We start from the raw sequence: 113,412 nt of genomic DNA, 5'->3' as shown, positions 1-113,412 counted from the left end.
CCAGCAGCGCGCCTCTCCGCCCGACCAGGCGACGCGCACCTCGGCGTCGCGGCGGCTATCGAGCTGCTCAAGTAGCGTTGCCAGCCGCGCAGCTGGGGGAGGCGGCAGCCCCAGTGTCTGGCAGCAGTGGCGCAGCAACAGCCGCTGGCGCGGCGCCGATAGCGCCACTAGCGGCGCCAGAGGGAGCCGTTCAGCGCAGCCTCCCAGTGTGGCCAGATCGAGTGCCGCCAGCTCGCCGAGCAGCGCTTCGGCCTCGCCGGCCAGATGCGCGGAGCGCGCCAGCGATGCCGCCGCTTGCGGCCAACGCGCCTCGAGTGCCGGCATCAGCGCATGGCGCAGGCGATTGCGGTCCAGCGCGATATCATCATTGCTGGGATCCTCGACCCAGCTGACCGCCAGCTGCCTGGCGGCCGCCTCGAGCTCGGCCCGGGCCACACCCAGCAGCGGGCGCTGCAGCTCGCGACCCTGCCAGAGGCGCCGCGGCGGCATGCCGGCCAGACCGCGCACGCCGCTACCACGCAGCGCCGCGAGCAGAAAGGTCTCGGCCTGGTCGTCGCGATGCTGGGCCAGCCACAGCGTCTCGCCCTCGCCTACCCGGCGAGCAAAGGCGGCGTAGCGCGCCTCGCGGGCGGCCCCCTCCAGCCCCTGACCGCCATCGGGCGCAACGCTGGCCCGCTCGACGCTCAGCGGCACGCCCAGCTGCGCGCAGAGCTGGCGGCAGTGGCGCTCGAAATCGTCGGCGGCGGATTGCAGACCATGGTGAACATGCAGGGCGTGCAGCGGGCGGGGATGGCGACGACAGGCATCGGCGGCCAGGGTCAGCAGCAGCGAGGAGTCGAGCCCACCGGATAGCGCCACCCAGACAGCGCGCCCCGGCGGGGTCTCCGCCAGGGCGTCATCGATCAGGGTTTGTAGCAACATCGCGCTACGCTGGAGCCCCATAGCTCATCAGGCGCTGATAGCGACGTTCCAGCAGGGCGTCAACATCCATGCTCTGCAGGCGCTCCAGGCTGCCCTGCAGGGCCTCCTTGACGCGGCTGGCGGTAGTCCGCGGGTGCCGATGCGCGCCGCCCAGGGGCTCGGGGATCAGGGTGTCGACGAAGCCGAGCTCCTCGAGGCGCTCGGCGGTAATGCCCATGGCATGGGCGGCCTCGGAGGCCTTCTCGGCGCTCTTCCAGAGGATCGAGGCGCACCCCTCGGGGGAGATCACCGAGTAGGTGGAGTACTGCAGCATGGCCAGCTCGTCGCACACGCCGATGGCCAGCGCCCCGCCGGAGCCGCCCTCACCGACCACCGTGGCGATGATCGGCGTCTTGAGCCGTGACATCACCGCCAGGTTGTAGGCGATCGCCTCGGACTGGCCGCGCTCTTCCGCATCGATACCCGGATAAGCCCCGGGGGTGTCGATAAAGGTCAGCACCGGCATCTTGAAGCGCTCGGCCATCTCCATCAGGCGGCACGCCTTGCGGTAGCCTTCGGGGCGCGGCATGCCGAAGTTGCGGCGCACCTTCTCCTTGACGTCGCGGCCCTTCTGGTGACCGATCACCATCACCGGCTTGTCGTCGAGCCGCGCCACGCCGCCGACGATAGCGGCATCGTCGGCGAAGTGCCGATCGCCGTGGAGCTCGTCGAAGTCGCTGAAGACGTGCTCGAGATAATCGAGGGTGTAGGGACGCTGGGGGTGGCGCGACAGCTGCGAGACCTGCCAGGCGCTGAGGTCCTTGAAGATCGACTCGGTGAGCTTCTTGCTCTTCTCCTCGAGCTTGGCGACCTCTTCGCTGATGTTGATCTTGCTGTCGTTGCCGACCAGCCGCAGCTCTTCGATCTTGGCCTGCAGTTCGGCGATGGGCTGTTCAAAGTCGAGATAGTTGGGATTCATAGTGGCTAAGCCGCCTTGTCATTGCTGTCTCCGGGGAGGATGAAGGGTGTTAACCCCCGGACGCCATAAAATCGAGTGTCGGCATTATCGCACCCTCAACGCCCGGCGCAAGGCAAGTGCATCACGAGTGCCAGCGCCAGACCGGGGCGCTGGGGACAGGTTGCTCGGCGCTGATCCGGGGGCAGGCCTGCGGGGAGGCGCTGTAAACCCATCCCTGGGCGCTACCTTGCGCCCTGCTGCGCTCCCGCATCCTGCTTCGCTTGCAGGACCGGTGCTGGCCATCCATGGCCAGCCCGTTCGGAGCGATGCTCCTCACCCATGGCGCAAACCTCCCCTTCGACCTGCCCCCGGCGCGCCTCGCTGATATGTCGCAGCCCCGACGCCAGCATCCTAGCGATACTTCAGCCGCACGCCGTCCTGGCCTTCGACCTCGCGCAGGGCGATCAGCAGCTCGTCGCTGGGCGAGACCTTCCACTCCTCGGCCAGCTCCAGCCAGCCGCTGGCGTCCTGATTGCGATACTTGAGGCGCACCGGCAGGCCGCCAGCATCGCGGTGGGGCGTCAAGCTCGCGCGCAGGCTGGCCACCAGCCGGCCGTTGGCGCGGGCACCGTCCACCGAGACTTCCACCGCCTGGCCGAACTTGCTGCGTGCATCGACCATCGGGGTGATCTCCTTGCCGCGCAGGCGCAAGCCTCCCGAGTAGTCGTCGCTGGACACCTCACCCTCGACGATCAGTACCTGGTCGCCGTCGAGTCGACCGCGCAACTGCTCGAACAGTTCGCCGAACAGCGACGCCTCGATACGCCCGGTGCGGTCATCGAGGGTCACGAAGGCCATGGTGTCGCCGCGCTTGGACTTCATGGTGCGCACCCCCACCACCAGGCCGGCGACGCGCTGCGGCTCCCGCGACGGCTTGAGGTCGCTGATGCGGGTGGAGACGAAGCGCTTGAGTTCATGCTCGTATTCGTCGATGGGGTGGCCAGTAAGATACAGACCCAGGGTGTCCTTCTCGCCGGCCAGGCGCTCCTTGTCGGTCCACTCGCGGGCGCCGCGGTAGTCGGCATAGACATCGCCGGCCTCTTCATCGACGAAGGCCTCGCCGAACATATCGACCATCCCCAGGTTCTGGTTGCTGAGATTCTGGGCGGCGGCCTTGAGTGCGGCTTCCTGGGCAGCGCTGAGCACCGCGCGGCTAGGGCCCAGGGTGTCCAGCGCGCCGGAACGGATCAACGCCTCCAGGGTGCGCTTGTTCATGCGTTTGGGGTCGACCCGGCGACAGAAATCGAACAGGTCGCTGAACGGACCGCCGGCCTCGCGCGCCTCGACGATGGCGCCGATGGGCCCCTCGCCCACGCCGCGAATCGCCCCCAGGCCGTAGACCACCCGCGCGTCGGCATCCACGGTGAACTTGTAGCCCCCCACATTGACATCCGGCGGCGTCACCGTGAGCTTGAGATTGCGGCACTCCTCGATCAGCGGCACTACCTTGTCGAGATTGTCCATCTCGGTGGACATTACCGCGGCCATGAAGGGCCCAGGGTAGTGGGATTTGAGCCAGGCGGTCTGATAGGAGACCAGGCCGTAGGCCGCCGAGTGCGACTTGTTGAAGCCGTAGCCGGCGAACTTCTCCACCAGGTCGAAGATATTGCCGGCCAGCTCCTTGTCGATGCCGTTGGCGGCACAGCCCTCCATGAAACCGGCGCGCTGCTTGGCCATCTCCTCGGGCTTCTTCTTGCCCATGGCGCGGCGCAGCATGTCGGCCTGGCCCAGGCTATACCCCGCCAGCACCTGGGCGATCTGCATCACCTGCTCCTGGTAGAGGATGATGCCGTAGGTGGGCTCCAGCACCGGCTTGAGCAGCTCATGCTGATAGTCCGGGTGGGGGAAGGAGATTTCGGCGCGGCCGTGCTTGCGGTTGATGAAGTCGTCGACCATGCCCGACTGCAGCGGCCCGGGGCGGAACAGCGCGACCAGGGCGATCATGTCCTCCAGGGAGTCGGGCAGCAGCCGCTTGATCAGCTCCTTCATGCCGCGGGATTCGAGCTGGAAGACCGCGGTCGTCTCGGCGCGTTTGAGCATCTCGAAGGTCGGCGCATCATCGAGGGGAATGGTATCGATGTTGAGCGGGCCTTCTCCTTTCACGGCGCGCACCTTGTCGACCATCTCCAGCGCCCAGTCGATGATGGTCAGGGTGCGCAGGCCGAGGAAGTCGAACTTGACCAGCCCGGCCTCCTCGATGTCGTTCTTGTCGAATTGCACCACCAGGCCGTTGCCCTCTTCGTCGCACAGCAGCGGCGAGAAGTCGGTCAGCTTGGTGGGGGCGATCACCACGCCGCCAGCGTGCTTGCCGGTGCCGCGGGTGATGCCCTCGAGCTTGAGCGCCATCTCCCAGATCTCGGCGGCTTCATCGTCGTTATCGATAAACTCCTTGAGCGCCGGCTCCTGCTCGATGGCCTTGGCCAGGGTCATGCCGACCTCGAAGGGGATCAGCTTGGAGAGTTTGTCACCCAGCGAGTAAGGCCGCCCCTGGGCGCGCGCCACGTCACGCACCACCGCCTTGGCGGCCATGGTACCGAAGGTGACGATCTGGGAGACGGCGTTGCGGCCGTAACGGTCGGCCACATAGTCGATCACCCGATCGCGCTTCTCCATGCAGAAGTCGACGTCGAAATCGGGCATCGAGACCCGTTCGGGGTTGAGGAAGCGCTCGAACAGCAGGTCGTACTCCAGCGGGTCGAGGTCGGTGATCTTCTGCGCATAGGCCACCAGCGAGCCCGCCCCTGAGCCGCGTCCCGGCCCCACCGGGACATTGTTGTCCTTGGCCCACTGGATAAAGTCCATCACGATCAGGAAGTAGCCGGGGAAGCCCATCTGGATGATGATGTTGAGCTCGAAGTCGAGGCGCTGCCGGTAGCGGGCGTCGATCTCGGCATATTCGGCGCTATCACGCGGGTAGCGCTCGGCCGGATAGAGGAAGTCGAGGCGCTCGGTGAGGCCGTCGTGAGAAATCTTGCGGAAGAACTCGTCCTGGGTCATGCCCTCGGGGATCTCGAACTCCGGCAGGAAGATCTCGCCGAGGCGCATCTCGACGTTGCAGCGCGCGGCGATCAGTACGCTGTTCTCCAGCGCCTCGGGGATATCGGCGAACAGCTCGGCCATCTCCGCCGGGCTCTTGAGGTACTGCTCCTCGCTGTAACGCCGCTCACGGCGGCGATCATCAAGCGCCTTGCCTTCACCGATAGCGACCCGAGTCTCGTGGGCCCAGAACTCCTCCTTGTCGAGGAAGCGCACGTCGTTGGTGGCCACCACCGGGGTGCCGGTCTCGGCGGCAAGCTGCACAGATAGGTGCAGACAATCCTCCTCGTACTGCCGCGAGGTCCTGGTCAACTCCAGGTAGTAGCGCCCGGGGAAGTGGGCGTTCCACTCGTCGAGCAGCGCCCGGGCTTCCTCGGGGTGGTCGGCCAGTAGATGGCGACCCACGTCGCCTTCACGCCCGCCGGAGAGGGCGATCAGGCCTTCGCTCTGTTCGAATACCCACGCCTTGTCGAGGATCGCCAGCCCGTGGCGCTGGCCGTCGGTCCAGCCGCGCGAGATCAGCTCGGTGAGGTTGCGGTAACCGACGTCGTTCATCGCCAGCAGTGTCAGCCGGTAGGGGTGGCCTTCGTCGTGGGGGTTGTGCAGCCATAGGTCACTGCCGATGATCGGCTTTAGCCCGGCGCCCTGGGCCGCCTTGTAGGCCTTGACCAGGCCGAACAGGTTGGCCTCGTCGGTAATCGCCGCCGCCGGCATGCCGCGCTCGGCGGTGGCCTTGACCAGCGGCTTGAGGCGCACCAGGCCATCGACCAGGGAGTACTCGGTGTGCAGGCGAAGATGTACGAAGGGCGTGGTCATGGCTAACTCAAGAATTGGCAGTAAAAGTATTGATAGCTCGGCACTTGCGGATTCTGCCCGCTCGGACTGATCAAGCGCTTGGGTAACCCGACCGCTCGGGGCTGATCCGGCGATAGGTCTGCGCGGGGGCGCTGTAAATACCTCCCTGTACGCTACTTTTGCCCTGCTGCGCTCTCGCATCCTGCTTCGCTTGCAGGACCGGTGCTGGCCATCCATGGCCAGCCCGTTCGGAGCTTTGCTCCTCACCCATGGCAAAAACCCCCCGCTACGACCTATCCCCGGCGCTCCTCGCTACCGCTGGCTAGGCTAAAACAACGCTAACTGTCGCTTGACCGGGCCGAAGGAGCGGCGGTGCTCGGGCAGTGCGCCGAGGCGCTCCAGCGCCGCCAGATGCTCGCGGGTCGGATAGCCCTTGTGGCGGGCGAAGCCGTAGTCGGGATGGCGGGCGTCGAGCGCCAGCATCTGCGCATCGCGGGCCACCTTGGCGAGTATCGAGGCGGCGGCGATGGCCGGATGGCGAGCGTCGCCCTTGACCACCGCCTGGCCAGGAACATGATGCCCGGGCAGGCGATTGCCGTCCACCAGCAGATACTCGGCGGCCGGCGCCAGGGCGTCGATGGCGCGGCGCATGGCCAAATGGGTGGCGTGGTAGATATTGAGCTCGTCGATCTCGGCGGCGCTGGCCTCGGCCACCGCGAAGGCCAGGGCATGCTCACGAATCTCGGTGTCCAATGCCTCACGGCGCTTGGCGCTGAGCGTCTTGGAGTCGTTGAGTCCGATGACAGGGCGCGCCGGGTCGAGGATCACCGCCGCCGCCACCACGCTGCCCACCAGCGGCCCGCGCCCCACTTCGTCGACCCCGGCCAAGCGTTCACCGCAATAGTCGACCACCAGCGGCGGCAGCGACGCGGCCTTCACAGGCGCCCCGCGATGGGGGCATCGAGCCCCTCGGCGGCGACACTCTCTGGCAGCGGACGGCCGGCGATCAGCGCGGCGATGGCATCCACGGCGCGCTCGCTGGCGCCGCGCTGTAGCCCGGCATGCATTTCGGCGAAGCGCGACTCCAGCGCCGCGCGCCCGGCGCTGTCCGTCAGCATCTCGTCGAGGGCTGCAGCGATGGCCGCGGGACTGGCGGCGTCCTGGATCAGCTCCGGTACCAGCCCCGCGCCGGCGATCAGATTAGGCAGTGAGATCCAGTCGGTCTTGACCAGGCGCTTGGCCAGCCAGTGGGTGGCCGGCGCCATCTTGTAGGCGACCAGCATCGGCCGGTGGCAGAGCATCGCCTCCAGCGCCGCGGTGCCCGACGCCAGCAGCACGGCATCCGCCGCCACCATCGCCTCGCGAGACTGACCCTCGAGCAGCGTCAGGCGCTCGGCCAGCGACGGGTAGTCGGCGATCAGCGTCTCGAGCTCGGCGCGGCGCTGGGCGGTTGCCGCCGGCACCACGAAGCGCAGCGCTGGACGCTTGCTGCAGAGGCGCTCGGCGGCGGCCAGGAAGGTGGCGCCCAGAAAGCGAATCTCGTTGGCTCGCGAGCCGGGCAAGAGTGCCAGCAGCTCGCCCTCTTCGGGCAGACCAAGCTCACGACGCATCGCCCCGCGGTCTGTCTTCAGCGGCATCTCGTCGGCCAGCGGATGGCCGACGAAGGCCACCGGCACCCGGTGACGGGCATAGAAGTCTGCTTCGAAGGGCAGGAAGGTGAGCATGGCATCCACCGACTTGGCGATACCCTTGACGCGCCCCTGGCGCCAGGCCCATACCGAGGGGCTGACGTAATGGGCGGTGGTCATGCCAGCGTCGTGCAGCTGCCGCTCGAGGCCGAGATTGAAGTCGGGGGCATCGATGCCAAGCATGATGTCGGGCTGCCAAGCCAGCGCATCGCGTCGCAGCTCACGGCGCACGCCGATCAGCCGCGGCAGGTGCTTGAGCACCTCGACCAGGCCCATTACCGAGAGGGTTTCGAGGGGGTAGCGGCTGTCGATGCCTTCGGCCAGCATGCGTGGTCCGCCGATACCGCGAAAGGCCACCCCAGGGTAGCGCGCCTTGAGCGCCCGCATCAGACTGGCGCCGAGAATATCCCCGGACAGCTCACCGGCGACCAGATAGACCTTGAGCACGGAACCTGTCATGGCCTAGCGCGTGATGCCGCGGGAGGCCACTTCGATAGAAGCGACGAAGGTATCGACCTCCGGCAGTTCGAAGCGACGGCGTATTTCAGCAAGGGCCTGCTCGACGGTGAGCCCCTGGCGGTAGACCAGCTTGTAGGACTCACCCAGCGCCTTGAGCGCCTCACGCGAAAAGCCACGCCGCTTGAGACCGATGAGATTGAGGCCATGGGCCTCGGCAGGGTTGCCGTTGATCATCACGAAAGCGGGGGTGTCTTTGGTGATGATCGAGCCGCCGCCAGCCATGGCATGAGTGCCGAAATGGCAGAACTGATGCACCGCCGCCAGCCCGCCAAGGATGGCGAAGTCGCCCACCTTGACGTGGCCGGCGAGGGTCACCTGATTGGCCAGGATACAGTCGCTGCCGATCACACAGTCGTGCCCCACGTGGGCGTAGGCCATAAGCAAATTGCGCGAGCCCACGGTGGTTTCGCCGCGATCCTGCATGGTGCCGCGATGGATCGTCACGCCCTCGCGGATCACGTTATCGTCACCCATCACCAGGCGGGTCGGCTCGCCGGCGTACTTCTTGTCCTGACAGTCCTCACCCACCGAGGCGAACTGGAAGATACGCGTGCGGGCGCCAAGCACAGTGGGCCCCTTGATCACCACATGGGGACCAATCTTCGAACCAGGGCCGATTTCGACGTCGGCACCGATCACGCTGAACGGGCCAACCTCGACGTCATCAGCCAGCCGTGCGGCAGGGTCAATGAGCGCGGTGGGATGAATCAAGCGACCTTCCTCTCGGCGCAGATGATCTCGGCCTCGCAGGCCAATTCGTTGTCGACGCTGGCGCGACAGGCAAACTTCCAGATGCCGCGCTTCTCACGCATTACCTTGGCTTCAATATGCAGTTGGTCGCCGGGCATCACCGGCCGCTTGAAGCGCACGTTGTCGCTGCCCACCAGGTAGTAGACATAGCCGTCGGCAGGCAGCTTGTTGACGGTCTTGAACCCCAGAATACCGCACGCCTGGGCCATGGCTTCGATCACCAGGACGCCGGGCATGATGGGGTGATGCGGAAAATGGCCGTTGAAGAACGGCTCATTGATGCTGACGTTCTTATAACCACGAATCAACTCGCCGAGCTCCAGTTCGGTCACGCGATCGATCAGCAGAAAAGGGTAGCGGTGAGGTAGATACTCACGAATCTCGTTGATGTCCATTACCATCGATGCGACCTCTGAAAAAGCGAAACGGCTCACCTCGGTGAGCGTGCAGTGGCGGCAGGCGCCTTCCTGGCCAGGACAGCGATTATAGCGGCAGACTGGCGAGACTCAACGGCCACCATGGTGCTTTTCAAGGCGCGCGAGCCGCTTGGCGATATCATCGAGCTGCTTGAAGCGCACAGCGTTCTTGCGCCACTGGGCGTTGCTCATGGCCCCGGTCCCTGAGGAGTAGACGCCCGGCTCATGAAGGGAGTTGGTGACCAGGCTCATGCCGGTGACCTGCACACCGTCGCAGATCGTCAGATGCCCGGAGAGCCCCACGCCGCCGCCCAGCATGCAGTGCTTGCCCACCTTGGTAGAGCCGGCAATGCCCACGCAGCCGGCCAGGGCGCTGTGATCACCGATCTGCACGTTGTGGGCGATCTGCACCTGGCTATCGATCTTGACGTCGTTGCCGATGAGCGTATCGCCCAGGGCACCGCGATCGATACTCGAGCAGCTGCCGACCTCGACGTCATCCCCCATTACCACGCCACCGAGCTGCGCGATCTTGTGCCAGCGGCTCCCATCGTGGGCAAACCCGAACCCATCGCCACCGATCACGCAACCACTGTGGAGAATGGCTCGTTCACCAATCACCACGCCGTGGCACACCGTGACGTTGGCGTGCAGCCGAGAATCAGCGCCGATCCGGCTGTCGGCACCCACGACGCTTCCCGGGCCGATGACGGCGCGATCGCCGATCACCGCACCGGCTTCGATGACCGCCTGGGGGCCGATCTGAACATCCGCGCCGAGCGCAGCGCCAGCCTCTATCACCGCCGAGGCGTGCACCCCCAGGTGAGGACGCTGGGCCAGGGGGTCGAATAGCCGTGACAGCTCGGCATAGCCGAGATAGGGATTGTCCAGAGTCAAGCAGGTAACCGGGCACTCATCGGCGTGGCTGGGGTGCAGCAAGACGGCCGCCGCCCGCGTGTTGGCCAGATGCTTGAGATACGCCTTGTTGGCGAGAAAGCTGATATCGTCGGGGCCGGCATCACTGAGCGTAGCCAGGCCACTGACCCGTATACTGCCATCGCCGGCCACCCGGGCGCCCAGGCGCTCGGCGAGGTCGTGGAGCGTATAGCAGTGAGAGGTGGCGTCGGTCATGGAACCTGAGTCGGCTGAAGGAGGCAAGGCCCCGCCCTCGCGGGCGGGCACTCAGTTCATCGAGTCGAGAATCTCGGTAACTTCATCGGTGAGATTCATCAGATCCTGATTGGTATTGATGATGCCATTGATGTCCATCAGCACGTCGATGCCGTGACGCGTCATGAGCTCGTCAACGGCGCGCTCCAGCTTTGGCTCGGCGTCCTGCAGGAAGGCCTGTTCGGCCTGCTGCTGTGCCTGAATGATCTGCTGGCGAAGTTCGACGAACTGCTGCTCCTTCTGCTGGCCTTCCTGCATCAGCGACTGACGCTCGCTGTCGGACATCACCGCGCCATCCTGCTGCAAGCGTTGCTGCAGCTGCTCGAGCTCCTCGCCCAGCGCCTGGGCTTGCTGCTGCTGACTGCCGATCTGGCTCTCAAGCTGGCTCATCGACTGTTGAGCAGCACGGGTTTCCATCAGCGCCTGACGCCAATCGACTACCGCCACTTCCGCCGCCTGGGCGACCGAAGCGAACAGGCCAAGCAGTCCGAGGGACATGACACCCATCATCTTACGCATGAACCATTCTCCTGAAAAAACATGCCCCAATTGGGCGTTCCATGGTACTCGGCTTAGAAGGTCTGGCCCAGCGAGAACTGGAAGAACTGGGTATCGTCACCTTCCTTGTCGTTGAGCGGCTCGGCGATGCTGAAGGTCAGCGGCCCCACCGGGGTCAGCCACGACAAGCCGATACCCACACTGTAGCGCAGCTCGCTGAGATCAACGCCCGACTCACAGCGCGACTGATCGCCATCGAGCACCTCATAGCAGTCGGTCAGGAAGGTGTTACCGGCATCGAAGAAGAAGCCGGTCTGCACCGAACGCTGGTCCTCCATGAACGGCGTCGGGAACAGCAGCTCGGCCGACCCTTCGACCAGCACGTTGCCGCCCAGGGTACGATCATTGCCGCCGCCACGCGGCGTGGTGCGCGGCCCCAGGGTATTGCCGGTGAAGCCGCGTACCGAGCCCAGACCGCCGGAGAAGAAGTTCTCGTAGAACGGATAGGGGTCGTTGCCGATGGTATCGGCATAGCCCAGGGTGCCGCCGAACTTCAGCGACCAGTCGTTGTTGAGCTCGAACAGTTGCTGGGCGCGGGCGCGCAGCTTGTAGTATTCGGCGTCGCTGCCGGGCGCGGCCGTTTCCAGCGACAGCCGCTGGTAGCTGCCGGCGGTGGGCATCACGCCGCGATTGAGGTTGTTGCGCGTCCAGCTGGCGGTGAGCTTGAGACTCTGGGCGCCGGCGCCTTCGTCCTCGACGTAGCGCACGATCTCGGAAGCGGTGTCGTTATAGGTCTGCACCGTCAGATCTTCCACCGTAGCGCCGAAGTTGAGGCGCGTCAGTTCGTTGATCGGATAACCGAAGTTGATCCCCGCGCCGTAGGCGTCGGTGGAGTAGGTCGAGATATCCGAGTCTTCGTAGTCGGTCTCACGGTAGTAGAGATTATAGCCGCGGGAGATGCCGTCCAGGGTCCAGTACGGGTCGGTGAAGCCAAAGTTGAGACTGGTGAAGGTGTCGCTGCGCTGGGCGCCGACGTTGACCCGATTACCGGTGCCCAGGAAGTTGTTCTGCGACAGCGCAGCTCCGTAGATCACCCCAGCGCTCTGCGAGAAGCCGACGCTGGCCGAGATCGAGCCCGAGGGCTGCTCTTCGACGTTGTAGGTCACGTCCAGCAGATCGCTTTCGCCGGGCACCGGCTGGGTGTCGACGTCAACCTGACGGAAGAAACCCAGCCGCTCGAGGCGCTGACGCGACTGGCGAATCTGGTCGGTGGACGCGGGCGCGCCCTCCATCTGGATCATTTCGCGGCGCAGCACCTCGTCTTCGGTGGTGGTGTTACCCTCGAAGGAGATCCGCCGCACATAGGCACGCTGGCCGGGGTTGACGTTGAAGACCACGTCCACTGTCTGGCCATCGGACGACGGCTGAGGCCGCGCGTCGACGTTGGCGAAGGCGAAGCCCTCGGCGCCGAGGCGCGAACGCAGCGCTTCGGATGAGGCGGTGATATCGCTGCGCGAGAAGACTTCGCCTGGCTCGGCGGTAACCAGTTCGCGGGCCTCGGACTCGGGAATCTCCAGGTCACCGGCGAAGCGAATGTCGCCAAGGCGGAACTGCTGGCCCTCATCGACGTTGACGGTGATGAAGATTTCCGACTTGTCGGGACTGATCGAGACCTGGGTCGAGCTGATGTCGAAATTGACGTAGCCGCGGTCGAGATAGTAGGAGCGCAGTCGCTCGAGATCGCCTGACAGCGCCTCGCGGGAGTACTCATCCCGAGAGAACCAGCCGAAGAAGCGACCGGGACGATCATTGAGCTCGAACTGGTCGCGCAGGGTGTCGTCATCGAACGCCTGGTTGCCGACGATATTGATCTGACGAATCGAGGCCACCGCACCTTCGTTGATATCGATGTTGACCCGCACCCGGCTCTCATCGATCTCGTCGACGCTGGTCTCGATACGTGCGCTGTAGCGCCCTTGGGCCTGATAAACCTGCTCCAGTTCGCGCTGAATCTCTTCCAGCGTCGACAGCTGCAGCACCTGGCCCTCGGCAAGGCCGGCCTCGCTCAGGCCCTCAAGCAGGTCGTCTTCGGAGATCTGCGAGTTGCCGGTGATATTCAAGGCGGTAATGAACGGACGTTCGACTACCTGGATGATCAGGATGTCGCCGTCTCGGGCCAGCTGGACGTCGTCAAACAGCCCGGTACCGAACAGCTCGCGCGCGGCGTCGGCTAGCTCGCGCTCATCGACGCGGTCGCTGGTGCTGACCGGGAAGGCATTGAACACGGAGGCTGCAGAAACTCGCTGCAGTCCCTCTACGCGGATGTCGGAAACATTGAAAGAGTCTGCCAGCGCTACCTGGGCGCTGGTAAGCAGCAGCGCCGCCAATCCGATGGTCTTGAGTTTCATGCAGTCGATTCGCTCGAGTTGGTCTGCCCGCGTGTGGAACAGGCACCATATACATTTGTGCAGGGTTCTGACAAGCCGAACCCTGCCGCGGGTCGTGTGTCACCATAGCCTCATCAGGTCGAAATAGAGCGCCATCAGCATCAGACTGCCGACCAGCGCAACGCCGATACGCAGCCCCATGGCCTGAATGCGCTCTGACACCGGCTTGCCGCGCACCGCTTCGACGAAGTAGTAGACCAGGTGCCCCCCATCCAGCACCGGAATCGGCAGCAGGTTGAGGATCGCCAGGCTGATCGACAGATAGGCCAGGAAGCTGACGAAGGTCTCGAGGCCAGTGCGCGCCGAGTCGCCGGCCACTCGGGCAATCGTGATCGGCCCGGAGAGGTTCGTCGGCGAGATCAGACCGACGAACATCTTGCGAATGGCGTCGACGGTGAGCAGCGACATCTCCCCGGTGCGTGAGAGCGATTGGCCCACCGCCGCCAACGGCCCATAGCGGATCTCGCGGCGGTACTCCTCGGGCCACTCCACCGCCTCGACGCCAGCACCGATATAGCCGATCTCCACACCGTCCTCAATTTCATTACGGCCAGGGATCAACTCAATCGCCAGGGTCTCGCCATTACGCTCCACCTCGAGGGCCATCGGCGATTCGGGACTGGCGCGCACCAGATCGACGAAGTGCAGCCAGTCGTCAACCGGCTCACCGTCCGCCATCAGCACTTGGTCGCCGGGCTGAAGACCCGCCTGACCCGCGGCCTGGCCATCGAGAATCTGGCCCAGCACGGCCGGGAACGGCGGCCGCCAAGGCTCGAGCCCCAGACTCGGCAGCGGCTGAGGCGGATCCTGGCGCACCAGCCAGTCATTGACCGGCAGCTGATAGTCCCTGGCACTGCTGCTGCCCTCGTCGCGGGCGCTCACCGAGAGCGCGCCGCTGTGACCGATGGCCGCCACCAGCTTGAGGTTGATCTCGTCCCAGGAGCGCACCGTCTCGCCCTGTACTGCAACGATCTCCTGACCGGGACTCAAGCCGCCCTCTTCGGCCGGCGAACCGGGAGCGACACTGCCCACCACCGGCGCCACCGTGGTGGTGCCGACCACGAACAGCAGCCAGTAGGCGACGATCGCCAGAAGGAAGTTGGCCAGTGGCCCGGCGGCGACGATGGCGATGCGCTGCCAGACGCTCTTGCGGTTGAAGGCCTGGTCCTGCTCGGCAGGACCCACCGGTGCCTCGCGCTCGTCGAGCATCTTGACATAGCCGCCAAGCGGAATGGCAGCCACCACAAATTCGGTGCCGTGGCGATCGACCCGCGACCACAGCGGCTTACCGAAGCCCACCGAGAAACGCAGCACCTTGACGCCGCAGCGCCGTGCCACCCAGAAGTGGCCGTACTCATGGAAGGTGATCAACACGCCGAGGACCACGATCACCGCCAGAATATTCTGCATCACGCCCATCTAGATCGTCTCCTCGAGCATTCGCTTCAGGATCTCCTGGGCGGCCTGACGCGCCCGGCGATCCTCGTCGAGAATCGTCGCCAGCTCGTCTGCAGGCAACACCGGGCGCATCTCACGTACCCGGGCCACCAGCTCAGCGATGCCGGTAAAGCGTAGTTGGCCTGCGAGGAAGGCATCTACCGCCACCTCGTTGGCCGCATTGAGTACCGCCGGTGCGGTGCCGCCGGCCACCATCGCCTCGCGAGCCAGACTCAGACAGGGGAAGGCCGACTCATCCGGGGCCTGGAAATCGAGGCGCGCCACCTGGAACAGGTCCAGCGCCTCGACGCCGGCCTCAATTCGCTCCGGCCAGGCCAGCCCGAAGGCGATCGGCGTGCGCATATCAGGGTTGCCGAGCTGGGCGATGACCGAGCCATCGCTGTAGGCGGCCATGGAGTGGATCACACTCTGCGGGTGCACCACCACCTGAACCTGCTGCGGGGCAGCGTCGAACAGCCAGCACGCCTCGATCAGCTCTAGCCCCTTGTTCATCAGGGTGGCGCTATCCACCGATATCTTGCGGCCCATCGACCAGTTGGGGTGGGCACAGGCCTGCGTCGGCGTCACATCGGCCAGTTGGGCCGGCGTCCAGCCCAGGAAGGGCCCGCCGGATGCCGTCAGCAGTAGCTGGGTGACACCGTGCCGCGTTAGTCCGCCACGATGCTCAACGGGTAGACACTGGTAGATGGCATTGTGTTCGGAATCGATCGGCAGCAGGGTCGCGCCGTGGGCCGCGACCGCGTCCATGAACAGCGCCCCGCTCATCACCAGCGCCTCCTTGTTGGCCAGCAGCACGCGCTTGCCGGCTCGCACCGCCGCCAACGTCGGCAGCAGCCCGGCGGCGCCGACGATGGCGGCCATCACCACATCGACCTCGCTGGCCTCGGCAACCTCGACCAGGGCCGCCTCGCCGGCGCGCACCTCGGTGTCGAGCCGCTCCTCAGCCAGCCGCTGGCGCAGCCAGATGGCGTCGGCCTCCAGGGCCAGCACCGCCACCTCTGGACGGTGCAGACGGCACAGCGCCAGCAGCGCTTCCCGCGAGGTATGCGCGGTCAGCGCATGCACGCGGTAGCGGTCAGGGTGCCGGGCGATGACATCCAGGGTACTGGTGCCGATCGAACCGGTGGCACCCAGCACGCTGACATACTGCGGAGAGGAGGTCACTGGGGCCATGTGCGGCTCACAACCAGCCGCCGAGCAGCGCAAACCACGGCACCGCCGCAGTCAGGCTGTCGATGCGGTCGAGCACCCCGCCGTGGCCGGGTAACAGGGCGCTGGAGTCCTTGATCCCGCGGTGGCGCTTGAGCATGCTCTCGAGCAGGTCGCCAAGCACCGAGATCAGGGTCACCAGCCAGGTAATCACCAGCAGTGCCAGCCCCAGCCCCAAGCCCAGCGACTGCCAGAACACGAACACCAGTGCCAGCAGCGTCGTCGCGACCAGACCGCCGGCCACGCCCTCCCAGCTCTTGCCGGGGCTGACTCGCGGCGCCAGCTTGCGCCGCCCGAAGGCGCGACCGGCAAAGTAGGCACCGGTGTCGGCGCACCACACCAGCAGCAGCACAAACAGCAGCCATACCGCGCCACTGTCGCGCAGCGCCACGAAGCCAACCCAACACGGCAACAGCACCCACAGGCCCATGGCCAGTCGCCGCGATGAGGCCTGCCACTGAGCTCCCTTGTCGGGGTAGTGGATAATCCAGTAGAGATTGGCCAGCCAGCCCAGCGCGCCCAGCCATAGCGGCCAGGCGCTGTGAACGGCGCCGCTGAACCAAAGCAGCAGCATCAACAGCGCCATGCCAGCGGCGCCCAGCAGGCGCTGGCGCTGAGCCTCGAGACCGGCCAGGTTGACCCACTCCCAGCTCGCCAGCAGCACGATAACCGCGGTGAACAGCGCAAAGGCGCCACCGTCGAGCCAGAACAGTCCCAGCAGGACCAGCGGCGCCAACCACAGGGCGGTAATAATGCGCTGTTTAAGCATGCTGTGCCTCGACCTGTTCGTCGGTCATGCCAAAGCGCCGTAGCCGGCGTCGAAAGGCGTCGAGGGCCTCATCGAAGACCGCGCCGTCGACGTCCGGCCACAGCACCGGGGTAAAATAGAACTCGGCATAGGCCAGCTGCCAGAGCAGGAAATTGGAGATGCGCTGTTCGCCGCTGGTACGTATGCAGAGATCCACCGGCGGCGCCTCGGCCAGGCACACCTCGCTGCCCAGGGCGGCCTCGTCGATCTGCTCGGCGCGCAGCTCGCCGGCTTCGACGCGTTCCGCCAGGCGCCGCGCGGCCCGCGCCAGATCCCACTGGCCGCCATAGTTGGCAGCGATCACCAGATGCAGGCCGCGATTGTCGCGGGTCAGCGCTTCGGCGCGCTCGATATGCTGCTGAATCGAGGCCGAAAAGCCGTCGCGGTCGCCGATCACGGAAAGGCGGATATCGTGCTCATGTAGCTTCTTGACCTCACGTTTGAGCGCCCACAGGAACAGCTCCATCAGCGCGCTGACCTCATCGGCGGGTCGCCGCCAATTCTCGCTTGAGAAAGCGAACAGGGTCAGCACCTCTAGTCGCCGCTCGGCGGCGCGACGAATCACCGCGCGCACCGACTCGACACCGGCACGGTGGCCACGCACCCCGGAAAAGCCGCGGGCGCGGGCCCAACGATTATTGCCATCCATGATGACCGCCACGTGGCGCGGCATGCCATCACGGTGTCCTTCTGAAGACAGCGTTGAGGTCATGGGGTCTCGCATCGGGAGATAGGGTGGGGCGGGCATGCAGCCCGCCAGCCGCTCAGACCTGCATCAGGTCATGTTCCTTGGCTTCCAGCAGGCTATCGATCTCGCCGATATACTTGTCGGTGAGCTTCTGGATCATGTCCTCGCCCTTGTGCTGCTCGTCCTCGGAGATCGCCTTGTCCTTGAGCAGCGACTTGAGATCTCCATTGGCATCACGGCGCACGTTGCGCACCGCCACTCGAGCATGCTCCGCCTCGCTGCGTGCCTGCTTGATATAGCCCTTGCGGGTCTCTTCGGTCAGCATCGGCATCGGCACGCGGATCACGCTGCCGGCGGTGGACGGATTGAGGCCCAGGTCGGCGGTCATGATCGCCTTCTCCACCTTGGGGACCATGTCCTTTTCCCAGGGCGATACGCTCAGGGTCCGGGCGTCCTCGATGTTGACGCTGGCCACCTGGTTGATCGGCACCTGGCCACCGTAGTATTCGACCATCACCGCATCGAGAATACTGGTATGGGCACGCCCGGTACGAATCTTGTGGAAGTTGCTCTGCAGCGCCTCGAGGCTCTTCTTCATGCGAGACTCGGCGTCTTTCTGAATATCGTTGATCACGTCATTACCCTCTGTCTATCAGCGTGCCTTCCTTGCCGCCCACCACCAGGTTGAGCAGGGCACCGGGCTTGTTCATGTCGAATACACGTACCGGCATGTCATGGTCACGCACCAGGCAAATGGCGGTCAAATCCATGACACCCAGCTTCTGGTCGAGCACCTCGTCATAGGTGAGATGCTCATACTTCACCGCATCGGCGTGCTTGACCGGGTCCTTGTCGTAGACCCCGTCAACCTTGGTCGCCTTGACCACCACGTCGGCATCGATCTCGATGCCGCGCAGGCAGGCCGCCGAGTCGGTGGTAAAGAAGGGGTTACCGGTCCCGGCGGAAAACAATACCACGTCGCCGGAGGTCAGGTAGCGAATCCCGGTGCGGCGATCGTAGTGCTCCACCACCCCGCTCATGGGAATCGCCGACATCACCCGCGAGCGGATGTTGGAGCGCTCCAGCGCATCGCGCATGGCCAGCGCGTTCATCACCGTGGCCAGCATGCCCATGTGGTCGCCGGTGACGCGATCCATGCCTGCCTCGTTGAGCGCTGCCCCGCGGAACAGGTTGCCGCCGCCGACCACGATGCCGACCTGCACCCCGATCCCCACCAGCTGGCCGATCTCCAGCGCCATCCGATCGAGCACTTTCGGATCGATGCCGAAATCGTGATCCCCCATCAGGGCTTCGCCGGACAGCTTGAGAAGGATGCGTTTGTACTTCGATTTGGCACTGCGCTCGGACTTGGTGCTCTGGAGGTCGGGGCTTGTGGGCATGGAAGCTCTCCTGATGGCTATGCTAGCGGGCGGGCAAGGCTGGCATCCACCAGCCGGATACGCGAAGGCGTGCGCTTGCGCGCACGCCAACACGTGTCGATGAAGTCAGACCTCAGCTACGGCGAGCCTGTTCCATCACTTCCTTGGCAAAGTCGACCTCTTCCTTCTCGATCCCCTCGCCCACTTCGAATCGTGTGAAGCCGACCACTTCACCGCCGGCGCTCTTGACGAACTCGGCGACGGTCTGGTTCGGGTCCTTGACGAAGGGCTGCTCGGTCAGGCTGTTCTCTGCCAGGTACTTCTTGAGGCGGCCCTGCACCATCTTCTCGGCGATCTGCTCCGGCTTGCCGGCCATGTCCGGCTGGGCGAGGATGATCGCCTTTTCCTGGTCGAGCTGCTCCTGGGGCATGTTCTCGGGCAGTGCCACGGCCGGGTTGATGGCGGCGACGTGCATGGCGACATCCTTGGCCACCTCGGCATTGGCGCCCTTGAGCACGGTCAGCACACCGATACGGCCACCGTGGACATACTCGCCCACCAGGTTGCCGGCACCGGCCTCGACCACCACCGCGCGACGCACGCTGATGTTCTCGCCGATCTTCTGCACCAGCTGCTCACGGGTGGCTTCCATCTCGCCGCTCATCAGCGCGACCACGTCGTCGCTCTTGGCGGCGAACAGCGCGTCGACGACCTTGTCGGCAAAGCCCTTGAAGTTATCGTCACGGGCGACGAAATCGGTCTCGGAGTTGATCTCGACCATCACCCCGTAGCTGTTGTCGTCGGCAACACGGGTCACCACGGCGCCTTCGGCGGCGGTGCGGCCAGCCTTCTTGGCGGCCTTGAGACCGGAATTCTTGCGCAGGTCCTCGATGGCCTGTTCGATGTCACCACCGGCCTCGGTGAGGGCCTTCTTGCACTCCATCATGCCGAGCCCGGTACGCTCGCGCAGTTCCTTGACCTGAGAGGCGCTGATAGCTGCCATGATATTAACCTCTGAAATTGGTTCGACGTCGGTACGCGGATCTCCCGCGCAGCGGGAAAAAAGGGGGCCGAAGCCCCCTTCTCGCCTGCCCGCCGCGCATGCGGAGCGGCAGCAGGCGCAGCGGTATTACTCGGCGGTTTCGCTGGCGTCGGCGTCCGCGACTTCAACGAACTCGTCGGGACGACCTTCCTTGGCGCGACCGCAGGCATCGGCGATGGCCTTGACGTAGATCTGGATCGCGCGGATGGAGTCATCGTTGCCCGGGATCACGTAGTCGACGCCATCCGGATTGGAGTTGGTATCGACCACCCCGATCACCGGGATGCCCAGCTTGTTGGCTTCGTTGATGGCAATCCGCTCGTGGTCGACGTCGATCACGAACAGCGCATCGGGAAGACCGCCCATCTCCTTGATGCCGCCCACGGAACGCTCGAGCTTGTCCTGCTCGCGAGTGGCCATCAGGACTTCTTTCTTGGTCAGCTTCTCGAAGGTGCCATCCTCGTGCATCGCTTCGAGTTCACGCAGACGCTTGATCGACTGACGAATGGTCTTGAAGTTGGTCAGCATGCCGCCGAGCCAGCGGTGGTTGACGAACGGCTGACTGACGCGATTCGCCTCTTCCTTGATGATCTTGCTGGCGGAACGCTTGGTACCGACGAACAGGATCTTGTTGTTGGAAGCGGCCATCTTCTCGACCACACCGATGGCGTCATTCAGCGCCGGCAGGGTGTGCTCGAGGTTGATGATGTGAATCTTGTTGCGCGCACCGAAGATGAACTTGCTCATCTTCGGGTTCCAGTACTTGGTCTGGTGGCCGAAGTGAGCGCCTGCCTTGAGCAGGTCACGCATATTGACTTGTGCCATGGGTGGCTCCTGATAAATCGGGTTAGGCCTCCACGCACCCCATGGATCCGACCTACGTACTCGCGTAGCGCAGGCACCCGGGACCATGTGACGGTGCATGTGTGATTTAGGCGTTCAAACGCCCCTGCATTATCGTCTGCCCGCGACGGGCACTCAAGGCCCGAGCGCGTTCGGTCAACGATTGCAGGAAAGCGCGCGGCTTTATACCATAGTTCGCTACCGAGATGAAGTCGCCGGGCGCGCACTGTCCATCCAGCGCCCATCGCCCGGCGCGTCACCCGCCTCCAGATTCGAGACTCCATGAACGTTCCCATCAAGACCGCAGCGGAAATCGACAAGATGCGCGAGGCCGGTCGCCAGGCCGCCCGCGTGCTGGAAATGATCACACCCCACGTCGTGGCCGGCGTGTCCACCGGTGAACTCGACCGCCTGTGCCACACCTTTATCGTCGACGAGCTCGGCTCGACGCCGGCGCCGCTCAACTATCATGGTTTCCCCAATGCCACCTGCACCTCGATCAACCATGTGGTGTGCCACGGCATTCCCGATGACGCCAAGCGCCTCAAGAAAGGCGACATCATGAACATCGATATCACCGTCAAGACCGCCGACGGCTATCACGGTGACTCGAGCAAGATGTTCGTGATTGGTGAAACCATCCAGGGCGAGCGCCTGTGCCGGGTGACCCAGGAGTGCCTCTACAAGAGCATCGCGCTGGTCAAGCCAGGGGTGCGCCTTTCAGCGCTGGCGCAGGTCATCCAGCAGCACGCCGAGGCCAACGGCTACTCGGTGGTGCGCGATTTCTGCGGCCACGGTATCGGCGCCGGCTTCCACGAGGACCCGCAGATCCTGCACTACGACGGCTATGCCCCGGAGGCCGATATCGCGCTGGCCGAGGGCATGTGCTTCACCATCGAGCCGATGATCAATGTCGGCGGCTACCGCACCAAGGTGCTGCGCGACGGCTGGACCGCGGTGACCAAGGATCGCAGCCTGTCGGCGCAGTGGGAGCACACCCTGCTGGTCACCGCCGACGGCGTCGAGGTGCTCACCGCCCGAGGTGAGGAAGACCTCACCTTCCTCGACCGCTGATATGCTACTGCACCACTACCGCTTCACGCCCGACGCGACGCTGTTCGACGAGGCCACGCTGCGCGCCGAGCTCGACGGCAGCCGTTCGCCCATCGCGCCCTTCAAGGCCGCACTGCGTGAAATCCAGGCGCGACTCGACGCCCGCTTTCGCGACGGCGCCGATATCCGCGATCTGATCCACGGCCGCGCCTGGTGTCTCGACCGCCTGCTGCAGGTGGCCTGGTCGCGGCACCCCTGGCCCGACGACGGCATCGCCCTGCTCGCGGTAGGCGGCTACGGCCGCGGCGAGCTGCACCCGCACTCCGATATCGACCTGCTGCTGCTGCTCGAGCACGACGACGACACCCCCTACCGCGAGCCGCTCACCGACTTCATCACCTTCCTGTGGGACATCGGGCTGGAGATCGGCCACAGCGTGCGCTCGCTCAACGACTGCCGGCGCGAGGCCGAGGCCGACGTCACGGTGATCACCAACCTGCTCGAGACCCGCACCCTGGCCGGCAGCGAGCGGCTGCGCGACGCCATGCGCAAGCGGCTGGCCACCGACCAGCTGTGGCCGGCGGACCGCTTCTTCGAAGCCAAATGGCAGGAGCAGATCACCCGCCACTACCGCTATAACAACTCCGAGTATCACCTCGAACCCAATATCAAGAGCTCCCCGGGTGGGCTACGCGATATCCAGATGATCGGCTGGGTGGCCAAGCGCCACTTCGGCACCCTGCGCTACGAGGACGTAGTCGACAACGGCTTTATGAACGACGCCGAGCTGCGCATCCTCAGCCAGGGCCAGGCCTTTCTGTGGCAGGTGCGCTATGCGCTGCACATGCTCACCGGGCGCGCCGAGGACCGTCTGCTGTTCGACCACCAGCGCGCCATCGCCGAGCTGTTCGGCTACCGCGACACCCCCGAGCGCCTCGCCGTCGAGCAGTTCATGAAGCGCTACTATCGCCATGTCACCGCGCTGGCCGGCCTCAACGACATGCTGCTGCAGCATTTCGACGAGGTGATCCTGCGCGGTGACGAGCGTCTCGAGACTACCCCGCTCAACGACCGCTTCGAGATCAAGGGCGGCTACATTCAGGCCCGCCACCCACGGGTCTTCCGCCAGCGTCCCGCGGCCCTGCTCGAGCTGTTCCTGCTGATGGCCCAGCACCCCGAGATCGAGGGTGTGCGCGCCGAGACGATTCGCCTGATCCGCGACAACCGCCACCGCATCGACGACCTGTTCCGCGACGACGTGCGCCACCAGAGCCTGTTCATGGAGCTGCTACGCTCCAGCGGCAACGTGGCACGCCAGCTGCGGCGCATGAACCGCTACGGCGTGCTCGGAAAATACCTGCCGGAGTTCGGCCAGGCGGTGGGCCTGATGCAGCACGACCTGTTCCATATCTACACCGTCGACGCCCACACCCTGCGCCTGCTCAAGTTCATCCAGCGCTTCCGCGAACCCGAGGCCCGTGAGGCCTTTCCGGTGGCCGCCACGCTGATCCACCAGCTCCCCAAGCTCGAGCTACTGTGGATCGCCGGCCTCTACCACGACATCGGCAAGGGCCGCGGCGGCAACCATTCGATCATTGGCGCGCGAGACGTCGAGGGCTTCGCCGAGCGTCACGGCCTGTCGCCCCGCGACACCCGACTGCTCAGCTGGCTGATCGAGCACCATCTGCTGATGTCGAAGACCGCCCAGAAGCGCGACATTACCGACCCCGACGTGATCCGCGACTTCGCCCGCCAGGTGCGCGACGAAGTGCACCTGGACTATCTCTATGTGCTGACTGTGGCGGATATCAACGCCACCAATCCGTCGCTGTGGAACGGCTGGCGCGCCAGCCTGCTGCGCCAGCTGCACGCCGAGACCAAGCGCGCCCTGCGCCGCGGCCTGGAGAACCCACTGGATCGCGACGAGTGGGTTCGCGAAACCCGCGAGGAGGCGCGCTCGCTGCTGACCAGCGTCGGCGCCGACCCGGCACGGGTCGAGAGGCTGTGGGAGTCGCTGGGTGAGGACTACTTCCTGCAGTACGCGCCCAGCGAGATCGTCTGGCAGACTCAGGGGATCCTCGGTCACGGTGACTCCCAGCTGCCGCTGATCCTGGTCAGCGCGCCCACCGAGGACATGGCCGAGGGCGGCACCAAGGTGTTTATCCACACCCGCTCGGTGGACGACCTGTTTGCCGCCACCGCCGCCGCCATGGAGCAGCTGGGCCTGTCGATTCACGATGCGCGTATCGCCACCTCGAGCAACGACTGGACGCTCAACACCTTTATCGTGCTGGATGACGACGGCGAGGCGATCCGCGACCGCGACCGCATCGAGACCATTCGCCGCCACCTGGTCGAGGAGCTCGACGATCCGGACGACTATCCGCTCATCGTCACCCGTCATACCCCACGCCAGCTCAAGCACTTCAAGGTCCCGACCCAGGTGCTGATCGAGCAGGACCCGGCCAATGAGCGCACCCTGCTGGAACTCACCGCCCCCGATCGCCCCGGCCTGCTGGCACGGGTCGGGCGCATCTTCATGGAACAGGACATCGCCCTCTCGGCGGCCAAGATCGCCACCCTCGGTGAGCGCGTCGAAGATGTCTTCTTCATCACCACCAAGGGCGGCGAACCGCTCACAGATCCCGAGCGACAGCAGCAGCTGCGCGAGCGCCTGATCGAGGTGCTTGGCGTCTAGCCAAGGAAAGCAGGTTTGAGGCGCCCCGGCCGCTTCCCTATAATCCTCGGGTTATGCCGTCGCCGTCGGCGCCACCCAGCCCACGTTTCCGCCGCCCGAGGCGGCCAGGACAGTCATGAACCCCGATCTCGATGCTCTCAAGCCCTACCCCTTCGAGAAGCTCGCCGCGCTCAAGGCAGACGTGACGCCCCCCGCGGGGCTGACGCCTGTCCCGCTGACCATCGGCGAGCCGCAGCACGCGCCCTACCCGGCCGCACTCGAGGCACTGGTGGCGCACCAGCAGGAGATGGCGCGCTACCCGGCGACTACGGGCATGCCCGAACTGCGCCAGACGATCGCCGCCTGGGCAACGCGGCGCTTCGGCCTCGCCGGACTCGACCCGGAGGCTCAGGTGCTGCCGGTCAACGGCACCCGCGAGGCGATCTTCGCCTTCGTTCAGGCGGCGCTCGACCGCACCCGCCCGGCCAAGGTGGTGGTGCCCAACCCCTTCTATCAGATCTATGAAGGCGCGGCGCTGCTGGCCGGCGGCGAACCGCTCTACCTCGACTGCCGCCCCGAGCACGGCTTCCGCCCGAACCTGGACGCCGTGCCCGCCGATACCTGGCGCGAGGTGCAGATCGTCTTCCTCTGTTCGCCGGGCAACCCCACCGGAGCGGTCACGCCGCTGGCCGACTTCCAGCGTCTACTCGCGCTGGCCGACGAATTCGACTTCCTGATCGCCTCGGACGAGTGCTACTCGGAGCTCTACCTCGACGAAGCCGCGCCACCACCGGGGCTGCTGCAAGCCTGTGCGGCACTGGGACGTCACGACTACCGGCGCTGCCTGGTGTTTCACTCGCTCTCCAAGCGCTCCAACCTGCCCGGCCTGCGCTCCGGCTTCGTGGCCGGCGACGCCGCGCTGATCGCCCCCTTCAAGCGCTACCGCACCTACCACGGCTGCGCCATGTCGCTGCCGCTGCAGCACGCTTCGATCGCCGCCTGGCAGGACGAGGCTCACGTACGCGCCAACCGCGACGCCTACCGCGAGAAATTCACCGCGGTCACCGAGATCCTCGCCCCGGTCATGGACTTTCCTGCCCCCGAGGCGAGTTTCTATCTGTGGCCGGCGGTGCCCGGTGGTGACGACGAGGCCTTCACCCGCGCGCTGTTCGCCGAGGAGCACGTCAGCGTGCTACCGGGCAGTTATATGGGACGCGTCGGCGCCGACGGCAGCAACCCTGGAAGCGGACGCGTGCGCCTGGCGCTGGTCGCCGAGCTCGAGACCACCATCGAAGGCGCCCGTCGCCTGCGACGCTTTATCGAGCGCCAGTCAACGAGGAATCCGTCATGCTGACCCTGTTTGGCATCAAGAACTGCGACACCTGCCGCCGCGCACGCAAGGCCATGGACGCCTCGGGGGTGCCCTACCAGTTCCACGACCTGCGCGAGGATGGCCTCTCGGCGGCACTGCTCGAGCACATCCTCGAGCGGGTCCCGGTGATGAGCCTGCTCAACAAGCGCAGCACCACTTGGCGTCAGCTCGACGACGCCGAAAAGCAGGAGGTCGACGCCAACCGCGCCCGCGAGCTGATGCTGGCTCACCCGACCCTGCTCAAGCGGCCGCTGCTGGATACCGGCGACGAGATCCTGGTCGGCTATCGCGACGGTGACTACGACAACCTGCAGATCTGAGCCGCGACTCGACCCGATAACACTTTTTCAATAACGCATTTCAAGAGGACCCCTCAATGCTCAGCTTTGCACTCGGCATCGGCACCCAGAACACCCAGGGCGACTGGCTGGAAATCTACTATCCGGCGCCGCTGTTCCAGCCCGATGCGGCCCTGGTCGACGCCGCCCGCCAGGCCCTTGGTGCGCCCGCAGGCAACGCCGCAGTGAGCTTCCTGCCCGAGCACTGCGCCGCCCTGGCCGAGGCCCTCAAGGCCGCCGGCGCCCCCGAGCAGGCCGAGATCGCCGCGGCTTTCGCGGCCAGCACGCGCCCGCTGGTGGCGACCTTCCTCGACACCGACAGCGCCCCGGAGAACGCACCGGAGGTCTATCTCAAGCTGCATCTGCTGTCCCACCGCCTGGTCACCCCCCACCAGCTCGACCTGAGCGGCATGTTCGGCCTGCTGCGTAACGTCGCCTGGACCAACGAAGGCGCCATCGACGTCGATGAGCTGCCGGCCCGCCGCCTCAAGGCGCGCCTCGAGGGTCGCGCGCTGTCGGTGGACTGCGTCGACAAGTTCCCCAAGATGACCGACTACGTGGTACCCAAGGGCATCCGCATCGGCGATACCGCACGGGTGCGCCTGGGCGCCTACCTCGGCGAAGGCACCACCGTGATGCACGAGGGCTTCGTCAATTTCAACGCCGGCACCGAGGGGCCCGGCATGATCGAGGGCCGCATCTCGGCCGGAGTGATGGTCGGCAAGGGCTCGGATCTCGGCGGTGGCTGCTCGACCATGGGCACCCTCTCCGGCGGTGGCAACATCGTGATCAAGGTCGGTGAGGGCTGCCTGATCGGTGCCAACGCCGGCATCGGCATCCCGCTGGGGGACCGCTGCACCGTAGAGGCGGGGCTCTACATTACCGCCGGCGCCAAGGTCACCCTGCTCGACGACCAGGGCCAGGAGGTCAAGACCGTGGCCGCCCGCGAGCTGGCCGGCCAGGACGACCTGCTGCTGCGCCGCAACTCCCAGAACGGCCGTATCGAGTGCCTGACCAACAAGAGCGCCATCGCGCTCAACGAGGCGCTGCATGCCCACAACTGAGTCGCAGCCTCTGTCGCCGACCCTGGACCTGGCCATCGACCTGATGGCCAGGCCCTCGGTGACTCCCGATGATGAGGGCTGCCAGGCGCTGATGATCGCCCGCCTCGAGGCTCTGGGCTTTCACGTCGAGCGGCTGCCGTTCGGTGACGTCGACAACTTCTGGGCGGTACGCGGCCACCACGGCCCGGTGCTGGCCTTCGCCGGCCACACCGACGTGGTGCCCAGCGGGCCGCATACCAACTGGGAAACACCTCCCTTCGAGCCCTGCATCGATGCCCAGGGCATGCTCAGGGGACGCGGTGCTGCCGACATGAAGGGCAGTCTGGCGGCGATGGTCACCGCCGTAGAGCGCTTCATTGCCGCTCATCCGAACCACCACGGCAAGCTCGCTTTCCTGATCACCTCCGACGAGGAGGGCCCGGCGGTCGACGGCACCCGCGCCGTGGTCGAGCATCTGCGCGAGCGCCACGAACGCCTCGATTACTGCATCGTCGGCGAACCCTCATCCACCGAGCGCGTCGGCGACGTGATCAAGAACGGTCGGCGTGGCTCGCTGGGCGCGGTACTCCACGTCAAGGGCGTGCAGGGCCACGTGGCCTATCCGCACCTGGCCGCCAACCCCATTCATGCCACCACCCCGGCGCTGGATGCCCTGGTGCGCGAGCACTGGGACGATGGCAACGCCTTCTTCCCCGCCACCAGTTTCCAGATCTCCAACCTGCGTGCCGGGACCGGCGCCACCAATGTGATACCCGGCGAGCTGGAAGCGGTATTCAATTTCCGCTACTCCACCGAGGTGACCCACCAGCAGCTGCGCGAGCGCACCGAGGCGATCCTCGACGCCCATGGACTCGACTACCGCCTCGACTGGACCCTCAACGGCGAGCCCTTCCTTACCGCCGAGGGCGAATTGGTGGAAGCCGCGCTGAGCGGCGTGGAAGGGGTCACCGGGCAGCGGCCATCGCTCTCGACCAGCGGCGGCACCTCCGATGGCCGCTTCATCGCCACCCTGGGCAGCCAGGTGGTCGAACTGGGGCCGCTCAATGCCACCATTCATCAGGTCAACGAGCGCGTACGCGCCACCGATCTGGACACCCTGAGCGAGATCTATGAAGCCATCCTGGTGCGCCTGTTCGCCAGTGGCCAGGCCAGCTGAGGACACCATGCAGCGCTATCCGGATATCGAGATCTACCTCGCCGACGCCAGCGTCGAGACGGTGGGCCACTGGCTCAGCCAACGCCTCGACGCCGCCCCATTACGCCCCGCCGGCAAGCGCCAGTGGCGCACCAGCGGACACCTGCAGGGCCAGCGCATCCCGGTGCTGCTGGTCGAGCAAGCCGCCGACGGCTTCAGCAGCCTATGGTTTGACAGTGACGCGACCCCCTGGCCCCGCGACGCCGACTGCGCCCGCGACGCCAGTCAGGCGCTGAGCTGCGAGGTGCGCTGCTCGCTGGGTGGCTGGCAGCCCGGCGACGACCCGGACCGCTTCTGGCGGGTGCTGCCCGACGGCCAGGAGGAGGCCATTACCTGGCCAGACTCCGGCCAATGATCCAGGCCAGGCCGCAAACGAGATCGCCCCGCGAAAGCGGGGCGATTATCGGTGGGGAAGACGCGTCAGGCGAGCGCAGCCACTTTCCTAGGTAATCACGGTGACGTCGTCGGCTTGCAACCCCCGCTCATTCTCGACGATGTAGTAGCGCACCTTCTGACCCTCGGCCAGGGTGCGATGGCCCTTGCCGCGAATGGCCCGGAAGTGCACGAACACATCGTCGCCGTTATCACGGGTGATGAAACCGTACCCCTTGTTGACGTTGAACCACTTGACCTCACCGATCTCGCGATCATCGTTTTCGATGTCGGCGAGCACGGCCGAGGCGGGCGACGACGCCGGCGACAGCACCTGGACGGCACTGGTGGCGACCAGCAACAGCACGAATACCGCGGTAGCGACGGCCATATACACAGCGGCCACCCCACCCAGTTCGAGGGATGCCAACAGCTGCTGGGAGAGCAGGCCCCCAGTGAGCGAGACGAACAGGGTAATCAGCAGTGGAGCAGGCGCGGCGAGCAGGAGACTGATGATAAGACAGCGAACAAACACCTTACGATTCATGGACCTCGACTTCTCTTGTTGTGGTGGAAGTGGATACTAGCTATGACGATCACGGTTGTGGCCACGGCCAATGACCGACGGACCACTGTGACATTGATGAAGGTGCAGCGATGAACGGCAACACACAACGCGGGGATTCTAGCATGCCTGATCACGAGTCGCTCGCCGGCCTGGCAGCAAGGCTAGAGGCACTGGAGAGTCGTACCGCCCACCAGGAGCACTGGCTGGACCAGCTGGACGAGGCGGTAGCGAGTCAGGAGCGGCGCCTGCAGGAACTGCTGCGGCTTAGCGCCTTGATGCAGGGGCGCCTGCGCGAACAGCAGCAGGCGCTAAGTGATCAGGCCGAGGGGGGCGATCCCAGCCAGGAACTGCCGCCGCACTATTAGCAGCAGGCGTCGGCTGAAAAGTGCCTGGCGAGTCGCCTGCCTGGGCGCTGGGCGCTGGGCGCTACTTAAGCTCGTCCAGATAGCGCTCGGCGTCCAGGGCCGCCATGCAGCCGCTGCCAGCGGAGGTGATCGCCTGGCGGTAGACGTGATCCATGACGTCGCCGGCGGCAAACACCCCCGCCACGCTGGTCGCAGTGGCATTGCCTTCGAGGCCGGACTTGACCCGAATGTAGCCGTTGGCCATCTCCAGCTGGCCCTCGAACAGGCCGGTATTCGGGGTATGGCCGATGGCGATAAAGACCCCCGGCGCGGCCAGCTCCTTGGTGCTGCCATCGACAGTCGACACCAGACGCACACCGGTGGCACCGCTGTTGTCGCCCAGCACCTCGTCGAGAGTATGGTTCCACTCGATGGCCATATTGCCGTTCTCGACCTTGTCGAACAGCTTGTCCTGGAGAATTTTCTCGGCGCGCAGGCTGTCACGACGATGCACCAGGGTCACCTTGGAGGCGATATTGGAGAGGTACAGCGCCTCCTCTACCGCGGTATTACCGCCGCCGATCACTACCACTTCCTGGTTGCGGTAGAAAAACCCGTCGCAGGTAGCGCAGGCCGACACGCCCTGGCCCATGAACTGCTGCTCCGAGGGCAGCCCCAGATAGCGTGCGCTGGCGCCGGTGGCGATGATCAGCGCATCACAGGTGTAGGTGCCGCCGCTGCCGGTGAGCGTGAAGGGTCGGCTGCGCAGATCCACCTCGTCGATATGATCGAACAGCACCTCGGTCTCGAAACGCTCGGCGTGACGCTTCATGCGCTCCATCAGCTCGGGGCCCTGAACCCCTGCATCGTCACCCGGCCAGTTGTCCACGTCGGTGGTGGTGGTCAGCTGACCGCCGGCCTGCATACCGGTGATCAGCAGCGGCTTGAGATTGGCGCGAGCAGCGTAGACGGCGGCAGTGTAGCCGGCCGGTCCAGAGCCGAGGATAATCAGGCGCTCGTGGCGTGCGTCCATGGATGGCCTCATGCATAGCGTGAATGGGAAAGGGGTAGCCTAGTCGCCGCATAAGCGACGCGCTCCGGCATGGCGACGCGGGTCGGCATGCCGCAATGCGCCGGTGGCAAATTGTACCACCGCACCAACGAAAAGAGGCGGCCCGGAGGCCGCCTCTCTGCAGGCGCGCGGTTTACAGCGCCTTGGAGTGGGCACCAAGGTACTTGGCCACGCCCTCTGCCGTATCCTTCATGCCTTCCTGACCTTCGTCCCAGCCGGCCGGGCAGACTTCGCCGTGCTGCTGGTGGTGCTTGAGCGCCTTGACCATGCGCAGCATCTCGTCGACGTTGCGGCCCAGCGGCAGGTTGTTGACGGTCTGGTGCTGGACCACACCGTTCTCGTCGATCAGGAAGGAGGCGCGCATGGCGACGCCTGCTTCCGGATGCTCGATGCCGTAGGCCTGGGTCACTTCGTGCTTGACGTCGGCCACGATCGGGAAGCCGACTTCGCCGATGCCACCCTTCTCGGGTGAGGTCTTGCGCCAGGCGTGGTGGGTGAACTGGGAGTCGATGGAGACACCGATCACCTCGACGCCGAGCTCCTTGAACTGCGCCAGACGGTTGTCATGAGCGATGATCTCGGACGGACACACGAAGGTAAAATCGAGCGGCCAGAAGAACAGCACGCGCAGCTTGCCGTGGCTATCGGACAGCTTGAAGTTATCGACGATCTCGCCGTTGCCCAGGACTGCGGCAGTTTCAAAATCGGGGGCTTGGCGGCCTACCAGTACGCTCATTCAGGTCTCTCCCTTGAAATGCGAATGATGATTATATGGACAAATGGGGTGTTAGACTAAAGTCCATCCACAGGGGCTGACAATTGAAATAAGCAATCGCCCCCATAGCCCGACCCTATCACAATGGCACTATCCCGTGTTTATACCACATCGTCATCGCGTCCCAGGGCCACCTCCTCCAACTCGCCACTCTGCGGCGATACGCTGATGCGCAGCTGAATCGGCGCGCAGCAGCGCGGACAGTCTTCCCAGGTCATATGGCTGCCCTGGCTGGCATCGACCAGCAGCTCGAAGGCAGTATCGCAGTAGGGGCAGTGGACCGCTCGGGAGGTGAGCATCTCTTCGTGCATGGTGACTCCTGTCATCGGTGTGCCATTCGGCGGAGAGACAATGTCCGACACATCTTTGGCATTACTCCAGCATAGTCGCTGCAGCTGGCGCAGGGAGGGCCCCGCCGAGCAACGCTTGAATTCAACGCCTATCATGACCATGTAGCAGCAGTGACCGCGCTTTCGTGCGCCCCGGATGGGCGCCCATCGCTCTTCATGAGGAGGAGACCATGAGCCACACGACCCCTGACACCCTGAGCCAGCTCGACGCTGGCGGACAGACCTATCACTACTACAGCCTACCCAAGGCCGCCGAGGCGCTGGGCAATATCGACCGCCTGCCGATGACCCTCAAGGTGCTGCTCGAGAATCAGCTGCGCTTCGCCGATGATGAGAGCGTAGCGGTCGACGATATGCAGGCGCTGGTCGACTGGCAGCAGCAGGCGCGCTCCAGTCGCGAAATCGGCTACCGCCCGGCCAGGGTGCTGATGCAGGATTTCACCGGCGTGCCCGGGGTCGTGGATCTGGCCTCGATGCGGGCCGCCGTGGCCGAGCTGGGTGAGGACCCGGCGCGCATCAACCCGCTGACCCCGGTGGACCTGGTCATCGACCACTCGGTGATGGTCGACAAGTTCGGCAACCCGGCCGCCTTCCGCGACAATGTCGCCATCGAGATGGAGCGTAACCGCGAGCGCTATGAGTTTCTGCGCTGGGGCCAGGACGCCTTCGACAACTTCCGCGTGGTGCCGCCGGGCACCGGCATATGCCACCAGGTCAACCTCGAATACCTGGGCAAGACGGTGTGGACCAAGGAGGTCGACGGCAAGACCCTCGCCTACCCCGATACCCTGGTCGGTACCGACTCCCACACCACCATGATCAACGGCCTGGGCGTGCTCGGCTGGGGCGTGGGCGGCATCGAAGCCGAGGCCGCCATGCTCGGCCAGCCGGTGTCGATGCTGATTCCCGAAGTCATCGGCTTCAAGCTGACCGGCCGGCTGCGCGAAGGCATCACCGCTACCGACCTGGTGCTGACGGTCACCGAGATGCTGCGCAAGCATGGCGTGGTCGGCAAGTTCGTCGAGTTCTACGGCGACGGGCTCGACGACCTGCCGCTGGCCGACCGCGCCACCATCGCCAATATGGCCCCGGAGTACGGCGCCACCTGCGGCTTCTTCCCGGTCGACGAGGAGACGCTCACCTACCTGCGCCTGACCGGGCGTGACGACGCCCAGATCGCCCTGGTCGAGGCTTACAGCAAGGCCCAGGGGCTGTGGCGTGAACCCGGTGCCGAGCCGATCTTCACCGACACCCTGCACCTCGACATGGGTGAGGTCGAGGCCAGCCTGGCCGGCCCCAAGCGTCCTCAGGATCGGGTTGCCTTGACCGATATGAAAGCCACCTTCGAGGCGCTGATGGGCGACCGCCTGAACGAGGTGCCGACCACCGAGAAGGGCCGCCTGTTCTCCGAAGGCGGCCAGACCGCGGTGGGCGTCGAGCAGAGCTATCAGAATGCCGAGAGCCGTGAAGTCGACCTCGACGGCCAGCAGGTCTCCCTCGACCACGGCGCAGTAGTGATCGCCGCGATCACCTCCTGCACCAACACCTCCAATCCCAGCGTGATGATGGCCGCTGGCCTGCTGGCGCGTAAGGCCCGCGAGAAGGGCTTGACCACCCAGCCCTGGGTCAAGACCTCGCTGGCCCCGGGCTCCAAGGTGGTCACCGAGTACCTCGCCGCCGGCGGCGTACAGGAGGACCTCGACGCCCTGGGCTTCAACCTGGTCGGCTATGGCTGCACCACCTGCATCGGCAACTCCGGCCCGCTGCCCGAGGCCATCGAGAAGGCCGTCGATGAGGGAGATCTCACCGTCGCCTCGGTGCTCTCCGGCAACCGCAACTTCGAAGGCCGCGTGCACCCCTTGGTCAAGACCAACTGGCTGGCCTCGCCGCCGCTGGTGGTGGCCTACGCCCTGGCCGGCAATGTGCGCCGCGACCTCTCCAAGGAGCCCCTCGGCGAGGATGCCGACGGCAAGCCGGTCTATCTCAAGGATATCTGGCCGTCCCAGGCCGAGATCGCCGAGGCCGTGGAGAAGGTCAAGACTGAGATGTTCCGCAAGGAGTACGCCGAGGTGTTCGATGGCGACGAGGTGTGGAAGGCCATCGAGGTGCCGCAGAGCGAAGTCTATCAGTGGCCCGAGTCGACCTATATCCAGCATCCGCCGTTCTTCGACGGCATGGGTAAGACCCCGGATGCCATCGACGATGTCGAGGACGCCCATATCCTGGCGATGCTCGGCGACTCGGTGACCACCGACCATATCTCGCCGGCCGGCGCCATCAAGCCCGACAGTCCCGCCGGGCGCTATCTGCAGGAGCACGGCGTCAAGCCGGTGGACTTCAACTCCTACGGCTCACGGCGCGGCAACCATGAAGTGATGATGCGCGGCACCTTCGCCAACGTGCGGATCAAGAATGAGATGCTCGACGGGGTCGAGGGCGGCTTCACGCGCCACGTGCCCAGCGGCGAACAGCTGGCGATCTACGACGCGGCGATGAAGTATCAGCAGGACAACACGCCGCTGGTGGTGGTAGCCGGCAAGGAGTACGGCTCCGGTTCCAGCCGCGACTGGGCCGCCAAGGGCACTCGGCTGCTCGGCGTGCGCGCGGTGCTGGCCGAGTCCTACGAGCGCATTCACCGCTCCAACCTGATCGGCATGGGGGTGGTGCCGCTGCAGTTCCCCGAGGGCGAGGGACGCGAGTCGCTGGGCCTGACCGGCGACGAGACGCTCTCCATCGAGGGGCTCGGCGAGCTCAGCCCTGGCGGCAAGGTCAAGGTGACCATCAAGAGCGACAAGGGTGAGAAGAAGATCGAGGCGCTGTGCCGCATCGATACCGCCAACGAGCTGGCCTACTACCAGCACGGCGGCATCCTGCACTATGTGCTGCGCAAGATGATCGGCAGCGCCTGAGGCGCTAGCCGCGGCGTCTGAGGCGCCAGCACGACAACGCCCAGCCGGCTAACCGGCTGGGCGTTTTTGTGTCTCTACTACTGCTATTCTTTCCCGCCGGCTACCCGGCGCAGGTCAGCGCGAACACGCTGTAAACCCTTCCCTGGGCGCTCCATTTTTCGTCCTGAAAAATGAGGTTCGCTTATGACCTGCCCCGGTGCCGGCTGGCGCAGCTGCTAGGTGAGCTTAGGGTTTGTCTGAAAAGTCGGCGAGCGAAGGCCAGACAAGGCAAAAATCGGCGAAAAGACGGAGTTTACGGGGTGTAAATGAGTACTTTGAGCCGATTTTTAACGCCGTATGGCCGAGCGCAGCCAGTTTTCGGACAGAGCCTAAAACGCCTTGCGCCGGTACTCGCGATAGCGCGGGTACCAGAAGTTGGCCTCGATGGCGTCGCGCAGGGTCTCGTCGTCGCAGGTCAATGCCACCTCCTCGGCCATGGCCTGCTTGGCCACCTCGAAGGCGATCGCCTTGCTGATCTCGCGAATCTCGGCCAGCGGCGGCAGCAGCGGGCCCTTGCCTTCCTGCACCATGGGCGCGCCCTTGGCCAGCGCATTGGAGGCGGCCATCAGCATGCCATCGGTGACCCGTGAGGCCCGCGCAGCGATCACCCCGAGACCGATACCGGGGAAGATATAGGAGTTGTTGCACTGGGCGATGGGGTACTGCTTGCCGCGGAACTCCACCGGCGCGAAGGGGCTGCCGGTGGCCACCAGCGCCTGGCCTTCGGTCCACACCAGAATCTCCTCCGGTGTCGCCTCGACCTTGGAGGTGGGGTTGGAGAGCGGCATCACCAGCGGCTTGGCGCAGCCGGCGTGGAGCGTCTGGATCACCTCCTTGCTGAACAACCCGCGCTGGCCGGAGACACCGATCAACACCGTCGGCTTGGCCTGGGCGACGACGTCGAGCAGCGCCGTGCCCTGCCACCCGGCCGGGTCGTGGGCCAGCCGGGACTGGAAGTCGTAGAGGCCTTCCATATCGCGGGTCAGCAGGCCGTGACGATCGACCATGAAGATCTGCGCGCGCGCCTCGGCTTCACCCAGGCCTTCGGCCTGCATCGCCAGCACGATCTGTTCGGCGATGCCGCAACCCGCCGAGCCGGCGCCGACGAAGGCCACGCGCTGTTCGCTGATCTTCTCGCCCTTGGCCTTGCAGGCCGCCAACAGGGTGCCGACGCACACCGCCGCGGTGCCCTGGATATCGTCATTGAAACAGCACAGCTCATCGCGATAGCGGTCCAGCAGCGGCATGGCGTTGGTCTGGGCGAAATCCTCGAATTGCAGCAGCACATTGGGCCAGCGTCGCTTCACCGCGGCCATGAAGTCGGCGATAAAGGCGTCATACTCGGCCTGGGACACCCGCTCATGGCGCCAGCCCATGTACATCGGGTCGTCGAGCAGGGTCTGGTTGTTAGTGCCTACATCGAGGGTGATCGGCAGCGTGTACGCTGGGCTGATCCCGCCGCAGGCGGTATACAGCGACAGCTTGCCGATCGGGATGCCCATGCCGCCGATGCCCTGGTCGCCGAGGCCGAGGATACGCTCACCGTCGGTGACCACGATCACCTTGACGTTGTCCTTGGTGGCGCTGCGCAGGATGTCATCCATGTGCTCGCGATCCGGGTAGCCGATGAACAACCCGCGATGGTTGCGATAGATATTGGAGAACTCTTCGCACGCCTCGCCCACGGTGGGGGTGTAGATGATCGGCAGCATCTCCTCGAGGTGCTCCTCGAGAAGACGAAAGAATAGCGTCTCGTTGTCGTCCTGTATGGCGCGCAGGTAGACATGCCGATCGAGATCGTTCTGGCACAGACGGTACTGACGATAAGCGCGCTCGGCCTGCTCTTCGATGGACTCGACGTTCTGCGGCAGCAGCCCGATCAGGTTGAAGGCAATGCGCTCGTTGAGGGTAAAGGCGCTACCCTTGTTGAGCAGCGGCATCTCGAGCAGCGATGGGCCGGCATAGGGCAGATACAGCGGGCGCTTGGCAGATTGAGTCATCTCTCGTCTCGTCATGTTGATAGAAAGCTTGGCGCTCTTGGTGGCGCCCTGGTCGCCGCATTCTACCACGCCCAATGCGCTAGCTTCTCATCCAACGCAGCGCGCCCCGGCAGTGCCGGGGCGCGTCTGGGTGTCGCCGCGAGGGCTCAGCAGCGTTTGGCCGCGGGCCGCCGCCCCGCCTCGCCCTCGAAGAACAGCGGCCGCAGGCGCACGCCAAGTATGTTGCCGGCAAAGCCCGCCACCAGCCATACCCAGCCATGCAGGCTACCCGAGGCAATGCCGCTGAAATAGGCGCCGATATTGCAGCCAAAGGCCAGCCGCGCGCCATAGCCGAGCATCAACCCACCGATGACGGCCGCCGCCAGCGATTTGAGCGGAATACGAAAATTGGGCGCAAAGCGGCCGGCCAGAGTGGCGGCGATCAGCGCACCGAGAATGATGCCGACGTTCATCACCGTGGTGATATCGCTCCATACACTGGCCTGGAGCGCCTCGGCGTTGGCCGATGACTGCCAATAGCCCCAGCCGGAGACATCGCCGCCGAGGAATTCGAAGCCCTTGGCGCCCCACAGCGCGAAGGCCGAGGTGATGCCCCAGGGCCGCCCGGCCAGCGCCAGGGTGGCGAAATTGAGCAGCGCCAGGGCCACCGCACCGGCAAGCAGCGGCCAGGGGCCGGTCAGCCAGCGGCGCTCGCGCATCTCGACCCGGGGCGCCTCCTCGAGCTGACCGTGGCGGCGCTTCTCCATCACCACGGTAAAGGCCGCAATCGCCGCGAACAGCGCCAGGCTGATGACGATACCGCCACCTGCTCCTGCGGTCTCCACCAGCGACACCGGCTGAAAGGCCGGCAGGCTCTGCCACCAGGTAAAGTGGGCGCTACCGATCACCGAGCCGACGATAAAGAACAGCAGGGTGATCAGCATCCGTGCATTACCGCCGCCGGCGGTAAACAGCGTGCCCGAGGCGCAACCGCCGCCGAGCTGCATGCCAAGCCCGAACAGGAAGGCACCCACCACCACCGATACGCCGATCGGCGCGACAAACCCGGAGACTGGGTTACCAAACAGCGTGCCGGCGCCGAGCGCCGGAAAGAACAGCAGCACGGCGATGGCCAGCATCACCATCTGGGCGCGCAGGCCGCGACCGCGGCGCTCGCTGATAAAGACTCGCCAGGCAGCGGTAAAGCCGAAGGCCGCGTGGTAGAGCACCATGCCCAGCAGCCCGCCAACCACCATCAGCAGGCCGGTGCGAGCTTCGAAGATGATCCCAATCGCCAGGGCACCGAGCAGCAGCAGCCCAGCCGCTACTGGGGTAACCGGCGACATACGCTGGGTAGCCAGTGCTTGCGTCATGCTTTCCTCCCGTAACAGACCAGACTGGAGCAGTATCACTCCGTCGACAGGCAATACCCTAGTATTTTACTCGGGATAAAGGAAATGCATAACGGCTATCACAAGCATTCCCCAAAAATATAAAACCTCCCCCCAGGCAGCCCTGTGGAGAGGTCATCTTCCGGCCCGGCGGCTTAGGCAAAGCGCCCCAGCCCCGCGGCCTGGCGCATACGATCCATGAAAGGGGCCGCCTCGGCGCGAGCCCGCTCGGCGCCTTTGCGTAACACCTGCTCGATATGGCCCGGATCTTCCATCAGCGCCTGGTAGCGCTCCCGCGGCTCGCGCAGGTGGTCGTTGAGGTGCTCGAAGACGCGGTTCTTGGCGTCGCCCCAGCCGATGCCGTTGGCGTACTCCTGACGCATGGCGGCACTCTCCTCCGCCGTGGCGAAGGCCGAGTAGATCTGGAACAGGGTGCAGCTATCCGGGTCCTTGGGCTCACCGGGCTCCAGCGAGTTGGTCTTGATCTTGCGCACCAGCTTCTGGAGCTTCTTCTCGGCGACGAACAGCGGGATGGTGTTGTTGTAGCTCTTGGACATCTTGCGCCCGTCCAGACCATTCAACGTCGGCACATTATCGTCGACCACCGCCTCGGGGAGGGCAAAGTAGTCGCCCTTGTAGAGGTGGTTGAAGCGTCCGGCGATATCCCGCGCCATCTCGATATGCTGGATCTGGTCGCGACCCACCGGCACTTTTTGGGCGTTGAACATCAGAATATCCGCGGCCATCAGCACCGGATAGCCAAACAGGCCCATGGTGATGCCCTTGTCCGGGTCCTGGTTGCCGGCGGCCTCGTTCTCGGCCACCGCCGCCTTGTAGGCGTGGGCGCGGTTCATCAGCCCCTTGGCGCAGACGCAGGAGAGCATCCAGGCCAGTTCGGTGATCTCGGGCACGTCCGATTGGCGGTAGAAGATGGCGTTGTCGGTATCCAGGCCCAGCGCCAGCCAGGTAGCGGCGATCTCGAGACGCGACGCCTGGACCCGCTGGGGATCCTGGCACTTGATCAGCGCATGGAGGTCGGCGAGAAAGTAGTAGGACTGTACGCTGGGGTCCTGACTGGCGGCGATCGCCGGCTTGATAGCGCCGACGTAGTTGCCCAGATGGGGGGTGCCGCTGGTGGTGATACCGGTCAGTACGCGGGTCTTCTGCTCGGAAGCTGCACTCATGGAAAGCGGACTCTCGTGGTCGGAAATGCCGCTATGGTAACGCGAGGCCCCGGCCAAGGCGACCGGGGCATGAGAGCCTTGCTTGGACGTGCGGCGATGGTCACCGCCCTGTGTGGTTAAGGCAACGGCAACAGGCCTGAGTGGTTAAGGCACCGGCGACAGGCCTACGAGGGGGCGCTGTAAACCCGTCCCTGGGCGCTACCTTGCGCCATCCATGGCGCAAACCCCCTCTACGACCTGTCCCCGGCGCCGCTCACAATTGGCACCGAAGCCTCTTTACTACGCAGGTCTTTCACACAAGCAAACTGGCAGGGTCTACATACTCCAGCCCAAAAGCCTCGGCCACCGCGCGATAGGTAACCTGGCCGGCATGCACGTTGAGCCCCGGCAGGAAGTGGTGGTCGTCGGCCAACGCCTGCTGCCAGCCCTTGTCGGCCAGCGCCAGCACGAACGGCATGGTGGCGTTGGTCAGCGCCTGGGTGGAGGTGCGGGCGACCGCGCCGGGCATATTGGCCACGCAGTAATGCACGATGCCGTCGACGAGGTAGGTCGGATCAGCGTGGGTAGTGGCGCGGCTGGTCTCGAAACAGCCGCCCTGATCGATGGCCACGTCGACCAGTACGCTGCCGGGCTTCATGTCAGCAAGCATCTGGCGGGTGATCAGCTTGGGCGCCGCCGCACCGGCGATCAGCACCGCGCCGACGATCAGGTCGGACTCGCGCACCGCCCTGTCCAGGGCATCGGCAGTGGAGTAGACGGTGCGAATGCGGCCCTGATAGCGGTCGTCGAGCACCTCGAGGCGCGCCAGTGACTTGTCGAGGATGGTCACCTCGGCGCCCAGGCCCAGCGCCATGCGCGCGGCGTTCTCGCCGACCACGCCGCCGCCGATTACCGTGACCTTGGCCGGCGCCACCCCCGGCACCCCGGGCAGCAGAATCCCGGCGCCGCCCTGGGCTTTCTCCAGACTATGGGCACCTGCCTGGATCGCCATGCGTCCGGCCACCGCACTCATCGGCGCCAGCAGCGGCAGACCGCCGTCGGCGCCGGTGATGGTTTCATAGGCGATGCAGGTCGCGCCGCTATCGATCAGGCCGCGGGTCAGCGACTCCTCGGCGGCGAGATGCAGATAGGTGAACAGGGTCTGCTCAGGCGTGAGCCGGGCGACCTCGTCGGGCTGCGGCTCCTTGACCTTGAGGATCAGTTCGGCAGCCTGCCACAGCGTGGCCACGTCGGCCTCGATGCTGGCCCCGGCGGCCTGGTAGTCAGCGTCGCTGAAGCCGGCGCCCTCACCGGCGCCGGCCTGCACCACTACCGTGTGGCCGCGACCGCATAGTTCACGGGCACCCGTGGGCGTCAGCGCGACCCGATATTCGTGGTTCTTGATCTCCTTGGGAACGGCGACCTGCATAATGACCTCCTGTGCGATGAGCGGGATACGATTCGACGCTACCCTCATTACAGCACAGACGCACAATCACGATAAAATCACGCTAAAAATCAGCAAAGAAGCCAAAATCGCGCCGCAATCACAAGAAAATATCCGGCCAGAAAGCCCTCTTACGATGGATCATTCTCTTCGATCAGCACGCTGCCATAGCGAGCGACGTACTCCGCCGGCATACGCCGCGGCCGACCGCTGGAAAGCTCGATACAGGCGAAGCGGGTGCGCGCCCGCAACAGGGTGCGGCCATCGTCGGGTCGCAGCAGCTGAAAGCGCCGCGCCAGCATCAGGCGGCCGTCGCAGGCAACGATCCAGGTCGCCAGTTCGAGGTGCTCCCCGACGAACGCCGGGGCCAGGTAGTCGAGCTCATGGCGATGCACCGCCATGCCTCGGTCGAGCTCACGATAGCGTGCCAGGTCCAGGCCTAGCTCGGCAGAGTGCTGCCAACTGACCGCTTCGATCCAGCGCAGGTACTCGGTGTTGTTGACATGGCCGTAGTCGTCGATCGCCGATGCCTTGACCTCGATGGGCAAGATATACGGGCTGGGCAGGTCCCACTGCATGCTCGATAGGGCTCCTATGGCTTGGCGCTACCGCACTGCCAGCAGGCATCAAACGCCCCCTCCAGGCGCTCGCCGCAACCCGGGCAGATCCAATCCTCTGCGGGCTGCACGGCTCCCTCGAGGCTCTGCTGAATCAGGCACCTGGCGCGCTCGGCGTTGTGCGGCGCCACCCACACTTCGGGCTCACACTCCCCCAGCGGCAGCTCGCCGGCCCCGCCGCCCAGGGTCATGTTGCGAAGTTCGGCGGGGATCTCGGCGGCACTCAGCACATTGTGCAGGTGACTGACCAGCAACCCATTGGAGTGGGCGAAGACGCGAATGTACCGAAAATCATTCATATGCACAGAGAAATTAGCGAGCGATGGCCAGGGCTAGGCCCGTTCCCGACGGGCCAACGCACTTCCCACATCCATGTGGGTCGCAAGGCAAAAATCGGCGCAAATGCGGAGTTTACGAGGTTGTAAATGAGCAATTTAAGCCGATTTTTAACGCCGTATGGCCGAGCGCAGCAATTTTTCCTCAATCCCGGAAGACGCGGACGCCGAGCGCTTTTAGATATGCGGTCTCGGGAATCGCCGGATGCACCGGATGATCCGGCCCCTGGTGGCCCTGGTAGATGACCTGGCCGTGACGATCCTGATGACGCACCGCGCCGCGCACGCACTCGACCAGCCGCTCCGGGGCCAGGTGCATGGAGCACGACGCCGAGAGCAGCAGGCCATCGCGTCCCAGCAGGCGCATCGCCTCGCGATTGAGGCGCGAATAGGCGCGTTCGCCGTTGGGGATGTCCTTGCGCTTCTTGATAAAGGCCGGCGGATCGAGAATCACCACGTCGAACTGCTCACCCTCGGCCTTGAGCGCGGCCAGCACTTCGAAGGCGTCGCCCTCGCCGATCGCCACCTGCTCGGCCACGCCGTTGAGTGCGGCATTCTCGGCGACGCGCTCCAGCGCCTCGCCGGAGGAATCGATACACAGCACCTCACTGGCACCGCTGGCCGCGGCCTGAACCCCCCAGCCGCCCACGTAGCTGAACACATCAAGCACGCGCTTGCCGGCCACCAGACCATTGAGCCAGGCGCGGTTGGCGCGGTGGTCGTAGAACCAGCCGGTTTTCTGACCGTTCAACACCGGCGCCACGAAGCGTACGCCGTTCTCCTCGAGCAGCACCTGCTCGGGCAGCTCGCCATGAACCACCTCGACGTGGCGCTCGAGCTGCTCCTGGCGACGCCCGGAGGAGTCGTTCTTGAACACGATCGCCCGCGGTGACAGCACCTTGTCGAGGGCGGCAATCACCTCTTCGCCGAGTCGCTCCATGCCCAGGGTGTTGAGCTGTACCACCAGCACGTCGTCGAAGCGGTCGACGATCAGGCCGGGCAGCAGATCGCCCTCGCCGTGCACCAGGCGGTAGAAGGGTTTGGCGTACAGCCGCTGACGCAGGCCAAGCGCTTGCTTGAAGCGATGCACCAGCAGCGAGCGGTCGAGGCGCACGTCGGGGTCGCGCGATACCACCCGGGCGCAGATCAGCGAATGCGGGTTGACGTAGGCCACCCCCATCGCCCTGCCGTTGGCGGCCTCGATCACCGCCTGGGCGCCAGGTTCGAAGCCCTTGAGCGGCGTCGCCTCGATGTCGACCTCGTTGGAGTAGAGCCACAGATGCCCCGCCTTGAGGCGGCGGTCGGCATTCTTCTTCAAGCGCAGGCGTTCAGTCACGAATATCTCCAACGATAGGTATCAAGCTAATAGGGGGCATTCTAGCATTCACGCGGGACTTTTCGGTTACCGGCGGAGGCTATGACGGCGATCGAATGTCGCCATCAGGTCTGACAGCGGCCGCAGAAAACGCTGGCACGCTGACCGAGGGTAATCAGCCTGAGCTCGGCGCCGCAGCGCCGACAGGGCTGCCCGTCGCGCCCATAGACGTTGAGACGCTGGGCAAAGTAGCCCGGCTCGCCGGTGCCGCTGACGAAGTCACGCAGGGTGGTCCCCCCCTGGGTGATGGCCGCCGCCAACACCTCGCGCACCGCGTCGGCGAGGCGCTGGTAGCGCTCGCGGGAGATGCGCCCAGCGGCGCGACGTGGATCGATGCCCGCCAGGAACAGTGCTTCACTGGCGTAGATATTGCCTGCACCCACCACCACCGCGTTATCCATCAGGAACGGCTTGACGCTGATGCGCCGGCCACGGGACATGGCATATAGCCGCTCGCCGTTGAAGTCTGGCGACAAGGGCTCAGGGCCAAGACGCGCCAGCCGCGGGTCGCTCAGTACGTTGCCGGCCAGCCAGTCGACGAAGCCGAAGCGGCGCGGATCGTGATAGCGCAGGATGGCGCCCCCCTCGAGCACCAGATCCACATGATCGTGCTTGCGCGGCAGGTCGCCGAGACGTGCCACCCGCAGGCTACCGGACATGCCGAGATGCCACAGCAGGGTGCGCTCGGCCGCCGACTCGCCCCCCGAAAGCGGCACCAGCAGGTACTTGGCACGCCGACCCAGGGCGCCGATACGCGCACCGATCAGGGCGTTTTCCAGCCCCTCCGGCACCGGCGTACGCAGGCGCCGCTCGCGCACGATCACCTCGCGGATCTCACGCCCCTCAACGTGGGGCGCAAGGCCGCGGCGAGTGGTCTCGACCTCGGGTAGCTCGGGCATGGCGGCGTCTCGTCTCGGCAATCGTCGGCGGGGCTGAGGCGCAACCAGAGACGCGAAAACCCGGCACCGGGCCGGGTTCAGCGTCAGGCTTGCGCCTGTGGAGGCCAGCAGATCGATTACTTGATCTTGGCTTCCTTGTACATCACGTGCTTGCGAACCACCGGGTCAAACTTTTTCATTTCAAGCTTGTCCGGAGTGTTCCGCTTGTTCTTGTCAGTGGTGTAGAAGTGGCCGGTACCGGCGCTGGACACCATTCTGATCTTGTCGCGCATGACTCGTTCTCCCTGGAATTCGCTTAAACGCGGTCGCCGCGCTTACGGATATCGGCGATCACCGCCTCGATACCCTTCTTGTCGATGATACGCATACCCTTGGAGGAGATGCGCAGCTTGACGAAGCGCTTCTCTGACTCCAACCAGAAACGGTGGGAATGCAGGTTAGGCAAGAAACGGCGACGCGTCTTGCGCTGGGAGTGCGATACGTTATTACCAGTCACCGGGCGCTTGCCGGTAACCTGACATACTTTGGACATGGGAGCCTCCAACCGCTTGGCCAGGTGTTCAAGACCTGAGTGTTCAAAACCTGTCGGGCAAACCGGGCCGGTAGAGCGGCTGATAACCGCTGCCTGCCCCCTTATTTAACCCAAGGGAATTCTAAAGGGTGCACTTTATACCAGACGCTACGATAAACGGCAAGCAGCGTGCCAAATATTGCCGGACTATCCGCGGCACCCACTAAGCAAGGAACGCCGGGGACAGGCCGAAGAGGAGGTTTGCGCCATGGATGGCGCAAGGTAGCGCCCAGGGACGGGTTTACAGCGCCTCCTCGTAGGCCTGTCGCCGGATCAGTTCCGAGCGATGCTGTTTACTGCGAAAACATTGCCACCCTGCACCGCCGACCGCACCTCTACAGCCACCCGCGTTCGGCGAAGGATATTACCTCACCGTCACCGACAACGAAATGGTCCAGCACGCGAATCTCGAACAGACCCAGCGCCGTGGTCAGCCGCTCGGTGATGCGCCGGTCGGCATCAGAGGGCTCGGCGACCCCGGAGGGGTGGTTGTGGGCGAAGATGATCGCCCCGGCGCCCAGCTCCAGCGCCCGCCGCGCCACCTCGCGCGGGTAGACCGAAGCGCTGTCGAGGGTGCCGCGAAACAGCGACTCGAAGCGGATCACCCGATGCTGGGTGTCCAGGAACAGCGCCGCGAACTCCTCGTGACCCAGATGGCGCAGGTGGGCCGAGAGAAAGGCCCTGACCAGGCTCGGCGAGGTCAGCGCCCCGCCGCGCTCCAGCTGGCTGGCCAGATGGCGCCGCGACAGCTCGAGCACCGCCTGTAGCTGCACGTACTTGGCCTCGCCCAGTCCGTGCTCGGCGCAGAAGCGCTCGCGCTCGGCCTCCAGCAGCGGACGCAGCCCGCCGAACGCCCCCAGCAGGTCGCGAGCCAGGTCCACCGCCGAGCGCCCCTTGACCCCCACGCGCAGGAAGATCGCCAGCAGCTCGGCATCCGAGAGCGCTTCCGAGCCCAGTGCCAGCAGTTTCTCCCGCGGCCGCTCACCCTCCGGCCAGTCTCGAATCGACATCGATGCCTCCCTGCTCTGCCAAGCTGAATGATCCGCCACCTGCGACGACCTGTCGGCAAGAAGCGACACATGAATATAAGCGTTTTGCCATTAAGTGTAGCGCGCCGCACGCCGAGCGCCCGGCTACGCAAAAAGCGGCGCCAATGGTAAGGTAAGGGGCTCCCCACAGCTGCTTGGAAGCTGCCATGTCATCGCTACTCGGCCAGCGCATCCTGCTCGGCATCAGTGCCGGTATCGCCGCCTACAAGAGTGCCCACCTCGCCAGGCTACTCAAGAAGTCTGGCGCCGAGGTGCGAGTCGTGATGACCGACGGCGCCCAGGCCTTTATCACCCCGCTGACGCTGCAGGCGCTGACCGGCGAGGCGGTACGCACCTCGCTGCTCGACCCCGACGCCGAGGCTGGCATGGGCCACATCGAGCTGGCGCGCTGGGCCGACACCCTGCTGATCGCGCCGGCCACCGCCGACCTGATGGCGCGTCTCGCCCACGGCCATGCCGACGACCTGCTGACCACCTTGAACCTGGCCAGCGAAGCGCGCCGCGTGATGGCCCCAGCCATGAACCAGGCGATGTGGCGCCACCCGGCGACGCAGCGCAACGCCGAACAGCTTGCCGCCGACGGCTGGCAGCTGCTCGGCCCCGATGCCGGCGACCAGGCGTGTGGCGATGTCGGCCCGGGGCGCATGCTCGAACCCGAAGAAATCGTGGCTGCGCTCACGTCGGCCCCGGGCGAGAGGGGCCCCGCCACCGGGCTGACCATCACCCTGACCGCCGGGCCGACTCGCGAACCGCTCGACCCGGTGCGCTACCTGACCAATCAGAGCTCCGGCAAGATGGGCTACGCGCTGGCCGCCAGCGCCGCGCGCCTGGGCGCTCGGGTGCGCTTGATCAGCGGCCCGGTGAGCCTGGCCACGCCGCCGGGCGTGGAGCGTATCGACGTCGAGACCGCCGAGCAGATGCACGCTGCCGCACTGCGCCTGGCGGTCGACAGCGACGCCTTTATCGGCTGTGCCGCGGTGGCCGACTACCGCGCCGCCGCGCCCGCGGCGCACAAGCTCAAGAAGCGCGACGACGCCGACGGCCTGACCCTCGAGCTGGTCAAGAACCCCGACATTATCGCCGCGGTGGCGGCCCTGCCCGCCACCGAGCGCCCGCTGGTCGTCGGCTTCGCCGCCGAGACCCAGGAACTCGAGCGCTACGCCGTCGACAAGCTGACCCGCAAGGGCCTCGACATGATCGTTGCCAACGACGTGTCGCTGGCCGGCCAGGGCTTCGGCGCCGACCACAACGCTGCTCTGCTGCTGTGGCGACGAGCCGATTCGACGACACCCGGGTGTCACCAAACCGCGACGCTCACCAAGGCCGAACTGGCCGACACCATCCTCCGCCACCTGCTCGAGCGGCTGATCGCTCGACAGGCCAGCGAATAGCACCTTCAGGACACATCATGACCGCACCCGCAGACCGTCCCCGCCTCGCCGTCAAGATCCTCGACCAGCGAGTCCGTGAGTTTCCGCTGCCCCACTACGCCACCCAGGGCTCCGCCGGCATGGACCTGCGCGCCCTGCTCGACGCCCCGCTGACGCTGGCCCCCGGCCAGTGCGAGCTGGTGCGCACCGGGCTCGCCGTGCATATTGCCGACCCAAGTCTGGCCGGGATGATCCTGCCCCGCTCCGGTCTGGGGCATAAGCATGGCATCGTGCTTGGCAACCTGGTCGGCTTGATCGACTCCGACTACCAAGGCGAGCTGATGATCTCGGTGTGGAACCGCGGCACGGCAGCCTTCACGCTGGAGCCCTTCGAGCGCCTGGCACAGTACGTGCTTGTACCTGTGGTGCAGGCCGAGCTCGAGGTCGTCGACGACTTCGACACCAGCCTGCGTGGCGATGGCGGCTTCGGCAGCTCCGGTCGCCACTGACCCCCGGATAACGCAAAAAGGAATTGCCCATGACCCCTGAACAGAACATCGCCGTCCCGGCCTCGATCTTCCGCGCCTACGACATCCGCGGCATCGTCGACGAGACCTTGACCGAAACGAGTGTCGAACTGATTGGCCGCGCCATCGGCAGTGAAGCCGCCGCCCGCGGCGAATCGACGGTGGTCGTCGCCCGTGACGGCCGGCTCTCCGGGCCGCGCCTGACGGCGGCCCTGACTCGCGGCCTGACCGCCGCCGGGCGCGACGTGATCGATATCGGCATGGTGCCGACCCCGGTGCTCTACTACGCCACCCATGTGATCGAGGGCACCCAGTCCGGGGTGATGGTCACCGGCAGCCACAATCCCCCCGACTACAACGGTTTCAAGATCGTGCTCGGCGGCGAGACGCTGTCCGGCGACGCCATCACCGCCCTCTACCAGCGCATCGTCGACAACGACCTGAGCGACGGCCAGGGCAGTGTAAGCGAGCAGGACGTGCGTGACGCCTACCTGGCGCGGATTCTCGGCGACGTCAGCCTCGCGCGCCCGCTCAAGGCGGTGGTCGACTGCGGCAACGGCGTGGCCGGCGAACTGGGTCCCAAGCTGATCGAAGCGCTTGGCGCCGAGATGATCCCGCTATTCGCCGAGATCGACGGCACCTTCCCCAACCACCACCCGGATCCCGGCAAGCCCGAGAACCTGGTCGACCTGATTCGCACCGTCAAGGAGACCGGCGCCGACATCGGCCTGGCCTTCGACGGCGACGGCGACCGCCTCGGCGTGATCACTCCCGCCGGCGAGCTGATCTACCCCGACCGACTGATGATGGCCTTCGCCGAGGACATGCTCTCCCGCAACCCGGGAGGCAAGGTGATCTTCGACGTCAAGTGCACCGGCAACCTGGCCCAGGTGGTCGAGGCCGCCGGTGGCACCCCGGAGATGTGGCGCACCGGCCACTCGCTGATCAAGGCGCGCATGAAGGAGACCGGCGCCCTGCTGGCCGGCGAAATGAGCGGCCATATCTTCTTCAAGGAGCGCTGGTACGGCTTCGACGACGGCCTCTACGGCGCCGCACGACTGCTCGAGATCCTCTCCAAGCAGGGCGACGATGCCGACACCTACTTCGCCCGCTTCCCCCAGGACCTCGGCACGCCGGAGCTCAATATCACGGTGACCGACGAGACCAAGTTCGACATCGTCGAGCGCCTGGCCCGCGAGGGTGACTTCGGCAACGACGGCATCAAGACCACCCTCGACGGCATCCGCGTCGACTACCCCGACGGCTGGGGCCTGTGCCGCGCCTCCAACACCACACCGGTGCTGGTGCTGCGCTTCGAAGGCAAGAGCGAGGCGGCCCTGGCACGCATTCAGGCGCAGTTCGGCGCAGCCCTGACCCGGGTTGCACCGGACGTCGAACTGCCCTACTGACCCGTACACAGAGGACCTTTGATGACCGACCAACAGACCCGCGACCCGCAGCTGACCGTCGAGGTACTATCCGAAGCGCTGCCCTATATCCAGCGCTTCTCAGGCAAGACCGTAGTGGTCAAGTACGGCGGCAACGCCATGACAGAAGACACCCTGATCGACTCCTTCGCCCGCGACATCGTGCTGCTCAAGGAGGTCGGCATCAATCCGGTGGTGGTCCACGGCGGCGGGCCGCAGATCGGCGACCTGCTGGCCAAGCTCAAGATCGAGTCGCGCTTCGTCAACGGCATGCGGGTCACCGACGCCGAGACCATGGACGTGGTGGAGATGGTGCTCGGCGGGCTGGTCAACAAGGGCATCGTCAATCTGATCAACCAGGCCGGCGGCAAGGCCATCGGCCTGACCGGCAAGGACGGTTCGCAGATCCGCGCGCGCCAGCTCAAGGTGCATCATCAGACCCCAGAGATGACCGTTCCTGAGATCATCGACATCGGCCATGTCGGCGAGGTGGAACATGTCTCCACCGACCTGATCGAGATGCTCGCCGAGCGCGATTTCATTCCGGTGATCGCGCCGATCGGCGTCGACCACGCGGGGCACAGCTACAACATCAACGCCGACCTGGTCGCCGGCAAGGTGGCCGAGGCACTATGCGCAGAGAAGCTGATGCTGCTGACCAACGTCGCCGGCCTGATGAACGCCGAGGGGGACGTGGTCACCGGCCTGTCGACCCAGCAGGTCGATGCGCTGATCGCCGACGGCACCATCCATGGCGGCATGCTGCCGAAGATCCGCTGCGCCCTCGAGGCAGTCAAGGGCGGCGTGGCCAGCGCACATATCATCGACGGCCGCGTGCCCCACGCCACGCTATTGGAAATCTTCACCAACGCCGGGGTCGGCACCCAGATCACCAAGACCGCGTCAGCCAGCGAGTAAGCCACCGGCACTCGACTCACGACGGGTTTGCCCCGCCGCGAGGGCAACAGTAGGATGAGCGGACAACGGGATCATTAGAAGAACATCATGACGCAGGAAAATTCGAAAACGAACCGCCGGGAGCAGATCCTCCAGGCGCTGGCGCTGATGCTCGAAGAGGACAGCGGCAAACGCATCACCATCGCCGCCCTGGCGCGCCAGGTGGGCGTCTCCGAGGCGGCACTCTACCGCCACTTCCCGAGCAAGGCGCGGATGTTCGAAGGGCTGATCGAGTTTATCGAAGAGACCCTGTTCGAGCGTATCCGGCGCATTCTCGATGAGACGCCCGAAGCACTGCCGCGCTGCCAGCAGATCCTCACTCTGCTGCTGGGCTTCGCCGAGAAGAACCCCGGCCTCACCCGGCTGCTGGGTGGCGATGCGCTGACCGGCGAGACCGCGCGGCTGCGGCTGCGCATCCATCAGCTCTTCGAGCGTCTCGAGACCCAGCTCAAGCAGGTGCTGCGCGAGGCCGAGCTGCGCGAGCGGCGGCGCACCAGTATGCCCGCGTCGGCGGCTGCCAATCTGCTGATGGCCCACGCCGAGGGGCGCATCTCGCAGTACGTGCGCAGCGACTTCCGACGCCGACCCACCGAGTACTGGGAAGACCAGTGGCAGCTGCTCTCGGCCCAGCTACTGCTGGACGTGCCCAGTCTGGCACGCGCCTGAGCGGCCCCAACGACAACGCCCGGACCATTGGCCCGGGCGTTGCACATCAGGAATGGTAGCTGATCACGCTACCAGCGCATCTCCGATCTGCAGCTTGATTTTCTTCATGGCGTTCTTCTCGAGCTGACGGATGCGCTCGGCGGAGACGCCATAGACATCGGCCAGCTCATGCAGCGTCGCCTTGGGCTCGTTAAGCCAGCGGCGCTCGAGTATATCGCGTGAGCGCTCGTCGAGCTCTTCCAACGCCAGCTGCAGACGGCGGGTCGAGTCCTCTTCCCAGTCGCTGTCTTCGAGCTGGGTGGCCGGGTCGAAGCGAGCATCGTCGAGGAAGTGCACCGGCGCCTGATAGCTCTGTTCGTCGTCGTCACCGGGGGAGGCGTCGAAGCCGGCATCATAGGCGGTTAGCCGCCCTTCCATCTCACGCACCACCTCGGGCTTGACGTCGAGGTCCTTGGCGATGGCATCCACTTCATCGTTGTTGAGCCAGGCCAGGCGCTTCTTGGCACTGCGCAAGTTGAAGAACAGCTTACGCTGCGCCTTGGTGGTGGCGATCTTGACGATGCGCCAGTTACGTAGCACGAACTCGTGTATCTCGGCCTTGATCCAGTGCACGGCGAAGGAGACCAGGCGCACGCCCTGATTGGGATCGAAGCGCTTGACCGCCTTCATCAGACCGACGTTGCCCTCCTGGATCAGATCGGCCTGAGGCAGGCCATAGCCGGAGTAGCTGCGTGCGATGTGCACCACGAAGCGCAGATGCGACATGACCAGGCGGCGTGCAGCCTCCAGATCGCTATGTTCATGCAGACGAAACGCCAGTTCGCGCTCCTCCTCCGCGGACAGTACTGGAATACGGTTAACCGCCTGAATATAACCATTCAGGTCGTGGCCGGGAGATAGATGACCAACAGGCTGAAGACGGGTACTCATGTGACGAGGGTCTCCAAAATTGCCTAATTCGATGAATGCCGGTACGTAACGATGGATAACCGTACGACCCTGTTTAGCTGCCTAACTATCTTGTCACATCTGCGACACCGCCTAGCCGGCAAAGTTCCGCCTGCCCGCGCCACTCGAATGGCGTCAGCGATGCCGCTCTGCCTACTCTGGGCGCATTTCGGCGAGGTGTCTGCTCACCGCAATCCACGCCCCCAGCAGGCCAAGTAGTGTACTAGAAAACAGCAGAATTGCCGAGCCCATGGCGTCCAGTCGCGGCAAGCTGAAGTGTGCGCCGTAGCTCTCGGCCAGCGCCGTCACCGGGGCCGCCAGCCACTGCCCGCCCAGGCTCAGCAGCGCCCAGGCCAGCAGACCGCCGCCCAGGCCATACCAGGCGCCGCTGTAGAGAAACGGGCGGCGCACGAAGGCATGAGTCGCACCGATCAGCGTCACCACCTGAATCTCCTGGCGACGGCTCTCTACCGCCAGGCGAATGGTGTTGCCAACGATCAACAGTACCCCAAGCCCGAACAACACCGCCAGCGCCAGCGCCACCCGGCGCCCCAGCTCGGCGAGCTGCGCCAGCCGTTCGATCCAGGCCAGATCGAGGCGCACCTCATCGACACCGCTGACCGTCTCGAGCTGGTCGGCCAGCGCACGCACCGCGTCAGGTCGCGTCTCGCGGGGCGAGACCACCACGCTGGCCGGTAACGGATTATCCTCGAGGCGCCCCAGAGCATCGGCCAGCCCCAGCGAATCCTGAAACTCGGCCATCCCCTCCGCGGCGGTGATCAACCGCGTGGCGTCCACCTCCGGGTGGGCCCCTAGCGCTTCGTTGATACGCATCGCCTGTGCCTCGTCGACACCGGCCTCGAGATAGGCGGTCAGGGTCGCGCTCTCATCGAGCTCGGCATCGAGCAGCCGGGCGCTGTCGAGCACCAGCCATAGCGCCGCCGGCAATACCAACGCAATGGCGATGGCGAGCATGGTCAGCAGGCTGCCCAGAGGGTGGCGCAGCAGCCGACGTGCGCTGTCGAGGCACATGGCGCGATGGTGGCGCAGCCAGCTACGCAGCCGGCTGCTGGTGCGCGTCTGATGGCTCCGCGCCCCACGCCGCGGAGCTGGCTGAGCACCACCGCTCATGCGGCCTCCTGGTCGGCCACCAGGCGACCCTCGCGCAGCTGCAGCACGCGGTGGCGCAGGCGCGCGATCAGTGCCAGGTCGTGGCTGGCGATCATCACCGTGGTACCGATACGATTGAAATCCTCGAACAGGGTCATGATGTCGGCGGAGAGCTGGGGGTCGAGGTTACCGGTAGGCTCGTCGGCAAGCAGCAGCGACGGCTTGTTGACCACCGCCCGGGCGATGCCGACGCGCTGTTGTTCACCGCCGGACAGCTCGATGGGTAGCGCCTTTTCACGGTGCAGCAGGCCGACCTTGTCGAGGGCGGCACGCACCCGCCGTGCCGCCTCGCGGGGCTCGACGCCCTGGATCTCCAACGGCAGCGCCACGTTGTGGTAGATCGAGCGGTCAAATAGTAGCTGGTGGTCCTGGAAGACCACGCCGATCTGGCGCCGGTAGAAGGGCACCTGGGAGTGGTGCAGGCGGTTGATGTCGTGACCGGCGACCAGCACCCGCCCGCGGGAGGGCCGTTCGAGGCGCATGATCAGCCGCAGCAGCGAACTCTTGCCGGCACCGGAGTGGCCGGTGAGAAACAGCATCTCGCCGCGCTCGACCTGGAAGTCGATATTGGCCAGCGCCTCGAAGCGCCCGCCGTAGCGCTTGCCGACGTGTTCGAAGGCGATCACGGTTCAGCGTTGCTCGTCGCGGGCGAACAGCGCATCGACGAAGTCTCGGGCTTCGAAGGGGCGCAGGTCGTCAAGGGTTTCACCGACGCCGATATAGCGGATCGGTGTGCCGAGTTGCTTGGCCAGGGCGAAGATGATGCCACCCTTGGCGGTACCGTCTAGCTTGGTCAGGGTGATGCCGGTTACCGGCACTGCCTCGTTGAAGGTAGTCGCCTGAGAGATGGCGTTCTGGCCGGTGCCGGCATCGAGCACCAGCATCACCTCGTGGGGTGCCGTGGCGTCGAGCTTGCCCATCACCCGCTGGACCTTCTTCAGCTCCTCCATCAGGTGCCCCTTGTTATGCAGACGCCCGGCGGTGTCGGCGATCAGCACGTCGATCTTGCGGGCCTTGGCGGCGGCCACCGCGTCATAGATCACCGAGGCGCTGTCGGCACCGGTGTGCTGGGCAATCACCGGCACGCGGTTGCGCTCGCCCCACACCTTGAGCTGCTCCACCGCCGCGGCACGGAAGGTGTCACCGGCGGCCAGCATCACGCTGCGCCCTTCGGCCTGAAAACGTTTGGTCAGCTTGCCGATGGTAGTGGTCTTGCCGACGCCGTTGACGCCGACCATCAGGATCACGAAGGGGCCTTCGCCCTTGGGCGGCATAGCCAGCGGCACGGCCACCGGATCGAGCATGGCGCTGAGCTCATCCTGGAGGGCACGGTAGAGCGCCTGGGGGTCGGCCAGCTCCTTGCGCGAAACCCGCGCCGAGAGACTGTCGATGATCTCGCTGGTGGCCTCGATGCCAACGTCGGCCATCAGCAGCTGGGTCTCGAGCTCCTCCATCAGGTCGTCGTCGATCTGCTTCTTGCCCAGAAACAGGTCGGCGATGCCGTCGGTGAGGTTGGCGCGGGTCTTGCCCAGCCCCTGCTTGATACGCGCCAGCCAGCCACGCTTTTCCGGCGCAGTATCGCTCTCGGCCAACGCTGGCGGCTCGGGCTCGGGCTCGGGCTCGGGCTCGGGCTCGGGCTCGGGCTCGGGCTCGGGCTCGGCAGCAGTATCGCCCAGCGCCTCGCGCGCCGCCGCCTGCTCATGCTCAGTGGGAGTTATCTCGATGGCGGCCTCGACGGGTGTCGGCTGATCAGCCTCCCTCTCGTCTTCGCCCTGCAGGATCTCATCGTGCTGCGATTCGTCGAGCGCCTGCTCATCCTTGGGCGACTGCTGGGACTCGTCCTGCTGCTTCTTGCGCTTGAAAAATCCGAACATGGGCGTGATCTGACCTCGGCACCTGGAGAATCGCGAAACAATCGGCTCATCCTACCACCGCCGGCGGTGACTGTGGATAAGCCGGGCGGTACAATTCCGCCACCATGACTCGACGCCGCTCCCCCTCTCACCGCCGCCCCAGCGCCCGCACCAACAAGGCATCCGGCCGCCTGCGCATCATCGGCGGCGAATTTCGCCGTCGGCTGTTGCCGGTACTCGACCGCCCTGGCCTGCGCCCCACACCGGACAGGGTGCGCGAGACGCTGTTCAACTGGCTGGCCGGCGCGCCACACGGGGCGCGGGTACTGGACCTCTACGCCGGTACCGGCGCGCTAGGCCTCGAGGCGCTATCGCGGGGTGGTTGCCAGGCTCACTTCGTGGAAGGCGACGCCGCCGTGGCCAATGCCCTGCGCGACAACCTCGCCACCCTCGGCGCCAACGGTCAGGTCACCGCCGGCGACGTCCTGGCCCTGCTCAACGCTCCCGCCGATGCGGCGGCACCCTATGCGCTGGTGTTTCTCGACCCGCCGTTTCGCCAGGGCCTTGCCGAGCCGAGCTGTGCGGCGCTGGAGGGCGGCGGCTGGCTCGCCGAGCGGGCCTGGATCTACCTGGAAACCGAAGCCGAGCTGACGCCCCAGGTGCCCGCCAGCTGGATACTGCACCGCGAGGTGCGCGCCGGAGACAGCCACGGCCGCCTCTATCATCGCCTGTCGTCGCCCGACGACGCTTGCTGAGCCGCGCCACGCATCGTACGCTTCGCCCAGGCCGACCCCGGCATCCCGTCCGGGCCCTAGACGCCGCAACCGAATCAGGAGACCAGGATGAGCATCGAACTCTTCAATCAGCTCGAGCAGAAAGTCGGCAACGCCGTCGAGGCCATCGAAATGCTCAAGATGGAGGCCGAAGAGCTGCGCGAGGAAAATGCCCGCCTGAAGCAGGAGCACGACGAGTGGCAGCAGCGCCTCAGCGGCCTGCTGGAGAAATTCAACGAACTCGACGGCAGCGGAAACGGCGGCGCCTGAGCCTCAGTCGCGGGAGTCGGCGAGCGGGAAGGACATCAGCAGCGCATCCTCCCGCGCGCCATTTCCATCGAGTGGAGGATAGTAGCCGCGCCGCACGCCGTCGTCGCGAAAGCCGGCGCCTCGATAAAGCGCCAGCGCCGCTTGATTGGAGGCGCGCACCTCGAGCAGCAGCCGCTCGCTGCCCCAGTTGCCAGCCTCGTCGATCAGCGCCGTCAACAGCCACCCAGCCAACCCCTGGCGTCGCGCCCAAGGCGCCACGGTGATGGTCTGCAGCTCGGCATCGAAGGGCTGACGGCTCAACACCGCAAAACCGCAAAGCCCTTCACTAGCCTGCTCGCCCTGCCCAACGCCCAAGACGCTGCCCTGCGGGTCGGTGAGTGCCCCCATCAGCTGCACCCGCGACGAGGGGTGGGCCTGGCCATGGGTCTCGATCCGCTCCACCGCCTCCAACCAGTCGGCATCCAAGGTCAGCAGCCAGGGCTCAAACATTGCCGGCCTCATCCTCGCTGAACCCGTCAGCGGCGCCTAACCAGGCCTCTCGCCACTCGCCAAGCCGCGGCAGCAGCGCGCGTTTGGCGGCGGCGTCGTGGCTCAGCTCACCAAGCGAAGGGCCCTGCCAGGCAGGTAGCTGCAGCAGCCCGCAGTGCCCCGACTCGATCGCCAACACCTGGGCCAGCGGCGGTGCCTCGCCGAACAGCAGCAGCCGCTCGGGGCGCCAACCGCCGCGCCGACGCCCCTCCAGGAAGGCGCGCAGGCCGTCGCGGGCCTCATCGAGGGGCGCCTCCACCGGCAGCTCCTCCATCATCGGCCATTGGAACGCCTGGAATACCGGCGGCTCGGCCAGATGGATCCCGGCAGCATGCAGCAGGTTAGCCAACAAACGCCGGGACACGGCATCCGGCGCGCTGGCGTGAGGCAGCACCACCAGCCAGCGGCCCTCCAGGGCAGCGATCTGCAGGCTGAAGCGCAGTGCCTGCTGGGGCGTTTGGGAGGCATTAGTGGTTGGCGGCGGGGTAGTGTCAGGCTCGCGTTCGGCGATCGGCTCCTCGTCGGTCACCCCCAGCATGGCACGCGCCTTGCCACGCCGCGGAGGCTTGGCGGGGGGCGGATCCGGATCTTGCGGCGCCGACGCAGGGGAGCGAGCCGGCACCTCGTCGAGCAGCGCATGCAGCCGCTGCGACGGCGCCGGCGTCTCTGGCACCTCGGGCGCCGGCCAGTCGCAGGCCGGCGTTTCCTGAGCGTTGGGCAGGCGGTAGCGTGCCACCCAGGCGGTAACGCCCATGGCACTCAGATACTGCAGACGCTGCGGCTCGCTGGTCACGCCCCGCTGCCACCGCGGCAGTCGGGCGAATCCGGCCGCTGGCCGCTGCGCGCCTGCCACTCATCCGGGGTGTAGGGGTGCAGCGCCAGGGCGTGCACTGGCCCGGCCAGCTCATCGGCCAGCAGCGCATAGAGCTGCTGGTGTCGCTTGACCGGCATCATGCCCTCGAAGCGCTCGGAGACCAGCGTGACCTTGAAGTGGGTTTCCGACTCGGGTGGCACATTGTGCCGGTGGCTCTCGTTCTCCACCGTCAGCCAGATGGGCGACAGCGTCTTGAGCTTGTCCTCGATCTGCGCCTGAATGCTCATGGTGGTTGCCTCGTGGTAATCGCGTCGTGAAGAAAGCGGGAATAGCGCCATTGTACTCTTTCAGTCCGGCCCCGGCGACGCACGTTGGGTAGGCGCCGCCTGTGCACCAGGCGCCAGCGGGACACGCCGCAGGCTGACCACCACGGCCAGCGCGCAGGCCCCGCAGCCCAGCCATAGCGAGGCCTGCACCGAGCCCGCCCCGAGCGCCAGAAACACCCCCACCAGCGCCACGCCCAGGGACTGACCGATGGTACGCGTGGTGCTCATCATCCCCGAGGCATTGTTGCTACGCGCCTTGGAGACGCTGCTCATCATTTCGCGGTTGTTGGGCGCCTGGAAGAAGCCGAAGCCGAGCCCACACAGCGCCGTGCGCCATAAAATATCGAGAATACCGGCGCCCTGGGGCAGCAGCGCCAGCGCCACCAGGCCGACCAGCAGCATGCCAAGCCCCAGCGTCGAGAGCAGACTGGGATTGAAACGGTCGGCCAGGCGCCCGGCCAGGGGCGCGGCAAACATGATGGTCAGTGGCCAGGGGGTAAACAGCCAGGCGGTCTGCAGCGGCGAGAATCCCATCTCCTGCTGATAGAGAAACGACAGGGCGATAAACGCCAGCCCCTGGCCGACGAAGGCCAGCCCCGAGACCACGATCGCCAGCGTGAAACGCGGCTCATCGAACAGGGAGAGCGGCAGCAGCGGGTGGCTCGCCCGGCGCTGACGGCGCAGAAACAGCCAGCCGGCCACCAGGCTTGCCAGCATCAGCCCCAGCACTTCCCACCACGGCGCCTGGTGACCGGCACCGTCCATGGCCAGAAAAAAGCTGGCCAGCATCGCCGCCGAGAGCAGCGCGCCGGCGATATCGAATCCGCCGCGGCGGCGAGGCTCGGCGGGCAGCGCCCTCACGGCCAGCGTCAGCGCCAACAGCCCTACCGGTACATTGAGGGCAAATAGCCATGGCCAATCGGCAAACGACAGGATCACCCCGCCCAGCGTCGGTCCCGAGGCGTAGCCGGCGGCCACCACCACCGCGCTGAGCCCCATCGCCGAGCCCAGCAAACGAGTGGGAAAGATCAGCCGGTAGATCGATGGCCCGATCGACAGCGTAGCCGCCGCCCCGAGGCCCTGCAGGGCACGAAATGCCAGCAGCATTTCCAGGCCATTGGACAGGGCAGCACCCAGCGAGGCCAGGGTGAACACCACTAGCCCGGCGATATACAGCCGGCGCCGGCTGACCAGCTCGCTGAGGGAAGCGAACAGCAGCAGAGTGGCGGCGCAGACGATCTGGAACAGGCTGACCACCCATACCGCCCGCGCCGCGGATATCTCGAGGTCGCGGGCAATCGACGGCAGGGCGATATTGATCATGGTGGTATCGATCACCGCCATCAGGGTGCCGACCATCACCACCAGCACGGCAATGCGGCGCTCGCGGCCGGGCAGGCCATCGTCATCGGGGCGGGTCTCGAACAGTCGGCTCATCGGATATCCTGGGGGCTACTGACGCGAAAAGACCGGCCGGGGCCGGTCTCGACTCCCCGCGGGGAGGTCCTGCTGGGTAAGCGGCAACGGCGGCCGCCGACCACTTAGTCCCGGTCGTTCTCGAGCAGCAGGGCGTCGTCGACCTCGGCGATCTCCAGCGGCGCCTCGTCGTCGAGATCGACGGCCAGATAGCTGTGCTCGACCTGCACGAAGCGCTGGAACAGCGCCCAGTCGAGGCGCTCGGGCCACTGCCGCTCGTCCTCTTCCCAGGCGCGCAGCTCGGTCTCGAGGATCTCCAGGTAGCGCTCGCGGACGAACGCCTCGAGGGCTTCCGGTGTATCCATCTCCGGAATCAGGTAGACGGTGTTTTCGCGGTCGATATCGTCAATCGTCAAATCATCGTCACCGACCGTGGGCTCAAGGGAGTTGATCCAATCCAGGAAGGCTTGGGTCGGTTTGACGCTCAGGGCGGAGCGATTGAGCAGTTTCATCACGATCTCCTCGACGGCGAAACGCCGACCATTATGGGCGCTCAAGGCTCCCCTTACCAACACTTCCGCCCCATCCACCCTCGAGGAGGAACGCCAGACGGACAAGGCAACGCTCACACGCTGTGAACCCCTCCCTGGGCGCTCCATTCTTCATCCCTGAAGAATGAGGTTCGCTTATCCCTTGCCCGCCTGGCTCCGATACGCTGCGGCCCCCTTCATCTGCCCCCGGCGCCTCTCGCTCGGCCGCCGCACTTAGCGGAAGGAGGTAAATAAAGGCTGGGCGCCGCCCCCGTCAGTCGGTTTCCGGGCGCATGGCCGGGAACAGCAGCACATCGCGAATCGAGGCGCTGTCGGTGAACAGCATCACCAGCCGGTCGATGCCGATGCCCTCGCCGGCGGTGGGCGGCAGGCCATATTCCAGGGCGCGCACATAGTCGGCATCGTAGTACATCGCCTCCACGTCACCGGCGTCCTTCTCGGCGGCCTGCTCGCGGAAGCGCTCGGCCTGATCCTCGGCGTCGTTGAGCTCCGAGAAGCCGTTGGCGATCTCGCGCCCGCCGACGAAGAACTCGAAGCGGTCGGTGACGAACGGGTTGGCGTCGTTGCGCCGCGCCAGCGGACTGACCTCGGCCGGGTACTCGATGATGAAGGTCGGCTGGTCGAGGCGATGCTCGGCCACTTCCTCGAAGATCTCGGTATGTAGCTTGCCCAGGCCCCAGCTCGGCTTGACCTGGATGCCCAGCCGCTCGGCGACTGCTGCGGCTGCCTCGCGGCTGTCGAGATCGGCGTCGCTGATGCCATCGCCATGCTCGAGGATCGCCTGGCGCATGGTCAGGCGGCGGAATGGCTGGCCGAATTCGTAGGTGGTGCCTTGATATACCACCGTAGTGGTGCCCAGCACCTCCTGGGCGGCATTGCGGATCATCTCCTCGGTGAGATCGAGCAGATCCAAGTAGTCGGCATAGGCCCAGTAGAACTCGAGCATGGTGAACTCGGGGTTGTGGCGCGTCGACAGCCCCTCGTTGCGGAAGTTGCGGTTGATCTCGAAGACCCGCTCGAAGCCGCCTACCACCAGCCGCTTGAGGTAGAGCTCCGGGGCGATGCGCAAGTACATATCGATGTCGAGCGCATTGTGGTGGGTGATAAACGGGCGCGCCGCTGCGCCGCCGGGAATCGGCTGCAGCATCGGCGTCTCGACCTCCATGAAGCCGCGCGCTTCGAAGAAGCGGCGAATCGAGGCAATCACCCCGGCACGCACCTCGAAGGTCTTGCGCGACTCGGGGTTCATGATCAGGTCGACGTAGCGCTGGCGGTAGCGCGCTTCCATGTCGGTCAGACCGTGGAACTTGTCGGGTAGCGGCCGCAGGCTCTTGGTCAGCAGCGTGGCCTCGACCATCATCACGTAGAGATCGCCCTTGCCCGACTTGTGCACCGGGCCGCGGCCGGCGACGATATCGCCGATATCCCAGCCCTTGATGTCCTCGAGCACCTCGGCAGGCAGGCCTTTCTTGTCGACGTAGAGCTGGATCTGCCCCGAGACGTCCTGAATCACGATAAAGGGCCCGCGCTTGCGCATGATGCGCCCGGCCACCGCGGCCTGGCGGTCGAGGGCCTCGAGCTCGGCCTTCTCCTTGTCACCCAGCTCGGCGTCGAGCTCGGCAGCCAGGCTGTCGCGACGGAAGTCGTTGGGGAAGGCGCTGCCGCCGCGCTGGGCGGCGTACTCGCGGCGCGCCGCCAGCTTGGCGCGGCGCTCGGCGATCAGATGGTTCTCGTCATGCTGGGCGCTATTCGATGGGGCGTCGTGGTCGGCCATGTCGCTACCTGTTGAAAGAGTTACAAACCTTGCTTGAGGCTGGCTTCGATAAACTGGTCAATATCGCCGTCCAGCACCTTGTCGCAGTTGCTCGACTGCACGCCGGTACGCAGATCCTTGATGCGCTGATCGTCCAGCACGTAGGAGCGGATCTGGCTGCCCCAGCCGATATCGGCCTTGGACTCCTCGGCCTCCTGCTTGGCGGCGTTGCGCTTCTGCATCTCGTGCTCCCACAGCCGGGCCTTGAGCTGCTTCATGGCGAAGTCGCGGTTGGCGTGCTGGCTGCGCTGGCTCTGGCAGGCCACGACGATGCCGGTGGGCTCGTGGGTAATACGCACCGCCGAGTCGGTGGTGTTGACGTGCTGGCCACCGGCGCCGCTGGAGCGGTAGGTGTCGGTGCGCAGATCGGCGGGGTTGATCTCGACCTCGAAGCTGTCGTCCACCTCCGGCGACAGGAACACCGATGCAAAGGAGGTGTGGCGACGGCCACCGGAGTCGAAGGGGCTCTTGCGCACCAGCCGGTGTACGCCGGTCTCGGTGCGCAGCCAGCCGAAGGCGTGATCGCCCTGGACGTGGATCGTGGCCGATTTGATGCCCGCCACATCGCCGGCCGAGACCTCGGTAATCTCGGCCTTGAAGCCGTGGTGCTCGCACCAGCGCAGGTACATGCGCAGCAGCATATTGGCCCAGTCCTGGGCCTCGGTGCCGCCGGAGCCGGCCTGGATATCCAGGTAGGCGTTATTGGCGTCCATCTCGCCAGAGAACATGCGCCGGAACTCGAGCTTGGCGAGACTCGCCTGCATGCCGTCGAGCTCCTTGCGGACCTCCTCGACGGTGGCCTCGTCCTCCTCCATCTCGGCCAGCTCGAGCAGATCGGCGCTATCGGTCAGGCCCTGGTCCAGCTCATCGATGGTCTCGACGATCTGCTCCAGGGAGGCGCGCTCCTTGCCGAGCTTCTGGGCGTAGTCGGGATCGCTCCAGACGTTGGGGTCTTCCAGCTCGCGGGTGACCTCTTCTAGCCGATCCTTCTTCTCGGCATAGTCAAAGATACCCCCTCAGGACGTCTGTCCGCTCGGACAGGTCCTTGATCTGGTTGTGAATCGGGTTGGTTTCCAACATGTGGCTCGCCTGAGTTTGCAGGGAAAACGGCCACGGCGCCCTTGGCGTTGAGCCAGGCCGCGATGGCACGAAAAAGAGCGCTATTGTAGCGAAACCCGGCCGCCCCAGCTATCCCGGGACACGATGGCGGCAGCCCAAAACGACGACACCCGGCCGAAGCCGGGTGTCGTCATGCTGCGCGGGCTGCCTTTTGCTACATCGCTTAGAAGCGGTAGGTCAGCTGCGCGCCGAAGCCGTGGGCTTCGTTTTTATAGTCGGCGGTGTAGGTCGAGGTAACTCCTGGGACACCTTCGATCAGCTCATCAGTGCGTTCCTGATCAATTTGTGTACCTCGCTCGGTAAGGTAGGAATACGCAAAGTCCAGGGTTAAATCTTCAACAGGCGTCCAACCAGCGCCGATGGAGAAAATTCGGCGATCATCAGAGGGAATCCTCGCGCTGCGGAACTGGTCGTTAGTCGGTGTGTTATCGATGGTCACACCGCTGCGCAGTACCCACTGAGGATTGAGCTGGTACTCGCCCCCTACGGCAAACGCCCAGGCATTGGAGTAATCCTGCTGCTCACGGGTAATGGTATCGCCCTCGCTGCCAGTCACCAGTATCTCGTTAAAGCGGCTCCAGCGAGTCCACGAGAGGCCTGCCATGAGCTTGAGATTATCGCTCATCTCCTGTGTGACGGAAAAATTCACTGTCTCAGGTGTAGTTAAATCAAGACTTGCATTGTCGTCTTGAGCAACTACATCGCCTTGGCCAGCGCCAATGCCGAACGGAGGAGGGTTCCCCAACGTATTGTCATTCGCGGTGGCTCGGAAATCGCCCTCTAGGGTATAGCTGACCTTGGAACGATAGGTTAGGCCAAACGTTGTTTCCGGTACCGGTTGATAGATGATACCCAGGTTATAGCCCCAGGCTTCATCATCGCCTTCTACACGCGAGTCGACTTCTCCACCCAGCGCATGAGGCACCTGACGATGCAGCTCGCCATCCACGCGGTTGTAGGTAACACCCGCACCAATCGCCCACTGATCGTTAAAGCGATAGGAGACTGTCGGCTGAGCGCTCATTACCGTCAGCTCGGTGTAGTTACCCAAGTTGCGCCCGATGAACCCATCCTCATAATCGGTCTTGGAGCCAAAGGGAGCGTAAACGCCAAAGCCGAACGCCAAGCGGTCATTAACCGGGTGTGCGTAAAAGGCAAAGGGTACGAGGGTCCCCGGCACCATATCACCATCGGATGTCCCCTCTATGGGAACCCCATTGCGTGTAGCACTGGCGTTATCGATATCGCTATTGACGTTCAGATAGGTACCGCCGGCGGTCACCTGCGCCCGATCGAGAAATGACATCCCCGCCGGGTTACCAAAGACGATGGTGGCGTCGTTGACGTTTGAGCTGCGCCCGGCGTGGCCGTAGCCCTGGCCGCTGACGCTCTGCTCGTTGATCTGATAGCCGCCGGCGTTGACCTGGCTGGCGAAGGCGGCGGCGGAAATGGCGACTGCCCAGGTGAGCTTATTGACGTTGTTATGCATATTATTGACGTCCTTTTCCAGGTGAGGCTGGAGCTGTTTTTCTGACTTGCCCGCACCGGGCAAGGGCGTAGGCCCCCTTTTTCGCGCATCGTGACGTCAGGATCAAGGCCAAACGTTTGTTTTAACAAAGTTTTTCCTAATACTTTGGTCGCACGCACGTTTGATTTCTCGAACTTTCATCGACTTAGCCTGTCCCGGCGCCGCTGTCATTGAGCGTGTAAGCCGTTGCTTGACCTAGGTGTAACCCAGAGGTTTTACACTTCTTCCACGATTTCCGCTTGCGAGGCCACCATGAAAGTCAGCGAACTGGCCAAGGCCGCCGACGTCACCGCCGAGACGGTGCGCCACTACACCCGCGAGGGGCTGCTCAGCCCCCAGCGTCATCCGGACAACGGCTATCAGCTTTACGACCAGCAGGATCTGTCCCGGCTGCGCTTTATCCAACGCGCCCGCACCCTGGGCTTCAGCGTGCGCGAGATCGGCGAGATTCTCGACCACGCCGATCATGGCGACTCCCCCTGCCCCATGGTCCGCGATATGCTCGCTGCGCGCCTGCCCGAGGTGCGTGCCAAGATCGCCCGCCTCGAGGAGCTCGCCGCGCGCATGCAGCAGGCACTCGATACCTGGGCCGATATGCCCGACGGCACCCCGGATGGACACAGCCTGTGCCGGCTGATCGAAAGCTTTCCGGCCACGCCGGAGCCACGCCCGGGAGACACTCATGGCCGCTGACGCTCTTGAACGCCAAGTGCCTGGCATCAGCTGCCAGGGTTGTATCGGCAAGATTCGCCGCGCCGTGCTGGTCGAGGACCCCGACGCCGAGGTCGAGGGTGACCCGGCCACCAAGCGACTGCGGGTCAGCGCCCGGCTCAGCGACACACAGCTCGATCGCCTGCTGACCGATACCGGCTTTCCCCCACAGGCTATGGCTTCCTTCTCCGCCGAGGCGTCGCCTGCACAAGCAGCAACGGAAGCGCCCGCCGCCAGCCGTGGAGAGAGCCAGCGCCTGGCCATCTCCGGCATGACCTGCGCCAGCTGCGTGCGTTCGGTTCAGGAGGCCCTGGCCAAGGAGCCCGGGGTGGAGAGCGCCACGGTCAACTTCGGCAGCCATACCGCACAGGTCTACGGCCACGTCGAGGGCGCGGCGTTGATCCGGGCCGTGGAGAACGCCGGCTACGGCGCCGAGCCGATCCTCGACCTGCGCGAGGCCGAGCAGACCCGTCAGCGTAACGACGCCCGCGAATACCGCCGCCGGCTGCGCGGCAGTGCCTGGTCGCTGGCGCTGGCGGTACCGCTGATGGCCAGCATGTTCGTCTACCACCCTCACCCGGTGGGCATGGGCCGCCTGTTCTGGGCGCTGATCGGCGTATTGACCCTGGCGGTGCTGCTGGGGCCGGGTCGTCATTTCTTCGTCAACGCCTGGAAGGCCTTTCGTCACCACCAGGCCAATATGGATACCCTGATCGCCATGGGCACGGGGACCGCCTGGCTCTACTCCATGGCGGTGGTCATCTTCGCCCCCTGGCTGCCGATGGTCGCCCACGGCATCTACTTCGAGGCCTCGGCGATGATCATCGGCCTGGTGCTATTGGGCAATGCCCTGGAGCTGCGCGCCCGTGGCCGCACCAGCGAGGCGCTGCGCCGCCTGCTCGATCTGCAGAGCCGCAGCGCCAGGGTGATTCGCGACGGCGAGGAGGTCGACGTTGATATCGACGCAGTGCGCCAAGGCGACCATATCCGCGTACGTCCGGGCGAACGCCTGCCCGTCGACGGCGAGGTGACCGAGGGAAGCAGCCATATCGACGAATCGATGCTCACCGGCGAGCCAGTGCCGGTAAACAAGGCCATGGGCGACGAGGTACACGCCGGTACCGTCAACGGCAAGGGCGGGCTGGTCTACCGCGCCACCCGGGTGGGGAACGACACCCGGCTGGGCCAGATCACCGAGCAGGTCGCCCGCGCCCAGAACTCACGCCCGCCGATCGGCGCCCTGGCCGATCGCATCTCGAGCGTTTTCGTGCCCACGGTGATGATCATCGCCGTGCTCACCGCGCTGGCCTGGTTCAACCTCGGCGCCGAACCGCGGGTGATCCATATGCTGGTCACCGCGACGACGGTGCTGATTATCGCCTGCCCCTGCGCACTGGGTCTGGCCACGCCGATCTCGACCATGATCGGGGTCGGCAAGGCCGCCGAGCGCGGCGTACTGGTAAGAAGCGGCGAAGCACTGCAGATCGCCAGCAAGCTGACTACCCTGGTGGTCGACAAGACCGGCACCCTGACCCAGGGCAAACCTCAGGTGACCGACGTCGAGTGTCTGGACGGCGACGAGGCCAGCATGCTGGCGCTGGTCGCCGCGCTGGAGCGCGGCTCCGAGCATCCGCTGGCCGCGGCGCTGCTCGCCCATGCCGAGCAGGCCGGCGCCCAGGCGGCGGAGATTCGCCGCTTCGAGAGCGTTACCGGGGGCGGCGTCAAGGCCGAGAACGAGGCCGGCCAGCCGCTGCTGCTGGGTAACGCCCGGCTGCTGGAAGAGGCTGGCGTTGATCTTGCCAGCGGTAAAGCGCAGGCGAGCGAACTGGAGGAGAAGGCGCGCACCGTGGTCTACCTGGCCATCGACGGCCGACTCACCGCACTGTTCGGCATCAGCGATCCGCTGCGCGACGACAGCGTCGCCGCAGTCAGGCGCCTGCAGGCCGACGGGCTCAAGGTGATCATGCTGACCGGCGACAACCCCCACACCGCCGCCGCCATCGCCCGCGAGGTGGGGATCGACGACTTTCGCGCCGGGCTCCTGCCCGAGGACAAGCATGCCGAGATCGAGCGCCTGCAGCAGGCCGGCGAGGTGGTGGGCATGGTCGGCGATGGTATCAACGACGCACCGGCCCTGGCCCGCGCCGATGTCGGCTTCGCCATCGGCCAGGGCACCGACGTGGCCATCGAGAGCGCCGGCATCACCCTGATGCGCGGCTCGCTGCACGGCGTCGCCGACGCCATCGAGATCAGTCGTGCGACACTGACCAATATCAAGCAGAACCTGTGGGGCGCCTTCGGCTACAACAGCCTGTGCATCCCCATCGCCGCCGGGGTGCTCTACCCCGTCACCGGCATGCTGCTATCGCCGATGATCGCCGGAGCGGCGATGTCGCTGTCATCGATCACCGTAGTCAGCAACGCCAATCGCCTGCGGCTATGGCGGCCGCGCCAGGAGGCTTCCTCATGAGTTGGATCGTCAATCTCTCGGGCATCGCCCTGATCGCCGCCATCGTCTGGTGGTTCTGGCTGGCCAAGCGCTGAGCCGCGCCCTTAGAGGGTGTTTACAAAACAGGCGAACGAAGGCAAGGGCTAGGCCCGTTCCCGACGGGCCAGCGCACTTCCCACATCCATGTGGGTCGCAAAGCAAAAATTGACGACAAATCGTCAGGATTGACGATTTGGACAGCTCTGCTGCTCGAAGAGCGAACGACAGGGATGTCGTGAGTCCAATAGCGGAGTTTACGGGGTGTAAATGAGCATATTGAGTCAATTTTTAACGATGTATTGTCGAGTGCAGCCCTTTTGTAGACACCCTCTTAGCTGACACCCATATAGCGCCCGGGCTTATGGTTCAGCGCCACGATCAGGTTGAGTACCAGTGCGCCGATCACCGACAGCGCCACCTTGTCGAGAGGCAGCATGAAGCAGGCGATCAGCAGCAGCAGGCCGTCGACGCCGAGCTGCACATAGCCGGCGCGCCAGCCGCGGCTGTCCTGGAGGTAGAGGGAGAGAATATTGATCCCGCCGAGGCTGGTGCGGTGGCGAAACAGCACCAGCATGCCGATGCCGATCAGGCTGCCGCCCATCAGCGCCGCATAGACGGCATTCAGTCCGGCGACGTCGAGCCAGCGACCGGTCAGCTCGGCGAACAGCGAGACCAGGGCGATAGCGACGAAGGTGCGCAGTGTAAAGCTCCAGCCCATGCGGCGGATCGCCAGGTAGTAGAACGGCAGGTTGATCAGGAAGAACACCATGCCGAAGCGCCAGCCGGTGGCGTACTGAACCAGAAACGCCATCCCCGCGGTACTGCCGGTGAGCAGCAGCGCCTGGCTGTAGAAGTGTACGCCCAGCGCCACCAGCAGGGTGCCGAGCAGCATCGCCATGACGTCTTCGTAAGGGCGATGCGGATCCTGGGGAAGGTCAGCGGCGTCCATCCATGTATCCTTGTGAAATAGCGGGTGAGGCGGTTTAGGCTAGCGGCTCGGCGTGTTCGATCATTAATTGCAGGCTCTCCCGCCCGCGCCAGCGGTTGCGGTTGAGCTTGTAGGCACAGCGCAGAGAAGTGCCGAGTCCGAAGGGCGGCAGCTCACCGGGGGTCAGGGCGCGGAACCAGATCGCCTTGAGGCCTATGCCCTCGCGGGACAGCTCGAGCATCAGGTGATTGCCTTCGGCGCCCACCGCGCGTAGCGACTCGACCAGAAAGTCGCCCTCGAACAGCGGCGCATCGAACTCCCGCCCATAGGGCGCCAGCGCGGCCAGCTCGTCGAGGGTGGCCAGGCTGAGCTGGTCGGCGCGCAGTTCACCGTCGGTGGGGATGCGCGGATAGAGCTCCATCTCCCCTAGCTGCTCGCTAACCGCCTGGCGCAGCGCGGCGTGAAACGCCTCACGCTGCTCGACGGGCACGCCGACTCCCGCCGCGCCGCGGTGGCCGCCGAAGCGCGGCAGCGCCTGGGGCGCCAGCTCATGGGCACGCTGCAGGGCATCGCGCAGGTGCAAGGCCTCGATGGAGCGCCCCGAGCCGGTGAGCATGCCGGGCTGAGCGGCCGGGGTCAGCACCAGTGCCGGGCGGCCGTAGGCCTGCACCAGCCGCGAGGCGACGATGCCCTGCACTCCGGCGTGCCCCTGCTCCAGAAATACCACCAGCACCGGCGCGTTGTCGGCCAGTTGCGGCTGAGCCAGCGCCTTGGCCTGTTCGGCCATCTCGGCCTCGATCGCCTTGCGCGACTGGTTGTCCTGATCCAGCACCTCGAGATGGCGCTGGGCGACGCCATCGTCGGCGGCGAGCATGAAGTGCAGCGCCGCATAGGGGTCGTCGAGGCGCGAGCGGGCGTTGATCCGTGGGCCCATCTGGAAGGCCAGCGTCTCGGCGTCGAAGGGCACGCTGTCGGCGCCGAGACGCTCGGCCATGGCCCGCCAGCAGGCGGCGTCCATGCGGTTGATCAGCCGCAGGCCCTGGCTGACCACGGCGCGATTGGCCGGGCTGCCGCCCAGCGACACGCAGTCGGCCACCGTGCCCAGCGCCACGTAGGAGAGCCACGGCGAGAGCTTGGGCGTGGCCTCGGCCAGCGCACCCCATTCGACCAGCACCTGGCGGGTCAGCGACATGGTCAGCCAGGCCACCATGCAGCCGGCGATGGTCGGGTCGGGGTAGTCGCAGTCGTCGCGGGTCGGGTTGACGCAGGCATAGGCCGAGGGCGGCGGCCCCTCCAGCGGCAGCGCGTGGTGGTCGCCGACCACCACGTCGATACCCTCCGCCTTGAGCCGGGCGATGCGTGGCTCATCGGAGCTGCCGCAGTCGGCGGTGATCACCAGGCTCGGCCGCGGCGTAAGCCCCAGGGTGCGCTCCACCAGCGGCAGGCTGATGCCGTAGCCGTCGTTGATACGGTGGCCGATCAGGCTGTGCAGACGGCTCGCGGGCACCCCGAACAGCTCGGTGAGGGTGCGCAGGATCACCACATGGGAGGTGATACCGTCGACATCGTAGTCGGTGAGGATGCCGATATGCTCGTCCTCCATCACCGCCTGGGCAATACGCTCGGCAGCGCGGCGGCCATCGGCCAGCCGCTCGGGGTGAGCCAGGTGGCGCAGACTCGGCGACACCAGCGCCTCGATCTCGCCGCTGTAGCCGGCCAGACGCCCGGCCAGCACCCGCGCCTGCAGCTCGGAGAGACCTTCGCGCTGGGCGCGGGCGTAGAGCGCTTCGTCTCGCTGGCGCGTCTCCAAGCGCGGCTTGAGTCGGGTATGCAGGTCGGCGGGGGCTATCACGTCCAAGCGTGGCTCCTCTGGTTTGCATCCATAGGTATACGGCTAACGGCGATAGAAACGCCGCACCTAGCGAAGGGCGCCGGGGACAGGCCAAAGAGGGGGTCTTTTGCCATGGATGGCAAAAGTAGCGCCCAGGGACGGGTTCACAGCGCCCCCTCGTCGGCCTGTCGACGGATCAGTCCTGAGCGAGCATCTGGGCGCATCAACTGCAACTTCCCTCGGCCCTCTCCGCGGCGGCCCTCGCTATCACAGGCTCTTAGCTCTTAGCGCCGCCGGTCGGCGACGTACTGCTGCACCTTGTCCAGCTCCGCCGGCAGCACACTAAAGCGCTCCTCGCGCTCCAGCAGGTCGTCCATATGCGGCGGCAGCGGCACCCCGGGGAAACCGGCCTTGACCACCGCTTCGGCGAACTTGGCCGGGTGGGCGGTGGCCAGGGTGATCATCGGCGTGGAAGCATCGGTCCGGGCCCGCTCGGCGGCGCGATAGCCGGTGGCGGTGTGCGGGTCGAGCAGCTCCTTGGTGCGGTGGTGAGCCTCACGGATCACCTCGAGGATGGTGGCATCGTCGACGCTATGGCTGGCAAACAGCTCGCGCAGCGCCGCCAGCGGCGCCTCGGCCAGCGCGGTGGGCTCGGCCTGGAAACGCTCGAGCAGCTCGCTGACCGCCTGGCCGTCGCGACCATAGGCCTCGAACAGCAGCCGCTCGAAGTTGGACGACACCACGATATCCATCGACGGCGCCAGGGTCGCCTTGAGCTCCTGCTTGGAGAAGTCGTTGGCGGCCAGGGTGCGGTGCAGGATGTCGTTGGCGTTGGTGGCGATCACGAACTGCTTGACCGGCAGGCCCATGCGCGACGCCATATAGCCAGCAAAGACGTTGCCGAAGTTGGCCGATGGCACGCAGAAGCTGACCTGGCGGTGGGGGGCGCCGAGCGCTACGGCGGAGGCCACGTAGTAGACGATCTGGGCCATGATACGCGCCCAGTTGATCGAGTTGACCGCCACCAGCCGGGTGCCGTTCAAGAACGACTGGTCGGCGAAGCTCGCCTTGACCATCGCCTGGGCGTCGTCGAAGTTGCCCTCGATGGCGATATTGAAGACGTTGTCGGCCAGCACCGAGGTCATCTGACGACGCTGCACCTCGGAGACCCGGTTGTGCGGGTGCAGGATAAAGATATCGAGGTTGTCGCAGTGGCGGCAGCCCTCGATGGCCGCCGAGCCGGTGTCGCCGGAGGTGGCGCCCATGATCACCGCCCGCTCGCCGCGCTTCTTGAGGAAGTGGTCGAGCAGCCGGCCGAGCAGCTGAAGGGCGACGTCCTTGAAGGCCAGGGTGGGGCCGTGGAACAGCTCGAGCAGAAAGTGATTGGCGTCGAGCTGGTTGAGCGGCACCACCGCCTCGTGGCTGAAGGTGGCGTAAGCGTCGTGCACCAGACCGCGGAAGGTCTCGTCGTCGATCTCGCCGTTGACGAATGGCTTCATCACCCGGAAGGCGATTTCGGCATAGGAGAGCCCGGCCATCGCCGCCAGGTCGTCGTGAGACAGTTGGGGGATCTGCTCCGGCACATAGAGGCCGCCGTCGCTGGCCATCCCGGTCAGCACGACGTCCTCGAAGGAGAGCGCGGGCGCCTGCCCGCGGGTACTGATATAGCGCATGATGTTATTCCTGCTCGTCCAGCGATTCGACGCGGATGCGGGTCAGCGGACCGGCGATATCGGCCAGCGACTCGAGCTGGCGAATGGCGTCGTTCATGTTCTTTTCGCGAGTGCGGTGGGTGAGCAGGATGATCGGCACCAGCTCGCCCTCGGTGGCTTCCTTCTGGATGATCGCCTCGATGGAGATGCCCTGCTCGGAGAGAATCGTCGCCACCCGCGCCAGCACCCCGGGGCGATCCACCGCCAGCAGCCGCAGATAGTAGGCGGTGACGATCTCCTCCATAGGCAGTATCGGCAGGTCGTTCTCGATCTCGGCGATACCGCTGAAGGCGAGGTAGGGCACCCGGTAGTGGTGAGCCGTGGTGATATCGCGAGCCACATCGAGCAGGTCGGCGACCACCGCCGAGGCGGTAGGTTCGGCACCGGCGCCGGCGCCGTAGTAGAGCGTCGGGCCCACCGCATCGCCCATTATCGCGATGGCGTTCTTGACGCCGTGCACGTTGGCCAGCAGCCGCTCCTTGGGAATCAGGGTCGGGTGCACGCGCAGCTCGAAGCCGTCATCGGTGCGCTTGGAGATACCCAGGTGCTTGATGGTGTAGCCGAGGTTGTCAGCCTGCTCGACGTCCTCCGAGGTGATCCGCGAGATGCCCTCGGTGTAGGCCCTTTCGAACTGCAGCGGCACGCCATAGGCGATAGAGGCGAGGATGGTCAGCTTGTGGGCAGCATCGATGCCTTCGACGTCGAAAGTCGGATCGGCCTCGGCATAGCCCAGCGCCTGGGCTTCGGCCAGGACGTCCTCGAAGGCGCGCCCCTCGTCGCGCATATGAGTGAGGATATAGTTGCCGGTGCCGTTGATGATACCGGCCAGCCACTGGATACGGTTGGCGCCAAGGCCTTCCCGCAGCGACTTGATCACCGGAATGCCCCCCGCCACCGCGGCCTCGAAAGCCACGATCACGCCCTTCTCATGGGCGGCCTGGAAGATCTCGTTGCCGTGGACGGCGATCAGCGCCTTGTTGGCGGTGACCACGTGCTTGCCGTGCTCGATGGCGGTGAGCACCAGTTCACGAGCCACCTCATAGCCACCGATCAGTTCGACCAGCACATCGATGTCGGGGTTACGCGCCACCTCGAAGACATCGCTGGTGGTCTTGACGCCAGTGGTATCGCAGTCCGGATTTTCACAACGCATCGCCACCTGCTCGATCACGATCGGCCGCCCGGCGCGGCGCGCAATATCATCGGCATTGCGCGTCAGCACATTGAAGGTGCCGCCGCCGACGGTTCCCAAACCACAGATCCCCACTCTCACCGGTTTCAAATCGCTCTCCCCTTGCTTGTGTGTTGGCGTGTCGCTGTGGGCGCCAAGCGCCTTATGGATCGATCTCGAGCATCTCGGCCAGGCGCTCGGCGGGCACATAGCCCGGCACCATGCGGCCATCTGGCAGGATGATCGCCGGCGTGCCCTGAACGCCGACTTCCATGCCCAGATGATACTGATCCGCGACCGGATTGTCGCAGTCATGACCATTGTCGAGGCGTGTTTCGCGCTTGGCGGCACTCATCGCCTCGGTGGGGCTGTCGGCGCACCAGATCTGCTGCAGGATGCGCCCACCCTCGGCGTCCATTCCCGAACGCGGAAACGCCAGATAGTGCACCTCGATGCCCATGGCATTAAGCTGCGGCACCTCTTCATGCAGCCGCCGGCAGTAGGGGCAGGTGGGGTCGGTGAACACCGTCACCACCGCACGGCTCTCGGCGCCACGAAACACCACCTTGTCCCGTTCGGCGATGCCCGCCAGGCGCTCACTGCGAACCGTGTTGCGGCCCTGCTCGGTAATGTTGACCAGCCCGCTGTCGGCGTTCTGATAGATATCGCCGACCAGAAAATACTCGCCCGTCGCATCGCTGTAGAAGGTTTCGCCGTTCTCGAGGCGCACTTCAAAGAAACCCGGCAGAGGCGTCTCGCGCACCTCTTCCACCGGCATCGGTTCGCCGTTGACGGTCAGCCGCTCGGCCAGCTGTTGATGCGTAGACGCCAGCGCAGTAGCGCTGACGGCGGCGAGGGAGGCGGCCAGCAGGCAGCGTAGCAGGGCAGGCAGGGATGACGTCATGTTCAACCTCGTGGGTGGTGGTCGGCGTGCAGCGTTTCCAGGCGCGCCTGGGCTACATGCGTGTAAATCTGAGTCGTCGACAGATCGCTATGACCCAGCAGCAGCTGTACGACACGCAAATTGGCTCCATGATTCAACAAGTGGGTAGCGAATGCATGGCGCAGCGTGTGCGGCGATAGCGGCTTGTCGATGCCGGCGGTGCGTGCATGGGCCTTGATACGATGCCAGAAGGTCTGGCGCGTCATGAAGCCATCGTGACGACCGGGAAACAGCGGCGGCCGGGTAATGTCGGTCATCAGTGCACCGCGCCCGCCGCGCAGGTAGCGCTCAAGCCACACCAGCGCCTCCTCGCCCAGCGGTACCAGGCGCTCCTTGTCGCCCTTGCCCAGCACCCGCACCACGCCCTGGCGGGGGTTGATCGAGGTAACGCTCAAGCCCACCAGTTCGGAGACCCGCAGCCCACCGGCATACAGCACCTCGAGCATGGTGCGGTCGCGCAGGCCCAGCGGGGTGTTGGTATCCGGGGCCTCCAGCAGCCGCTCTACCTCCTCCTCATCGAGGGTGTCCGGCAGGTTGGGCCTCACCGGCGGCAGCCGCACCTCGGCCAGCGGATCGCCGTCGAGCAGGCCCTCGCCCAGCGCCCAGCGATAGAAGCGCCGCAGACTCGATATCAGCCGGGCGTTGCTGCGCAGCTGATAGCCGGCGCCGCGACGCGTCTCAAGCCAGGCCGCGATGCGCGTATTACCGGGCGCCAGCAGCGACTCGCCGTGCTCGGCCAGGCACGCCGCCCAGGCGCGCAGGTCACGCCGATAGGCGGCCAGGGTGTTCTCACTGGCACCCTGCTCCAGCCACAGGGCATCGAGAAACGCATCGATCCGCTCGCTATCCTGCATCGCCCCTCGCTTGGCCAGTCTGGCCCTGAATGCAACGAGACCCCGCCCCGCGCAAGCGGTGACGGGGTCTCGCGAGACGCGCCCAGGGGCGCGCCACAGCCATCGCGCGGTAGCGCTTAGGCCAGCTTTTCCTTGATGCGTGCGGACTTGCCGCTGCGATCGCGGAGGTAGTACAGCTTGGCTTGACGCACGTCACCGCGACGCTTGACGTCGATGGCAGCGACCAGCGGGCTGTAGGTCTGGAAGGTACGCTCGACGCCAACACCGTGGGAGATCTTGCGCACGGTGAAGGCGGAGTTCAGACCGCGGTTACGCTTGCCGATCACCACGCCTTCGAAGGCCTGCAGACGCTCACGGGTGCCTTCCTTGACCTTGACCTGGACGACCACGGTGTCACCCGGAGCGAAGGCCGGAATTTCCTTGGACATCTGCTCGGCTTCGATCGCCTGGATCACCTTGTTCTTGCTACTCATGACTAGCTCCTCAATACATTGATGCCAGCGGCCATGCCGTCTGACTGTGATCCCGACGCTCGTCGCGGCTGCGATGACGCGGGAATCGCTGGTGTATGACACAGGTGCCTCGCCGCTGATCGGCTCAGACGTCCGAGTCGTGACGAGTGCCCTGCACCTCCGCCTGGTCGGCGTAGTCGGCGATGAACTCCTCGAGCAGCTGACGCTGTTCGCGGTTCAACGCCTTGTCCTGCAACAGCTCGGGGCGGCGTAGCCAGGTGCGCCCCAGTGACTGCTTCAAGCGCCAGCGGCGAATCTCGCCGTGATGGCCACTGAGTAGCACCTCCGGCACCGTGCGACCGTCAATCGCTTCGGGGCGCGTGTAGTGCGGGCAGTCCAGCAGACCGTCGTTGAACGAGTCCTCGACCGCCGAGTCCTGATGCCCCAGCACCCCCGGCACCAGCCGCGCCGCGGCATCGATCAGCACCATGGCCGGCAGCTCGCCGCCACTGAGCACGTAGTCACCGATCGACCACTCTTCGTCGATATCGGCCTCGACCACCCGTTCGTCGATGCCTTCGTAGCGCCCTGCCACGACCACCAGCGGCCCGCCGCTGGCCAGCTCCTGCACCCCCTGCTGATCCAGCACTCGCCCCTGGGGGGAGAGGTAGATCACCTTGGCCGGCCGGCCGCTAGCGGCTTCGGCGCGATCGCGAGCGGCATGAATCGCCGAACGCAGGGTGTCGACCTTCATCAGCATGCCCGGTCCGCCACCGTAGGGGCGGTCATCCACCGTGCGGTGCCTGTCTGTCGCGTAGTCCCGGGGATTCCAGAATTCCAGTTCCAGCAGCCCCTGTTTCACCGCTCTCCCCGTTACCCCGTAACGGCTGATCGCATCGAACATCTCCGGGAACAGCGAGACAACCCCAATCCACACGGCAGCATTTCCTGACAGCTAGAAGTCGGGATCCCAGTCCACCGTCATCGTCTCGGCGTCGAGATCCACCTCAAGCACCACCTGGTCAGGCAGAAACGGCAGCAGCCGCTCCTTGTCGTCGAGAGCCTTGGCGTCGCCTCTGACCACCAGCACGTCGTTGGCGCCGGTCTCGAACAGATAGCTGACGCGGCCCAGGTCAACGTCCTCGCGGGTCACGACCCGCAGGCCTTCCAACTGATGCCAGTAATACTCACCCGGCGCGAGGCGCGGCAGGGCATCCTTGGGCAGCAGAATCTCCGCCCCGGCCCACTGCTCGGCCGACTCGCGCGACGTCATCCCTTCCAGACAAGCGACCAGGCCCTTGCCTTGGCGCCGCCCCTGACTCACGCGCCGGGTGACGATCTTGCCGTCGAGGCGCAGCTGCCACTCAGGGTAGTCGAGGATGCCGTCCATCGGGCTGGTGTACGAATACACCTTCAGCCAGCCCTTGACCCCGTAGGGGCTGGTCAGCTTGCCCAGCACAACGTGGTGCTGGTCGTCGCTGCCCTCTTCGGGGCTGTCTACTGACTCTCTCAAGGCGTCACGCATCAGGCTCAGGCCTGCTTGCGGGCTTCCTTGAGGAGCTCGGCCACACGGTCGGAGACCTGGGCGCCCTGGCTCTGCCAGTGGGTCACGCGGTCGAGGTCGACGCGCAGGCGCTCTTCCTGGCCGCGGGCCACCGGGTTGAAGAAGCCGACGCGCTCGATAAAGCGGCCGTCACGAGACTTGCGCGAGTCGCTTACAGTCAGGTGATAGAAGGGACGCTTCTTGGCGCCACCACGTGCCAGACGAATGGTAACCATTGCGTTAACAGTCCTTCGGTTGGAGTTGCTGAAATGTCATATGCTCACTGCTGCTCAGGCGGCAGGCCGCGAATAGTCGCGCGGTCCTGCCACGAAGACGCAGCATTCTACGTAAAACGACCTCGGTTGGAAACCTTTTTCCACCTAGCGCCGCGGGAACCCACCGGGACCGCCCATGCCGCCCGGGCCTCCCATGCCACCGCCCATCGGCCCGCCGGGACCACCCGGGCCGCCGCCGCCCATCATGCCGGACATGCCGCGCATCATCTTCTCCATGCCGCCCTTCTTGCCGGCCTTCTTCATCATCTTCTGCATCTGCTTATGCTGCTTTAGCAGGCGATTGAGGTCAGGCACCTGCAGACCGGCACCGGCGGCGATGCGGCGCTTGCGCGAGCCGTTGATGATCTCCGGCTTGTGGCGCTCCTTGGGCGTCATCGAGTTGATCAGCGCCTCGAGCTTGCCCAACTCCTTCTCCGGCCCGGGGCCCTGGGCCATCTCGGCCATCTGTCCCATGCCCGGCAGCTTGCTCATCAGGCCGCCCATGCCGCCCATCTTCTTGAGCTGCTGCAGCTGGTCGCGGAAGTCCTCGAGATCGAAGCCGTCGCCCTTCTTGACCTTCTTGGCCAGCTTATCGGCCTTGGCCTTGTCGACGGTGCGCTCGGCCTCCTCGATCAGCGACAGCACATCGCCCATGCCGAGGATGCGCGACGCGACCCGATCGGGGTGGAAGGGCTCGAGGGCGTCGATCTTCTCGCCCATGCCCATGAACTTGATCGGTTTGCCGGTCACGTGGCGCACCGAGAGCGCCGCACCACCACGCGCATCGCCGTCTGCCTTGGTCAGAATCACGCCGGTCAGCGGCAGCGCCTCATGGAAGGCCTTGGCGGTATTGGCCGCGTCCTGACCGGTCATGGCGTCGACCACGAACAGGGTTTCCTGGGGCGACAGCGCCTTATGCAGCGCCTGAATCTCGCCCATCATGGCTTCATCGATGGCGAGACGGCCGGCGGTATCCACCAGCACCACGTCATGAAACTGGATCTTGGCGTGCTTGATCGCCGCCTCGGCGATATCTACCGGCTTCTGGTCGCTGTGCGAGGGGAAAAACTCGACACCGACCTCAGTCGCCAGGGTCTCGAGCTGATCGATGGCCGCCGGGCGATAGACGTCGGCGGAAACCACCAGCACCTTCTTCTTTTCGCGCTCCTTGAGGAAGCGCGCCAGCTTGGCCACCGAGGTGGTCTTGCCCGCGCCCTGCAGGCCGGCCATCAGCACCACCGCCGGCGCCCCCTTGAGGTTCAGGCCCTCGTTGGCCTCGCCCATGACCGCCTCGAGCTCCTGCTGGACGATCTTGACGAACTGCTGGCCCGGCGACAGGCTCTTGGAGACTTCCTGCCCCACCGCACGCTCGCGCACCCGGTCAATGAAGGACTTGACCACCGGCAGCGCGACGTCGGCCTCGAGCAGCGCCCGACGCACTTCGCGCAGGGTTTCCTTGATATTGTCCTCGGTCAGCTTGGCGTGACCGCTGATGGACTTGAGCGTCTTAGATAGACGCTCCGACAGATTCTCGAACATGATGCCTCTCCGGCAATGAGCCTTGGCGTTGGGCAACGATTATACGCACAACCCGGGCCAGTCTCCATGGCGCTGGCTGGGCGGCATCGAGTGGATTGGGTATAGTAGTGGCTCGGATCTCATTTCCAGCCAACAGCCGACTTCGACGGCGCATGGACAGCTACCGATGCAGGCGCTCCCTTTTGCCCTTCTTGCCATGATTCTCTACCTCGGCGCGGCCTCCTGGCAGGGCCTGACGCTGGCACGCCGTGTGCCTTCGCGCCCGGCGCTGGTACGCGGCGTCGGGGCAGCGGCGCTGCTCTGCCACGCGCTGGTCATCGTCGCCATGATGCGCGAGGCAGACGGCCTGTGGCTGGGGCTCTCGTCCAGCGCGGCGGTGCTCAGCGCCGTGATCACCGCGGTGCTGCTCGGGGGCAGCATGGTCAAGCCGATCATCAACGTCGCCACCGCCCTGTTCCCGCTTGCCGCCGCCAGCCTGCTGCTGGCCGTGGGGCTGCCCGCGCCGGCCCGCGATAGCGGCCTGACCCCGGGCATTGCCGTGCATGTGATCAGCTCGACGCTGGCCTTTGCGCTGCTGGCCATCGCCGCAGTGCAAGCGATACTGGTCGGGCTGCAGAACCAGGCCCTGCGCCACCATCATATCCGCGGACTGGTACAGTCGCTGCCGCCGCTGACCACCATGGAGCGAGTGCTGTTCGAACTGATCTGGGTCGGCATGCTGCTGCTCACCCTGTCGATCGCCAGCGGTTTCATGTTTCTCGACAATCTCTTCGCCCAGCACCTGGCGCACAAGACGATCCTGTCGATGGCCGCCTGGGTGCTGTTCGCGATCCTGCTCGCCGGACGCCACTTCCGCGGCTGGCGCGGGCTGCGCGCAGTACGCTGGACGCTCGGCGGCACGGCGCTGCTGCTGCTCGCCTACTTCGGCAGCAAGTTCGTCCTCGAAGTCATCTTCCAGCGCAGCTGACGCCGCCACTGCCGCGCCTTGACAGCGCGTCGCCGAATGCCTACAAACGAGCCTGATATGCCATTGAGGACTCCCCCAACTTGAGCGACGACTTCCCGCTGGGCCTGCTGTTCGGCCTGCTGTTTCTACTCATCTGTCTGTCGGCGTTCTTCTCCAGTTCCGAAACCGGCATGATGTCGATCAACCGCTATCGCCTGAGCCACCAGGCCGGTAGCGGCGAGCGCGCCGCCAAGCGGGTCATGCGCCTGCTAGCCAGGCCCGATCGCCTGATCGGCGTCATCCTGATCGGCAATAATCTGGTCAACAACCTGGCCGCGGCAATTGCCACGGTACTCGCCATCCATTTTCTCGGCGACGTGACCGGTCCGGCGGTGGCCCCGCTGGTGCTGACCATCGTGATCCTGATCTTTGCCGAGGTGACGCCCAAGACCTACGCCGCGGTAAAACCCGAGCGCATTGCCTACCCCGCCTCGGTGATACTCGAACCGCTGCTGAAGATACTTTATCCGCTGGTATGGCTGGTCAATGCCATCTCCAACGGCCTGCTCAAGCTGATCGGCGTCAAGAGTATCGACGGCGGCGCTGACAATCTGACCCGCGACGAGCTGCGTACCGTGGTGCACGAAGCCGGCACCCTGATCCCACATCGCCACCAGGCCATGCTGCTGTCGATCCTCGACCTCGAGAACGTCACCGTCAACGACATCATGGTGCCCCGCCACGAAGTCCTGGGTATCGATCTCGAGGACGATCTGGAGAGCATCCTGGCGCAGATCCGCACCAGCCAGCACACTCGCATTCCGGTTTTCAAAGGCGATATCAACAACATCATCGGCATGCTGCACCTGCGCAACGCAGCGCGCTTCCTGTCCAAACGCGAGGTCACCAAGGCCTCCATCGTGCAGGAGGCCCGCGAGCCCTACTTCATTCCCGAATCGACACCACTGCATACTCAGCTACTCAACTTTCAGCAGCAGAAGCGGCGCATCGGCATCGTGGTCGACGAGTATGGCGACGTGGAAGGGCTAGTCACCCTGGAAGACATTCTCGAGGAGATCGTCGGCGAGTTCACCACCGACGTGGCGGGGATGCATCAGGAGATTCACCTGCAGGACGACGGCAGCTACGTGATAGAAGGGACCGCCAACATCCGTGAGATCAACAAGTCGCTGGGCTGGCAGCTTCCCACCGATGGCCCCAAGACCCTCAATGGACTGATTCTCGAGCATCTCGAGTCGTTTCCCGACGGGCCGGCCTCACTTCAGGTCGGCACTACCCGCATGGAGATTCTGCAGGTCAAGGATAAGCTGATCACCTCGGCGCGCTGCTGGCAGCACAGCCGCCGCGCACCGCGCCGCAGCTGAGCCGCCTCACGCCTCGCCGCGCGCCGCCGGGGCAGGCAATACCCAGTCGTCGGCTTCGGCCTTGAGCTCACGCACCCGCTCCTCGAGAATTCCGCAGCGCGCCTCCTGCGGCGACAACGGCTCCCCGAAGTAGAGCGCCACCCTTGAACGAAAACGCCGCGGCCACTTAGTCAGCGCCCGGCCGCCCTGGTGCGAGGTCCAGGACCCCCATAGCCCAGCCAACCCGGCTGGCACTACCGGCACCGAGTCGCGCGTCAGAATGATATCCAACCCACGCCGGAAGCGGTGAATCTCGCCGTCCGGGGTCAGCCGCCCCTCCGGAAACAGCATCACCACCTCGCCGTGACGCAGCGCATGGCTGACCTCATCCAAGGCTCGGCGCACGCTGCCCGGGTCGCGGCGGTCGGCGTCTACCGGAATCGCGCCAACGATACGGAACCACCAGTTGAGCCAGGGCGACTCATAGATCGGCCGATCCATCAGGAAGCGCAGCGGGCGAGGGCTGGCGCCGCCGATCACCAGGGCATCCATGAAGCTGACATGATTGCATACCACCAGCGCCGCCCCGCGTACCGGAATATGCTGCCGGCCGCGAAACTTGAGCCGATAGATGAGGTGCACCAGCGCGAAAATCAGCAGCCTCAGCAGCGGCCGTGGGCCGCGTACCAGCAGCCCCACACCGATCAGCAGCGCAATACCGCCGAGGCTGGCCACGAATGCCGCCAACCCGACCTCGGCCACTCCCAGCATCAGCGTGCCAAACAGCAGGGCGGCCAGCATCAGCAGCGCATTGAAGATGTTATTAGCGGCCATCATGCGTGCCCGCTGCTGCTCGCGACTCAGCAGCTGGATCATGCTATAGAGCGGCACGATATAGAGTCCGCCGCCGATACCCACCAGCGCCAAGGCGCTCAGCATGCGCCACAACCCGAGCGTGAGCAGTAGCTCACCCAGGCCAGCATTCGATAAGTCCAGCGGCGCTGTACCGGCCAACCACAGGCCACCAACCCCCATCAACAGTGCCCCCAGCACCACCAGCCCCAACTCGAGGCGCCCCGCCGAGAGCCGCGCGCAGAGCATTGCCCCCACGCCCACACCTAGCGCAAAGGCGGCGAGCAGCAGAGTGAATGCCGAGCCCAGCCCTCCGGCCACCTGGCTGGCCCAGGCCGGCAGCAGGGTCAGATAGCAGGTGGTCATGAACCAGAACACGCTGAGCCCCAGCATCGCCGGCAACAGCTGACGCGCCCGCAGCGCATCGGTGATGACCGGCCAGATGCTGCCGATCAGATCACGCGGCGCCTCATCGTGCCCCTTGGGCGGCGCCGGGGGAATCAGCAGGCTCGCTGCCAGGCCGGCCACCGCCACCCCGAGCAGTGCCAACACCGCCGCCAACCGCGCACTGGCCGGCGACAGCATGGCCAGCAGCGTGGCTAGCACGGTGCCTATCAGTATCGATACGAAGGTGCCTAGCCCCACCCAGGCGTTGCCGCGAACCAGCTCGGTGGGCGTCAGATGCTGGGGCAAGATGGCGTATTTGACCGGACCGAACAGCGCCGCCTGAGCTCCCATCAGCAGCAGCAGGCCATACAGCATCAGGCGGCTCTCCCACCACACCAGCGCGGCGGCGAGCAGCATGATACCGAGTTCGAACAGCTTGAGGCGGCGAATCAGACGCTGCTTGTCGAGCCGGTCGGCAAGCGCACCGCCCCAGGCTGAGAAAAGCAAGAACGGCAAGATGAAGAGCCCCACCACCATGCTGGTGGCCAGGCCCTGGCGAGCCGGCTCGTCAGGCAGCGCGGCAAACACCAGCACCAGTACCAGCAAGGTGCGCAGGAGATTATCGTTGAGCGCCCCGAGGGCCTGGGTCCAGAACAGCGGGGCAAAGCGACGTTCGGTGATCAGCCGGCTCACGAGGCCCTCGGCGGCTGCCGCAGGCCGGCGAGAATGGTGGTCAACAGCTGGTCGAGGAGCTCTGCCACTTCGAGCTGCTGATCCTGCCAGTAGCCCAGGCGCTGGTTGAGTCCCAGCTGCACCAAGCCGTGCACGCTGCCCCACAGGGTGCGTGCCAGGCGGCGCGCCTCGGCATCGCCCAGCGCTGGCTGATACTCCTTGAGGGTCGCCTCGACGCGCACGAACAGCGCCTCGATCATGTCGCTCTGGCGCTGATCGAGCTCGCCCTCTTCGGCCAAGGGGTAGTCGAACAGCAGCTGCCAGCGGTGGCGGTCCTGCTGGGCGAATTGCCAGTAGGCAGTCGCCAACCCCTTGAGGCGAGGCTCCGGGGTCGCTGACTCGAGCCCATCAATGGTCAGCCTGAGTCGGCCCAGGGTCTCGACATTGACGTGCTGAAGCAGGTTACCGAAGCTGCCATACAGCTTTAACAGGGTGCTCGGCGCACAGCCCACCTCGCGTGCCAGTGCGCGTAGCGACAGCGTATGCACGGGGCGCTCCCGCAGCCAGGCGTCGCATGCTGCCATTACCTGGGCATGCAGCGCCTCGGGCGCATGCTGTCTGGGACGAGCCATCGGCTTCCTCGCGAATGAATGCACTATTCGAACAGTGTTTCCGGACAGCATATCGATACCTGAGTCAAACGCAAGTCCGGTATGACTGGGCTTCGTCTGAAAAGTCGGCGAGCGAAGGTCAGGCTAGGCCCGTTCCCGACGGGCCAACGCACTCCCCACATCCATGTGGGACGCAAAGCAAAAATCAGAGACAAATCGTCAGGATTGACGATTTGGGCAGCTCTGCTGCTCGAAGAGCGAGCGACAAGGACGTCGCGAGTCAAAAGACGGAGTTTACGGGGTGTAAATGAGTACTTTGAGCTGATTTTTAACGCCGTATGGCCAAGCGCAGACACTTTTCGGACAAAGCCTAGCGCCGCTTTCGCGGACTGCCCGAGTTGGTTACCCTTACGCCTCGTCGCCACCCAGGAGTGCGTATGGCCGGCCGGCTCTATATTGCCCCGACGCTCGACCTCAAGCGCCTGCTCGGCGGAATCGAAACGCTCGACGAGCTGCTCGCCAGCCCCAACCTGGCCCCACGCCGGCCGCTGTCGATGCTGCACCACGCCGCCGGCGGACCGCGGCTGAGCACGGCCTTCTGGGGGCTAACGCCGCCCTGGCTCAAGGTCCTCGACCATGCCCCGCACTGCGCTCGCGCCGAGTCGCTGGACAGTCGGGCGATGTTCCGCGAGGCCTTTGCGGCACGCCGCTGCCTGGTGCCAGTCAGCGGTGTTTACGTGTGGAAACCGCAGCCGCGTATGAAGCAGCCCTTCCTGGTCACTCACCACCAGCGCCAGCCGCTGTTGCTAGCCGGTCTTTGGTGCCGCTACCACACCACCTTGACCGAACACCATGACTCCTGCGCGCTGATCACCGTGGCCAGCAACGCACTGCTGGCGCCGCTCAGCGAGCGGCTGCCAGCGGTGATTGCGCCGCCTCAGGCACGACGCTGGCTTGATCCGGCCACGCCGTTGACAGAGGCGCGAGCGCTATTGACCCCGGCAGATTTGGAACTGTTGGGCGCTTTTCCTGTATCAAGACGAGTCAATGATCCTTCACATCAGGACTGGGCCTGTGCTCACCCCACCGGACCCATGCATCGCTGGACCACCGCACAGGAGACATGATGCGCTTTTCGTCCTCTTCTTCCGCCTCACCCGACGCACGAGCATGCACGCCGCATCCGCGCCGCCCGCTTGCCGCCAGCCTTCTGGGCGCCACACTGATCGCCTGGCTCACCGCCCTCCCACTGCAGGCGGACGAGGGGATTGCCGAGGTCGACACTCCGAACATGAGCCCCCACGATACCCGTGATTACCGAACCCTGACCCTCGACAACGGGCTCAACGTGCTGCTGGTCAGCGACCCCGAGGCCGACAAGGCCGCCGCCTCGATGAACGTCAGTGTGGGCAGCGCCCAGGACCCCGACGACCTCGCCGGCCTCGCCCACTTCGTCGAACATATGCTGTTTCTGGGCACCGAGCCGTTCCCCGAGGCCGACGCCTACCAGAGCTATATTTCGCGCCACGGCGGCAGCCACAACGCCTTCACCGCCCCTGGCGATACCAACTACTTCTTCGATATCGAGCCCGAGGCGCTGCCCGGCGCACTGGACCGCTTTAGCCAGTTCTTTATCTCGCCGCTGTTCAACGCCGACCAACTGGCCAGCGAGCGCAGCATCGTGCACTCCGAGTATCAGGCCAGGATACGCGACGAGGGGCGCCGCCAGCTCGACGTGGTCAATCAGCGTTTGAATCCCGACAACCCCACCACCAGCTTCGCGGTGGGCAGCCGCGAGACCCTCGCCGACCGTCCCGAGGGCGAGCCAAGCCTGCGCGAGCGGGTCATCGACTTCTATGAGCAGTACTACGATGCCAACGTCATGAATCTGGCGCTGGTCGGTCCGCAGCCCCTCGACGAGCTGGAGGGGCTGGTACAGGAGCGCTTCGTCGAGATCGCCGATCGCGGCCTCGAGCCGCCGACCATCGACGTACCGCTGGTGCTCGACGACAGCATGCCCCAGGCGCTGGAGATCCAGAGCCTGCGTGACAGCCGCGAACTACGCTTTCAGTTTCCCATTGACGATCCCCGCGACGAGTACCGCACCAAGCCCGCCGACTACCTGGCTAACCTGCTCGGCCACGAGGGCGACGGCAGCCTGCTGGCGGTGCTGCGCGAGGCCGGCCTGGCCGACGGTCTCTCCGCCGGCGTCAGTCGCGGCGACGGCAATCAGGCACTGTTCACGGTGACCGTCAGCCTCACCCCCAGCGGGGCAGACGCCATCGACACCATCCAGGCCAGCCTGTTCGACGCCATCGCGCTGATCAACGCTGAGGGCCTGGAGGAGTGGCGCTATGACGAGCAGGCCCGCCTCGCCGAACAGGAGTTCACCTTCCAGCAACACGGCGCCCCACTACAGAGTGCCATGCGCCTGGCCATGAACCTGGCCTACTATCCCAGCAAGGACGTGCACTATGCCGCCTATCGCATGGACGGCTTCGACGCCGAGCGCATCGCCGAATACCTCGCCGAACTGCGCCCGGACAACCTGCTGCGGGTTTATAGCGGCCCCGACGTCGAGGGCGACCAGGTCTCGCCGTGGTTCGATGCTCCTTACCGGGTCGAGCAGCCGGCCGAGTGGACCGACGCCGAGCCACTGCCGGGGCTGGCACTCCCCGACCCCAACCCCTTTATCGCCGAGGACCTGACCCTGCTCGAAGAGCAGGACGAGGTGCCCTATGCGCTGATCGAGGGCGACAGCTTCTCGCTGTGGCACCAGGCACACGCCGGGTTCAACACTCCCAAGGTCGAGTGGCGCTTCAGTCTGCAACACCCTCAAGCAACACGCAGCGCACGGGACGCGGCGCTGACGAGGCTGCTCGCCGGCTGGCTCGGCGACAGCCTCAATGAGGCCTTCTACCCGGCGCGCCTGGCCGGCCAGCGCTTCGAGGCCTACGCCCACTCCCGCGGCATGACGCTGTCGTTCTCGGGCTGGCGAGATCGTCAGGAGCTGCTGATGCGCCAGGCACTGTCGCAGCTGATCGAAGGCGAGATCAGCGATGCGGCCGTCGAACGGGTTCGCTACCGCCTCGAGCGTGAGTGGCGTAACGCGCCCCAGGCGGCCCTGCATCAGCAGGCCTACCGCACCCTGGGTGAAGCGCTGATTCGCCCTCAGTGGTCGACGGCGGCGCTGCTCGAGGCGGTACGCGAGCTCGAGGCCGACGACCTGCGCGACTTCCGCCGCCAGTTCCTCGACGACCTGCGCCTGGAAACCATGGTGGTCGGCAACCTGCCTGCCGAGCTTGCCGAGCGCGAGGCGCAGATGGTCGCCGCTGCCCTGCGCCCACAGCTGAGCGAGGACGATATTCCGCGCCTCGAGCCGCTACGCGCCAGCGAGCTGGCGCGACTGCATCCTGACACCGCACGCCAGGAGTCGCTGGTGCTACGCTATCTGCAGGGCCCCGACCGCAGCCTCGATAGCCAGGCCCGCCTGGCGGTTCTGGCTCAGCTTATCGACTCGCCGTTCTATACTCGGCTGCGCACCGAGGAGCAGCTTGGCTACATCGTCAATGCCGGCTACTCGCCGCTGCTCGACGCCCCGGGCGTGGCGCTGGTGGTGCAGTCGCCGGAGACCGACAGCGCCACCATAGGCGAGCGCATCGACGCCTTCCTCGACGACTTCGAGGAGCGCCTGGAGACACTCGAGGACGACGATATCGCGGTCTATCGCCAGTCGGTACGCGACCGGCTGCTGACCCGGGACACCTCGCTGGGCGCGCTGACCAACCGCCAGTGGCAGGCGCTGGCCTATGGCGACACCGACTTCGACCGCCGCGAGCGACTGGCAGACAGAGTCATGGAGATCAGCGCCGACGACCTGCGCGAGGCCTGGCCGGGGTTACGCCGCGACGCCGTGGTCGACGTGACCTTCGACCCCGGTGACGAGGCCAGCGACGTGGCCAGCGCCAGCAAGGACCTGGAGCCACTGCCGCTGCCCGATGACTGAGGAGCCCAGCCCTGAACGATTGCGCCCGGCCATAATGGCCGGGCGCAATCGTAAGCAGCAGCTGGAGGCTGTCGTCAGCCGAAGGCCTGAGGGGGCACGATCGACTCGACGTGCATCACCAGCTCCTCGAGGACCTGTCGCTCATGGTCGTCGAGGGTCACCTGGTTGAGGCGCTCGATCTCGCGGGCGAAGCCCGCCAGGGTCAACCCGCCGAGACTGGCATCGTTCATCCTTGCCCAGCGGAACTCCTCCCAGCGCGCCTGCTCCTCGCTCGACAGGGTGTCGGGGTAGCTCCGCGCGCGGAAGCGAAACAGCATCTCTTCAAGACGCGGATCCTGGAAAGCGAAGGCGGTCTCACCGAGTTCCCAGGGGTCGGTGTCGCGCACACGCTGCATCTGCTGGCGGTCTGCCGGCGAGAAGAAGCCGCCGGAGTAGAGCATCAGATCGGGGTCCTGGGGCCCTTCCGGGGGCGGCTCGGCAAACACCGCAGCGGCCTTGCGGGCTGCCTCGGGGTTGGCGCATAGCGCCTGCCAGTGCTGTTCGCAGCGCGCTCGATCAAGTGACAGCCGCTCCGCCACCTCGGGCGTCACCGCCTTGATCGGTAGTACCACCGGGCTCTTGTTGATATGAATCACCTTGAGCGGGATGCGCGTCTCGCCCTCGGCCAGGTCGTCGGCGCCGACGAAAACCCGCGCACGAATCTCTTCCGGTGACAGCGAAAACAGCGGCGCAGGGTCCTCAGCGAGGTCATAGACGATCACCCCGTTGGGATTGGTCGGGTGCTCAGCGAGCGGCATAACCAATGCGCTGCAGCCGCGACTCGCCGGATAGCGGCGTGATACATGCAGCATCGGCTTGCGCGAGGGAATGTCGAGCAGCTTGGCCACCTCGCGCTTGCTGCGCAGCTTCAGCAGGTAGTCGAACAGCTGCGAATTGCGGGTCTTGAGCAGCCGTGCCATGGCAATGGTGGCACGCACGTCGGCCAAGGCATCGTGGGCGCCGGCGTGCTCGATAGCGTTGGCCGCGGTGAGGTGCTCGAGCTTGAAGCTCGGCGCGCCGTCCTCGCGCAGCGGCCACTCGATGCCCTCGGGACGCAGCGCGTGGAAGGCGCGCACGGCGTCGATCAGGTCCCAGCGCGAGTTACCGTTCTGCCACTCGCGGGCATAGGGGTCGAGAAAGTTGCGGTAGAACAGATGACGGCTCACCTCGTCATCGAAACGCAGGCTGTTGTAGCCCAGCGCGCAGGTGCCGGGTTCGCTCATCGCAGCATTGATATGGCCGGCGAACTCGGCCTCGGGCATGCCCCGGCGGCGCGCCTGCTGGGGTGTGATGCCGGTAATCAGGCAGGCCTGTGGATGCGGCAGGTAGTCGTCCGCCGGTTTGCAGTACCACATCAGCGGCTCGCCGATCTCATTGAACTCCGCATCGGTGCGGATGGCTGCAAACTGGGAGGGGCGGTCACGCCGAGGATCGGCGCCGAAGGTCTCGTAATCGTGCCACAGAAAACTCTGTGGCGCGGCGTGGGACTGCGCCATGGGAATAGTCGTCTCTCTTCAGCGGGCCGGATGCCAAGCCTAGCATATCGCCGGGGCCACGCTCAGGCGCCCCGGCCAGCTCAGCTGCGCGGCAGGGTGACGTTGAGTTCGAGTACCGAACAGTCGTCGTCGCGATCGAGGCTGATATTGATAGCGTCCTGATCAACTTTTACATAGCGCCGGATCACCTCGAGCAGCTCACGCTCCAGCATCGGCATGTAGTCCGGCTGATCGCGTTGGCCGCGCTGGTGAGCGACGATGATCTGCAGCCGCTCCTTGGCCACGGACGCACTCTTCTTGCGCTCGCCCCTCAGAAAATCCAGTAGTTTCATCGGCGACCTCCTCCGAATACCCGGCTCAGCAGACTCTTCTTCTGGTACTCGTGGAAACGCAGCGGGACCTCTTCGCCGAGCAGCCGCGAGACGGTGTCGGTGTAGGCCTGGCCGGCATCGCTATTGGCGTCGTGGGTGACCGGAATGCCCTGGTTGGAGGCCCGCAACACCGCCTCGGACTCGGGAATCAGGCCGATCAGGTCAATGGCCAGGATCTCACGGATATCCTCAAGATTGAGCATGTCGCCATGATCGACCCGCGCCGGGTTGTAGCGGGTAATCAGCAGGTGCTCCTTGATCGGCTCCTGGTTGAGCTCGGCACGTCGGGTCTTCGAGGCCAACAGGCCAAGAATACGGTCGGAGTCGCGCACCGAGGAGACCTCGGGATTGGTCACTACTACCGCCTCATCGGCGAAATACATCGCCAACTGAGCTCCACGCTCGATCCCCGCCGGTGAGTCGCAGAGGATAAAATCAAAATCCTCGGACAGGCTCTCAAGCACTTTCTCCACGCCTTCGCTGGTCAAGGCGTCCTTGTCGCGGGTCTGGGAGGCCGGCAGGATGTGCAGATTGTCGACCCGCTTGTCGCGGATCAGCGCCTGATTAAGCCCCGCTTCGCCCTGAATCACATTGACCAGGTCATAGACCACGCGACGTTCGCAGCCCATGATCAGGTCAAGGTTGCGCAAACCCACGTCGAAATCGATCACGACGGTCTTGTTGCCGCGCAGCGCCAACCCTGTAGCGATGGCTGCTGCGCTGGTAGTCTTGCCGACCCCGCCTTTGCCGGAGGTCACTACGATGATCTTGGCCAAGATAAGCTTCCTGTTGCTATAGGGGTGTCGTCGTCACGCTCACGCCAGACTGGCGATGGCCAACTGGTCGTCGCTGAGACGTACCTGCACCGCGCTGCCCAGCAGCCGCGGATCGATGTCTTCCAGACGCTTGTAATTACCGGCTACCGAGAGCAGTTCGGCATGCAACTCACGGCAGAAGATACCGGCCTGAGCATCACCATGAATGCCGGCCAGGGCACGACCACGCAGCGCACCATAAACGTGCACGCTGCCCGCTGCCAGCACCTCAGCGCCGGCATTGACCGCGCCGATCACCACCAGGTCACCGTCGGGGGCGGTAACCTGCTGGCCGGAGCGTACCGTACCGCGGTGAATGCGCCCGGCACCGGCAGCAGCCGGCACATTGTCAGTCGCCGGGTCAGTCGCAGGCGCAGCAACGCTCTCGAGGTTGCGAGGCTTGATCTCCTGGGGGGGAAACCACCCCAACCCCAGCGCCCAAGCCGACTGCTTGACCGGGTCGCTGCCGCCGCGCACCGCCACCGGCAACAGCTTATGAGCACGGCACACCGCGCAGATACGCTCCAGCGCCAGGTGCGGCTCATCGAGCTTCTCGACGCTGAGCACCACAGGCGTATGCTGAAAGAACGCCGGTGACTGGCTCAGCTTGCCGGCCAGCTGTTCACGAATACGTTCGGGATCGGCACTGGTCAACTCCATGACCGTCATGGGCAACATGCCGCCCTTGAAAGTAAAGGCTGTACTGGCCCTGTCCACGTTCAGGCTCATGGCCGGACTCCACGTCGGATAATGTCAGTAAAGCTAAGCGAGAGGCGTCGCTCCTGCAACTGATCATAAGACCAGCCGCTCCGCTTGTCAGTGTCTCCAGTTGGCAACATCCTCGCCAGCCAGGCCTTTTCCACTGCCGCGTCACATGCTTAGATAACAAGTTGGGCCTTCGCAGAGAACAACAAGATCGCGGCTTTTATAGGGATACGCGTCGTCATGCCAGGAAGCTTCATGTCAGGATGGTTTCGTCAGCTGCTCGCACCGCGCTGGCAGCACCCCGATGCCGAGCGTCGCCAACAGGCGGCCAGTCAGCTCGACCCTCAGCAGCAGGAGGGCCGCACCGCCCTCCAGCGTCTCGCCGCTGACGACGATGCCCGGGTCCGTCAGGCGGCTCTGGCGCGTTTCGACGATATCGACTCGCTGATGGCGCTGTTCGATGTTTGCCCCAGTCCCGAGCTGCATTCGCGCATGGCCGCCATACTGGTCGGCGCCGCGGGTAGCACGCCACTGGCCCAGCGCGTGGAGCAGGTCGCTCGCCTCACCGACCAGCAGCTGCTGCAGGAGGTCGCCCTGCATGGCGACAACCAGCAGCTACGTCTGGCTGCAGTAGCCGCACTTAGCGACGATGACGAAGAGGCGCTGATCCTCCAGGCCTGCGAGAACGGGATCGCCGCTGTACGTCACGCCGCCGCCTCGCGAGTCATCAGCGAGACAGGCCTGCAACAGCTCGTTCGCCAGGCGCGTCGCGACAAGCAGGTGGCGCGGCTGGCCCGCGAACGGCTCAACGCGCTGCGCGCCGATGCCGCCCAGCAGGCCGCCGCCGAGGCCGAGCGAGAGCGCATCCTTAAGGCCCTGGAGCAGCACGGCCATCACGCCTGGGAGCCGCTCTACGCCGGCCGCTATCGCCATCTGCAGCGCGAGTGGGAGGCGCTCACCGACCTGCCCAGCGCCGAGCAGGAGCGACGCTATCAGGAAGCCTGCCTGCTGTGTCGCAAGACCCTTACCGACCATGACGCCCAGCAGCATGTCCATGCGGCCCATGATCAGCGCCGCGAGGACGACGATCAGACCCGAGAAGGCCTGCTCGAAGCGCTCGAGGAGACGCTGGAGAGCCTGCGACGTAGCGAGCACCTGGCCGCCCAGGACATCGACAGCCTGCGCGCCCAGAAGCGCCTGCTGGCGACCCGCTGGCAGGCACTATCGGACCATCATGCGCCTGATGACACCCTCCGCCAGCGCTACGACCGCGCCCTCGAAGAGTACGATCGGATCGGCCATGCCTGGGAGCGCTTCCGGGCTCATGCCGCCGAGCTCGACCAGGCCCTGACGGCTTGCGACCGCCAAGCCGCTCAGACCCTGCTGACGGCTTGCGCCTGGCCAGACGACCTGCCACCGACCACCCTCCTGGCTCGCGCCCAACGCAGCGTCGAGCAGCAGCCAGCGCCGCGTAACCGTCCCGACCCGGCACAGTTCCAGCGCGAAGTGGAAGAGCTCGATGGGCTGCTCGAGCGCGGCGCCTTCAAGAGCGCCAGCCGCCTTCATCAACGGCTGCGCCAGCGCCTCGAACAGCTGCCCGAGGAGCACATCCAGCGTCATCGGCCCACACTCAAGCGGCTCGGCGCGCAGCTCGCTGAACTACGCGACTGGCGCGGCTTCGTCGCCGGCCCCAAGCGCGACCAGCTGTGTCAGGCGATTGCCGAGCTGGCCGAGGATATGCAGCTCAGCGAAGCCGCCCTCGACCGCCGCCATCGCCAGCTGGTCAAGGAGTGGGCGTCGCTGGGCGATGCCGCCGCCGACCGTGAGCTGTCAACGCACTTTCGCGCCTGCTCGGACCGCATTCATCAACGCCTGGTACCGTGGCGCGAGGCGCTCGACGCTGAACGCCAACGCAACCTCGAGGCCCGGGAAGCGCTGTGCGAACAGCTTGAAGCACTGCTCGACAAACCCGACCCCGATGCGGATCCCGATGCGCTGCGCGATATCCGTGACCGCGCACGGGAGCAGTGGCGGCGCTACTCGCCGGTCCCGCGTGAGCGCGCCGAAGCCATTGGCCGCCGCTTCGGTCGCGTACGTCACGGCCTGCAGGCGCTGATCGACCAGCGCGCCCAGTACATCGCCACCGCCAAACGCGAGCTGATCGACGCCGCTCAGGCCCTTCTCGACGGCGATCAACCCAGTCACCGGCGTGCAGCTCAGGCCAAACAGTTACAGCAGCGCTGGCGCGCCCTGGGCCGCGCCCCCAAAGGCGAAGAACAAGCGCTGTGGCGCGAGTTCCGCGGCATCTGCGACCGCATCTTCGCCAGCCGTGAGGCAGAACGTAACGACCGCGCCCAGCGAGCCCAGCGCCAGCTCGACGAGATGCAGGCGCTGATCGACCGCCTCGACGGCTGGCAGCCTACCTCCACGGCTGACACCACGATTCTGGACACCGCTATCAGCGAGGCTGAAGCCCTCGACCCACTGCCCGCCGGCCGCCGCAGCGACGGCATGCGGCGACGCTGGTCAGGCATCGTTCGCGCCCGACGCGAACGCCTGGCGCGACTGGCGGTGGCCGAGGAGGTCAGCCGTTGGCAGGCGCTGCAGCCACTGCTCAACGCCCACCTGTCAGCCGACGCCGAAGCGCTGAGCGGTCATCCCCCTGGTGACGTAGACGCCGATGACAGCCTCGGCGGCGACTTGCTCAGTGCCCATCGACTGCGCAATGCACGACGCCGCGAACCACCGTCGGCGGGCGACGTTGAGGAGTCACTCGCTCGACTGAGGGTGCACCTTGCACTGCTGGCCGGCAGCCGCGTAGGCCAGCAAGACGATCCATTGCGCCTGGCCATTCAGGTCGAGCGCCTCAACGAAGGACTCGGTCGCGAGTTGAGCAAGGCCGAGGAGCTTCATGAGGTGCTGCGCGAGCTGTTTGCCACCGGGCCCGTAGCCACCGAGCTGTGGCAGCGCGAAGCCCAGGAGCTCGATGCCATCTTCACTCAGCTACTGCGCCTGCCTCCCCCCTGAAACGCAGAACGCGAGGCCTGAGCCTCGCGTTCTCTGGCGACACCGACGTGCCGCCTGCTGGCATGCTCTACCTCAGCCCATGAACTGACCACCATTGATATCAAGGTTAGCGCCAGTGATATAGCCGGACTGCTTATCGGCCAGGAATACCACCGCGTGGGCGATCTCCTCGGGTGTCCCGTAACGCTTCACGGGAATCGTCTCGCGGATCGCCTCGCGCACCTTCTCGGGAATCTTCATGATCATATCCGTCGCGATATAACCCGGTGACAGGGTATTGACGGTGATGCCCTTGGTCGCTGTCTCCTGCGCCAGCGCCATGGTCAAACCGTGCATCCCGGCCTTGGCTGCCGAGTAGTTAGCCTGGCCAAACTGCCCCTTGCGACCATTGATCGATGAGATATTGATGATCCGACCGTAGCCGCCCTCGAGCATGTCATTGATCACACAGCGACAGGTGTTGAATACGCTGTTGAGATTACAGTCGATGACTTCATGCCACTGCTCGGGGCTCATCTTCTTCATCGTGGTATCGCGGGTAATCCCGGCGCAGTTGACCAGCACGCTGACCGGCCCATAAGTCTCCCGGATCTCCCGTGCCCCAGCCTCGCAGGCCTCGTAGTCCACTAGGTTGGCACCAGATAGCGCAATGTTGTTGTAGCCGTCGGCGCGCTGGCTCTCAAGCCAGCCTTTGGCCTTGTCGGGATTGTTATATCCAGCCACTACCTGATACCCCGCCTTGGCCAGCGCTTGGCAAATGGCGGTACCTATGCCGCCAGTGCCACCGGTGACCCAGGCGACGGGTGCTGTGTTGGTCATATGCAATTCTCCCTGATACCGACGCCGCGACAGCAGCGACCCGGCTCAATGCGTCCAGTCTCGAGTGGTGAGCGCCGCTCCTAGGCACCCAGTACCTAGTATGGCTGCTCTGAAGCGTACTGCACGAGCGTTTAACTGGCCCTTGACCCAGCGCAAGAAAGCTGTAGAATACGCCACACGTTGATGCGGGGTGGAGCAGTCTGGTAGCTCGTCGGGCTCATAACCCGAAGGTCATCGGTTCAAATCCGGTCCCCGCTACCAAATATCGAAAGAAGCCAATTCCTCACGGAGTTGGCTTTTTTCATGCACGATGACCGGTCATCGGTTCGCTCTGGTTTCAAGGTCGGCGGTCCCCGCTACCATCTTCGAAAAAGCCGAGGCTCCCAAGCCTCGGCTTTTTATTGGGCGCCAACACGATGACCGTCATCGGTTCGCTCTGGTTTCAAGGTCGGCGGCCCCCGCTACCAAATATAGAAAAGCCGATACTCGAAAGGGTGTCGGCTTTTTTGTGTCCAGCCGCAGGCCGCAGAAAAACTCCGGGCTCGGCTTTTTTATTGGACACCAACACGATGATCGGCGGCTGACACTTTGTAGACACATACGAAAAAACCGCCTCATATCGGGCGGTTTAATATAGAGCAGATGCTTGATATAGCTGAAGTTTCGCTTGGTGCCGGCACCAGGAGTCGAACCCGGGACCTACTGATTACAAGTCAGTTGCTCTACCAACTGAGCTATGCCGGCGCGGGCGACAACCTTTACCATTCGCATCTACTCGATGCTTTGGAAACAGGGTTGGCGATGGCTGGGGTACCAGGATTCGAACCTGGGAATGCCGATACCAAAAACCGGTGCCTTACCACTTGGCTATACCCCAGCAGCGTGGTGGCCAGAGACGGAATCGAACCGCCGACACGGGGATTTTCAATCCCCTGCTCTACCAACTGAGCTATCTGGCCCCTGCCAACGGGGACGTATTTAACTAAAATCCCTTTCCCCCGTCAAGCCTTTTTAGATCAACCGGATGACGCGTCTGCCCGCCTCATTGGCTGGGCGGGACATAGCCTTCGGCTTGGTCGGTTTCGCGATTGTCGAGAAAACGCTCGAGCTGATCCATGAGGTACTCGCGCGCCTCGGGATCTAGCAGGTTGAGGTGCTTCTCGTTGATCAACCGGGTCTGCAGCGCCTGCCACTCTTCCCAGGCCTGCTTGGAGACACTGGCCTGGATCTCCTGGCCCTTCTTGCCGGGCAGCGGCGGCATCGGCAGGGCTTCGAGTTCCTGCTGGTACTTACGGCACAACACGGTCTGACTCATGGGTCACTCCTTGCGATATACGATCAGGCGTCATCGAGATGCCGGGCAAGGCTGCCAAGCAGCGTCTTGACCGGCGCCGCCAAGCCAATGGTGACAGGCTCGGCGAGGTGATACCACAGCCGCCCAGGCGCATTGACCACCTGAGCCGGACGGCAAGCCGCTGGCTGAGGGGTGATCTGCAGGTGGAAGTGGCTGAAGGTATGGCGAAACGCCTGCCAGGCAGGCTCTTGGCTGCCTTCTGGGGCATGCACGTCGAGCCATGCCTGCAGCGCATCGGCGTCGTCGAACTGGGGGAAGCACCACAACCCGCCCCACAGTCCGGCACCGGGCCGCTGCTCGAGCAGTACCCGGCCTTCGCCGTCATGCAGCAGCAGCATGATGGTGGTGCGCTCGGGCAGCGCTTTCCTGGGCTTGGATTCCGGAAAGCGCTTTTCTTCGCCGCGAGCATGCGCCACGCAGACGTCTTCGAAGGGGCATAGCAAACAGCTGGGCGCCCCCCGGCGGCACAGGGTGGCACCAAGATCCATCATTGCCTGGCTATAGTCGGGCAAGCGCGAGGCAGGAGTGTAATGTTCGGCCAGCGCCCACAGTCGGCGCTCCACCGCCGGCCGCCCGGGCCAGCCGGGCTCGGCGTGCAGGCGGGTCAGCACCCGTTTGACGTTGCCGTCGAGAATCACTGCCCGCTGACCGGTGCTGATGCTGATGATAGCTCCTGCAGTGGAGCGTCCGATACCGGGCAGCGCCGACATGGCCTCGAGGCTGTGTACCGGAAACTCGCCACCGTGCTGCTCAACCACCTTCTGCGCCGCCTTGTGCAGGTTGCGCCCACGGGCGTAGTAGCCAAGCCCGGTCCACAGGTGCAGCACCTCATCCTGCTCCGCCGCTGCCAGCTGCTCGACATCGGGGAAGCGCGACATGAAGCGCTCATAGTAGGGGATCACCGTGGCAACCTGGGTCTGCTGCAGCATGATCTCCGACACCCAGACGCGATACGGGGTCTTGTCGTGCTGCCAGGGCAAGCTCTTGCGACCGTGCTCGTCGAACCACGTCAGCAGACGCTGTTGAAACTCATCCGGGGCGAGCACGGGGCGGGGCATATCAGGCATCAGAGGCTCATTGCACAGTAGGTGACATAAAAAAGCGCCGACGGTGACGTCGGCGCAGGTGACTGGCTTGCTAGCCTTCAGTTAAACAGACCACGCAACCCTTCACGAAGTTCCCGTCCGGCGTCTTCACCGAGACGCTCATCGAGTCCTTCGAGGGCGCCGCCGAGACGCTCCTCGATCTCCTCCGCAGCCCGCGAAGAGGCCTCATCACGCAGGAGCTCGCCCAGCGCGCTCTGAAACGCCGAGCGGTCGAAGCGGCACCATTCGCTGCTATCTTCACCCAGCTGTCCCTCGCAGCGCACCGGTAACGGCACGCGCTCGAGACGCGGGTTGACACGGCAGGCGGCATCCGCCGAATCGATCAGGCGCGCCGCTGCGCGGTAGTCGAAGCGCTGAGTCGACAGGTTTAGCTCACCGCCGCCATCGAGCTGGATCCCGGGGATGCTGATCTCCAGATCGTCGTTATGAGCCACGCCGTCACGCAGGGTGAAGCTCGCCTCGGCGCGCTCGAAGCGGGTGTCGCTGCTCCAGTCACGGCTCACTTCCTCGCCGTCCAGTGCCGCGACCACACTGCATAGCTCCTCGGACACATTGACGTCGAAGACTGCGCCGTCGTCGATACGCAGCGCCATGCTGCCGTTGAGGTTACGGGTCATCAGCCCGCGGGTGTCGCCACGCGTGGTGAGATCGCCATCGAGGCTCAAGCGTCCACGCAGCGGCGACTCTTCATCGGCCAGCGCCGCATAGAGGGGTACGATCTGCACCCGGTCGAGGCGCGGCGTAACGGCCCAGCGCGGCATCTCCTCACGCTGGTCGAGCTCGCCGCTGGCCGTCAGGCTGCCGTCGAACAGCTGTCCCTCGAAGTGCGACAAACGATGCACGCCCTCGCTGCCTTCGAGTGCCAGCTCGGCGTTGCGAATCACCAGCCCCAGTGCGGTGAGCCGCTCGAGGCGAAGCTCGCCGTCGAGGCCCATAGGCGCCAGCCAGGCGATGGGCAGCGCAGCCTCTTCGTCCTCGTCGGCATAGGCCATGCGGCCCAGTAGCTGGCGCAGCATGGCGCTTTCGGCAGGCGCCTCGGCGGGCGGCAGGTAAGCGTCGAGATCCAGGTGGTCACCCTGCAGGTCGAAGCTCAGCGCCTGGCCGAACAGCCCCGCGCCGAGACGACCGGTAAACGTGCTGTCGTCGACCACCATGGTCAGATTGGTAAAAGTGAAGTGTTCCAGGTCACCCTGCAACGGGCTGGTCAAGGCCACATCGCTGAGCGCCGAGTCGCTGGTCGTCTCGGGCAGGGCATCGAAGCGCGCCAGCCAGGGCCTCAGCGACAGCGGCGCAAGACTCACCAGACCACTATAGCGCGGCGCCTCGAACAGCTCGGTCACTGTTACGCTGCCGCTCAGGTCGAGATCGTCGGGCCCACTCAGTTCCAGACTGCGCAGGTGCAGGCGCTGCTCGTTCAGGTCGAGGTCGGCGATAAACCCCAGGCTGAGCGCCAACGCTCGGTCGCCAGCGGCCGGGTGCACCAGGCTGGTGTCGATTCGGCCTCCATCGATTTCCAGACGCCGGGTATCGCTATTGGCCACCAGTTGGCGCAGCTGCAACGTCGCCTGCTGCTTGCGGTCACCCAGCGCCGCCAGGGTGGTGCTGGTTTCGAGGCTGAGGTTCTCGAGCTCGTAGCGTCCGTCGCGCAGGCCCAGTCGCACCCGGCTCTCACCGCGCACGCCGCTGACCCACTCGGGTTCGGCCTCACCGTTCTCCTGCCAGGCGGCATCGGGGTAGGCCGAGAGTCGAAAAGAGGTCTTGAGCGGGAAGGCGCGCTGGGGATTGACGTTGCTGCCACTGATATCGAGGCCGGTGAAACGCAACTGCAGGTCGCTCTGCCAATCGCGGTAGCGCACTTCGCCGCCACGCAGGGTGACGCCGGCAATGTTCAGCGCGACGCGCATGCCCGCCTCATCGCCTACTGCCGGACCAGCGGAGGCCGGTGCCAGCACCTCAGCGGCTTCCTCGCGGCGCTCGTCGAGGCGTTCGAGCAGGACTTCCCAGTTGCCCTGGCCCTCGGCGTCGCGCTCGAGGTTGAGGCGCATCCCGTCTAGCGTCAGGCCTTCGATGGCGATCTCGCCGGTCAGCAGCGGTGCAAACGCAAGGCTGACTTCGGCCTTGTCAAAGGCGACGAAGACTTCTTCGTCGTTGGGCTGCTCCGGCAGCCAGGCCTCGGCATCGGTCACACTGACCCCCAGGCGCGGGTAAAACGACCACGACAGTGGCCCATCGAGGCTCAGCTCGAGGCCGGTTTGCTCGCGAACCACGTCGATCAGACGTGGCTTGAGGTCGTTGGGATCGAAGAAGGTGGTAACATAGACCACCGCTCCCACTACCACCAACCCTAGTACCCCGATGACCGCCAGCAGGGTTCGCAGTAGCGCTCTCATTGATGTCCTCCCAGGGAGCCGCGTGGATTGAGTTCGAAATAGTCACCGGCGGGCGAGGCGCGATAACCGAGGCGGGTCAACAGTAGCTGGTCGCCCATCTGCAGCGTCGAACTGGCGACCCGAAGTACCCGCCGCTCGCCGGCCGCGGCCTCGCCGATCAACGCCAGCAGGCGCGAGCCAACACCGCGCCGTCGAGTGGTCTTGCGCACGCAGGTGTAGGCGAGCCACCAGGCCTCGGCGTCGACTTCCACCGCCACCGCTGCCAGCAGCCGGCCGTTGAAGCAGGCGCAGCAGAACTGCCCACCGCTCTCGAGATGAGCGCGGATGAACTCCTCGGCAGGTGCAGGCAGCCGCTCGGCAGGTGCATCGGCGTAGATACGAGACAGGTCGAGGGCGGTCTGATCATCCGTTGACCATTCGCTGTGGTCGACCCTGTGAAGTGCAACCGGCATATTCGATCTCCCTTGGCCGGGACGGCACACCAGATGGTCCGTCAGTGCCCGCATTGTAGCGGATGGGGCGGCCAATTCTCTATAATGGATGGCTCGACCGCCGCGACGTGCCCGGCGACGTGCCCTTTACCTTCCCCAATGCGCCCAGCGCAGGAGAGTAAGCCCCATGACCGAGCGTACCGCCACGGTTTCTCGTGATACCAAGGAAACGCAGATCACGGTAAGCGTGAATCTCGACGGCCAGGGCCAGTTGAACGGTGAGAGCGGCGTGCCGTTCCTCGACCATATGCTCGACCAGGTGGCGCGCCACGGACTGATCGATCTCGACATCCAGGCCCAGGGCGATCTGCATATCGACGACCACCACACTGTCGAGGATCTCGGCATCACCCTCGGCCAGGCATTTGCCGAGGCGATCGGCGACAAGCGCGGCATCTACCGCTACGGCCATGCCTATGTCCCCCTCGACGAAGCGCTGTCGCGGGTGGTGGTAGACTTCTCCGGGCGCGCCGGCCTGTTCATGAACGTCGAGTTTACCCGCGCCCAGATCGGTCGCCTGGATACCCAGCTGTTCTGGGAGTTCTTCCAAGGCTTCGTCAACCACGCCCGGGTGACCCTGCATATCGACAATCTCAAGGGCTTCAATGCCCACCACCAGGCCGAGACCATCTTCAAGGCGTTCGGTCGCGCCCTGCGCATGGCGGTCGCCGAAGACCCGCGCATGGCCGGCCAGATGCCGTCTACCAAGGGCTGCCTGTGAGTATAGCCAGTCAGTGGCCCTGCCACCGTCCCCTCGTAAGGAGCGCCTCATGACCATCGCCGTGATCGACTACGGAATGGGCAACCTGCACTCTGTCGCCAAGGCGCTGGAGCACGTCACCCACGAGAACGTCGTCGTCACCCGCGACCCGCGCCGTATCAACGGCGCCACACGGCTGGTGCTGCCCGGCCAAGGCGCGATTCGTGACTGCATGGGAGAGCTCGAGCGCAGCGAAGTCAAGGGGCTGGTGCTGGAGCTGCTGGCCAAGGCCGAGAAGCCGCTGCTGGGTATCTGCGTCGGCCAGCAGATGCTACTCGACGACAGCGAGGAAAACGGCGGCGTGGCCTGCCTGGGGTTCCTGCCGGGTCGCGTGCGGCGCTTCCCGGTGGATATGCTCGACAGCCACGGCAATCGCCTCAAGGTCCCGCACATGGGCTGGAATCAGGTCGCCCAGCACCAACCCCACCCGCTGTGGGAGGGCATCGACGCCGGTGAGCGCTTCTATTTCGTACACAGCTACTACGTCGACGTTAGCGACGATACCACTCTGTTCGGCACCACCGACTATGGCCACACCCAGGCCCACGTGGCGACCGGCCGTGGTCCGGTATTCGCCACCCAGTTCCACCCCGAGAAGAGCTCCGCGGCAGGCCTGCGCCTGCTGGAGAACTTCGTCAACTGGGCGCCGTGAGCCGGATACTGCCGCCGCCACGACTCATTCACGACACGGTCGCCTGCCAGGGCGCCGAAGAGGACACGACATGCTGGTAATTCCCGCCATCGATCTCAAGGACGGCCACTGCGTCCGCCTCAAACAGGGCCGTATGGACGACGCCACCAGCTACGGCGACGACCCGGTCGCCATGGCCTCCCGCTGGGTCGAGGCCGGCGCCCGGCGCCTGCATCTTGTCGACCTCAACGGCGCCTTCGCGGGCCAGCCGGTCAACGGTGAGGCAGTCACTGCGATTGCCCGTGCCTTTCCCGAGCTGCCGATCCAGATCGGCGGCGGCATTCGCTCGGCAGCGACCATCGAGCACTACCTGGCGGCCGGCGTCAGCTATGTGATCATTGGCACCCAGGCGGTCAAGGAGCCAGCCTTCGTCAATGAGATGTGCCGCGCCTTTCCTGGCCACGTGATCGTTGGCCTCGACGCCCGCGACGGCTTCGTCGCCACCGACGGCTGGGCCGAGGTCTCCACGCTCAAGGCCACGGAGCTGGCCAAGCGTTTCGCCAACGACGGCGTCTCCAGCATCGTCTATACCGACATCGCCCGTGACGGCATGATGGGCGGCGTCAACGTCGAGGCCACCGCAGAGCTGGCGCGGGTCGGCGGACTGCCGGTGATCGCCTCCGGCGGGGTCACCAACCTCGACGATATCCGTGCGCTGAGCGCGGTAGCCGGCGATGGCATTCTCGGCGCCATCACCGGGCGCGCCATCTACGAGGGCAGCCTCGATGTCGCCGAGGCCCAGCGTCTGTGTGACGAGCTCGGCGACCAACTCACCCAGGCCGGGAGCTGATTCATGGGACTCGCCAAACGCATCATCCCCTGCCTCGACGTCGATGCCGGGCGCGTGGTCAAGGGCGTCAATTTCGTCGGCATCCGCGATGCCGGTGATCCGGTAGAGATCGCCAAGCGCTACAACCAGCAGGGCGCCGACGAGATCACCTTCCTCGACATCACCGCCAGCCACGAGAATCGCGGCACCACCGTGGAGATGGTCGAGCGCATCGCCGGCGAAGTGTTTATTCCGCTGACCGTGGGCGGTGGCATCCGCAGCTGCGACGATATCCGCACCATGCTCAATGCCGGCGCTGACAAGGTCTCGATCAATACTGCGGCGGTTACCAACCCGGGGTTCGTGCGCGAAGCCACCGAGCGTTTCGGCAGTCAGTGCATCGTGGTGGCCATCGACGCCAAGCGGGTCTCCGCCGAGGGCGAGGCACCGCGCTGGGAGATCTTCACCCACGGCGGACGTCGCCCCACCGGCCTGGATGCCGTGGAGTGGGCGAAGACAATGGTGGAATACGGTGCCGGTGAGCTGCTGTTGACCAGCATGGATCGAGACGGGACCAAGGCCGGTTTCGACCTCGGCGTTACCCGAGCGATCAGCGACGCGGTCAGCGTGCCGGTGATTGCCTCGGGCGGCGTGGGCAATCTCGACCACCTGGTCGCCGGCGTGATCGACGGCGGCGCCGATGCGGTACTGGCGGCCAGCATTTTTCACTTTGGCGAGTACAGCATCCCCGACGCCAAGCGCTATATGGCCGATCACGGCATCGAAATGCGTCTGTAACCAGAGGGCAAGCATGGACATCACACCACGGAAGGGCATAGTGGCAGCTCTGCTGGGCATGGCAGTGTCGATCAGCACCGCGGCATCCGCCGAGGAACCAGGGCTGGACTGGCCGCCGACCCTGGCGCTCGAACACGTGCTGGTGCAGACCAGCCTCTACACCCGCCATTTCAACCCTCAACCAGACCACAACAACCAGCAGGACCTGATCAGCTTAGAACTGCACAACCCGCACCGCTGGCTGGCCGGTACCGCCTGGTTCAAGAACTCCTTCGACCAGCCAAGCTGGTACTTCTATGCCGGTCGCGAGTTTCCATTATGGCGCCCCAGCGACGACGTTACCGTGCGCGCCAAACTCACCGCTGGGCTGCTGCGCGGCTACAAGGACGAGCGCCAGGATAATATCCCCTTCAACCATTACGGTATTGCCCCGGCGGCCCTGCCCAGCATCGGGGTACAGTGGGGGCGCTTCGAGAGCGACCTGATCCTGTTTGGCACCGCGGGAATGATGGTGACCGGCGGCATCCGCTTTTAGGTTCCGTCAGACATATCGTCGAGGGAGAGCCCCAGGTTGCTGATGCCATCGTTACGCCCCAGCTGACGCAGCGCCTTGAGCGCCTCACGGTCCAGCGGATGGCGTTCGACGCTATCCAGCACCTCACCCTGAAAGGCCTGCTCGTCCTCCATCAGCGGATGCCCGCGCACCAGTTCGGCCAGCCGCGCATCGTCCTCCTCTCCCTCGCTCAGCTCGATAAAGGCACGCACCCCGCCGCGGGAGCTGAGGCTGACCTCGAACACCGCCTCGTCGGCGTCGCCGCGCAGGGTGTCGAGCACGGCAGATAGCGCCACCACCGCCTCGAGGGCGCGCCGCGCACCGAAACTATCGTCATCGGCGGGCGGCTCGAGCTCGGCGAGCTTGTCAGCCTGGCGCTCGAAGTCGATCTTCGCCTCGCGTACCGCCAGCGACTCCCACACCAGATCGAGAATTACGCGCAGTCCATGCACGTCACCATACCCGCTGTTCTCGGCATACAGGGCATAGTTGGGAAGCAGCCGCTCGCAGAGCGTCGCCATGAAAGCCTGACGCTGGCGCGGACCGAGCTGACGCAGACGCTGATTGAAGCCGGGGGCAGAGGCGCTCATGATATCTCCTAAGGGGCGACCCTCTCGGCCGCCATCAACAAAAAGGGTGGCCTCAGGGCCATAGTAGCGCAGCGGGCACCCGTTCACTGGCGTCGAACAGCACGCCTTCGGCGCGCAGCTTGTCACGCTGGCGCCGAGCGCCGCCATGGTCGGTGACACGCCGTGACGCATTGATCACCCGGTGCCAAGGCAGACCGTGGCCGTCGGGCAGATGGCGCATCGCCGAGCCTACCATGCGCGGCGTCGCCCCTTCGGTCATCTTGGCGACACGTCCATAGGTGGTCACGCGACCGGCAGGGATCTGCGCGACGATGGTATAGATCTGCTCGAGCAACGCAGGATTGGCCACTTCAACCTCCATCATATCGCCGCCGCTGGACACCTGCGCGGCGGCTTGTTCATCATGGATTGGTATGCATATCTATTTTCTTCACCACGCCGACCACCTCGGCCCCGCTCGTCTCGCCGACTGGCTGACCGGCATGGGCCACAGCTATAACGGCTGCCTGCTGCACCGCGGTGAAGCGCCACCACGTCTCGAGGACTGTGACGCCCTGATCGTGCTCGATGCGCCGCTTGACGTCGCCCCTGACGCCGATTGGCTGAGCCGTGAGCGCAAGCTGATCCGCCGTGCACTCAAGAGCGGCAAGCCGCTGCTGGGCATCGGCTTTGGCGCCGGGCTGATCGCCGAGGAGCTGGGCGCCATCGTGTCGCCAGGCACCTACCCCGAGCGCGGCTTCCATCGCATTACGCTGGCCGCCGATAGCCCCTTCGATCTGCCCGAGCAGTTCGAGGCCTTCATGTGCCATCGCGACATCTTCGGTCTTCCCGAAGGCGCCCTGCCGCTTGGCGCCAGCGACGCAAGTCCGGTGCAGGGCTTCAGCTGGGATGGCGGCCGGGTGGTGGCCCTGCAGTGCCACCTCGAAGCCACTGACCAGAGCGCTCGCGCCCGACTCCAGGAGCCTCCCGCCGCATTGGCCGCAGCGAGTCAGTGCTTCGTCCAGTCCCACGACGAAATTCTCGCTGACCCGCGACGCTTCGACCAGCTCGCCTCGCTACTCGACCGCGTGCTGCTGAGCTGGCTGCGCAGCGTGCCGAGCTGACCACTCCTGGGCAACCGCCAGGCAGCTATCCCAGTCACCGACGTGAAGAAAGCGCTGTTCGCCCTTCTCCAGCTGGTGGCGATACATGGGGTCATAGTACTCGGTGAGCAATGGCGCCAACCATGCGTCGTGGGCCTGACGGTCACCTCGGGCATGCTCGCGAAAGGCCAGCTGCTGGAGCCGCTGCAGGCGCGCCAGCCGAGCGCTGCCGAGCCGCTTGGCCAGGCGCGCCAATGCCGTCGCCAGCTGCTTGCGCATCAGCGCCCAACCCAGCCAGTCACCGAACTGCGAGCGATAGATCTCCCACAGGTCATCGATATAATCCTTGCGGATCTGCGCCAGCCGCCAGTCCAGCGGCATCTCGACACGGATCCGCGGCGCCTGCTGCATCGCCTGCCAGAAGCTGAGCGGCACATTGACGGTGCCGATATGGCGCGATTCGTCCTCCACCACCAGCGGCCCGGTTAGCGGCAACAAGCGACGCCCCAGGTCGTGTTCGAAGTCGATCTGTGACGGCGACTGCAGCGGGTGGCGACCGAACGCAGAGCCCTTGTGACGGGCGCAGGCCTCGAGGTCGAGGCCGCTGGGCAGGCGCTGAATCAGCGTTGTCTTGGCGCAGCCGGTCAGGCCGCCCACTACCAGCAGCGGCCGGCCAGCAGCAGCGTCGATTTGCGCACACAGCGCCTGGCGCATGGCCTTCCAGCCACCGCTGATCCGCGGTCGCGACACTCCTACCTCGGCCAGCCACTGCTGAGCAATCTGGGAGCGCAGTCCGCCGCGGAAGCAGTAGATAATGGCATCCGGCTGCCTGGCCAATAGCCGCTGCCAAGCCTCTATGCGGCCCGCCTTGAGGCTGCCGCTTACCATCCGCTCGCCCAGTGCGATGGCGGCTGCCTGACCGTGCTGCTTGTAGGCGATGCCTACTCGATGGCGCTCCTCGTCGTCCATCAGTGGCAGGTTGACGGCCCCGGGCAGGGCGCCTTGAGCGAACTCCATCGGGGCGCGCACGTCGATCAGGGTGCGTCCCTCGCGCAGCAGCGCCAGGTCTGGCGCTATCTGTGGCAGTTCGCTCATCCAGTCACCCGGATCAGCGCCGGGCCATCGGCCTTGACCACCTCACCGAACGGCTGCAGCTCGATACCGTGGGCGCGCCCGATGCGCTCGACGTCGTCTTCCCAGGACGGATGCACCGAGAGCAACAGGCCACCGGAGGTCTGCGGATCACACAGCCACTGCCAGTGGGGCTCGTCCATCGCCGGTAGGCTCTCGCCCAGCGCCTGGCGATTGCGTTCACTGCCTCCGGGCACGGCGCCCTGACGCCGGTAGGCTTCGGCCTCGGCCAGGCGCGGCAGCTGCTTGAAATCGATCCTGGCGGCCACGCCGCTGGCCGCGCAGACCTCGGCCAGGTGCCCGGCCAGGCCAAAGCCGGTGACATCGGTCATGGCGTGTACGCCTTCGACCTTGGCCAGCGCCATACCGATGTCGTTGGCCTTGAGCATGGTCTCGCGGGCCAACCCCTGATGCCCAGCCTCGAGAAGCCCGCGCTTCTCAGCGGTGGTCAGCATGCCAACCCCCAGCGGCTTGGTCAGATAGAGCAGGTCACCGGGCTTGGCGCCCTTGTTGAGCTTGAGATGTTTCAGGTCAACCAGGCCATTGACCGCCAGGCCAAAGATCGGCTCCAGGGAATCGATGGAGTGTCCACCGGCCAGCGCCAGGCCCAGTTCGCGGCACACCGCCTGGGCGCCTGCGACCACGTCGCCGGCGATATCGGCGCCGAGCTTGTCGAGCGGCCAGCCGAGGATACCCAGCGCCATCACCGGAGTGCCGCCCATGGCATAGACGTCGCTGATGGCATTGGTGGCAGCGATGCGCCCGAAGTCGAAGGGATCGTCGACGATGGGCATGAAGAAATCGGTGGTAGCGATCATGCCGCGGCCGTCTCCAAGGTCGTAGACGGCGGCGTCCTCGCGCCCCTGATTGCCGACGATAAGACGCGAATGGCTGGCGCCGGGACCGGCCTTGGCGAGAATGCTGTCGAGCACGTCAGGCGCGATCTTGCAGCCGCAGCCGGCACCATGGCTGTACTGGGTCAGGCGAATGGCACTCATCGAGCTCTCCTTGCAGTAATGGATAGATTGAGTCTAGTTGACGGCGGGCCCAGCTTTACAGCGCCTCCAGGGCTTCGGCGAGCTTGTCGACGGCAATTACCTGCATCCCCGGCGGCGAGCTCTTGGGGGCATTGCCACGGGGCACGATGGCACGAGTGAAGCCATGTTTCGCGGCTTCGACGATGCGCTCCTGGCCGCTGGGTACCGGGCGAATTTCACCGGACAGCCCTACTTCGCCGAACACCACCAGCTCGCGGGGCAAGGGGCGGTTCTGCAGGCTCGACACCACCGCCAACAGCACTGCCAGATCGGCGCTGGTCTCGAGCACCTTCACCCCGCCCACCACGTTGAGAAAGACGTCCTGATCGCCGGTGAACAGCCCACCGTGGCGGTGCAGTACCGCCAGCAGCATGGCCAGGCGATTGGGGTCGAGGCCGACCGCCACCCGGCGTGGGTTGCCCAGCGCCGAGTCGTCGACCAGCGCCTGCACCTCGACCAGAATCGGCCGGGTGCCTTCCCATACCACCATCACCAGGCTGCCGGAGCTCAGCTCCTCGCTGCGCGACAGAAAGATGGCGCTGGGGTTCTTGACCTCCTTGAGGCCATGTTCGAGCATCGCGAACACCCCCAGCTCGTTGACCGCACCGAAACGGTTCTTCTGCCCGCGCAGAGTGCGGAAGCGCGAGTCGGCGCCGCCTTCGAGCAGCAACGAGGCGTCGATCATATGCTCCAGCACCTTAGGGCCGGCCAGCGAGCCATCCTTGGTGACATGACCGACCAGCAGCAGCACGGTATTGGAGTGCTTGGCAAAGCGGGTCAGCGCCGCGGCGGATTCGCGTACCTGAGCCACCCCGCCTGGCGCAGAGGCAATATCGTCGAGGTGCATGGTCTGAATCGAGTCGATGATCAGCACCTCGGGGCGTTCGCGTTCGGCAACGGCGAGAATCGTCTCGACGCTGGTCTCGGCGAGCATCTTCAACCCCTGGGTGGGCAACTGCAGGCGGTGGGCACGCATCGCCACTTGCGAGAGCGACTCCTCCCCAGTGACGTACAGCGCCTTTTTTTGCTGCGCCAGCTTGCAGGCGGTCTGCAGCAGCAGCGTCGATTTGCCCGCCCCGGGGTTACCCCCAAGCAGCACCGCCGAGCCCGGTACCAGGCCGCCGCCCAGCACCCGGTCAAACTCACCGAAGGTCGACGAGAAGCGCGGCACCTCGCTGAGATCCACCGCCGCCAGATCGACCACCTCGCGGGAGACGATGCCCGCATAACCGCTGCGACCAGTGGTCGACGCCGCCGCAGCCCCCGGACGCGCCGGCGCCAGGCGCACCTCACTCAGCGTGTTCCATTCACGGCAGCTCGAACACTGGCCCTGCCATTTGCTGTACTCGGCACCGCACTCGGTGCACACGAACGCACTCTTCGCCTTGGCCATGGCCGCCTCTCACGCAAACAAGGAGAGTATTCTAGCAGCCGCAGAGCATAGCGCCGACTCCCGCAACGCAGCGGGGCGGCCCGAAGGCCGCCCCGCACGAGCTACTAACGGCGTCGCTTACTGACGCTGTAGCTGCAGCATGTCGTTATTTTCGAAGCGCCGGCGCTCGGGGTCGATCAATTCCAGGGTGGAATCATCCACGCGCAGGAAGTAGTAGATCTGGCCTTCATTTTCCGGCGTCAGCTCGTAGACGGTGGCGTTGGGATCATCGGCGCTGCCGCTGAGGACTTCCCAGTTCCCGGTATAGTTCTCGCTGGGCGGATCCTGAGGATGCTCGCGATAGCTGGCCTCGAGAGCGAAGGTACGCTCTTCATCGGCGCTCTGCTCATCACCCATCATCCGCACATCGATATCGATACCGGCACAGTTCCGGCAGGGTAGCGTGCCCTGATAAACTGCTTCCCCATCTGCCGCCATATCCGGCGCGGGGCCTTCCGTCGGGCCGGCGGCGCAGCCCGCCATCACGGCAAGCACGGCGGAACCGGCCAGCAACGTCCTGATTCGCATGAGAGTCCTCCTAACCATTGGGCCTAAGTGTCGCGAACCGCGACCACTACCTCACAGCATAACCGACAAGCACGGCGCGCGGACAGTTCCGCGCGCCTTATGCGTTCAAGCAGTGGCCTCGGTAAGCCGCGGATAGTCGATATAGCCTTCCTCCGCGCCCCCGTAAAACGTCGCCGGATCTGGCTCGTTGAGTTCGGCATCCGAGGCAAAGCGCTCCACCAGGTCGGGGTTGGCGATATAGGGTCGCCCGAACGCAGCGGCATCACCCAGGCCATCTCGGATCAGCGCTTCAGCCCGCGCCGCCGTATAGTGGCCACAATAGATCAGGGTGCCGCTGAACCGCTCACGCAACCCGCGACGAAACGCATCGGTCAGCTGCGGGCCTTCACCCGTCCAGTCCGGCTCATTGATGTGCACATAGGCGATTCCCCGGCGCGACAACTGATCGGCCAGGTAGTCGCTCATCGCCTGCGGCTCATCATCCTTGAGGCCGAATATCTCGATGAATGGTGACAGACGGATGCCGACACGGCCGGCCCCCATCACCTCACATACCGCATCGACCACTTCCAGTACCAACCGTGCGCGATTGACCACACTGCCGCCGTAGCGATCCTTGCGCTGGTTACTGCCGGTGGCCATGAACTGCTGCAGCAGGTAGGCATTGGCGGCGTGCACCTCGACCATATCGAAGCCGGCACGCTTGGCATTGAGGGCCGCGTGGCGATAGTCGGCGATAACACCCGGCAGCTCGTCGGTCTCCAGCGCCCGTGGCGTACTGGTGGGGTGCTGACCGGCGCTGCCATCCTCGAACTCGATGAAGCAGTTGGCGCCTTCGGCACGCAGCGCACTGGGCGCCACTGGCGCCTGACCATCGGGCTGCACCGACTCGTGGGAGATCCGGCCGACGTGCCACAGCTGTAGCGCAATGCGCCCACCTTCACGATGCACGGCATCGACCACACCCTTCCAGCCCTGCACCTGAGCATCGCTCCAGATGCCCGGGGTATAGACATAGCCGCGCGCGGTGGGCGAGATATTGGTCGCCTCGCTGATGATCAGTCCGGCGCTGGCGCGCTGGGCGTAGTAGCGCTGCTGCAGCTTGCCGGGCACGCCGTCCGGCGTGCGTGCACGAGTCAGCGGCGCCATGACCACCCGGTTGGGCAGTGCGACGCTGCCCACTCTCAGCGGCGATAACAATTTGCGGTAAGCCATCGTGACTTCCTCTGGTAGACGTGTCATCCCTAGATGGAGATCGTTAGAGGGCTAATCAAGGCCTCGGTTCCCCTATCCGCCGTAGGCGAACACCAATCCCAGTACAATAGGCATCACGACCAAACTGCCCAAGTTACCGATCAGCACCAACGACGCGACTTTCTGCGGCTCCTGCCGATACTGTTCAGCGACCAGATAGTTGAGTACCGCTGGCGGCAGGGCAGCAAACACCCATAGGGTCGCGGCCTGCAGACCGGTCAGATCGAGCAGCCAGACCAGCGGTGCGGCTATGATCAGGCCCGACAGCGGGCACAGTACCGCGCCCAGCGCCCCGGTTTTCCAGTCGCTGAAGTCGATATCGAGCATGCGCACACCGAGGGCAAACAGCATCAGCGGAATACACACATTACCCAACATGCTAAGCGCCTCGAGCAGCCAGCCGGGCAGCATCACGCCGCTCAGATTGAAGGCCAGCCCGGCGATACTGGCCAACACGATCGGCATCCGTAGCAGGCGCCACATCGGCGTGCGCGGACTGAGCATGTAGAGCCCCACCGAGAAGTGCAGCAGCATCTCGACGATGAACACCACCACCGCCGCGGGCAGTGCCGCCTCGCCGAAGGCGAGTACCAGCAGCGGAATCCCCATGTTGCCGGAATTGTTGAACATCATCGGTGGCAGGAAGGTCTTGGGTTCCAGCCCCAGCCACCTGACCAGCGGCCATAGCAGCAGCCCGGAGCCCAGCACCACGATGGCCGCCGCTGCAGCAAGGCCGGCGTACTCCTCCAGCGGCGCCTGGCCGTCGGCAAGCACGGCGAACACCAGCATCGGGACGAACAGCTCCATATTCAGCGTATTCAGCCCGCGAATGTCCGGGGTTCGGAAGCGCCCATAGAGTGTGCCGCAGCCAGCGATCAAAAATACCGGCAGCAGTGTGGCGAGAATCTGAGCAATCATCGAGCTATCCCTGGGCCGAGCGGCACAGCCTAGCATGGCCGACGCTTGCGCTGGGCCCGAGGCCGCGTCACCATGACCAAAGTGCTATCCACAGGCGCTCACGCGCCCTCTGTTAATGCGAGCGACCATGAGCAAGTTCTGGAGTCCCATCGTCCGGGAGCTGACGCCCTATGTACCCGGCGAACAGCCCCGTGAGCAGTTGATCAAGCTGAACACCAACGAGAATCCCTACCCGCCTGCCCCCGGTGTTGAACAGGCACTGCGTGACTATCCCGTCGATCATCTGCGTCTCTACCCGGATCCTGAGGCGACCGCCCTGCGTCAGGCACTGGCCGATGCCTACGCCGTCGAGCTCGACCAGGTGTTCGTCGGCAATGGCTCCGACGAAGTGCTGGCACTGGCCTTCCAGGCATTCTTCTGCCAGAACAAGTCTCTGACGATGCCGGCCATCACCTATAGCTTCTATCCGGTCTACTGCCGGCTATACGGCATCAACTACCGCACCCTGGCGCTGGATGACAATTGGCAGGTGCCGCTGGAAGCCTTCAGTGCCGACAGCGGCGGCGTGATATTCGCCAATCCCAATGCCCCCACCGGCCACGCGCATACCCGCGAGGCCATCGCCACGCTGCTAGAACGCATCCAGGAGTGTGTGGTGCTGGTGGATGAAGCCTACGTAGACTTCGGCGCTGAAAGCGCGGTGCCGCTGGTATCCCGTTACCCCAACCTGCTAGTGACCGGGACCTTCTCCAAGTCGCGCAGCCTCGCCGGCCTGCGACTCGGCTATGCAATCGGCTCCCGTGAACTGATCGAGGGGCTCGAGCGCATCAAGAATTCGTTCAACTCCTACCCCATCGACAGCATCGCCAATGCCGCAGGCGTTGCAGCCCTGGAAGACGTCGAGCATTTCGAGGCGTGTCGCGAGAAAGTCATCACCACCCGCGAGCGCACACGCCGGCGCCTGAGCGAGCTGGGCTTCGAGGTACTGCCGTCTCAGGCTAACTTCGTGCTGGTTCGCCATCCCCAGCTCGATGCCGCCCAGCTATTTGTGGGCCTACGCGAACGAGCTATCCTGGTGCGCCACTTCAACACCGAAGCGCTGCGCGACTTCATGCGCATCTCGATCGGCACCGATGATGAGATGGACAGCCTCATCGAGGCGTTGGAGTCGCTCTGCGGCTGAGCCTATGACGGCTGCTGGAGATTATCCGCAGCCACCCATCGAGCGAGTCAGCGCCAGTGCTCCACAATGCGCTGATACTCGCCACTCTCCTTGATCGCCTGGAGCCCGGCGTCGAAGTCACGCAGTCGTTGCTCGGTGCCGGGATCGCGCTTCAAGCCAACCACATACTCTCTGCTGGCACCAAAATCAGGCAACTTGTCGAACTGCCCCTGCAACCCCATCTGCTGAAGCACATTGTCCCAGATCGCTTCGTAGCCTGCGAAGCCGTCCAGTCGTCCCCGTTGCAGCATGCGAAAACCCTGCTCGATGCTATTGAGAGAGTACTTCGATATCCCTTCCCGCTCGTTCCACTCATCGCCTAAGTTGTAGTCCCGAACCATGCCGATGGTTTTGCCCTCCAAGGACGCCAGACCTCGCCACTCGACATCCGTACCCTGGTTGACGTACACCAGAAAGGACGCATCATTAACAGGCGATTCGGAATAGGAAAAATAGGCCAGCCTCTCGCTGTTCTTGCCGGTCGGATACAGCAGATCGACGCTACCCTCCATGACGCTCGCCATCGCTCGCGCCCAGTGCGTGACAACCAGCTCGATGGTATAGCCCTGAGCGTGAAAGCTCTCTCTCACGATGTCCCAGCTGTAGCCGCGAAACTCGCTAACATCGCCACCAGGAGGCACCACTACTTCCAGAATGGGAGGGCCCTCGCCCTCTGCATAGAAACCATAGGGGTGGTAATCATAGAGGGTCGCAATCCGCACCCTTTTCTCTTCTGCCGCATAGGAGGTTGCCCACACCGTCAGGCAAAGCGTCGCCAGAAAGCTCCCTCGTCGCCATTGCATAGCAACCCTCCCCTATTCTAACTGCTTGCCCGCAGGCCAGCAGTCGCAGGAAAACGCACCAGAATTCTGCTTTCACCACCGCTATAAACTGCCATGAAAAAAACCCGAACACTAGGAACTCGGGGGCTCTTCTGAATAAGTGGTGGCGATCAGGTCGGCCATCCGTCAGCCAGCGCCCCGCTACGCAGGAGCTTCAAACGACGAAACCCCAGCCTCTTTCGAAGCTGGGGTTCTGAAATAGCGAAGCCCCGACCAATGGCCGGGGCTTCTAA

Annotated in this window: 106 protein-coding genes and 4 tRNA genes (1 of these 110 cut by a window edge); 31 read left to right on the top strand and 79 right to left on the bottom strand. The window is 65.2% G+C overall.

Annotated features, from left to right (window positions below; genetic code table 11):
* The 18 genes from tilS to rpsB form a co-directional block, all read right to left on the bottom strand.
* On the bottom strand, positions 1-921 hold the 5' portion of the coding sequence (gene tilS, locus IEI94_RS22185) for a tRNA lysidine(34) synthetase TilS (RefSeq protein ID WP_224750231.1). It extends 387 nt beyond the left edge of the window; the window shows 921 of its 1,308 coding nt (coding positions 1-921); its start codon is at positions 919-921; its stop codon lies beyond the left edge, outside the window.
* Positions 922-925: 4 nt separating this feature from the next.
* On the bottom strand, positions 926-1,879 hold the full coding sequence (gene accA / locus IEI94_RS22180) for an acetyl-CoA carboxylase carboxyl transferase subunit alpha (RefSeq protein WP_191169491.1): 954 nt from the start codon (positions 1,877-1,879) through the stop codon (positions 926-928).
* Positions 1,880-2,269: 390 nt separating this feature from the next.
* Positions 2,270-5,770, bottom strand: a complete 3,501-nt coding sequence (gene dnaE, locus IEI94_RS22175; RefSeq protein WP_191169489.1) for a DNA polymerase III subunit alpha — start codon at positions 5,768-5,770, stop codon at positions 2,270-2,272.
* 306 nt (positions 5,771-6,076) lie between these two features.
* Complete coding sequence (gene rnhB / locus IEI94_RS22170) at positions 6,077-6,688, bottom strand: ribonuclease HII (RefSeq protein WP_191169487.1); 612 nt, start codon at positions 6,686-6,688, stop codon at positions 6,077-6,079.
* Positions 6,685-7,896 carry a lipid-A-disaccharide synthase gene (lpxB, locus tag IEI94_RS22165; RefSeq protein ID WP_191169485.1) on the bottom strand — a complete coding sequence of 404 codons (1,212 nt, stop codon included), beginning with the start codon at positions 7,894-7,896 and terminating at the stop codon, positions 6,685-6,687. The genes rnhB and lpxB overlap by 4 nt, the downstream gene beginning before the upstream one ends.
* Positions 7,897-7,899: 3 nt before the next feature.
* A complete protein-coding gene (gene lpxA / locus IEI94_RS22160) occupies positions 7,900-8,667 on the bottom strand; it encodes an acyl-ACP--UDP-N-acetylglucosamine O-acyltransferase (protein ID WP_191169483.1) in 768 nt (255 codons plus the stop codon).
* The gene (fabZ, locus tag IEI94_RS22155) at positions 8,664-9,107 is read right to left on the bottom strand and encodes a 3-hydroxyacyl-ACP dehydratase FabZ (protein ID WP_191169481.1); all 444 of its coding nucleotides are present in this window, start codon (positions 9,105-9,107) and stop codon (positions 8,664-8,666) included. Before fabZ ends, lpxA begins: the two co-directional genes overlap by 4 nt.
* Positions 9,108-9,212: 105 nt before the next feature.
* The gene (gene lpxD / locus IEI94_RS22150) at positions 9,213-10,253 is read right to left on the bottom strand and encodes a UDP-3-O-(3-hydroxymyristoyl)glucosamine N-acyltransferase (RefSeq protein WP_191169479.1); all 1,041 of its coding nucleotides are present in this window, start codon (positions 10,251-10,253) and stop codon (positions 9,213-9,215) included.
* A 51-nt stretch (positions 10,254-10,304) separates the two neighbouring features.
* A complete protein-coding gene (locus IEI94_RS22145; protein ID WP_191169478.1) occupies positions 10,305-10,811 on the bottom strand; it encodes an OmpH family outer membrane protein in 507 nt (168 codons plus the stop codon).
* A gap of 53 nt (positions 10,812-10,864) precedes the next feature.
* Positions 10,865-13,198, bottom strand: a complete 2,334-nt coding sequence (gene bamA / locus IEI94_RS22140) for an outer membrane protein assembly factor BamA (protein ID WP_224750230.1) — start codon at positions 13,196-13,198, stop codon at positions 10,865-10,867.
* A 99-nt stretch (positions 13,199-13,297) separates the two neighbouring features.
* Complete coding sequence (gene rseP, locus IEI94_RS22135; protein WP_191169476.1) at positions 13,298-14,656, bottom strand: sigma E protease regulator RseP; 1,359 nt, start codon at positions 14,654-14,656, stop codon at positions 13,298-13,300.
* Positions 14,657-15,868: a 1-deoxy-D-xylulose-5-phosphate reductoisomerase gene (gene ispC, locus IEI94_RS22130; RefSeq protein ID WP_191169475.1), complete on the bottom strand. Its 1,212-nt coding sequence runs from the start codon at positions 15,866-15,868 to the stop codon at positions 14,657-14,659. It abuts the gene before it with no gap.
* Positions 15,869-15,875: 7 nt separating this feature from the next.
* Positions 15,876-16,673, bottom strand: a complete 798-nt coding sequence (locus IEI94_RS22125; RefSeq protein WP_191169474.1) for a phosphatidate cytidylyltransferase — start codon at positions 16,671-16,673, stop codon at positions 15,876-15,878.
* Complete coding sequence (gene uppS, locus IEI94_RS22120; protein WP_224750229.1) at positions 16,666-17,424, bottom strand: polyprenyl diphosphate synthase; 759 nt, start codon at positions 17,422-17,424, stop codon at positions 16,666-16,668. Before uppS ends, IEI94_RS22125 begins: the two co-directional genes overlap by 8 nt.
* Before the next feature lie 52 nt (positions 17,425-17,476).
* Positions 17,477-18,034, bottom strand: coding sequence for a ribosome recycling factor (frr, locus tag IEI94_RS22115; protein WP_191169473.1), 558 nt, complete (start codon positions 18,032-18,034; stop codon positions 17,477-17,479).
* A 4-nt stretch (positions 18,035-18,038) separates the two neighbouring features.
* Positions 18,039-18,800, bottom strand: a complete 762-nt coding sequence (gene pyrH / locus IEI94_RS22110) for a UMP kinase (protein WP_191169472.1) — start codon at positions 18,798-18,800, stop codon at positions 18,039-18,041.
* Positions 18,801-18,912: 112 nt separating this feature from the next.
* Entirely contained in the window at positions 18,913-19,782 is an 870-nt protein-coding gene (gene tsf / locus IEI94_RS22105) for a translation elongation factor Ts (protein WP_191169471.1), read from the bottom strand.
* A 126-nt stretch (positions 19,783-19,908) separates the two neighbouring features.
* Positions 19,909-20,646, bottom strand: a complete 738-nt coding sequence (gene rpsB / locus IEI94_RS22100) for a 30S ribosomal protein S2 (protein ID WP_191169470.1) — start codon at positions 20,644-20,646, stop codon at positions 19,909-19,911.
* A 300-nt stretch (positions 20,647-20,946) separates the two neighbouring features.
* Here rpsB and map point away from each other — a divergent pair, with 300 nt between their 5' ends.
* From map to IEI94_RS22065, 7 genes are all read left to right on the top strand, one after another.
* Complete coding sequence (gene map / locus IEI94_RS22095; protein ID WP_191169469.1) at positions 20,947-21,738, top strand: type I methionyl aminopeptidase; 792 nt, start codon at positions 20,947-20,949, stop codon at positions 21,736-21,738.
* A gap of 1 nt (position 21,739) precedes the next feature.
* A complete protein-coding gene (locus IEI94_RS22090; RefSeq protein ID WP_191169467.1) occupies positions 21,740-24,415 on the top strand; it encodes a [protein-PII] uridylyltransferase in 2,676 nt (891 codons plus the stop codon).
* Positions 24,416-24,530: 115 nt separating this feature from the next.
* Positions 24,531-25,748 (top strand): succinyldiaminopimelate transaminase, encoded by a 1,218-nt coding sequence (gene dapC / locus IEI94_RS22085; RefSeq protein ID WP_191169465.1) that lies wholly within the window; start codon positions 24,531-24,533, stop codon positions 25,746-25,748.
* Positions 25,742-26,086 (top strand): arsenate reductase, encoded by a 345-nt coding sequence (locus IEI94_RS22080; protein WP_191169463.1) that lies wholly within the window; start codon positions 25,742-25,744, stop codon positions 26,084-26,086. Before dapC ends, IEI94_RS22080 begins: the two co-directional genes overlap by 7 nt.
* 56 nt (positions 26,087-26,142) lie before the next feature.
* A complete protein-coding gene (gene dapD / locus IEI94_RS22075) occupies positions 26,143-27,168 on the top strand; it encodes a 2,3,4,5-tetrahydropyridine-2,6-dicarboxylate N-succinyltransferase (RefSeq protein WP_191169461.1) in 1,026 nt (341 codons plus the stop codon).
* On the top strand, positions 27,155-28,324 hold the full coding sequence (gene dapE, locus IEI94_RS22070) for a succinyl-diaminopimelate desuccinylase (RefSeq protein ID WP_191169459.1): 1,170 nt from the start codon (positions 27,155-27,157) through the stop codon (positions 28,322-28,324). The genes dapD and dapE overlap by 14 nt, the downstream gene beginning before the upstream one ends.
* 7 nt (positions 28,325-28,331) lie before the next feature.
* Positions 28,332-28,718 carry a hypothetical protein gene (locus tag IEI94_RS22065; protein ID WP_191169457.1) on the top strand — a complete coding sequence of 129 codons (387 nt, stop codon included), beginning with the start codon at positions 28,332-28,334 and terminating at the stop codon, positions 28,716-28,718.
* An 87-nt stretch (positions 28,719-28,805) separates the two neighbouring features.
* On the opposite strand, the gene IEI94_RS22915 is transcribed toward IEI94_RS22065, so the two are convergent.
* Complete coding sequence (locus IEI94_RS22915) at positions 28,806-29,282, bottom strand: cold-shock protein (RefSeq protein WP_191169455.1); 477 nt, start codon at positions 29,280-29,282, stop codon at positions 28,806-28,808.
* 143 nt (positions 29,283-29,425) lie between these two features.
* On the opposite strand from IEI94_RS22915, the gene IEI94_RS22055 reads away from it, so the two are divergent.
* Positions 29,426-29,668, top strand: coding sequence for a SlyX family protein (locus IEI94_RS22055; protein ID WP_224750228.1), 243 nt, complete (start codon positions 29,426-29,428; stop codon positions 29,666-29,668).
* A 61-nt stretch (positions 29,669-29,729) separates the two neighbouring features.
* On the opposite strand, the gene trxB is transcribed toward IEI94_RS22055, so the two are convergent.
* The 3 genes from trxB to IEI94_RS22040 form a co-directional block, all read right to left on the bottom strand.
* Positions 29,730-30,680 (bottom strand): thioredoxin-disulfide reductase, encoded by a 951-nt coding sequence (gene trxB, locus IEI94_RS22050; RefSeq protein WP_191169451.1) that lies wholly within the window; start codon positions 30,678-30,680, stop codon positions 29,730-29,732.
* A 172-nt stretch (positions 30,681-30,852) separates the two neighbouring features.
* Complete coding sequence (locus tag IEI94_RS22045) at positions 30,853-31,455, bottom strand: peroxiredoxin (RefSeq protein WP_191169449.1); 603 nt, start codon at positions 31,453-31,455, stop codon at positions 30,853-30,855.
* 140 nt (positions 31,456-31,595) lie between these two features.
* Positions 31,596-31,805, bottom strand: coding sequence for a CPXCG motif-containing cysteine-rich protein (locus IEI94_RS22040; RefSeq protein ID WP_191169447.1), 210 nt, complete (start codon positions 31,803-31,805; stop codon positions 31,596-31,598).
* Positions 31,806-32,014: 209 nt separating this feature from the next.
* On the opposite strand from IEI94_RS22040, the gene acnA reads away from it, so the two are divergent.
* Complete coding sequence (gene acnA, locus IEI94_RS22035; RefSeq protein WP_191169445.1) at positions 32,015-34,753, top strand: aconitate hydratase AcnA; 2,739 nt, start codon at positions 32,015-32,017, stop codon at positions 34,751-34,753.
* Between the two features lie 368 nt (positions 34,754-35,121).
* On the opposite strand, the gene IEI94_RS22030 is transcribed toward acnA, so the two are convergent.
* From IEI94_RS22030 to radC, 11 genes are all read right to left on the bottom strand, one after another.
* The gene (locus IEI94_RS22030; protein ID WP_191169443.1) at positions 35,122-36,792 is read right to left on the bottom strand and encodes an NAD-dependent malic enzyme; all 1,671 of its coding nucleotides are present in this window, start codon (positions 36,790-36,792) and stop codon (positions 35,122-35,124) included.
* 146 nt (positions 36,793-36,938) lie between these two features.
* Complete coding sequence (locus tag IEI94_RS22025; protein ID WP_412030927.1) at positions 36,939-38,117, bottom strand: YeeE/YedE family protein; 1,179 nt, start codon at positions 38,115-38,117, stop codon at positions 36,939-36,941.
* 200 nt (positions 38,118-38,317) lie between these two features.
* Positions 38,318-39,346: a tryptophan--tRNA ligase gene (locus tag IEI94_RS22020; protein WP_191169439.1), complete on the bottom strand. Its 1,029-nt coding sequence runs from the start codon at positions 39,344-39,346 to the stop codon at positions 38,318-38,320.
* Positions 39,347-39,638: 292 nt separating this feature from the next.
* Positions 39,639-40,754, bottom strand: coding sequence for an alanine dehydrogenase (gene ald, locus IEI94_RS22015; protein ID WP_191169437.1), 1,116 nt, complete (start codon positions 40,752-40,754; stop codon positions 39,639-39,641).
* A 149-nt stretch (positions 40,755-40,903) separates the two neighbouring features.
* On the bottom strand, positions 40,904-41,350 hold the full coding sequence (locus tag IEI94_RS22010; protein ID WP_191169436.1) for an acyl-CoA thioesterase: 447 nt from the start codon (positions 41,348-41,350) through the stop codon (positions 40,904-40,906).
* A 14-nt stretch (positions 41,351-41,364) separates the two neighbouring features.
* Entirely contained in the window at positions 41,365-41,688 is a 324-nt protein-coding gene (locus IEI94_RS22005) for a DUF2007 domain-containing protein (RefSeq protein WP_191169434.1), read from the bottom strand.
* A gap of 181 nt (positions 41,689-41,869) precedes the next feature.
* Positions 41,870-43,060: a class I SAM-dependent rRNA methyltransferase gene (locus IEI94_RS22000; RefSeq protein WP_191169432.1), complete on the bottom strand. Its 1,191-nt coding sequence runs from the start codon at positions 43,058-43,060 to the stop codon at positions 41,870-41,872.
* 104 nt (positions 43,061-43,164) lie between these two features.
* The gene (mutM, locus tag IEI94_RS21995) at positions 43,165-43,998 is read right to left on the bottom strand and encodes a bifunctional DNA-formamidopyrimidine glycosylase/DNA-(apurinic or apyrimidinic site) lyase (RefSeq protein ID WP_191169430.1); all 834 of its coding nucleotides are present in this window, start codon (positions 43,996-43,998) and stop codon (positions 43,165-43,167) included.
* Positions 43,999-44,114: 116 nt separating this feature from the next.
* Positions 44,115-44,270, bottom strand: a complete 156-nt coding sequence (gene rpmG, locus IEI94_RS21990) for a 50S ribosomal protein L33 (protein WP_021819788.1) — start codon at positions 44,268-44,270, stop codon at positions 44,115-44,117.
* Between the two features lie 23 nt (positions 44,271-44,293).
* Positions 44,294-44,530, bottom strand: a complete 237-nt coding sequence (rpmB, locus tag IEI94_RS21985) for a 50S ribosomal protein L28 (protein ID WP_191169428.1) — start codon at positions 44,528-44,530, stop codon at positions 44,294-44,296.
* A gap of 374 nt (positions 44,531-44,904) precedes the next feature.
* Positions 44,905-45,579, bottom strand: coding sequence for a RadC family protein (gene radC, locus IEI94_RS21980; RefSeq protein ID WP_191169425.1), 675 nt, complete (start codon positions 45,577-45,579; stop codon positions 44,905-44,907).
* A 185-nt stretch (positions 45,580-45,764) separates the two neighbouring features.
* On the opposite strand from radC, the gene coaBC reads away from it, so the two are divergent.
* The 5 genes from coaBC (at position 45,765) to slmA (ending at position 50,565) form a co-directional block, all read left to right on the top strand.
* A complete protein-coding gene (gene coaBC, locus IEI94_RS21975) occupies positions 45,765-47,009 on the top strand; it encodes a bifunctional phosphopantothenoylcysteine decarboxylase/phosphopantothenate--cysteine ligase CoaBC (protein WP_191169423.1) in 1,245 nt (414 codons plus the stop codon).
* 17 nt (positions 47,010-47,026) lie between these two features.
* Complete coding sequence (dut, locus tag IEI94_RS21970) at positions 47,027-47,497, top strand: dUTP diphosphatase (RefSeq protein WP_191169421.1); 471 nt, start codon at positions 47,027-47,029, stop codon at positions 47,495-47,497.
* A gap of 29 nt (positions 47,498-47,526) precedes the next feature.
* Positions 47,527-48,924, top strand: coding sequence for a phosphomannomutase/phosphoglucomutase (locus tag IEI94_RS21965; RefSeq protein WP_191169419.1), 1,398 nt, complete (start codon positions 47,527-47,529; stop codon positions 48,922-48,924).
* Positions 48,925-48,945: 21 nt separating this feature from the next.
* The gene (gene argB, locus IEI94_RS21960) at positions 48,946-49,860 is read left to right on the top strand and encodes an acetylglutamate kinase (protein ID WP_191169418.1); all 915 of its coding nucleotides are present in this window, start codon (positions 48,946-48,948) and stop codon (positions 49,858-49,860) included.
* 87 nt (positions 49,861-49,947) lie between these two features.
* Positions 49,948-50,565 (top strand): nucleoid occlusion factor SlmA, encoded by a 618-nt coding sequence (slmA, locus tag IEI94_RS21955; protein ID WP_191169416.1) that lies wholly within the window; start codon positions 49,948-49,950, stop codon positions 50,563-50,565.
* 63 nt (positions 50,566-50,628) lie between these two features.
* On the opposite strand, the gene rpoH is transcribed toward slmA, so the two are convergent.
* From rpoH to ftsY, 4 genes are all read right to left on the bottom strand, one after another.
* Complete coding sequence (rpoH, locus tag IEI94_RS21950) at positions 50,629-51,495, bottom strand: RNA polymerase sigma factor RpoH (protein WP_191169414.1); 867 nt, start codon at positions 51,493-51,495, stop codon at positions 50,629-50,631.
* A 171-nt stretch (positions 51,496-51,666) separates the two neighbouring features.
* A complete protein-coding gene (ftsX, locus tag IEI94_RS21945) occupies positions 51,667-52,644 on the bottom strand; it encodes a permease-like cell division protein FtsX (protein ID WP_191169412.1) in 978 nt (325 codons plus the stop codon).
* Complete coding sequence (gene ftsE / locus IEI94_RS21940) at positions 52,641-53,309, bottom strand: cell division ATP-binding protein FtsE (protein ID WP_089658937.1); 669 nt, start codon at positions 53,307-53,309, stop codon at positions 52,641-52,643. The genes ftsX and ftsE overlap by 4 nt, the downstream gene beginning before the upstream one ends.
* 3 nt (positions 53,310-53,312) lie before the next feature.
* Complete coding sequence (gene ftsY, locus IEI94_RS21935) at positions 53,313-54,557, bottom strand: signal recognition particle-docking protein FtsY (protein ID WP_191169410.1); 1,245 nt, start codon at positions 54,555-54,557, stop codon at positions 53,313-53,315.
* 104 nt (positions 54,558-54,661) lie between these two features.
* On the opposite strand from ftsY, the gene rsmD reads away from it, so the two are divergent.
* Positions 54,662-55,291 (top strand): 16S rRNA (guanine(966)-N(2))-methyltransferase RsmD, encoded by a 630-nt coding sequence (gene rsmD, locus IEI94_RS21930; RefSeq protein ID WP_191169408.1) that lies wholly within the window; start codon positions 54,662-54,664, stop codon positions 55,289-55,291.
* Positions 55,292-55,378: 87 nt separating this feature from the next.
* Positions 55,379-55,579, top strand: a complete 201-nt coding sequence (locus IEI94_RS21925; protein ID WP_191169406.1) for a cell division protein ZapB — start codon at positions 55,379-55,381, stop codon at positions 55,577-55,579.
* A gap of 3 nt (positions 55,580-55,582) precedes the next feature.
* Here the strand turns inward: IEI94_RS21925 and IEI94_RS21920 are convergent, their stop codons facing one another.
* From IEI94_RS21920 to IEI94_RS21885, 8 genes are all read right to left on the bottom strand, one after another.
* Entirely contained in the window at positions 55,583-56,068 is a 486-nt protein-coding gene (locus tag IEI94_RS21920; RefSeq protein WP_191169404.1) for a GNAT family N-acetyltransferase, read from the bottom strand.
* Positions 56,061-56,900: a hypothetical protein gene (locus tag IEI94_RS21915; protein ID WP_191169402.1), complete on the bottom strand. Its 840-nt coding sequence runs from the start codon at positions 56,898-56,900 to the stop codon at positions 56,061-56,063. Before IEI94_RS21915 ends, IEI94_RS21920 begins: the two co-directional genes overlap by 8 nt.
* A complete protein-coding gene (locus IEI94_RS21910; RefSeq protein ID WP_191169400.1) occupies positions 56,897-57,208 on the bottom strand; it encodes a BolA family protein in 312 nt (103 codons plus the stop codon). The genes IEI94_RS21915 and IEI94_RS21910 overlap by 4 nt, the downstream gene beginning before the upstream one ends.
* 60 nt (positions 57,209-57,268) lie before the next feature.
* Positions 57,269-58,684: an MFS transporter gene (locus IEI94_RS21905; protein ID WP_191169397.1), complete on the bottom strand. Its 1,416-nt coding sequence runs from the start codon at positions 58,682-58,684 to the stop codon at positions 57,269-57,271.
* A 104-nt stretch (positions 58,685-58,788) separates the two neighbouring features.
* Positions 58,789-59,175, bottom strand: a complete 387-nt coding sequence (locus tag IEI94_RS21900; RefSeq protein WP_191169395.1) for a hypothetical protein — start codon at positions 59,173-59,175, stop codon at positions 58,789-58,791.
* A gap of 292 nt (positions 59,176-59,467) precedes the next feature.
* Positions 59,468-60,988: a lysine--tRNA ligase gene (gene lysS / locus IEI94_RS21895; RefSeq protein ID WP_191169394.1), complete on the bottom strand. Its 1,521-nt coding sequence runs from the start codon at positions 60,986-60,988 to the stop codon at positions 59,468-59,470.
* 20 nt (positions 60,989-61,008) lie between these two features.
* Positions 61,009-62,107 (bottom strand): peptide chain release factor 2 gene (prfB, locus tag IEI94_RS21890; RefSeq protein ID WP_191169392.1). Its coding sequence is split into 2 segments (ribosomal slippage): positions 61,009-62,031 and positions 62,033-62,107, totalling 1,098 coding nucleotides; the frame shifts between segments, so codons are not numbered across the junction.
* A gap of 202 nt (positions 62,108-62,309) precedes the next feature.
* Complete coding sequence (locus IEI94_RS21885; RefSeq protein ID WP_191169390.1) at positions 62,310-63,635, bottom strand: OmpP1/FadL family transporter; 1,326 nt, start codon at positions 63,633-63,635, stop codon at positions 62,310-62,312.
* Positions 63,636-63,926: 291 nt separating this feature from the next.
* Here IEI94_RS21885 and IEI94_RS21880 point away from each other — a divergent pair, with 291 nt between their 5' ends.
* Together IEI94_RS21880 and IEI94_RS21875 are read left to right on the top strand one after the other, a co-directional pair.
* Positions 63,927-64,367 carry a MerR family transcriptional regulator gene (locus tag IEI94_RS21880; RefSeq protein ID WP_191169388.1) on the top strand — a complete coding sequence of 147 codons (441 nt, stop codon included), beginning with the start codon at positions 63,927-63,929 and terminating at the stop codon, positions 64,365-64,367.
* On the top strand, positions 64,357-66,855 hold the full coding sequence (locus IEI94_RS21875) for a heavy metal translocating P-type ATPase (protein ID WP_191169386.1): 2,499 nt from the start codon (positions 64,357-64,359) through the stop codon (positions 66,853-66,855). The genes IEI94_RS21880 and IEI94_RS21875 overlap by 11 nt, the downstream gene beginning before the upstream one ends.
* A gap of 349 nt (positions 66,856-67,204) precedes the next feature.
* Here the strand turns inward: IEI94_RS21875 and IEI94_RS21870 are convergent, their stop codons facing one another.
* The 11 genes from IEI94_RS21870 to ffh form a co-directional block, all read right to left on the bottom strand.
* Positions 67,205-67,822 (bottom strand): YitT family protein, encoded by a 618-nt coding sequence (locus IEI94_RS21870; RefSeq protein WP_191169384.1) that lies wholly within the window; start codon positions 67,820-67,822, stop codon positions 67,205-67,207.
* Between the two features lie 34 nt (positions 67,823-67,856).
* Positions 67,857-69,653: a single-stranded-DNA-specific exonuclease RecJ gene (gene recJ / locus IEI94_RS21865; protein ID WP_318153444.1), complete on the bottom strand. Its 1,797-nt coding sequence runs from the start codon at positions 69,651-69,653 to the stop codon at positions 67,857-67,859.
* Positions 69,654-69,916: 263 nt separating this feature from the next.
* Entirely contained in the window at positions 69,917-71,305 is a 1,389-nt protein-coding gene (thrC, locus tag IEI94_RS21860) for a threonine synthase (RefSeq protein WP_191169380.1), read from the bottom strand.
* A gap of 4 nt (positions 71,306-71,309) precedes the next feature.
* The gene (locus IEI94_RS21855; RefSeq protein ID WP_191169379.1) at positions 71,310-72,626 is read right to left on the bottom strand and encodes a homoserine dehydrogenase; all 1,317 of its coding nucleotides are present in this window, start codon (positions 72,624-72,626) and stop codon (positions 71,310-71,312) included.
* Between the two features lie 52 nt (positions 72,627-72,678).
* Entirely contained in the window at positions 72,679-73,419 is a 741-nt protein-coding gene (locus IEI94_RS21850) for a DsbC family protein (protein ID WP_191169377.1), read from the bottom strand.
* A gap of 2 nt (positions 73,420-73,421) precedes the next feature.
* On the bottom strand, positions 73,422-74,312 hold the full coding sequence (xerD, locus tag IEI94_RS21845; RefSeq protein WP_191169375.1) for a site-specific tyrosine recombinase XerD: 891 nt from the start codon (positions 74,310-74,312) through the stop codon (positions 73,422-73,424).
* Positions 74,313-74,428: 116 nt separating this feature from the next.
* Positions 74,429-74,785 carry a 50S ribosomal protein L19 gene (rplS, locus tag IEI94_RS21840; RefSeq protein WP_191169373.1) on the bottom strand — a complete coding sequence of 119 codons (357 nt, stop codon included), beginning with the start codon at positions 74,783-74,785 and terminating at the stop codon, positions 74,429-74,431.
* Positions 74,786-74,909: 124 nt separating this feature from the next.
* Positions 74,910-75,701, bottom strand: coding sequence for a tRNA (guanosine(37)-N1)-methyltransferase TrmD (gene trmD, locus IEI94_RS21835; RefSeq protein ID WP_191169371.1), 792 nt, complete (start codon positions 75,699-75,701; stop codon positions 74,910-74,912).
* A gap of 18 nt (positions 75,702-75,719) precedes the next feature.
* A complete protein-coding gene (gene rimM / locus IEI94_RS21830; RefSeq protein WP_191169369.1) occupies positions 75,720-76,289 on the bottom strand; it encodes a ribosome maturation factor RimM in 570 nt (189 codons plus the stop codon).
* Positions 76,290-76,294: 5 nt separating this feature from the next.
* Positions 76,295-76,543, bottom strand: a complete 249-nt coding sequence (gene rpsP / locus IEI94_RS21825) for a 30S ribosomal protein S16 (protein WP_076746240.1) — start codon at positions 76,541-76,543, stop codon at positions 76,295-76,297.
* 144 nt (positions 76,544-76,687) lie between these two features.
* Positions 76,688-78,121, bottom strand: coding sequence for a signal recognition particle protein (gene ffh, locus IEI94_RS21820; protein ID WP_191169367.1), 1,434 nt, complete (start codon positions 78,119-78,121; stop codon positions 76,688-76,690).
* 166 nt (positions 78,122-78,287) lie between these two features.
* On the opposite strand from ffh, the gene IEI94_RS21815 reads away from it, so the two are divergent.
* Positions 78,288-79,088, top strand: coding sequence for an inner membrane protein YpjD (locus IEI94_RS21815; protein ID WP_191169365.1), 801 nt, complete (start codon positions 78,288-78,290; stop codon positions 79,086-79,088).
* A gap of 80 nt (positions 79,089-79,168) precedes the next feature.
* Positions 79,169-80,452: an HlyC/CorC family transporter gene (locus tag IEI94_RS21810; protein WP_191169356.1), complete on the top strand. Its 1,284-nt coding sequence runs from the start codon at positions 79,169-79,171 to the stop codon at positions 80,450-80,452.
* Positions 80,453-80,458: 6 nt separating this feature from the next.
* Here the strand turns inward: IEI94_RS21810 and IEI94_RS21805 are convergent, their stop codons facing one another.
* Both IEI94_RS21805 and IEI94_RS21800 read right to left on the bottom strand, forming a co-directional pair.
* On the bottom strand, positions 80,459-82,363 hold the full coding sequence (locus IEI94_RS21805; protein ID WP_318153437.1) for an MFS transporter: 1,905 nt from the start codon (positions 82,361-82,363) through the stop codon (positions 80,459-80,461).
* Complete coding sequence (locus tag IEI94_RS21800; protein WP_191169354.1) at positions 82,360-82,974, bottom strand: TetR/AcrR family transcriptional regulator; 615 nt, start codon at positions 82,972-82,974, stop codon at positions 82,360-82,362. Before IEI94_RS21800 ends, IEI94_RS21805 begins: the two co-directional genes overlap by 4 nt.
* A gap of 416 nt (positions 82,975-83,390) precedes the next feature.
* Here IEI94_RS21800 and IEI94_RS21795 point away from each other — a divergent pair, with 416 nt between their 5' ends.
* Positions 83,391-84,080, top strand: a complete 690-nt coding sequence (locus IEI94_RS21795; protein WP_191169352.1) for an SOS response-associated peptidase — start codon at positions 83,391-83,393, stop codon at positions 84,078-84,080.
* Entirely contained in the window at positions 84,080-86,959 is a 2,880-nt protein-coding gene (locus IEI94_RS21790; protein ID WP_191169350.1) for an insulinase family protein, read from the top strand. The genes IEI94_RS21795 and IEI94_RS21790 overlap by 1 nt, the downstream gene beginning before the upstream one ends.
* A 74-nt stretch (positions 86,960-87,033) precedes the next feature.
* Here the strand turns inward: IEI94_RS21790 and sbcB are convergent, their stop codons facing one another.
* From sbcB to minC, 4 genes are all read right to left on the bottom strand, one after another.
* Positions 87,034-88,494, bottom strand: coding sequence for an exodeoxyribonuclease I (sbcB, locus tag IEI94_RS21785; protein ID WP_191169348.1), 1,461 nt, complete (start codon positions 88,492-88,494; stop codon positions 87,034-87,036).
* 80 nt (positions 88,495-88,574) lie between these two features.
* Positions 88,575-88,826 (bottom strand): cell division topological specificity factor MinE, encoded by a 252-nt coding sequence (minE, locus tag IEI94_RS21780; RefSeq protein WP_191169346.1) that lies wholly within the window; start codon positions 88,824-88,826, stop codon positions 88,575-88,577.
* Positions 88,823-89,641, bottom strand: a complete 819-nt coding sequence (gene minD / locus IEI94_RS21775; protein ID WP_191169344.1) for a septum site-determining protein MinD — start codon at positions 89,639-89,641, stop codon at positions 88,823-88,825. The genes minE and minD overlap by 4 nt, the downstream gene beginning before the upstream one ends.
* Positions 89,642-89,680: 39 nt before the next feature.
* The gene (gene minC / locus IEI94_RS21770; protein WP_191169342.1) at positions 89,681-90,409 is read right to left on the bottom strand and encodes a septum site-determining protein MinC; all 729 of its coding nucleotides are present in this window, start codon (positions 90,407-90,409) and stop codon (positions 89,681-89,683) included.
* Positions 90,410-90,640: 231 nt separating this feature from the next.
* Here minC and IEI94_RS21765 point away from each other — a divergent pair, with 231 nt between their 5' ends.
* Positions 90,641-93,412 carry a DUF349 domain-containing protein gene (locus IEI94_RS21765; protein ID WP_191169340.1) on the top strand — a complete coding sequence of 924 codons (2,772 nt, stop codon included), beginning with the start codon at positions 90,641-90,643 and terminating at the stop codon, positions 93,410-93,412.
* Positions 93,413-93,484: 72 nt separating this feature from the next.
* On the opposite strand, the gene phbB is transcribed toward IEI94_RS21765, so the two are convergent.
* Complete coding sequence (gene phbB / locus IEI94_RS21760) at positions 93,485-94,231, bottom strand: acetoacetyl-CoA reductase (RefSeq protein ID WP_191169338.1); 747 nt, start codon at positions 94,229-94,231, stop codon at positions 93,485-93,487.
* A 184-nt stretch (positions 94,232-94,415) separates the two neighbouring features.
* Between phbB and IEI94_RS21755 the strand changes: the two genes are divergently transcribed.
* Positions 94,416-94,492 (top strand) — tRNA-Met (locus IEI94_RS21755).
* 407 nt (positions 94,493-94,899) lie between these two features.
* Here the strand turns inward: IEI94_RS21755 and IEI94_RS21750 are convergent.
* From IEI94_RS21750 to IEI94_RS21720, 7 genes are all read right to left on the bottom strand, one after another.
* Positions 94,900-94,975, bottom strand: a tRNA-Thr gene (locus IEI94_RS21750).
* 58 nt (positions 94,976-95,033) lie between these two features.
* A tRNA-Gln gene (locus IEI94_RS21745) sits at positions 95,034-95,108 on the bottom strand.
* Positions 95,109-95,114: 6 nt separating this feature from the next.
* Positions 95,115-95,190: transfer RNA gene (locus IEI94_RS21740), tRNA-Phe, on the bottom strand.
* Between the two features lie 83 nt (positions 95,191-95,273).
* Positions 95,274-95,546, bottom strand: coding sequence for an oxidative damage protection protein (locus IEI94_RS21735; RefSeq protein ID WP_191169336.1), 273 nt, complete (start codon positions 95,544-95,546; stop codon positions 95,274-95,276).
* Positions 95,547-95,569: 23 nt separating this feature from the next.
* Positions 95,570-96,652, bottom strand: a complete 1,083-nt coding sequence (gene mutY, locus IEI94_RS21730) for an A/G-specific adenine glycosylase (protein WP_191169334.1) — start codon at positions 96,650-96,652, stop codon at positions 95,570-95,572.
* A 77-nt stretch (positions 96,653-96,729) separates the two neighbouring features.
* Positions 96,730-99,081, bottom strand: a complete 2,352-nt coding sequence (locus IEI94_RS21725) for an AsmA family protein (RefSeq protein WP_191169331.1) — start codon at positions 99,079-99,081, stop codon at positions 96,730-96,732.
* Positions 99,078-99,533, bottom strand: a complete 456-nt coding sequence (locus IEI94_RS21720; protein ID WP_191169329.1) for an acetyl-CoA sensor PanZ family protein — start codon at positions 99,531-99,533, stop codon at positions 99,078-99,080. Before IEI94_RS21720 ends, IEI94_RS21725 begins: the two co-directional genes overlap by 4 nt.
* A gap of 166 nt (positions 99,534-99,699) precedes the next feature.
* On the opposite strand from IEI94_RS21720, the gene hisB reads away from it, so the two are divergent.
* The 5 genes from hisB to IEI94_RS21695 all read left to right on the top strand — a co-directional run bounded on the left by hisB (position 99,700) and on the right by IEI94_RS21695 (position 103,125).
* Positions 99,700-100,293 carry an imidazoleglycerol-phosphate dehydratase HisB gene (gene hisB / locus IEI94_RS21715; RefSeq protein ID WP_191169327.1) on the top strand — a complete coding sequence of 198 codons (594 nt, stop codon included), beginning with the start codon at positions 99,700-99,702 and terminating at the stop codon, positions 100,291-100,293.
* A gap of 49 nt (positions 100,294-100,342) precedes the next feature.
* Positions 100,343-100,984 (top strand): imidazole glycerol phosphate synthase subunit HisH, encoded by a 642-nt coding sequence (hisH, locus tag IEI94_RS21710; RefSeq protein WP_191169325.1) that lies wholly within the window; start codon positions 100,343-100,345, stop codon positions 100,982-100,984.
* A gap of 70 nt (positions 100,985-101,054) precedes the next feature.
* Positions 101,055-101,813, top strand: a complete 759-nt coding sequence (gene hisA / locus IEI94_RS21705) for a 1-(5-phosphoribosyl)-5-[(5-phosphoribosylamino)methylideneamino]imidazole-4-carboxamide isomerase (protein WP_191169322.1) — start codon at positions 101,055-101,057, stop codon at positions 101,811-101,813.
* Positions 101,814-101,816: 3 nt separating this feature from the next.
* Positions 101,817-102,590: an imidazole glycerol phosphate synthase subunit HisF gene (hisF, locus tag IEI94_RS21700; protein WP_191169320.1), complete on the top strand. Its 774-nt coding sequence runs from the start codon at positions 101,817-101,819 to the stop codon at positions 102,588-102,590.
* A gap of 58 nt (positions 102,591-102,648) precedes the next feature.
* Positions 102,649-103,125, top strand: a complete 477-nt coding sequence (locus IEI94_RS21695; RefSeq protein WP_191169706.1) for a hypothetical protein — start codon at positions 102,649-102,651, stop codon at positions 103,123-103,125.
* Here IEI94_RS21695 and IEI94_RS21690 read toward each other — a convergent pair.
* Positions 103,122-103,733, bottom strand: coding sequence for a YjaG family protein (locus tag IEI94_RS21690; protein WP_191169318.1), 612 nt, complete (start codon positions 103,731-103,733; stop codon positions 103,122-103,124). The genes IEI94_RS21695 and IEI94_RS21690 overlap by 4 nt on opposite strands.
* Before the next feature lie 52 nt (positions 103,734-103,785).
* Positions 103,786-104,082 (bottom strand): MGMT family protein, encoded by a 297-nt coding sequence (locus tag IEI94_RS21685; RefSeq protein ID WP_191169705.1) that lies wholly within the window; start codon positions 104,080-104,082, stop codon positions 103,786-103,788.
* Between the two features lie 64 nt (positions 104,083-104,146).
* On the opposite strand from IEI94_RS21685, the gene IEI94_RS21680 reads away from it, so the two are divergent.
* A complete protein-coding gene (locus tag IEI94_RS21680) occupies positions 104,147-104,836 on the top strand; it encodes a type 1 glutamine amidotransferase (RefSeq protein WP_191169315.1) in 690 nt (229 codons plus the stop codon).
* Here IEI94_RS21680 and mnmH read toward each other — a convergent pair.
* From mnmH to IEI94_RS21650, 6 genes are all read right to left on the bottom strand, one after another.
* Positions 104,789-105,910: a tRNA 2-selenouridine(34) synthase MnmH gene (gene mnmH / locus IEI94_RS21675; RefSeq protein WP_191169313.1), complete on the bottom strand. Its 1,122-nt coding sequence runs from the start codon at positions 105,908-105,910 to the stop codon at positions 104,789-104,791. The two genes, IEI94_RS21680 and mnmH, sit on opposite strands and share 48 nt — an antisense overlap.
* Positions 105,907-106,944: a selenide, water dikinase SelD gene (selD, locus tag IEI94_RS21670; RefSeq protein ID WP_191169311.1), complete on the bottom strand. Its 1,038-nt coding sequence runs from the start codon at positions 106,942-106,944 to the stop codon at positions 105,907-105,909. The genes mnmH and selD overlap by 4 nt, the downstream gene beginning before the upstream one ends.
* 55 nt (positions 106,945-106,999) lie before the next feature.
* A complete protein-coding gene (gene radA / locus IEI94_RS21665) occupies positions 107,000-108,376 on the bottom strand; it encodes a DNA repair protein RadA (protein ID WP_191169309.1) in 1,377 nt (458 codons plus the stop codon).
* Between the two features lie 117 nt (positions 108,377-108,493).
* Positions 108,494-108,943: a copper resistance protein NlpE N-terminal domain-containing protein gene (locus IEI94_RS21660; RefSeq protein ID WP_191169307.1), complete on the bottom strand. Its 450-nt coding sequence runs from the start codon at positions 108,941-108,943 to the stop codon at positions 108,494-108,496.
* Between the two features lie 105 nt (positions 108,944-109,048).
* Complete coding sequence (locus IEI94_RS21655; protein WP_191169305.1) at positions 109,049-110,158, bottom strand: alkene reductase; 1,110 nt, start codon at positions 110,156-110,158, stop codon at positions 109,049-109,051.
* Between the two features lie 72 nt (positions 110,159-110,230).
* Positions 110,231-111,115 carry an AEC family transporter gene (locus IEI94_RS21650; RefSeq protein WP_191169303.1) on the bottom strand — a complete coding sequence of 295 codons (885 nt, stop codon included), beginning with the start codon at positions 111,113-111,115 and terminating at the stop codon, positions 110,231-110,233.
* Positions 111,116-111,242: 127 nt separating this feature from the next.
* Between IEI94_RS21650 and hisC the strand changes: the two genes are divergently transcribed.
* Positions 111,243-112,298 carry a histidinol-phosphate transaminase gene (hisC, locus tag IEI94_RS21645; RefSeq protein WP_191169301.1) on the top strand — a complete coding sequence of 352 codons (1,056 nt, stop codon included), beginning with the start codon at positions 111,243-111,245 and terminating at the stop codon, positions 112,296-112,298.
* A gap of 47 nt (positions 112,299-112,345) precedes the next feature.
* Here the strand turns inward: hisC and IEI94_RS21640 are convergent, their stop codons facing one another.
* A complete protein-coding gene (locus tag IEI94_RS21640; RefSeq protein WP_191169299.1) occupies positions 112,346-113,140 on the bottom strand; it encodes a substrate-binding periplasmic protein in 795 nt (264 codons plus the stop codon).
* Positions 113,141-113,412: the final 272 nt, after the last annotated feature.

Origin of the sequence: Halomonas sp. ML-15 (genome assembly GCF_014779595.1) — a bacterium.
In the GTDB taxonomy this organism is placed as follows: domain Bacteria; phylum Pseudomonadota; class Gammaproteobacteria; order Pseudomonadales; family Halomonadaceae; genus Franzmannia.
Note: the sequence above shows the minus strand (reverse complement) of the source record. Positions and strands in the feature narration are given on the sequence as shown.

Excerpts from the sequence above, each read along its gene's own strand:
- accA (WP_191169491.1), bottom strand. The coding sequence starts at position 1,879 with ATGAATCCCAACTATCTCGACTTTGAACAGCCCATCGCCGAACTGCAG.
- dnaE (WP_191169489.1), bottom strand. The coding sequence starts at position 5,770 with ATGACCACGCCCTTCGTACATCTTCGCCTGCACACCGAGTACTCCCTG.
- lpxB (WP_191169485.1), bottom strand. The coding sequence starts at position 7,896 with ATGACAGGTTCCGTGCTCAAGGTCTATCTGGTCGCCGGTGAGCTGTCC.
- fabZ (WP_191169481.1), bottom strand. The coding sequence starts at position 9,107 with ATGGTAATGGACATCAACGAGATTCGTGAGTATCTACCTCACCGCTAC.
- lpxD (WP_191169479.1), bottom strand. The coding sequence starts at position 10,253 with ATGACCGACGCCACCTCTCACTGCTATACGCTCCACGACCTCGCCGAG.
- IEI94_RS22145 (WP_191169478.1), bottom strand. The coding sequence starts at position 10,811 with ATGCGTAAGATGATGGGTGTCATGTCCCTCGGACTGCTTGGCCTGTTC.
- bamA (WP_224750230.1), bottom strand. The coding sequence starts at position 13,198 with ATGAAACTCAAGACCATCGGATTGGCGGCGCTGCTGCTTACCAGCGCC.
- rseP (WP_191169476.1), bottom strand. The coding sequence starts at position 14,656 with ATGGGCGTGATGCAGAATATTCTGGCGGTGATCGTGGTCCTCGGCGTG.
- ispC (WP_191169475.1), bottom strand. The coding sequence starts at position 15,868 with ATGGCCCCAGTGACCTCCTCTCCGCAGTATGTCAGCGTGCTGGGTGCC.
- IEI94_RS22125 (WP_191169474.1), bottom strand. The coding sequence starts at position 16,673 with ATGCTTAAACAGCGCATTATTACCGCCCTGTGGTTGGCGCCGCTGGTC.
- uppS (WP_224750229.1), bottom strand. The coding sequence starts at position 17,424 with ATGACCTCAACGCTGTCTTCAGAAGGACACCGTGATGGCATGCCGCGC.
- pyrH (WP_191169472.1), bottom strand. The coding sequence starts at position 18,800 with ATGCCCACAAGCCCCGACCTCCAGAGCACCAAGTCCGAGCGCAGTGCC.
- tsf (WP_191169471.1), bottom strand. The coding sequence starts at position 19,782 with ATGGCAGCTATCAGCGCCTCTCAGGTCAAGGAACTGCGCGAGCGTACC.
- rpsB (WP_191169470.1), bottom strand. The coding sequence starts at position 20,646 with ATGGCACAAGTCAATATGCGTGACCTGCTCAAGGCAGGCGCTCACTTC.
- map (WP_191169469.1), top strand. The coding sequence starts at position 20,947 with ATGAACGTTCCCATCAAGACCGCAGCGGAAATCGACAAGATGCGCGAG.
- IEI94_RS22090 (WP_191169467.1), top strand. The coding sequence starts at position 21,740 with ATGCTACTGCACCACTACCGCTTCACGCCCGACGCGACGCTGTTCGAC.
- dapC (WP_191169465.1), top strand. The coding sequence starts at position 24,531 with ATGAACCCCGATCTCGATGCTCTCAAGCCCTACCCCTTCGAGAAGCTC.
- IEI94_RS22080 (WP_191169463.1), top strand. The coding sequence starts at position 25,742 with ATGCTGACCCTGTTTGGCATCAAGAACTGCGACACCTGCCGCCGCGCA.
- dapD (WP_191169461.1), top strand. The coding sequence starts at position 26,143 with ATGCTCAGCTTTGCACTCGGCATCGGCACCCAGAACACCCAGGGCGAC.
- dapE (WP_191169459.1), top strand. The coding sequence starts at position 27,155 with ATGCCCACAACTGAGTCGCAGCCTCTGTCGCCGACCCTGGACCTGGCC.
- IEI94_RS22065 (WP_191169457.1), top strand. The coding sequence starts at position 28,332 with ATGCAGCGCTATCCGGATATCGAGATCTACCTCGCCGACGCCAGCGTC.
- IEI94_RS22915 (WP_191169455.1), bottom strand. The coding sequence starts at position 29,282 with ATGAATCGTAAGGTGTTTGTTCGCTGTCTTATCATCAGTCTCCTGCTC.
- IEI94_RS22055 (WP_224750228.1), top strand. The coding sequence starts at position 29,426 with ATGCCTGATCACGAGTCGCTCGCCGGCCTGGCAGCAAGGCTAGAGGCA.
- trxB (WP_191169451.1), bottom strand. The coding sequence starts at position 30,680 with ATGGACGCACGCCACGAGCGCCTGATTATCCTCGGCTCTGGACCGGCC.
- IEI94_RS22045 (WP_191169449.1), bottom strand. The coding sequence starts at position 31,455 with ATGAGCGTACTGGTAGGCCGCCAAGCCCCCGATTTTGAAACTGCCGCA.
- IEI94_RS22040 (WP_191169447.1), bottom strand. The coding sequence starts at position 31,805 with ATGCACGAAGAGATGCTCACCTCCCGAGCGGTCCACTGCCCCTACTGC.
- acnA (WP_191169445.1), top strand. The coding sequence starts at position 32,015 with ATGAGCCACACGACCCCTGACACCCTGAGCCAGCTCGACGCTGGCGGA.
- IEI94_RS22030 (WP_191169443.1), bottom strand. The coding sequence starts at position 36,792 with ATGACTCAATCTGCCAAGCGCCCGCTGTATCTGCCCTATGCCGGCCCA.
- IEI94_RS22025 (WP_412030927.1), bottom strand. The coding sequence starts at position 38,117 with ATGTCGCCGGTTACCCCAGTAGCGGCTGGGCTGCTGCTGCTCGGTGCC.
- IEI94_RS22020 (WP_191169439.1), bottom strand. The coding sequence starts at position 39,346 with ATGAGTGCAGCTTCCGAGCAGAAGACCCGCGTACTGACCGGTATCACC.
- ald (WP_191169437.1), bottom strand. The coding sequence starts at position 40,754 with ATGCAGGTCGCCGTTCCCAAGGAGATCAAGAACCACGAATATCGGGTC.
- IEI94_RS22010 (WP_191169436.1), bottom strand. The coding sequence starts at position 41,350 with ATGCAGTGGGACCTGCCCAGCCCGTATATCTTGCCCATCGAGGTCAAG.
- IEI94_RS22005 (WP_191169434.1), bottom strand. The coding sequence starts at position 41,688 with ATGAATGATTTTCGGTACATTCGCGTCTTCGCCCACTCCAATGGGTTG.
- mutM (WP_191169430.1), bottom strand. The coding sequence starts at position 43,998 with ATGCCCGAGCTACCCGAGGTCGAGACCACTCGCCGCGGCCTTGCGCCC.
- rpmG (WP_021819788.1), bottom strand. The coding sequence starts at position 44,270 with ATGCGCGACAAGATCAGAATGGTGTCCAGCGCCGGTACCGGCCACTTC.
- rpmB (WP_191169428.1), bottom strand. The coding sequence starts at position 44,530 with ATGTCCAAAGTATGTCAGGTTACCGGCAAGCGCCCGGTGACTGGTAAT.
- radC (WP_191169425.1), bottom strand. The coding sequence starts at position 45,579 with ATGTCGATTCGAGACTGGCCGGAGGGTGAGCGGCCGCGGGAGAAACTG.
- coaBC (WP_191169423.1), top strand. The coding sequence starts at position 45,765 with ATGTCATCGCTACTCGGCCAGCGCATCCTGCTCGGCATCAGTGCCGGT.
- dut (WP_191169421.1), top strand. The coding sequence starts at position 47,027 with ATGACCGCACCCGCAGACCGTCCCCGCCTCGCCGTCAAGATCCTCGAC.
- IEI94_RS21965 (WP_191169419.1), top strand. The coding sequence starts at position 47,527 with ATGACCCCTGAACAGAACATCGCCGTCCCGGCCTCGATCTTCCGCGCC.
- argB (WP_191169418.1), top strand. The coding sequence starts at position 48,946 with ATGACCGACCAACAGACCCGCGACCCGCAGCTGACCGTCGAGGTACTA.
- slmA (WP_191169416.1), top strand. The coding sequence starts at position 49,948 with ATGACGCAGGAAAATTCGAAAACGAACCGCCGGGAGCAGATCCTCCAG.
- rpoH (WP_191169414.1), bottom strand. The coding sequence starts at position 51,495 with ATGAGTACCCGTCTTCAGCCTGTTGGTCATCTATCTCCCGGCCACGAC.
- ftsX (WP_191169412.1), bottom strand. The coding sequence starts at position 52,644 with ATGAGCGGTGGTGCTCAGCCAGCTCCGCGGCGTGGGGCGCGGAGCCAT.
- ftsY (WP_191169410.1), bottom strand. The coding sequence starts at position 54,557 with ATGTTCGGATTTTTCAAGCGCAAGAAGCAGCAGGACGAGTCCCAGCAG.
- rsmD (WP_191169408.1), top strand. The coding sequence starts at position 54,662 with ATGACTCGACGCCGCTCCCCCTCTCACCGCCGCCCCAGCGCCCGCACC.
- IEI94_RS21925 (WP_191169406.1), top strand. The coding sequence starts at position 55,379 with ATGAGCATCGAACTCTTCAATCAGCTCGAGCAGAAAGTCGGCAACGCC.
- IEI94_RS21920 (WP_191169404.1), bottom strand. The coding sequence starts at position 56,068 with ATGTTTGAGCCCTGGCTGCTGACCTTGGATGCCGACTGGTTGGAGGCG.
- IEI94_RS21910 (WP_191169400.1), bottom strand. The coding sequence starts at position 57,208 with ATGAGCATTCAGGCGCAGATCGAGGACAAGCTCAAGACGCTGTCGCCC.
- IEI94_RS21905 (WP_191169397.1), bottom strand. The coding sequence starts at position 58,684 with ATGAGCCGACTGTTCGAGACCCGCCCCGATGACGATGGCCTGCCCGGC.
- IEI94_RS21900 (WP_191169395.1), bottom strand. The coding sequence starts at position 59,175 with ATGAAACTGCTCAATCGCTCCGCCCTGAGCGTCAAACCGACCCAAGCC.
- lysS (WP_191169394.1), bottom strand. The coding sequence starts at position 60,988 with ATGGCCGACCACGACGCCCCATCGAATAGCGCCCAGCATGACGAGAAC.
- IEI94_RS21885 (WP_191169390.1), bottom strand. The coding sequence starts at position 63,635 with ATGCATAACAACGTCAATAAGCTCACCTGGGCAGTCGCCATTTCCGCC.
- IEI94_RS21880 (WP_191169388.1), top strand. The coding sequence starts at position 63,927 with ATGAAAGTCAGCGAACTGGCCAAGGCCGCCGACGTCACCGCCGAGACG.
- IEI94_RS21875 (WP_191169386.1), top strand. The coding sequence starts at position 64,357 with ATGGCCGCTGACGCTCTTGAACGCCAAGTGCCTGGCATCAGCTGCCAG.
- IEI94_RS21870 (WP_191169384.1), bottom strand. The coding sequence starts at position 67,822 with ATGGACGCCGCTGACCTTCCCCAGGATCCGCATCGCCCTTACGAAGAC.
- thrC (WP_191169380.1), bottom strand. The coding sequence starts at position 71,305 with ATGCGCTATATCAGTACCCGCGGGCAGGCGCCCGCGCTCTCCTTCGAG.
- IEI94_RS21850 (WP_191169377.1), bottom strand. The coding sequence starts at position 73,419 with ATGACGTCATCCCTGCCTGCCCTGCTACGCTGCCTGCTGGCCGCCTCC.
- xerD (WP_191169375.1), bottom strand. The coding sequence starts at position 74,312 with ATGCAGGATAGCGAGCGGATCGATGCGTTTCTCGATGCCCTGTGGCTG.
- rplS (WP_191169373.1), bottom strand. The coding sequence starts at position 74,785 with ATGAGTAGCAAGAACAAGGTGATCCAGGCGATCGAAGCCGAGCAGATG.
- rimM (WP_191169369.1), bottom strand. The coding sequence starts at position 76,289 with ATGCGTGACGCCTTGAGAGAGTCAGTAGACAGCCCCGAAGAGGGCAGC.
- rpsP (WP_076746240.1), bottom strand. The coding sequence starts at position 76,543 with ATGGTTACCATTCGTCTGGCACGTGGTGGCGCCAAGAAGCGTCCCTTC.
- ffh (WP_191169367.1), bottom strand. The coding sequence starts at position 78,121 with ATGTTCGAGAATCTGTCGGAGCGTCTATCTAAGACGCTCAAGTCCATC.
- IEI94_RS21815 (WP_191169365.1), top strand. The coding sequence starts at position 78,288 with ATGCAGGCGCTCCCTTTTGCCCTTCTTGCCATGATTCTCTACCTCGGC.
- IEI94_RS21800 (WP_191169354.1), bottom strand. The coding sequence starts at position 82,974 with ATGGCTCGTCCCAGACAGCATGCGCCCGAGGCGCTGCATGCCCAGGTA.
- IEI94_RS21795 (WP_191169352.1), top strand. The coding sequence starts at position 83,391 with ATGGCCGGCCGGCTCTATATTGCCCCGACGCTCGACCTCAAGCGCCTG.
- IEI94_RS21790 (WP_191169350.1), top strand. The coding sequence starts at position 84,080 with ATGCGCTTTTCGTCCTCTTCTTCCGCCTCACCCGACGCACGAGCATGC.
- sbcB (WP_191169348.1), bottom strand. The coding sequence starts at position 88,494 with ATGGCGCAGTCCCACGCCGCGCCACAGAGTTTTCTGTGGCACGATTAC.
- minE (WP_191169346.1), bottom strand. The coding sequence starts at position 88,826 with ATGAAACTACTGGATTTTCTGAGGGGCGAGCGCAAGAAGAGTGCGTCC.
- minC (WP_191169342.1), bottom strand. The coding sequence starts at position 90,409 with ATGAGCCTGAACGTGGACAGGGCCAGTACAGCCTTTACTTTCAAGGGC.
- IEI94_RS21765 (WP_191169340.1), top strand. The coding sequence starts at position 90,641 with ATGTCAGGATGGTTTCGTCAGCTGCTCGCACCGCGCTGGCAGCACCCC.
- phbB (WP_191169338.1), bottom strand. The coding sequence starts at position 94,231 with ATGACCAACACAGCACCCGTCGCCTGGGTCACCGGTGGCACTGGCGGC.
- IEI94_RS21735 (WP_191169336.1), bottom strand. The coding sequence starts at position 95,546 with ATGAGTCAGACCGTGTTGTGCCGTAAGTACCAGCAGGAACTCGAAGCC.
- mutY (WP_191169334.1), bottom strand. The coding sequence starts at position 96,652 with ATGCCTGATATGCCCCGCCCCGTGCTCGCCCCGGATGAGTTTCAACAG.
- IEI94_RS21725 (WP_191169331.1), bottom strand. The coding sequence starts at position 99,081 with ATGAGAGCGCTACTGCGAACCCTGCTGGCGGTCATCGGGGTACTAGGG.
- IEI94_RS21720 (WP_191169329.1), bottom strand. The coding sequence starts at position 99,533 with ATGCCGGTTGCACTTCACAGGGTCGACCACAGCGAATGGTCAACGGAT.
- hisB (WP_191169327.1), top strand. The coding sequence starts at position 99,700 with ATGACCGAGCGTACCGCCACGGTTTCTCGTGATACCAAGGAAACGCAG.
- hisH (WP_191169325.1), top strand. The coding sequence starts at position 100,343 with ATGACCATCGCCGTGATCGACTACGGAATGGGCAACCTGCACTCTGTC.
- hisA (WP_191169322.1), top strand. The coding sequence starts at position 101,055 with ATGCTGGTAATTCCCGCCATCGATCTCAAGGACGGCCACTGCGTCCGC.
- hisF (WP_191169320.1), top strand. The coding sequence starts at position 101,817 with ATGGGACTCGCCAAACGCATCATCCCCTGCCTCGACGTCGATGCCGGG.
- IEI94_RS21695 (WP_191169706.1), top strand. The coding sequence starts at position 102,649 with ATGGCAGTGTCGATCAGCACCGCGGCATCCGCCGAGGAACCAGGGCTG.
- IEI94_RS21690 (WP_191169318.1), bottom strand. The coding sequence starts at position 103,733 with ATGAGCGCCTCTGCCCCCGGCTTCAATCAGCGTCTGCGTCAGCTCGGT.
- IEI94_RS21680 (WP_191169315.1), top strand. The coding sequence starts at position 104,147 with ATGCATATCTATTTTCTTCACCACGCCGACCACCTCGGCCCCGCTCGT.
- mnmH (WP_191169313.1), bottom strand. The coding sequence starts at position 105,910 with ATGAGCGAACTGCCACAGATAGCGCCAGACCTGGCGCTGCTGCGCGAG.
- selD (WP_191169311.1), bottom strand. The coding sequence starts at position 106,944 with ATGAGTGCCATTCGCCTGACCCAGTACAGCCATGGTGCCGGCTGCGGC.
- radA (WP_191169309.1), bottom strand. The coding sequence starts at position 108,376 with ATGGCCAAGGCGAAGAGTGCGTTCGTGTGCACCGAGTGCGGTGCCGAG.
- IEI94_RS21660 (WP_191169307.1), bottom strand. The coding sequence starts at position 108,943 with ATGCGAATCAGGACGTTGCTGGCCGGTTCCGCCGTGCTTGCCGTGATG.
- IEI94_RS21655 (WP_191169305.1), bottom strand. The coding sequence starts at position 110,158 with ATGGCTTACCGCAAATTGTTATCGCCGCTGAGAGTGGGCAGCGTCGCA.
- IEI94_RS21650 (WP_191169303.1), bottom strand. The coding sequence starts at position 111,115 with ATGATTGCTCAGATTCTCGCCACACTGCTGCCGGTATTTTTGATCGCT.
- hisC (WP_191169301.1), top strand. The coding sequence starts at position 111,243 with ATGAGCAAGTTCTGGAGTCCCATCGTCCGGGAGCTGACGCCCTATGTA.
- IEI94_RS21640 (WP_191169299.1), bottom strand. The coding sequence starts at position 113,140 with ATGCAATGGCGACGAGGGAGCTTTCTGGCGACGCTTTGCCTGACGGTG.